This is a genomic window from Herbaspirillum sp. NPDC101397 (assembly GCF_044767325.1).
In the GTDB taxonomy this organism is placed as follows: domain Bacteria; phylum Pseudomonadota; class Gammaproteobacteria; order Burkholderiales; family Burkholderiaceae_D; genus Herbaspirillum.
The window spans coordinates 170,259-285,601 of sequence record NZ_JBIWNS010000004.1 but is presented as its reverse complement, the minus strand read 5'-3'; the positions used below and the strand labels follow the sequence as shown (position 1 = coordinate 285,601).

The 115,343-nt window shown below is 58.7% G+C and carries 108 protein-coding genes, 1 pseudogene and 1 riboswitch (2 of these 110 cut by a window edge); of the genes and pseudogenes, 78 read left to right on the top strand and 31 right to left on the bottom strand.

The genetic code is table 11. The features are described from left to right. The 6 genes from prmA to ACIROW_RS11790 form a co-directional block, all read right to left on the bottom strand. On the bottom strand, positions 1–274 hold the beginning of the coding sequence (gene prmA, locus ACIROW_RS11815; RefSeq protein ID WP_402275546.1) for a 50S ribosomal protein L11 methyltransferase. The gene continues 644 nt to the left of window position 1, outside the view; 274 of the gene's 918 nt are visible here — the first part of the coding sequence; its start codon is at positions 272–274; the stop codon falls past the left edge of the window. A 40-nt stretch (positions 275–314) separates the two neighbouring features. Then, positions 315–1,694, bottom strand: a complete 1,380-nt coding sequence (gene accC / locus ACIROW_RS11810) for an acetyl-CoA carboxylase biotin carboxylase subunit (RefSeq protein ID WP_402275543.1) — start codon at positions 1,692–1,694, stop codon at positions 315–317. Between the two features lie 132 nt (positions 1,695–1,826). Then, positions 1,827–2,294: an acetyl-CoA carboxylase biotin carboxyl carrier protein gene (gene accB / locus ACIROW_RS11805; RefSeq protein WP_402275540.1), complete on the bottom strand. Its 468-nt coding sequence runs from the start codon at positions 2,292–2,294 to the stop codon at positions 1,827–1,829. A 107-nt stretch (positions 2,295–2,401) separates the two neighbouring features. Next, entirely contained in the window at positions 2,402–2,839 is a 438-nt protein-coding gene (aroQ, locus tag ACIROW_RS11800) for a type II 3-dehydroquinate dehydratase (protein ID WP_116436605.1), read from the bottom strand. Positions 2,840–2,914: 75 nt separating this feature from the next. After that, a complete protein-coding gene (locus tag ACIROW_RS11795; RefSeq protein WP_402275537.1) occupies positions 2,915–3,454 on the bottom strand; it encodes a TlpA family protein disulfide reductase in 540 nt (179 codons plus the stop codon). Further along, positions 3,451–4,071: a hypothetical protein gene (locus tag ACIROW_RS11790; RefSeq protein WP_402275534.1), complete on the bottom strand. Its 621-nt coding sequence runs from the start codon at positions 4,069–4,071 to the stop codon at positions 3,451–3,453. Before ACIROW_RS11790 ends, ACIROW_RS11795 begins: the two co-directional genes overlap by 4 nt. Positions 4,072–4,318: 247 nt before the next feature. Between ACIROW_RS11790 and mpl the strand changes: the two genes are divergently transcribed. The 8 genes from mpl to corA all read left to right on the top strand — a co-directional run bounded on the left by mpl (position 4,319) and on the right by corA (position 12,781). Beyond that, the gene (mpl, locus tag ACIROW_RS11785) at positions 4,319–5,719 is read left to right on the top strand and encodes a UDP-N-acetylmuramate:L-alanyl-gamma-D-glutamyl-meso-diaminopimelate ligase (protein WP_402275532.1); all 1,401 of its coding nucleotides are present in this window, start codon (positions 4,319–4,321) and stop codon (positions 5,717–5,719) included. After that, the gene (locus ACIROW_RS11780; RefSeq protein ID WP_402275529.1) at positions 5,716–6,330 is read left to right on the top strand and encodes a YqiA/YcfP family alpha/beta fold hydrolase; all 615 of its coding nucleotides are present in this window, start codon (positions 5,716–5,718) and stop codon (positions 6,328–6,330) included. Before mpl ends, ACIROW_RS11780 begins: the two co-directional genes overlap by 4 nt. Continuing rightward, positions 6,330–6,917: a chorismate--pyruvate lyase family protein gene (locus ACIROW_RS11775; protein WP_402275526.1), complete on the top strand. Its 588-nt coding sequence runs from the start codon at positions 6,330–6,332 to the stop codon at positions 6,915–6,917. The genes ACIROW_RS11780 and ACIROW_RS11775 overlap by 1 nt, the downstream gene beginning before the upstream one ends. After that, the gene (locus ACIROW_RS11770; protein ID WP_402275524.1) at positions 6,914–8,998 is read left to right on the top strand and encodes a ribonuclease catalytic domain-containing protein; all 2,085 of its coding nucleotides are present in this window, start codon (positions 6,914–6,916) and stop codon (positions 8,996–8,998) included. Before ACIROW_RS11775 ends, ACIROW_RS11770 begins: the two co-directional genes overlap by 4 nt. A gap of 46 nt (positions 8,999–9,044) precedes the next feature. Beyond that, entirely contained in the window at positions 9,045–9,935 is an 891-nt protein-coding gene (locus tag ACIROW_RS11765) for a TonB C-terminal domain-containing protein (RefSeq protein WP_116436656.1), read from the top strand. 36 nt (positions 9,936–9,971) lie between these two features. Then, positions 9,972–10,808: a shikimate dehydrogenase gene (aroE, locus tag ACIROW_RS11760; protein WP_402275521.1), complete on the top strand. Its 837-nt coding sequence runs from the start codon at positions 9,972–9,974 to the stop codon at positions 10,806–10,808. 83 nt (positions 10,809–10,891) lie between these two features. After that, on the top strand, positions 10,892–11,647 hold the full coding sequence (gene mtgA, locus ACIROW_RS11755; RefSeq protein WP_402275519.1) for a monofunctional biosynthetic peptidoglycan transglycosylase: 756 nt from the start codon (positions 10,892–10,894) through the stop codon (positions 11,645–11,647). A gap of 168 nt (positions 11,648–11,815) precedes the next feature. After that, positions 11,816–12,781, top strand: a complete 966-nt coding sequence (corA, locus tag ACIROW_RS11750) for a magnesium/cobalt transporter CorA (RefSeq protein ID WP_402275517.1) — start codon at positions 11,816–11,818, stop codon at positions 12,779–12,781. 9 nt (positions 12,782–12,790) lie between these two features. On the opposite strand, the gene ACIROW_RS11745 is transcribed toward corA, so the two are convergent. After that, on the bottom strand, positions 12,791–13,882 hold the full coding sequence (locus tag ACIROW_RS11745; RefSeq protein ID WP_402275515.1) for a branched-chain amino acid ABC transporter substrate-binding protein: 1,092 nt from the start codon (positions 13,880–13,882) through the stop codon (positions 12,791–12,793). 338 nt (positions 13,883–14,220) lie between these two features. Between ACIROW_RS11745 and ACIROW_RS11740 the strand changes: the two genes are divergently transcribed. Next, positions 14,221–14,676 carry a glycine zipper 2TM domain-containing protein gene (locus ACIROW_RS11740; protein WP_402275512.1) on the top strand — a complete coding sequence of 152 codons (456 nt, stop codon included), beginning with the start codon at positions 14,221–14,223 and terminating at the stop codon, positions 14,674–14,676. Between the two features lie 19 nt (positions 14,677–14,695). Here the strand turns inward: ACIROW_RS11740 and ACIROW_RS11735 are convergent, their stop codons facing one another. Together ACIROW_RS11735 and ACIROW_RS11730 are read right to left on the bottom strand one after the other, a co-directional pair. Then, positions 14,696–15,859 (bottom strand): anhydro-N-acetylmuramic acid kinase, encoded by a 1,164-nt coding sequence (locus tag ACIROW_RS11735; RefSeq protein ID WP_402275510.1) that lies wholly within the window; start codon positions 15,857–15,859, stop codon positions 14,696–14,698. Positions 15,860–15,932: 73 nt separating this feature from the next. After that, the gene (locus ACIROW_RS11730) at positions 15,933–17,333 is read right to left on the bottom strand and encodes a peptidoglycan DD-metalloendopeptidase family protein (RefSeq protein WP_402275507.1); all 1,401 of its coding nucleotides are present in this window, start codon (positions 17,331–17,333) and stop codon (positions 15,933–15,935) included. A gap of 310 nt (positions 17,334–17,643) precedes the next feature. Between ACIROW_RS11730 and tyrS the strand changes: the two genes are divergently transcribed. The 9 genes from tyrS (at position 17,644) to ruvC (ending at position 25,833) form a co-directional block, all read left to right on the top strand. Next, a complete protein-coding gene (gene tyrS / locus ACIROW_RS11725) occupies positions 17,644–18,897 on the top strand; it encodes a tyrosine--tRNA ligase (RefSeq protein WP_402275504.1) in 1,254 nt (417 codons plus the stop codon). 19 nt (positions 18,898–18,916) lie between these two features. Further along, positions 18,917–19,363, top strand: a complete 447-nt coding sequence (gene dtd, locus ACIROW_RS11720; RefSeq protein WP_402275502.1) for a D-aminoacyl-tRNA deacylase — start codon at positions 18,917–18,919, stop codon at positions 19,361–19,363. A 67-nt stretch (positions 19,364–19,430) separates the two neighbouring features. Continuing rightward, on the top strand, positions 19,431–20,072 hold the full coding sequence (locus ACIROW_RS11715) for a YbhB/YbcL family Raf kinase inhibitor-like protein (RefSeq protein WP_402275499.1): 642 nt from the start codon (positions 19,431–19,433) through the stop codon (positions 20,070–20,072). Between the two features lie 7 nt (positions 20,073–20,079). After that, entirely contained in the window at positions 20,080–20,751 is a 672-nt protein-coding gene (locus ACIROW_RS11710) for a histidine phosphatase family protein (protein WP_402275497.1), read from the top strand. 177 nt (positions 20,752–20,928) lie between these two features. Next, on the top strand, positions 20,929–21,945 hold the full coding sequence (dusB, locus tag ACIROW_RS11705; RefSeq protein WP_402275494.1) for a tRNA dihydrouridine synthase DusB: 1,017 nt from the start codon (positions 20,929–20,931) through the stop codon (positions 21,943–21,945). Positions 21,946–22,004: 59 nt separating this feature from the next. Continuing rightward, positions 22,005–22,238, top strand: coding sequence for a Fis family transcriptional regulator (locus ACIROW_RS11700; protein WP_007883354.1), 234 nt, complete (start codon positions 22,005–22,007; stop codon positions 22,236–22,238). Between the two features lie 101 nt (positions 22,239–22,339). Continuing rightward, entirely contained in the window at positions 22,340–23,911 is a 1,572-nt protein-coding gene (gene purH, locus ACIROW_RS11695; RefSeq protein WP_402275491.1) for a bifunctional phosphoribosylaminoimidazolecarboxamide formyltransferase/IMP cyclohydrolase, read from the top strand. A 156-nt stretch (positions 23,912–24,067) separates the two neighbouring features. Then, positions 24,068–25,237 (top strand): branched-chain amino acid ABC transporter substrate-binding protein, encoded by a 1,170-nt coding sequence (locus ACIROW_RS11690; protein WP_402275489.1) that lies wholly within the window; start codon positions 24,068–24,070, stop codon positions 25,235–25,237. A gap of 53 nt (positions 25,238–25,290) precedes the next feature. Then, entirely contained in the window at positions 25,291–25,833 is a 543-nt protein-coding gene (gene ruvC / locus ACIROW_RS11685) for a crossover junction endodeoxyribonuclease RuvC (protein WP_402275487.1), read from the top strand. 3 nt (positions 25,834–25,836) lie between these two features. Here the strand turns inward: ruvC and ACIROW_RS11680 are convergent, their stop codons facing one another. Continuing rightward, positions 25,837–26,748, bottom strand: coding sequence for a DUF808 domain-containing protein (locus tag ACIROW_RS11680; protein ID WP_402275485.1), 912 nt, complete (start codon positions 26,746–26,748; stop codon positions 25,837–25,839). 166 nt (positions 26,749–26,914) lie between these two features. On the opposite strand from ACIROW_RS11680, the gene ruvA reads away from it, so the two are divergent. From ruvA to ACIROW_RS11660, 4 genes are all read left to right on the top strand, one after another. Beyond that, the gene (ruvA, locus tag ACIROW_RS11675) at positions 26,915–27,493 is read left to right on the top strand and encodes a Holliday junction branch migration protein RuvA (RefSeq protein WP_053194902.1); all 579 of its coding nucleotides are present in this window, start codon (positions 26,915–26,917) and stop codon (positions 27,491–27,493) included. Between the two features lie 10 nt (positions 27,494–27,503). After that, on the top strand, positions 27,504–28,559 hold the full coding sequence (ruvB, locus tag ACIROW_RS11670; RefSeq protein WP_402275482.1) for a Holliday junction branch migration DNA helicase RuvB: 1,056 nt from the start codon (positions 27,504–27,506) through the stop codon (positions 28,557–28,559). A gap of 304 nt (positions 28,560–28,863) precedes the next feature. Continuing rightward, positions 28,864–29,706 carry a 2-keto-4-pentenoate hydratase gene (locus ACIROW_RS11665; protein WP_402275480.1) on the top strand — a complete coding sequence of 281 codons (843 nt, stop codon included), beginning with the start codon at positions 28,864–28,866 and terminating at the stop codon, positions 29,704–29,706. A gap of 38 nt (positions 29,707–29,744) precedes the next feature. After that, positions 29,745–30,200, top strand: a complete 456-nt coding sequence (locus ACIROW_RS11660) for a YaiI/YqxD family protein (RefSeq protein WP_402275478.1) — start codon at positions 29,745–29,747, stop codon at positions 30,198–30,200. A 9-nt stretch (positions 30,201–30,209) separates the two neighbouring features. On the opposite strand, the gene ACIROW_RS11655 is transcribed toward ACIROW_RS11660, so the two are convergent. The 4 genes from ACIROW_RS11655 to ACIROW_RS11640 form a co-directional block, all read right to left on the bottom strand. Beyond that, complete coding sequence (locus tag ACIROW_RS11655) at positions 30,210–31,349, bottom strand: branched-chain amino acid ABC transporter substrate-binding protein (protein WP_402275476.1); 1,140 nt, start codon at positions 31,347–31,349, stop codon at positions 30,210–30,212. Positions 31,350–31,455: 106 nt separating this feature from the next. Then, positions 31,456–32,502: a branched-chain amino acid ABC transporter substrate-binding protein gene (locus ACIROW_RS11650; RefSeq protein ID WP_402275474.1), complete on the bottom strand. Its 1,047-nt coding sequence runs from the start codon at positions 32,500–32,502 to the stop codon at positions 31,456–31,458. 402 nt (positions 32,503–32,904) lie between these two features. Continuing rightward, positions 32,905–33,360 (bottom strand): DUF2147 domain-containing protein, encoded by a 456-nt coding sequence (locus ACIROW_RS11645; protein ID WP_402275471.1) that lies wholly within the window; start codon positions 33,358–33,360, stop codon positions 32,905–32,907. Between the two features lie 200 nt (positions 33,361–33,560). Further along, entirely contained in the window at positions 33,561–36,371 is a 2,811-nt protein-coding gene (locus ACIROW_RS11640) for a valine--tRNA ligase (RefSeq protein WP_402275468.1), read from the bottom strand. A gap of 224 nt (positions 36,372–36,595) precedes the next feature. Then, a riboswitch (TPP riboswitch) is annotated at positions 36,596–36,813 on the top strand. Between the two features lie 90 nt (positions 36,814–36,903). On the opposite strand from ACIROW_RS11640, the gene thiC reads away from it, so the two are divergent. The 5 genes from thiC (at position 36,904) to thiE (ending at position 41,718) form a co-directional block, all read left to right on the top strand. After that, positions 36,904–38,817: a phosphomethylpyrimidine synthase ThiC gene (thiC, locus tag ACIROW_RS11635; protein WP_402275466.1), complete on the top strand. Its 1,914-nt coding sequence runs from the start codon at positions 36,904–36,906 to the stop codon at positions 38,815–38,817. A 17-nt stretch (positions 38,818–38,834) separates the two neighbouring features. Next, positions 38,835–39,035 (top strand): sulfur carrier protein ThiS, encoded by a 201-nt coding sequence (thiS, locus tag ACIROW_RS11630; RefSeq protein ID WP_402275464.1) that lies wholly within the window; start codon positions 38,835–38,837, stop codon positions 39,033–39,035. A 408-nt stretch (positions 39,036–39,443) separates the two neighbouring features. Further along, positions 39,444–40,253 carry a thiazole synthase gene (locus ACIROW_RS11625; protein WP_402275462.1) on the top strand — a complete coding sequence of 270 codons (810 nt, stop codon included), beginning with the start codon at positions 39,444–39,446 and terminating at the stop codon, positions 40,251–40,253. An 8-nt stretch (positions 40,254–40,261) separates the two neighbouring features. Next, complete coding sequence (locus ACIROW_RS11620; protein WP_402275460.1) at positions 40,262–41,092, top strand: hydroxymethylpyrimidine/phosphomethylpyrimidine kinase; 831 nt, start codon at positions 40,262–40,264, stop codon at positions 41,090–41,092. Continuing rightward, the gene (gene thiE / locus ACIROW_RS11615) at positions 41,089–41,718 is read left to right on the top strand and encodes a thiamine phosphate synthase (RefSeq protein ID WP_402275458.1); all 630 of its coding nucleotides are present in this window, start codon (positions 41,089–41,091) and stop codon (positions 41,716–41,718) included. The genes ACIROW_RS11620 and thiE overlap by 4 nt, the downstream gene beginning before the upstream one ends. A gap of 79 nt (positions 41,719–41,797) precedes the next feature. On the opposite strand, the gene ACIROW_RS11610 is transcribed toward thiE, so the two are convergent. Next, the gene (locus ACIROW_RS11610) at positions 41,798–42,286 is read right to left on the bottom strand and encodes a Dps family protein (RefSeq protein WP_402275457.1); all 489 of its coding nucleotides are present in this window, start codon (positions 42,284–42,286) and stop codon (positions 41,798–41,800) included. A 114-nt stretch (positions 42,287–42,400) separates the two neighbouring features. Beyond that, positions 42,401–43,654: an MFS transporter gene (locus ACIROW_RS11605; RefSeq protein WP_402275454.1), complete on the bottom strand. Its 1,254-nt coding sequence runs from the start codon at positions 43,652–43,654 to the stop codon at positions 42,401–42,403. 177 nt (positions 43,655–43,831) lie between these two features. Between ACIROW_RS11605 and ACIROW_RS11600 the strand changes: the two genes are divergently transcribed. Continuing rightward, entirely contained in the window at positions 43,832–46,129 is a 2,298-nt protein-coding gene (locus ACIROW_RS11600) for a UvrD-helicase domain-containing protein (RefSeq protein ID WP_402275451.1), read from the top strand. A 350-nt stretch (positions 46,130–46,479) separates the two neighbouring features. On the opposite strand, the gene ACIROW_RS11595 is transcribed toward ACIROW_RS11600, so the two are convergent. Genes ACIROW_RS11595 through ACIROW_RS11585 form a run of 3 tightly spaced genes read right to left on the bottom strand, consistent with a single transcriptional unit; the run spans position 46,480 to position 48,766 of the window. After that, positions 46,480–46,845, bottom strand: a complete 366-nt coding sequence (locus ACIROW_RS11595) for a hypothetical protein (RefSeq protein ID WP_402275449.1) — start codon at positions 46,843–46,845, stop codon at positions 46,480–46,482. A 5-nt stretch (positions 46,846–46,850) separates the two neighbouring features. Further along, the gene (locus tag ACIROW_RS11590; protein ID WP_402275446.1) at positions 46,851–47,753 is read right to left on the bottom strand and encodes a carbohydrate kinase; all 903 of its coding nucleotides are present in this window, start codon (positions 47,751–47,753) and stop codon (positions 46,851–46,853) included. A gap of 53 nt (positions 47,754–47,806) precedes the next feature. After that, the gene (locus ACIROW_RS11585; RefSeq protein ID WP_402275443.1) at positions 47,807–48,766 is read right to left on the bottom strand and encodes a sugar-binding transcriptional regulator; all 960 of its coding nucleotides are present in this window, start codon (positions 48,764–48,766) and stop codon (positions 47,807–47,809) included. 334 nt (positions 48,767–49,100) lie between these two features. On the opposite strand from ACIROW_RS11585, the gene ACIROW_RS11580 reads away from it, so the two are divergent. The 8 genes and pseudogenes from ACIROW_RS11580 (at position 49,101) to ACIROW_RS11545 (ending at position 58,574) form a co-directional block, all read left to right on the top strand. Then, positions 49,101–50,381 (top strand): ABC transporter substrate-binding protein, encoded by a 1,281-nt coding sequence (locus tag ACIROW_RS11580; RefSeq protein ID WP_402275960.1) that lies wholly within the window; start codon positions 49,101–49,103, stop codon positions 50,379–50,381. Between the two features lie 123 nt (positions 50,382–50,504). After that, positions 50,505–51,470, top strand: a complete 966-nt coding sequence (locus ACIROW_RS11575; RefSeq protein WP_402275440.1) for a carbohydrate ABC transporter permease — start codon at positions 50,505–50,507, stop codon at positions 51,468–51,470. A 29-nt stretch (positions 51,471–51,499) separates the two neighbouring features. After that, positions 51,500–52,282 (top strand): annotated as a pseudogene (locus ACIROW_RS11570) (carbohydrate ABC transporter permease); the annotation flags it as partial. Positions 52,283–52,294: 12 nt separating this feature from the next. Beyond that, a complete protein-coding gene (locus ACIROW_RS11565) occupies positions 52,295–52,990 on the top strand; it encodes an HAD-IA family hydrolase (protein WP_402275437.1) in 696 nt (231 codons plus the stop codon). 30 nt (positions 52,991–53,020) lie between these two features. Further along, positions 53,021–54,136, top strand: a complete 1,116-nt coding sequence (ugpC, locus tag ACIROW_RS11560) for a sn-glycerol-3-phosphate ABC transporter ATP-binding protein UgpC (RefSeq protein WP_402275434.1) — start codon at positions 53,021–53,023, stop codon at positions 54,134–54,136. 27 nt (positions 54,137–54,163) lie between these two features. Further along, a complete protein-coding gene (gene dalD / locus ACIROW_RS11555; RefSeq protein WP_402275431.1) occupies positions 54,164–55,576 on the top strand; it encodes a D-arabinitol 4-dehydrogenase in 1,413 nt (470 codons plus the stop codon). Between the two features lie 30 nt (positions 55,577–55,606). Further along, positions 55,607–57,088, top strand: coding sequence for a xylulokinase (gene xylB / locus ACIROW_RS11550; RefSeq protein WP_402275428.1), 1,482 nt, complete (start codon positions 55,607–55,609; stop codon positions 57,086–57,088). 136 nt (positions 57,089–57,224) lie between these two features. Then, positions 57,225–58,574, top strand: coding sequence for an ABC transporter substrate-binding protein (locus ACIROW_RS11545; protein ID WP_402275426.1), 1,350 nt, complete (start codon positions 57,225–57,227; stop codon positions 58,572–58,574). Between the two features lie 87 nt (positions 58,575–58,661). On the opposite strand, the gene ACIROW_RS11540 is transcribed toward ACIROW_RS11545, so the two are convergent. The 6 genes from ACIROW_RS11540 to ACIROW_RS11515 all read right to left on the bottom strand — a co-directional run bounded on the left by ACIROW_RS11540 (position 58,662) and on the right by ACIROW_RS11515 (position 64,093). Further along, positions 58,662–60,224, bottom strand: a complete 1,563-nt coding sequence (locus ACIROW_RS11540; RefSeq protein ID WP_402275423.1) for a methyl-accepting chemotaxis protein — start codon at positions 60,222–60,224, stop codon at positions 58,662–58,664. Positions 60,225–60,283: 59 nt separating this feature from the next. Next, positions 60,284–61,081, bottom strand: coding sequence for a BPSS1780 family membrane protein (locus ACIROW_RS11535; protein WP_402275421.1), 798 nt, complete (start codon positions 61,079–61,081; stop codon positions 60,284–60,286). A 1-nt stretch (position 61,082) separates the two neighbouring features. Further along, positions 61,083–62,051, bottom strand: a complete 969-nt coding sequence (locus ACIROW_RS11530; protein WP_402275419.1) for a homoserine kinase — start codon at positions 62,049–62,051, stop codon at positions 61,083–61,085. A gap of 60 nt (positions 62,052–62,111) precedes the next feature. Next, positions 62,112–62,492 (bottom strand): hypothetical protein, encoded by a 381-nt coding sequence (locus ACIROW_RS11525; RefSeq protein ID WP_402275416.1) that lies wholly within the window; start codon positions 62,490–62,492, stop codon positions 62,112–62,114. Between the two features lie 197 nt (positions 62,493–62,689). Next, positions 62,690–63,739: a DUF4440 domain-containing protein gene (locus ACIROW_RS11520; RefSeq protein WP_402275414.1), complete on the bottom strand. Its 1,050-nt coding sequence runs from the start codon at positions 63,737–63,739 to the stop codon at positions 62,690–62,692. Positions 63,740–63,946: 207 nt separating this feature from the next. Then, a complete protein-coding gene (locus ACIROW_RS11515) occupies positions 63,947–64,093 on the bottom strand; it encodes a hypothetical protein (protein WP_402275413.1) in 147 nt (48 codons plus the stop codon). A gap of 338 nt (positions 64,094–64,431) precedes the next feature. On the opposite strand from ACIROW_RS11515, the gene ACIROW_RS11510 reads away from it, so the two are divergent. The 4 genes from ACIROW_RS11510 to ACIROW_RS11495 are packed head-to-tail and all read left to right on the top strand — an operon-like array spanning position 64,432 to position 67,786. Further along, positions 64,432–65,472 (top strand): fatty acid desaturase, encoded by a 1,041-nt coding sequence (locus ACIROW_RS11510; protein WP_402275409.1) that lies wholly within the window; start codon positions 64,432–64,434, stop codon positions 65,470–65,472. A 44-nt stretch (positions 65,473–65,516) separates the two neighbouring features. Further along, positions 65,517–66,263, top strand: coding sequence for a hypothetical protein (locus tag ACIROW_RS11505; RefSeq protein WP_402275407.1), 747 nt, complete (start codon positions 65,517–65,519; stop codon positions 66,261–66,263). 28 nt (positions 66,264–66,291) lie between these two features. After that, positions 66,292–66,756 carry an acyl-CoA thioesterase gene (locus tag ACIROW_RS11500; protein ID WP_402275404.1) on the top strand — a complete coding sequence of 155 codons (465 nt, stop codon included), beginning with the start codon at positions 66,292–66,294 and terminating at the stop codon, positions 66,754–66,756. Between the two features lie 7 nt (positions 66,757–66,763). Next, positions 66,764–67,786 (top strand): alpha/beta hydrolase family protein, encoded by a 1,023-nt coding sequence (locus ACIROW_RS11495; protein ID WP_402275401.1) that lies wholly within the window; start codon positions 66,764–66,766, stop codon positions 67,784–67,786. A 213-nt stretch (positions 67,787–67,999) separates the two neighbouring features. Here the strand turns inward: ACIROW_RS11495 and ACIROW_RS11490 are convergent, their stop codons facing one another. Further along, positions 68,000–68,743, bottom strand: coding sequence for a TIGR00730 family Rossman fold protein (locus ACIROW_RS11490; RefSeq protein ID WP_402275399.1), 744 nt, complete (start codon positions 68,741–68,743; stop codon positions 68,000–68,002). Here ACIROW_RS11490 and polA point away from each other — a divergent pair, their 5' ends adjacent. The 16 genes from polA (at position 68,744) to ACIROW_RS11410 (ending at position 87,221) form a co-directional block, all read left to right on the top strand. After that, positions 68,744–71,533 (top strand): DNA polymerase I, encoded by a 2,790-nt coding sequence (gene polA, locus ACIROW_RS11485; protein ID WP_402275397.1) that lies wholly within the window; start codon positions 68,744–68,746, stop codon positions 71,531–71,533. A gap of 425 nt (positions 71,534–71,958) precedes the next feature. Continuing rightward, entirely contained in the window at positions 71,959–73,608 is a 1,650-nt protein-coding gene (locus tag ACIROW_RS11480; RefSeq protein WP_402275394.1) for a methyl-accepting chemotaxis protein, read from the top strand. A gap of 163 nt (positions 73,609–73,771) precedes the next feature. Further along, positions 73,772–74,656 carry a dienelactone hydrolase family protein gene (locus ACIROW_RS11475; RefSeq protein ID WP_116436552.1) on the top strand — a complete coding sequence of 295 codons (885 nt, stop codon included), beginning with the start codon at positions 73,772–73,774 and terminating at the stop codon, positions 74,654–74,656. A 438-nt stretch (positions 74,657–75,094) separates the two neighbouring features. After that, complete coding sequence (locus ACIROW_RS11470) at positions 75,095–76,108, top strand: PDR/VanB family oxidoreductase (protein WP_402275391.1); 1,014 nt, start codon at positions 75,095–75,097, stop codon at positions 76,106–76,108. Positions 76,109–76,148: 40 nt separating this feature from the next. After that, on the top strand, positions 76,149–77,138 hold the full coding sequence (locus ACIROW_RS11465; RefSeq protein WP_402275388.1) for an ABC transporter substrate-binding protein: 990 nt from the start codon (positions 76,149–76,151) through the stop codon (positions 77,136–77,138). Positions 77,139–77,234: 96 nt separating this feature from the next. Further along, a complete protein-coding gene (locus ACIROW_RS11460; protein WP_402275386.1) occupies positions 77,235–78,230 on the top strand; it encodes an isopenicillin N synthase family dioxygenase in 996 nt (331 codons plus the stop codon). Between the two features lie 105 nt (positions 78,231–78,335). Continuing rightward, complete coding sequence (locus ACIROW_RS11455) at positions 78,336–79,361, top strand: Rieske 2Fe-2S domain-containing protein (protein WP_402275384.1); 1,026 nt, start codon at positions 78,336–78,338, stop codon at positions 79,359–79,361. Between the two features lie 15 nt (positions 79,362–79,376). Further along, complete coding sequence (locus ACIROW_RS11450; RefSeq protein WP_402275381.1) at positions 79,377–80,261, top strand: ABC transporter ATP-binding protein; 885 nt, start codon at positions 79,377–79,379, stop codon at positions 80,259–80,261. Continuing rightward, complete coding sequence (locus ACIROW_RS11445) at positions 80,242–81,033, top strand: ABC transporter permease (RefSeq protein ID WP_402275379.1); 792 nt, start codon at positions 80,242–80,244, stop codon at positions 81,031–81,033. Before ACIROW_RS11450 ends, ACIROW_RS11445 begins: the two co-directional genes overlap by 20 nt. Before the next feature lie 15 nt (positions 81,034–81,048). Then, positions 81,049–82,464, top strand: coding sequence for an amidohydrolase family protein (locus ACIROW_RS11440; protein ID WP_402275377.1), 1,416 nt, complete (start codon positions 81,049–81,051; stop codon positions 82,462–82,464). A gap of 45 nt (positions 82,465–82,509) precedes the next feature. Continuing rightward, complete coding sequence (locus tag ACIROW_RS11435) at positions 82,510–83,208, top strand: YqgE/AlgH family protein (protein WP_402275375.1); 699 nt, start codon at positions 82,510–82,512, stop codon at positions 83,206–83,208. Positions 83,209–83,218: 10 nt separating this feature from the next. After that, positions 83,219–83,611 (top strand): Holliday junction resolvase RuvX, encoded by a 393-nt coding sequence (gene ruvX / locus ACIROW_RS11430; protein ID WP_402275372.1) that lies wholly within the window; start codon positions 83,219–83,221, stop codon positions 83,609–83,611. Then, positions 83,598–84,116: a bifunctional pyr operon transcriptional regulator/uracil phosphoribosyltransferase PyrR gene (pyrR, locus tag ACIROW_RS11425; protein ID WP_402275370.1), complete on the top strand. Its 519-nt coding sequence runs from the start codon at positions 83,598–83,600 to the stop codon at positions 84,114–84,116. The genes ruvX and pyrR overlap by 14 nt, the downstream gene beginning before the upstream one ends. Beyond that, entirely contained in the window at positions 84,109–85,068 is a 960-nt protein-coding gene (locus ACIROW_RS11420; RefSeq protein WP_053194965.1) for an aspartate carbamoyltransferase catalytic subunit, read from the top strand. Before pyrR ends, ACIROW_RS11420 begins: the two co-directional genes overlap by 8 nt. A gap of 49 nt (positions 85,069–85,117) precedes the next feature. Continuing rightward, positions 85,118–86,398 carry a dihydroorotase gene (locus ACIROW_RS11415; protein WP_402275367.1) on the top strand — a complete coding sequence of 427 codons (1,281 nt, stop codon included), beginning with the start codon at positions 85,118–85,120 and terminating at the stop codon, positions 86,396–86,398. Between the two features lie 13 nt (positions 86,399–86,411). Beyond that, the gene (locus ACIROW_RS11410) at positions 86,412–87,221 is read left to right on the top strand and encodes a lysophospholipid acyltransferase family protein (RefSeq protein WP_402275364.1); all 810 of its coding nucleotides are present in this window, start codon (positions 86,412–86,414) and stop codon (positions 87,219–87,221) included. Here ACIROW_RS11410 and ACIROW_RS11405 read toward each other — a convergent pair. The 5 genes from ACIROW_RS11405 to ACIROW_RS11385 all read right to left on the bottom strand — a co-directional run bounded on the left by ACIROW_RS11405 (position 87,151) and on the right by ACIROW_RS11385 (position 92,734). Further along, complete coding sequence (locus ACIROW_RS11405; RefSeq protein WP_402275361.1) at positions 87,151–87,969, bottom strand: symmetrical bis(5'-nucleosyl)-tetraphosphatase; 819 nt, start codon at positions 87,967–87,969, stop codon at positions 87,151–87,153. The genes ACIROW_RS11410 and ACIROW_RS11405 overlap by 71 nt on opposite strands. Before the next feature lie 154 nt (positions 87,970–88,123). Continuing rightward, positions 88,124–89,398, bottom strand: a complete 1,275-nt coding sequence (waaA, locus tag ACIROW_RS11400) for a lipid IV(A) 3-deoxy-D-manno-octulosonic acid transferase (RefSeq protein WP_402275359.1) — start codon at positions 89,396–89,398, stop codon at positions 88,124–88,126. Beyond that, complete coding sequence (locus tag ACIROW_RS11395; RefSeq protein WP_402275958.1) at positions 89,398–90,267, bottom strand: Kdo hydroxylase family protein; 870 nt, start codon at positions 90,265–90,267, stop codon at positions 89,398–89,400. Before ACIROW_RS11395 ends, waaA begins: the two co-directional genes overlap by 1 nt. A 7-nt stretch (positions 90,268–90,274) precedes the next feature. Beyond that, entirely contained in the window at positions 90,275–91,315 is a 1,041-nt protein-coding gene (waaC, locus tag ACIROW_RS11390) for a lipopolysaccharide heptosyltransferase I (protein WP_402275357.1), read from the bottom strand. A gap of 45 nt (positions 91,316–91,360) precedes the next feature. Further along, entirely contained in the window at positions 91,361–92,734 is a 1,374-nt protein-coding gene (locus tag ACIROW_RS11385; protein ID WP_402275354.1) for a phosphomannomutase/phosphoglucomutase, read from the bottom strand. Positions 92,735–93,064: 330 nt separating this feature from the next. On the opposite strand from ACIROW_RS11385, the gene rfaH reads away from it, so the two are divergent. From rfaH to ACIROW_RS11275, 22 genes are all read left to right on the top strand, one after another. Beyond that, positions 93,065–93,565, top strand: a complete 501-nt coding sequence (gene rfaH / locus ACIROW_RS11380; RefSeq protein WP_402275352.1) for a transcription/translation regulatory transformer protein RfaH — start codon at positions 93,065–93,067, stop codon at positions 93,563–93,565. A 379-nt stretch (positions 93,566–93,944) separates the two neighbouring features. Next, entirely contained in the window at positions 93,945–95,735 is a 1,791-nt protein-coding gene (locus ACIROW_RS11375) for an ABC transporter ATP-binding protein (protein WP_402275350.1), read from the top strand. 80 nt (positions 95,736–95,815) lie between these two features. Next, complete coding sequence (gene pseC / locus ACIROW_RS11370) at positions 95,816–96,982, top strand: UDP-4-amino-4,6-dideoxy-N-acetyl-beta-L-altrosamine transaminase (protein ID WP_402275348.1); 1,167 nt, start codon at positions 95,816–95,818, stop codon at positions 96,980–96,982. After that, on the top strand, positions 96,979–97,665 hold the full coding sequence (gene pseF / locus ACIROW_RS11365; RefSeq protein WP_402275345.1) for a pseudaminic acid cytidylyltransferase: 687 nt from the start codon (positions 96,979–96,981) through the stop codon (positions 97,663–97,665). The genes pseC and pseF overlap by 4 nt, the downstream gene beginning before the upstream one ends. Before the next feature lie 61 nt (positions 97,666–97,726). Next, a complete protein-coding gene (pseI, locus tag ACIROW_RS11360; protein ID WP_402275343.1) occupies positions 97,727–98,785 on the top strand; it encodes a pseudaminic acid synthase in 1,059 nt (352 codons plus the stop codon). A 2-nt stretch (positions 98,786–98,787) separates the two neighbouring features. Continuing rightward, the gene (locus ACIROW_RS11355) at positions 98,788–99,768 is read left to right on the top strand and encodes a Gfo/Idh/MocA family protein (RefSeq protein WP_402275340.1); all 981 of its coding nucleotides are present in this window, start codon (positions 98,788–98,790) and stop codon (positions 99,766–99,768) included. 13 nt (positions 99,769–99,781) lie between these two features. Then, complete coding sequence (locus ACIROW_RS11350; RefSeq protein ID WP_402275338.1) at positions 99,782–101,107, top strand: DegT/DnrJ/EryC1/StrS family aminotransferase; 1,326 nt, start codon at positions 99,782–99,784, stop codon at positions 101,105–101,107. A gap of 7 nt (positions 101,108–101,114) precedes the next feature. Beyond that, a complete protein-coding gene (locus ACIROW_RS11345; protein WP_402275335.1) occupies positions 101,115–101,636 on the top strand; it encodes a GNAT family N-acetyltransferase in 522 nt (173 codons plus the stop codon). Continuing rightward, a complete protein-coding gene (locus tag ACIROW_RS11340) occupies positions 101,626–102,510 on the top strand; it encodes a hypothetical protein (protein ID WP_402275332.1) in 885 nt (294 codons plus the stop codon). The genes ACIROW_RS11345 and ACIROW_RS11340 overlap by 11 nt, the downstream gene beginning before the upstream one ends. Then, positions 102,507–103,637: an N-acetyl sugar amidotransferase gene (locus tag ACIROW_RS11335; protein ID WP_402275330.1), complete on the top strand. Its 1,131-nt coding sequence runs from the start codon at positions 102,507–102,509 to the stop codon at positions 103,635–103,637. Before ACIROW_RS11340 ends, ACIROW_RS11335 begins: the two co-directional genes overlap by 4 nt. After that, complete coding sequence (hisH, locus tag ACIROW_RS11330; protein ID WP_402275328.1) at positions 103,634–104,245, top strand: imidazole glycerol phosphate synthase subunit HisH; 612 nt, start codon at positions 103,634–103,636, stop codon at positions 104,243–104,245. The genes ACIROW_RS11335 and hisH overlap by 4 nt, the downstream gene beginning before the upstream one ends. Continuing rightward, positions 104,238–105,020 (top strand): HisA/HisF-related TIM barrel protein, encoded by a 783-nt coding sequence (locus tag ACIROW_RS11325; RefSeq protein WP_402275325.1) that lies wholly within the window; start codon positions 104,238–104,240, stop codon positions 105,018–105,020. The genes hisH and ACIROW_RS11325 overlap by 8 nt, the downstream gene beginning before the upstream one ends. Then, positions 105,013–106,251, top strand: coding sequence for an N-acetyl sugar amidotransferase (locus ACIROW_RS11320; RefSeq protein ID WP_402275323.1), 1,239 nt, complete (start codon positions 105,013–105,015; stop codon positions 106,249–106,251). The genes ACIROW_RS11325 and ACIROW_RS11320 overlap by 8 nt, the downstream gene beginning before the upstream one ends. Beyond that, the gene (locus ACIROW_RS11315; RefSeq protein ID WP_402275320.1) at positions 106,251–108,002 is read left to right on the top strand and encodes a hypothetical protein; all 1,752 of its coding nucleotides are present in this window, start codon (positions 106,251–106,253) and stop codon (positions 108,000–108,002) included. The genes ACIROW_RS11320 and ACIROW_RS11315 overlap by 1 nt, the downstream gene beginning before the upstream one ends. Before the next feature lie 37 nt (positions 108,003–108,039). Further along, positions 108,040–109,044, top strand: a complete 1,005-nt coding sequence (locus ACIROW_RS11310; RefSeq protein ID WP_402275317.1) for an NAD-dependent 4,6-dehydratase LegB — start codon at positions 108,040–108,042, stop codon at positions 109,042–109,044. After that, a complete protein-coding gene (locus ACIROW_RS11305; protein ID WP_402275314.1) occupies positions 109,041–110,228 on the top strand; it encodes a LegC family aminotransferase in 1,188 nt (395 codons plus the stop codon). Before ACIROW_RS11310 ends, ACIROW_RS11305 begins: the two co-directional genes overlap by 4 nt. Further along, positions 110,225–110,839, top strand: coding sequence for an acetyltransferase (locus ACIROW_RS11300; RefSeq protein WP_402275312.1), 615 nt, complete (start codon positions 110,225–110,227; stop codon positions 110,837–110,839). Before ACIROW_RS11305 ends, ACIROW_RS11300 begins: the two co-directional genes overlap by 4 nt. Before the next feature lie 4 nt (positions 110,840–110,843). Continuing rightward, complete coding sequence (neuB, locus tag ACIROW_RS11295) at positions 110,844–111,851, top strand: N-acetylneuraminate synthase (protein ID WP_402275309.1); 1,008 nt, start codon at positions 110,844–110,846, stop codon at positions 111,849–111,851. Beyond that, positions 111,848–113,017 carry a UDP-N-acetylglucosamine 2-epimerase gene (gene neuC, locus ACIROW_RS11290; protein ID WP_402275307.1) on the top strand — a complete coding sequence of 390 codons (1,170 nt, stop codon included), beginning with the start codon at positions 111,848–111,850 and terminating at the stop codon, positions 113,015–113,017. Before neuB ends, neuC begins: the two co-directional genes overlap by 4 nt. After that, positions 113,008–113,889, top strand: a complete 882-nt coding sequence (locus ACIROW_RS11285; protein WP_402275304.1) for a methionyl-tRNA formyltransferase — start codon at positions 113,008–113,010, stop codon at positions 113,887–113,889. The genes neuC and ACIROW_RS11285 overlap by 10 nt, the downstream gene beginning before the upstream one ends. Beyond that, on the top strand, positions 113,886–114,548 hold the full coding sequence (locus ACIROW_RS11280; RefSeq protein ID WP_402275301.1) for a PIG-L deacetylase family protein: 663 nt from the start codon (positions 113,886–113,888) through the stop codon (positions 114,546–114,548). The genes ACIROW_RS11285 and ACIROW_RS11280 overlap by 4 nt, the downstream gene beginning before the upstream one ends. A 2-nt stretch (positions 114,549–114,550) precedes the next feature. Further along, positions 114,551–115,343: the 5' portion of a nucleotidyltransferase family protein gene (locus ACIROW_RS11275; RefSeq protein WP_402275298.1), read on the top strand. 302 nt of this gene lie beyond the right edge of the window; the window shows 793 of its 1,095 coding nt (coding positions 1–793); the start codon lies at positions 114,551–114,553; the stop codon falls past the right edge of the window.

Here is a 115,343-nt window from a genome sequence, read left to right as displayed (position 1 = left end):
ACGGCAGGGCGTAGTCCAGGCCGATGGCCTTGGCGGCATCGTTGACGATGGTGGCATGGTCGGCGTCGACGTCGGCCAGAGCGACCACGCGGCTGCGTTCCCACGCCGCTTCGGTCGGCTCCATGCCGGGCTCGCCAAACAGCGGCTGCTCGGCGACGGTGCCTTCGTCGGCGTCTTCCACCGAAACCGACAGCGCGCCCGACTCCATCAAGGCGTCGGAGAGCGCCTCAGCCTGGTCACGCGTGACTTGAATGACAATTTCGGTCCAGCCCATCGGTTTCTTTGCCTTTACTTCTTTAACTTACTGCTTCAACTTATTTCTTCACCGGCTTGTCCGCCGTCGGCGCGGTGGGGCGCTCCGACAGCTTGTGCTCGAGATAGTGGATGTTGGTGCCGCCTTCGATGAAGCGGGCATCGACCATCAACTCGCGGTGCAGCGGGATGTTGGTTGAAATGCCTTCGACCACCATTTCCGACAGTGCGATCTGCATGCGGCGGATTGCCTGCTCGCGGGTCGAACCGTAAGAGATCACCTTGCCAACCATGGAGTCATAGTTCGGCGGCACGAAGTAACCGGCGTAAGCGTGCGAATCGACGCGGATGCCAGGACCGCCCGGCACATGCCATGCGGTCAGGCGACCCGGCGATGGCGTGAACTTGAACGGGTCTTCGGCGTTGATGCGGCACTCGATCGCGTGGCCCTTGAGTTCGATGTCGCGCTGGCGGTAACGCAGCTTTTCGCCGAAGGCAATGCGGATCTGCTCCTGCACGATGTCGACGCCGGTGATCATCTCGGTGACCGGATGTTCGACCTGCACGCGGGTGTTCATTTCGATGAAGTAGAACTCTTCGTTTTCGTACAGGAACTCGAAGGTGCCGGCGCCGCGGTAGTTCATCTTGCGGCAGGCTTCGGCGCAGCGCTCACCGATCTTCTCGATGATCTTGCGCGGGATGCCCGGCGCCGGCGCTTCTTCGATGACCTTCTGGTGGCGGCGCTGCATCGAGCAATCGCGCTCGCCCAGCCAAATGGCTTGCTTGTGTTCGTCGGCGAGGATCTGGATTTCCACGTGGCGCGGATTTTCCAGGTACTTCTCCATATAGACTTCCGGATTGCCGAAGGCTGCGCCGGCTTCCGTCTTGGTCATGGTGACGGCGTTGATCAGCGCTGCTTCGGTATGCACCACGCGCATGCCACGGCCGCCGCCGCCGCCTGCCGCCTTGATGATGACCGGATAGCCGATCTTGCGCGCGATCTGCACGATTTCCTTCGGATTGTCGGGCAGGGCGCCTTCCGAACCAGGTACGCACGGCACGCCGGCGCGGATCATGGCCTGCTTGGCCGACACTTTGTCGCCCATCATGCGGATGTTTTCAGGGCGCGGGCCGATGAAGACGAAGCCGGATTTCTCGACGCGCTCGGCGAAGTCGGCGTTTTCCGACAGGAAGCCGTAGCCCGGATGGATCGCCTGAGCGTCGGTCACTTCAGCGGCGCTGATGATCGCCGGCATGTTCAGGTAGCTCAGCGCGGAAGGAGCCGGGCCGATACAGACCGATTCGTCCGCCAGCTTCACGTATTTCGCCTCGCGGTCCGCTTCGGAGTGAACGACCACGGTCTTGATGCCCATTTCACGGCATGCGCGCTGGATACGGAGAGCGATTTCGCCACGGTTGGCGATAAGGATTTTTTCAAACATATGAGGGATGTGCGTCGCCAATAGTCAAGCGTTTACAAACAGATAACCAGATCCGCCCCGGATGGTCCGCGCATCCGCCTGCCGCGATCTTGCGCAGGCAGGCGCCGGACATGCATCCGTATTCTGGCAGGATTAGCCGATCACAAACAGTGGCTGACCGAATTCGACCGGTTGGCCGTTTTCAACCAGAATCTGCTTGATCACGCCGGCCTTGTCGGCGTCGATTTCGTTGAGCAGCTTCATTGCTTCGATGATGCAGATGGTCTCGCCTTCCTTGACTTCCTTGCCGACTTCGACGAACGCCGGAGCGCCCGGAGCGGAGGAGCGGTAGAAGGTGCCGACCATCGGCGACTTGACGATGTGGCCTTCCGGTGCGGCAGGCGCGACCGGCGCTGCTGCAGCAACCGGGGCGGCAGGTGCGGCGCCGGCTTGCAGGGTTTGCGGATACGCTGCCTGCGGCTGCATCATCACGACCTGGTTTTGCGGCGTGGCGGACGACTTGACGATGCGAACCTTGCTTTCGCCTTCGGTGACTTCCAGCTCTTCGATGTCAGATTCCGCGACCAGATCGATCAGGGTTTTGAGTTTCCGTAAATCCATGTGAATTCCTCAGTATTAAATAGGGATATAACTAGTTGATTGGGCCACCATCGGCTCATGCTGCATGCAACATGGCGATGCTGATGGAAAAGAGTGGGACGGGATCCTTATGGCTGCAGCAGCAGGTGATCAATCGCCAGCCGGTAACCATCGACGCCGAAGCCGCACAACACGGCCTTGGCGATGCCGGAAAGATAGGAAAAGTGACGGAATTCCTCGCGCTGGTGGATATTCGAGATATGCACTTCGACAAAAGGAATGGCCACGCCCGCCAGCGCATCGCGCAATGCCACGCTGGTATGGGTGAGTCCGCCGGGATTGATCACGATGGCGTCCACGCCTTCCTTGCGGGCGGCATGGATGCGGTCGATCAGCGCACCTTCGTGGTTGCTCTGGAAAGCGCTCAGGCGCGCGCCGGCTTTGCTCGCTTGCGCAGCCGCACGCTGCTCGATGTCAGCCAGGGTGGTCGATCCGTAGACTTCAGGCTCCCGGGTGCCCAGCAGATTCAGGTTGGGTCCATTAAGGAGGAGAAGGTTTATTGCCATGGAGATAAAGCTCCGTTTGACGACGATGCGCGCATTTTGCCGTCAAATGCCTTCATTTGGCAAGAAAAACTTTATTTACATGTTTTTGAGGGAGGCGAGGTCGCGGCGCAGCTCATCAAAATTCAGGCGCCCAAGATAGACCTTTTTCAGGTTGCCGTCCAGTCCCACCAGGACCGTGAAGGGGAGGCCGCCGGCCTGATTGCCGAATTGCCGCAGCAGATCGGTGGCACCGGTGCCGGCAACGTAGAGAGGATAATAGATATGGAATTTTTCCGCAAACTGCGCGATGTTCTCCTGGGAATCGACGCCGATGCCGATGATTTGCACCGGCGCAACTTCCGCCTGCAAGGCAGCCAGTTCCGGCATTTCCTCCACGCAAGGCGCGCACCAGGTGGCCCAGAAGTTGATGATCAGGGGCTTGCCTTTCCATTGCGACAAGGCCTGCGGCTTGCCTGCGGCGTCGGGCATGGTCTGCGCAAACAGATTGGCGACGGCGCGCGCTTCCGGTGTCTGCGGGGTAGGCGGGGTCTGGGCCTGTTTGTGGCTGGTATAGACGCCGACGCCGGCGGCCAGGATCGCAATCAGCACAAACAGCAGGTAATTTCGCTTTTTCATGAGTCTTCTTCCACGATGAGACGTCGAACTGCGTCGATATCGGCGCGTTCGGTGCGTTTGCCTGATGCGGTCCGCACACCGCCGCGCAGGTCGTCAACATCATACACGGCCAGGTGCACGCCTTCCGGCGCGCGGCCTTTTTGCGGCAGCAGGAAGCTCAGCGTCTCCACCACCGCCTGGCCGCCCTTGAAATGATTGCTTTCGCTGACCTCGAAGTTGACGTTCTTGTTCAGCAGGTAAATCTCGACGTCCTTGGCGCTGGACGTAAATAATTGCAAATGGATGTCGGAATGCTCGCCGGCAGTGCCGTTCAGTACCGCGCCGGTCAGGTAGGGATTGAAGCGCGAGAGTTCTTCCATTACCTGCACCGCCAGTTGCCGCAAGTGCAACAATCGCGCCGGCTGGGTGTCGCCGAAGAACAATTCGTTATACGCGCGCACTTCGTCTTCGATCTGTGCGTTATCGGGCAGGATCTCGCCGCGCGCCTTGGCATCGCCCAAGATCTGGCGCGCCGCCTTGCGTTTGGCGCTGGCGTAGTCGGCGCCGTCTTCGGCGATCATGCGGGCGGCTGCCGCGGCGATTTCCGCGCGCAGGAGTTCGATATCGGTCTGATGCATGGCCGCAATAATACCCCGAACCTGCCCATGATCTTACTGCGAGGCCGTGATCCGGCGTCGGGCGGTGCTCGGAATAAAGTACATTCCGGTTCCTGTGCTCCGGCCGCCACCGGCTGACGGCCTCTCGCTACAGATCCTGGGCAGGTTCTTCCTGCGTCAATCAGCAATCGGGTCCCCGGCGGCGAGATGATCGTCGTGGAGGCCGCCACGTCAGGTAAAATCTCGGGATTCCTTATCAAGATTCACTATGCACATTCACATCCTCGGCATTTGCGGCACTTTCATGGGCGGTCTGGCGGTTCTGGCGAAAGAAGCCGGCCACAAGGTCACCGGCTGCGACGCCAATGTCTACCCGCCGATGAGCACCCAGCTGGAGGCGCAAGGCATCGAGTTGATCCAGGGGTTTGATCCGGAGCAAGTCGCCTTGCAACCCGATCTGTTCGTCATCGGCAACGTGGTCTCGCGCGGCAACCCGCTCATGGAAGAAATCCTCAACCGTGGCTTGCCTTACGTGTCCGGCCCGGAATGGATGGGCAACCACATCCTGCGCGATAAATGGGTGCTGGCAGTGGCCGGCACGCACGGCAAGACCACCACCTCGGCCATGCTGGCCTGGATTCTCGAAGACGCCGGTTACGCGCCGGGCTTCCTTATCGGCGGCGTGCCGATGAACTTCGGCATTTCCGCGCGCTTGTCCGGCGTCAGGAACGGCAAGAAGGAAGACTCCATCTTCTTCGTCATCGAAGCCGACGAGTACGACACCGCCTTCTTCGACAAGCGCAGCAAGTTCGTGCACTACCACGCCAAGACCGCGATCCTGAACAACCTGGAATACGATCACGCCGATATCTTCCCCGATCTGACGGCGATCGAAACCCAATTCCATCATCTGGTGCGCACCGTACCCGGTATCGGCCGGCTGGTCGTCAATGGCCGCGAGCCGGCGCTGGAGCGCGTGATTGAGCGCGGCTGCTGGAGCGAGCATGAAAATTTCGGCGTGGAAGCCGGCCAAACCGGCTGGTCGCTCGCCACCCATGACGACGGCAGCTTTGACATCGGCTTCAACGGCGTGCCGCAAGGCACGGTCAACTGGTCGCTGACCGGTGAACACAACCGCATGAACGCGTTGGCGGCAATCGCCGCCGCGCGTCACGTCGGCGTGCCGGCAGCGCAGGCGATCGCCGCGCTGGAAAAGTTTGAAAACGTCAAACGCCGCATGGAGCTGCGCGGCACCGTCAACGGCATCGCCGTCTACGACGATTTTGCACATCATCCGACCGCCATCACCACCACGGTGGCCGGCCTGCGCAAGAAGGTCGGCAAGGACGGCGGCGGGCGCATCCTCGCCGTGCTGGAGCCGCGTTCCAACACCATGAAGCTGGGCACCATGAAAGACGCCTTGCCGGCCAGCCTGGCGGATGCCGATCTGGTGTTCGGCTACGGCGCCAAGGGCTCCGGCAAGGAAGCCCTGGGCTGGGACCTGGCGCAAGCGCTGTCTCCGCTGGGCGAGAAGGCCCGCGCCTTCGATGACCTCGGCGCGCTGGTGCAGGCCATCAAGCAGGCTGCGCGTCCGGGCGACCACGTCCTGGTCATGAGCAACGGCGGTTTCGGCGGCGTCCATCAGAAGTTGCTGGACGCGCTCGCATGATTTTGTATCTGCACGGCTTTCGTTCGTCACCGCATTCCTTCAAGGCGCGCCACATGGCCGAACGCCTGCAGGCATTGGGACGCGCGGATGAATATTACTGTCCGCAACTGCCGGCTTCGCCTGCTGAAGCAATCCGGCTGGCGCTGGATTACGCTGAACAATTCCCGCCGGAACAACTGACCGTGATCGGCTCGTCGCTGGGTGGCTTTTACGCGACGTGGCTGGCCGAGCATCTGGGCTGCCGCGCCGTGTTGCTCAATCCCGCCGTCAAGCCGCCGCGCGATCTGGAATCCTACGTCGGCGTGACCACGCACTACCATTCCGACGAACCGTTCGAATTCAAGCATGCCTATATCGATGAACTCCGCGTCTTGGTGGTGGACAAGATCACCCGGCCCGAACGTTATTTCCTGATCGCCGCCACCGGCGACGAGGTGCTGGACTGGCGCGAGATGGTGGCGCATTATCCCGGCGCACGGCAGACCGTGATCCAGGGCAGCGACCATGGCATAGCCGAATTTGCCGACTATGCCGACAGCGTGCTGGCGTTTTGCGGCATGTCGCCTGATGCATCGAATGCCTTGCAAGACGGTGGCGAGGCGCTAAGCTGATGATGAAGAAGACCCACGCGCATTGGTTCGACCATGCCAATGCGCTGCAACCGGCGCCGCTGTTGCGCGCATGGCTGACCGATCCCGGTTCGATGACGTTCAAGCTGCGCGCCCGCTGCAATGAATTGCGCGTGCTGCGCCTGCGTCAGCGTCCCGGCAATGCGCTAGCCGATGAGGCCGGCTTCCTCGGCCTGGCGACACCGCGCCAGCCTGTCGAAGAACGCGACGTGATTCTGTATTGCGACGGCGAACCCGTGATCTTCGGCCACACGGTGACGCCGCTGGCGTCCGCCTCGGCGTGGCCGTTCTTCCGCCATCTCGGTGTACGGCCGCTGGGCGCCAGTCTGTTTTCCGATCCGCTGGTCGCGCGCGCGCCGCTGCAGTACGCGCGCCTGCATGCCAATCATCCGCTGGTGCGCCGTATCGGCACCGTGATTGATCTTCATTCCAAGGCGCCGCCCCAGCTTCCGCTGTATGCGCGCCGCTCCCTGTTCCGTCGCCACGGCAGCGTCATGCTGGTGACCGATGTTTTTTTACCCGCCCTCAGCAAACTGATGGCATTGAATACGCAAGCAAGCACCCGATGAATTTATTTTTTGAAGAATCCGGCGATTTCAAGGCTGGCGCCGTGCTGTCGCAGCAAGGCGAGGCCTATCAGGTCGAAATGGCTTCCGGCAAGCGCACCAAGGTCAAGTCCAAGGACGTGATGCTGCAATTCGCATCGCCGGCTCCGGCCAAGTTGCTGGAAGACGCGCAAATCATCCTGCAGGACATTGACCTCGATTTCCTGTGGGAAGTCGCGGGCGAAGACGAGTTCGGTTTCGCCGAGCTGGGCACTGAGTATTTCGGCCACGCGCCGCTGCCGCACGAAGCGGCCGGCCTGTTGCTGCGCCTGCATTCGGCGCCGATTTATTTTTACAAGAAGGGCAAGGGTCGCTACAAGGCGGCGCCGCTGGCTTCGCTGCAGGCGGCCCAGGCCGGTCTGGAAAAGAAGAAGCAGCAGGCGTTGGTGCAGGCGCAATACGTCGACGAGCTGAAGGCCGGCAAGTTGCCCGATGCATTCAAGCCGCTGGCGTTGACCTTGCTGTTCCGTCCCGACAAGAACAGCATCGAATTCAAGGCCCTCGACGCCGCCTGCAAGGAATTGCAGACAACGCCGCAGCGCCTCATGCTGCAAACCGGCGGGCTGGCTTCGCCCAAGGATTTGCATTACGCCAAATTCCTTTTCGAGTTCTTCCCGAAAGGCAGCGGCTTCCCTGACGTGACGATTCCCCCCGTGCCCAAGGATCTGCCGCTGGCCGACGTGCAGGCATTCTCGATCGACGACGTCACCACCACCGAAATCGACGACGCGCTGTCAGTTGTCAGGCTGGCCGACGGCAACGTGCGCGTCGGCATCCACATCGCCGCGCCCGGCCTCGGCATCAAGCGCGACGACGCGCTTGATGCGCTCGCGCGCCAACGCATGTCGACCGTCTACATGCCGGGCGAAAAGATCACCATGCTGCCCGACGTGCTGGTCGAAGCCTTCACGCTCGACGAAGGCAAGAACTGCCCGGCGCTGTCGCTGTATGCGACGCTCAACCCGGCCGACTGGTCGGTGATCTCGACCGAGACGCGCGCGGAGATCGTGCCGATTTCCGCCAATCTGCGTCACAACGATCTCGATGCGCTGGTCACCGAAGAAGCGCTGGCGAACAACAGCGGCGAGTATCCGCACAAGGACGACATTGGCTTGCTGTGGCAATGGGTGCAGGTGCTGGAGCAGGGCCGCATGGCCAAGCGCGAAAGTTTCGGCCTGCGTCCGGAGCAGAACAACCGCGTCGATTTCAACTTCTACGTCGACAACGACGTGGTCACCATCACGCGCCGCAAGCGCGGCGCGCCGCTCGACAAGATCGTCGCCGAGCTGATGATCTTCGCCAACAGCACCTGGGGCAAGTTCATGGCCGACCACGGCGTGCCTGGCATCTACCGCGCACAGGGTGGCGGCGCCGGTGGCTGGGCTGCCAAGATGCAGGTACGCATGGTCACGCACGCGGCACCGCATCAGGGTCTGGGTGTGGACCAATATGCGTGGAGCACCTCGCCGCTGCGCCGCTATACCGATCTGGTCAATCAGTGGCAGATCCTGGCCTGCCTGGAACATGGTGTGACCGCGCCGCTGGCGGCGCCGTTCAAGCCGCGCGACGCCGACTTGTTCGCCATCGTCTCGGCCTTCGATTCGGCGTACTCCGGCTATGCCGACTTCCAGTCCGGCATGGAGCGTTACTGGTGCCTGCGCTGGCTGGCGCAAGAGCAAGCGCGCCAGGTCGACGCCGTCGTGCTCAAGGACGAAATCCTGCGTCTGGTCGATATCCCGCTGGTGATTCGTTTGCCCGGCATGCCGCAGGTTGCGCGCGGCCTGCAGGTCAAATTGGATCTGTTGCGCTGGGATGAAGTCGACCTGACCGTGGAAGCACGCCTGCTCGACATCCCGACCGCACAGCCGGCTGCCGACGCCGAACAAATGGACGACGACGACGAGGCTTTGCTCGATGGCATGGCGAATGCTGCCGACGGCGCCGAGGAGCCTGTTGCAGATGAGGCCGATGCAGCCGATGAAGCCGATGAAGCCGAACCAGTCGCCGGCGATCAAACCGCAGGCACGCCTTCCGCTGCGGAATGAGCCGGTCTTTGTCGTAAAATCGCGTTTTAATCTGGTTCATGCACCTGTGAAATTTTTTGCTGAAAACCGCTTCCTGACCATCGCCCTCGCCGGGTCCGTGCTGGTGCACGCGGCCCTGCTGGCGGTGCGGTTTGCCGCGCCGGATGCGTTCCGTCTGAAGCCGGCCGATCCCGGGCTGGAAGTGATCCTGGTCAATGCCAAGCATGACAAGGCGCCGGTCAAGGCCGATGCGATTGCGCAGGCCAACCTCGACGGCGGCGGCAACGCCAACCAAGGGCGCGCCAAGTCCCCCTTGCCGGACATGCGCAAGGTCGAGACCGGCGACAGCGTCAAGGCAGCGCAGCGCAAGGTGGCCGAGCTCGAAGCGCAGCAGCAGAAAATCCTGGCGCAGATGAACAAGAAGGCGCCCGTGGTCGCCACGCCCGAGCGCGAACCGCACAAGGAAGTGCAGCCACAGCTGAACGCCAAGGACCTGCTCGACACCGCCAAGGCGGTCGCGCGTATGGAAGCCGAGGTTGCCAAGAATATCGAGGAATACAACAAGCGGCCGAAGAAGACCCAGATCACCGCACGCACGCGTGAAGCCGGCTACGCGATGTATTACAAGGCCCTGCAGGAAAAGATCGAAAAAATCGGCACGCTGAATTTCCCGCAGCGGGACGGCAAGAAGCTGTATGGCGAGCTGGTGATATACATCCCGGTGTACCAGGACGGCAGCATTTACGACAAGGAAGGCGGCGTGCGGGTAGAACGCAGTTCCGGCAACCTGGCACTGGACGCGGCGGCGCTGACGATCGTACGGCGCTCGGCGCCGTTCGGCCGCTTCCCCGACAACATGCGCACCACCGGCGGCAAGGACGACATCTGGGAAGTCATCACGCGCTTCCGCTTCACGCGTGAAGAGACGTTGCAGACCGACCTGAGCAGTTCCAACTAAGAGCGGCTCCAAGAACACAAGAAGGCAGGTACCTCCATGGATGCATACGTCGTTATCGGCAATCCGATTGCCCACAGCAAATCGCCTGAAATCCATGCGCAGTTCGCCGCGCAGACCGGCCAGCAACTGAGCTACGAGCGCCTGCTGGCCCCGCTGCAAGGTTTTAAGGCGGCGGTCAAGGTGTTCATCGCCAACGGCGGCAAGGGCGCCAACGTCACGGTGCCGTTCAAGCTTGACGCCCATGCGCTGGCCGATCACCTGACCGAGCGAGCGCGGCTGGCCGGCGCGGTCAATACACTCAAATTCGAAGACGGCGTGATTCTGGGCGACAACACCGACGGCGCGGGACTGGTGGCCGACATCGTGCACAACGCCGGCGTCTCGCTGGCCGGCAAACGGGTATTGCTGCTGGGCGCCGGCGGAGCCGCGCGCGGCGCGCTGTTGCCGTTGCTGGAGCAGCAACCGGCTGTGCTGACCATCGCCAATCGCACCCCCGCCAAGGCGCAGGAACTGGCCGCGCAATTCGCCGAATTCGGCAAGCTTGAGGCGGCCGAATTCACCGCCCTGCAAGCCGGCTTCGACGTCATCATCAACGCCACCTCCGCCAGCCTCGACGCCGACGTGCCGCCACTGCCTGCGAGCGTGTTTTCCGGCGCCACGCTGGCCTACGACATGATGTATGGCAAGCAGCCCACGGTGTTCATGGAGTTTTCCCATCGCCACGGCGCAGTCGCGCGCGATGGTCTCGGCATGCTGGTGGAGCAGGCTGCTGAATCCTTCTTTTTGTGGCGCGGGGTGCGGCCGGAAACCGCCGAGGTCTTCCGCGCGTTGCGCCAGCAGCTCGGGCAACAGGAAAATCGCGCGAGGAAATAGTGAAGCGACCGCTTGCAGCTTTGCCCGCCACCGACTAGGCTTGTCCGAATCACGCCAAACACTCCATATAACAACATCAGAAAATGAAGCTCCTGCGCAAGCTGTTCCTGTGGCTGATCGTATTACCGGTCACCTTGCTGTTCCTGCTGCAACTGTATTTCTTCGTGCAGATCTGGTGGTGGGTCGACCATAATCCCGAGTCCACCAGCTTCATGCGGCAGCAGTTGTCGCTGCTGCAGGAAAAGAATCCCAAGGCGCAATTGCAATTCAAGTGGGTGCCGTACAACCGCATTTCCAACAACCTCAAGCGCGCCATCATTGCGTCGGAGGATTCCAACTTCTCCGAACACGAAGGGGTGGACTGGGACGCGCTGCAAAAGGCCTACGAAAAGAACACCAAGAAGGGCAAGGTGGTCGCCGGCGGCTCCACCATTACCCAGCAGTTGGCCAAGAATCTGTTCCTGTCGGGCGAACGCAGCTACCTGCGCAAGGCGCAGGAATTCATCATCACGTACATGCTTGAGTTCCTGATGGACAAGCAACGCATCTTCGAGATCTATCTCAATGTGGTGGAGTGGGGCAACGGCGTATTCGGCGCCGAAGCCGCGTCGCTGCATTACTACGGCGCGCCCGCCGCCAATCTCGGCCCCAGCCAGGCTGCACGGCTGGCGGTGATGCTGCCGCGGCCGCGTTTTTACGACAAGAATCCCGGCTCGGCTTACCTCGCCAATCGTACCGGCCTGATCCTGCGCCGCATGAACGGCGCCGAACTGCCGCCGGCCAAACCGGTGGAAAAGCCCGCGGCCAAGCCCGCCGCCAAGCCTGCGGCGAAGAAATAAGGCGTCCGGACGCTGCCGCTGCAGGAACGTGCTTGCCTGCCGTGGAGCTAAAACGTACACTTGCGTTCGTTTCGCGGGCGGCCCATTGCAGAGCATGTCGATTCTGCAATTTTTTGTTATCTGGCCCATCCGGCATCCTCAGTCGTCTTGTCCTGACAGTGAGATCACATGATTAATGTTTTTGTTTTGCAGAACGGTCGACTGAACCAGGTCAACATCGACAGCCGCAGCGATCTGGAAACCATCGCGCCGGTCTGGGTCGACCTGACCGAGCCGACTGATGAGGAGCGCGACTGGGTCAAGAGCATTTATGGCGTGACGCTGCCCGACGAAGACGAATTCAGCGACATCGAAGCGTCGGCGCGTTATTTCGAAGCGGAGAACGGCGACCTGCACCTGCGCACCGACTTTCTGTTCGAAGGCGACGACGACACCTCGGCCACCATGACGGTGGCCTTCATCCTGGCGCGCAACATCCTGTTTTCCATGCATGCCGAAGACTTGCCGGTGTTCCGCCTGGTGCGCATGCGCGCCCGTTCGCGCCCCGGTTCGATCGGCGACTACCGCGATGTGCTGCTGGATTTGTACGAAACCGACGCCGAGTATTCGGCCGACGCGCTTGAAGGCATTTACCAGAAGCTCGAAACGGTCAGCCACAGCGTGCTCAAGAAAAGCCTGTCCGACCAGGCCGCCGCCGAAGTGCTCAACGCCATCGCCCACGAAGAAGATTTGAACGGCCGCATCCGCCGCAACATGATGGATACGCGCCGCGCGGTCAGCTTCCTGATGCGCGGCCGCCTGCTCAGTTCGGACCAGTTCGAGGATGCGCGCCAGATTTTGCGCGACATCGAATCGCTGGACGGCCACACCGCCTTCCTGTTCGACAAGATCAACTTCTTGATGGACGCCACCGTCGGCTTCATCAACATCAACCAGAACAAGATCATCAAGATCTTCTCGGTGGCCTCGGTCGCCTTCCTGCCGCCGACGCTGATCGCCAGCATTTACGGCATGAACTTCGACTGGATGCCGGAGCTGCATTGGGCCGGCGGCTATCCGGTGGCGATCTTGATGATGATCGCCTCGGCGATCGCGCCGTTCTGGTACTTCCGCCGGCGCGGCTGGCTGAACTGATTTCTCTCTTCAGGGCAGCGTATTGAGGGTCTTCCAGCTACCTTGTTCCGCACGATACAAGGTGTAAGGCGGCGCTATCAGGCTGCCGTCGGCTGCGAACGAGATCGGCCCGGACAGCCCATTGAATTTCATCTGATGCAGGATCGGCGACAGCAGGCGCGGATTGGTCGATCCGGCGCGCTTCATGGCCTCCGCCAGCATGTCCACCGCGTCGTAGGCGAACCAGGTCTGCGGTATCAGCGGCGACGTGTATCTCTCCCGATAAGCTTGCTCCAGCCGTTTGAAATTCTGCACCTTCTCCACCGGATTGCCGTTGACCAGCACCAGCGTGCCTTCGGGATATTCCTCGGTCTTGCGCGGAAAGAGCGGGTTGATGGCGCCGCCGGCCAGCAACAATCGGGTTTGCAGGCCTAGTTGGCGCAAGCGCGTGGCAAAGGCGTTGGTCTGCGGAGCCACGCCCGCGAAGAACACCAGGTCGGCGCCGCTACTGGTGATCTTGGCGATGGCTGCATTGAAATCCGAACTCTTGGCGTTGATTTTTTCACTCTCGACGACCTGGCCTCCCTGGCGCGACACAGCAGTCAAGAAGCCGCGCGCGAGCGCCTTGCCCAGCAGGGTGTCATTGTCGATCAGCATGATGCGTTTGGCGCGCAGCACCTTGATGGCGGTTTCCGCCAGGTATTGCGCGGTGTACTCGCTATGGCCCAGCAGCTGGAACACGGTTGAATAACCCAGCTGCGTGAATTCGCGCCCGGCCGCAGTCGGCGACAGTTGCGCCACGCCGGCCTCGTTGTAGATTTTGGCGGCAGCAATGCTGGCGTCGGTGGTGAGGTGTCCGATCACGCCGACTACGCCTGCGGCGACGGCGGCGCGGGCATTGATGACAGCCAGGTTGAGATCGTTCTTGTCGTCCGCCAGGAATAACTTCAGCTGGACGTTTTTATCGCCGATGCGCAAGCCTTGCGCGTTGATCCGGTCCACCGCAAATTGGGCGGCGTCGCGGGTGCTTTCGCCGCGCGGAATCTTCATCGGTCCGATGACGCCGATCAGCACGGTCTGGGAAGTTGCATCTGCAGCCGCCGCGTTTGCCGTGGTTGTCATGACGGCACAAACTGCAACAGCCCACCAAATCAAAAACGTGCGACGCATCTGATCTCCCCGGAAACGCTGACCGAACAATCATCTTGCATCTGCAACCTACCATTCATGTCGCAGAGAAGACGGGCTTTAGAGATGCTTTTCAGGGTTTCCGGCTTGTTTCCGGGAAAGATTGTGCAGCGCCGGTGGGCGCTTTCTGCGGGGAATGTCTGACAAGGATTTGAGCGCTTCTCCGATGTTGCAGTCCGGCATGCCGATCGACAATACGTCTACACAGCCCGCCTGTACAGCCACGCCGCATGCGCGCTTCCCGACAGCAAGACAGACCAAGGACTTCGGCAATGAAACATCATTACATTTCCCTGCTCGCCATCGGCTTGAGCATGCTGGCGCTCCTCAACGGTTGCGCCGGCCCGGATTATCGTTCGCAACCCAACAACGCGGGTGCGCCACCGCCTTCGTATTCGTACAATGCGACCGGCGTCATTGAGGCCATTGACGTGGCGCATGAAAACAGCAGCGGCGTCGGCGGCACGTTGATCGGCGGTGCGGTGGGTGGCTTGCTGGGCAATCAGGTCGGCAGCGGCTCCGGACGTACCGCGGCAACCGTCGCAGGCGCGGTCGGCGGCGCCGTCGTGGGCAACCAGGTGCAGAAGAATCACGGCGGACGCGAGGTCTACAACATCCGCGTGCGCATGAACGACGGTTCTACCCAGACCTTTGCGCAGGACAGCGCCGGCGATCTGCGCATCGGCGATCGCGTGCGCCTGGACGGCGGCCGGGTTTACCGGTATTGATCAGATCCGGTGCGGGGAGTTACTGCGCCGGATAGAGACCGCCCAGCACACGCAGACCGCGCGCCCCGGTGACGGCAGGCAGATTGCCCGGCCGGCGCAGGCAAAAGCGTTGCGCCAGCCAGGCGAAGGCCAAAGCCTCCACGTGATTGGGCGCCACCCCCAGCACTTCCGTCGACATGACCGGAATCGGGCGATCCGCACCTGCCTGCAAGGCTTGCGCCAGCAACTCCAGCAAATACCCGTTGTAAGCCCCGCCGCCGCAGACATAGACCGCTGCGGCAGCGGATGCGTGCGCGACGATGGCGTCGGCAATGGTAGATGCGGTGAAGGCGGTCAGCGTCGCCTGCACGTCAACCGGCGGCAGAGATGGGAAACCTTGCAGGCGCTGCTCCAGCCATTCGACATGGAACAGGTCGCGGCCGGTGCTCTTGGGCGGCGGCAATGCGAAATAGTCGTCGCTGCGCAAGGCCGCCAGCAGGGCTGTATCCACTTTTCCGGACGCGCCCCAGGCGCCGTCGGCGTCATAGCTTCGGCCTTGGCGGCGAGCGATCCACGCATCCATCAATACATTGCCGGGACCGGTGTCGAAGCCTGACGTGGCGGCTTGCTTGCCGGCAGGCAGGATGCTGATGTTGCTGATGCCGCCGATATTGACCGCCACGCGCATCTCGTCGTCGCTACCGAACACAGCCTGATGGAAGGCCGGCACCAGCGGCGCGCCCTGGCCGCCGGCGGCGACGTCGCGGCTGCGGAAATCGGCGATGACGTCGATGCCGCACAGTTCGGCCAGCAAGCTGGGGTTGTTGGTCTGGCGTGTATAGCCGAGTTCGGGGCGATGGCGGATGGTTTGTCCGTGCACGCCGACGGCGCGGATATAGGCCGCCGGGATCGCGCTCTTTTCCAGCAGTTGCGCGACGCATTGGGCGTAGTAATTGGCCAACTGGTTGGCCGCCAATGCTTCGCGCTGCAATTCATTCTCGCCGTTGGCCTGCAGCGCCATCAGCGCCGCGCGCAAATCTTCTGGAAATGCTACATAGGCCGTCGCCAGCGTCGCCATCGGCTGGCCGTCGTCCGGCAGCGAAGCCAGCACGCCGTCGACGCCATCGAGGCTGGTGCCTGACATCAGGCCGATATACAGGGAAGAGAAAGCAGAGCGTTGCAGCGAAGAGAGATCGGCGGACATAAAAAAACCGGTGATGGAGTCGCTGCAATTTTACAGCGATTCCATCACCGGCTTTGCGGTTCGGGAGTCCGGTTTAGCGCGACGCCAGGGTCACGTTGCCGTTCTCGCCGGCAGGACGCAACAGCGACAGGCGGCGGTTCATGTCGGTCGAGACTGCGCGGAAACGGGCCAGTTGGCCGCCGCCCAGCGGTTGCGCATTCGGCACGTCAACCGACAGCGGATTGCGCGGCACGTTGCTGACGCGGAACTCGTAATGCAGATGGGGGCCCGTAGCCCAGCCGGTCATGCCGACGAAGCCGATGACTTCACCCTGGCTGATCTTGTCGCCCTTGCGCAGGCCGGTGGCGAAGCGGCTCATGTGGCCGTACGCGGTGGAGTAATTGTTCCAGTGCTTGATCACGACGATGTTGCCGTAGCCGTTCTGCTTGCCGACGAAATCAACCACGCCGTCGCCCGATGCATGGATCGGGGTGCCGGTCGGCGCCGCAAAGTCGACGCCGGTGTGCTGCTTCCAGATGCCGAGGATAGGGTGCACGCGCATCGAGAAGCCCGATGAAATACGCGTGAAGGCCAGCGGCGACTTGAGGAAGGCTTTCTTCAGCGACTTGCCGTCGAACGAGTAATAACCACCGCCGATCTTGCTGCCCGGTTCATCGAACCAGACCGCCTGGTAGGTATTGCCGGCGTTGCTGAATTCGCCTGCCAGCACGCGGCCGGTGCGCACCGGTTCGCCATTGTTGTAGAAGGTTTCATAGACCACGTTGAAGCGGTCGCCGCGGCGCAGGTCGGAGGCGAAGTTGATGTTGGTCGAGAACATGTCGACCAGTTGGGTCGCCACGCTGTCCGGGATCTGCGCATTGTCGGTCGCCGCGAACAGCGACGAACGGATCTGGCCGGAGCGCATTTCGACGCGGCGTTCCAGCACGGCCGGCGCGGTGCTGGCCTTGAAGGTGTCGCCGCTGCGTTCGATCACGAGGTTGTTGACCGCTTGACCGTCGCGGCCGTCGCTCAGTGTCGCCGTCAGCTGTTGCAGCTCGCCGTCTTCAGACGTGCGAGCCATCACGCGCTTGCCGGCGCGCAACTGCATGACAGCGCGGGCCAGGGTATCGGACTTGATGAAGTTGGCTGCGGCCTCGTCGTCCACGCCCAGGCGTGTCAGCAAGCTTGCCAGCGTGTCGCCGGAGCGGACTTTTTCTTCGTTGACGTAAAACTCTTCGCGGTCTGCCAGTTGCGCGATCTGCTGTTGCAAATCAGGCAAGGCCAGGTCCTTGACGATGGCGTGGACCGGCGCATCGGAGGTGTCCGGCTCGGCCGGGGCGAAGCCGGCGGCGCCGATCGTGAAGGCGCCGAGGAACAGGGCGCCGGCGGACAGGATCTTGGTCTTGCGGGAAGAACCGTGGAATTTCTCTTGGCAGAAGAGATGGGCGGTGCGGTACAGGGAAGCGGCGCGCGCGAATTTATCTTTAGGGAACATGCAATACGTTAAAATCTACCGTTTACGCTTGTTCCGAATCCTGTTGCAGGATGGCAATGCAGTTGGCGGATCGTTCCGCGCTGCCGGTATGGTGAAACATGTACCGGCCAACCAGGTTGCCATTCAACCGCAAGCACCGTCAATGACTCCCCGATGACGCACGCTTTTTACAGATTCTCGACAGGCGATGAATGCTAAATTCTCTGCTGATTGCGCTTCTAAATGGCGTGCGGCAGAAAGACGAAAGCGCGATTATAGCAAAGCGTCAATCCGGTACTGTCCTACAAAAGCCTATTTTTTAGTTATATCAATGAACGCCGAACAGCCAACCTCCCAAGCTCCACAAGCCCCCTTGCCCCTGTCCGATAAAGTCCAGGAAGCGCTGGCCATCACCAAGCGCGGCGTCGATGAGTTGCTCATCGAAAGTGAATTTGCGCAAAAGCTGGCGCGCGCCGAAAAGAGCGGCCAGCCGCTGCGCATCAAGCTGGGCCTGGACCCGACCGCGCCCGACCTGCATCTGGGTCACACCGTGGTGTTGAACAAGATGCGCCAGTTGCAGGACCTCGGTCATAACGTGATCTTCCTGATCGGCGATTTCACCTCGATGATCGGCGACCCGTCCGGCCGCAATGCCACCCGCCCGCCGCTGACGCGCGAGCAGATCGAAGTCAACGCCAAGACGTATTTCGCCCAGGCTAGTCTGGTGCTTGATGCCGCGAAGACCGAGATCCGTTACAACTCCGAATGGTGCGATCCGCTCGGCAGCCGCGGCATGATCCAGCTGGCTTCGCGCTACACCGTGGCGCGCATGATGGAGCGCGACGATTTCACCAAGCGCTTCAAGGAAGGCACGCCGATTTCGGTGCATGAATTCCTGTATCCGCTGATGCAGGGCTACGACTCGGTCGCGCTGAAGTCGGACCTTGAACTGGGCGGCACCGACCAGAAGTTCAACCTGCTGGTCGGCCGCGAGCTGCAAAAGGATTTCGGCCAGGAGCCGCAATGCATCCTGACCATGCCGCTGCTGGAAGGCCTGGACGGCGTCGACAAGATGTCCAAGTCCAAGAACAACTACATCGGTATCACCGAACCTGCCAACACCATGTTCGCCAAGGTGATGAGCATTTCCGACGTGATGATGTGGCGCTACTACGAGCTGCTGTCGTTCCGCTCGATCGCCGACATCGCCGGCTTCAAGGCCGACGTCGCCGCCGGCAAGAATCCGCGCGACATCAAGGTCGCGCTGGCGCAGGAAATTGTCACGCGCTTCCACTCGCAGCAGGCAGCTGAAGACGCGCTGGCCGATTTCGTCAACCGCTCCAAGGGCGGCATTCCGGACGACGTGCCGGAAGTCAGCCTGTCCGGCGCGCCGCTGGGCATCGGTCAATTGCTCAAGCAGACCAACCTGTGCGCTTCGACGTCAGAGGCCTTGCGCATGGTGGAGCAGGGCGGCGTGCGCATCGACGGCACGGTGATCAGTGACAAAGGTCTGAAGGTGGAAGCCGGCGTGTTCGTGGTGCAGGTCGGCAAGCGCAAGTTCGCCCGCGTTACCTTGTCGCAATGACAGCGACCGTTACAGCGTCATGATCGGATTATTGCAACGAGTCCGCAAAGCTGATGTCGTAGTGGAAGGCGAGCAAGTCGGCGCCATCGGCCCCGGTTTGATGGTGCTGGTCTGCGCCGAACGCGGCGACACTGTCAGGGAAGCCGACGCGCTGCTGACCAAGTTGCTGGCCTATCGCGTGTTCGCCGACGAAGCCGGCAAGATGAATCGCAGCGTGACCGACGTGCAGGGCGGCTTGCTGCTGGTGCCGCAGTTCACGCTGGCGGCCGATACCCGCTCCGGCACCCGGCCGTCGTTCACGCCGGCGGCGCCGCCGGCGGAAGGCAAGCAACTGTTCGACCATTTCGTTACGCAGGCGAAAGCCCGTCACGGCGTGGTCGAAACCGGCCGTTTCGGCGCCGACATGCAGGTCTCGCTGACCAATGACGGGCCCGTCACATTCTGGCTGCAGGTTGGCGGTAAGTAACGCCGGCGACGGCCCGACGATATTTTTTGATATTCAACAGCAGGCTGATTTTCAAAGGAGAGCACACATGAAACTCTGGAGCGATTCTTTTCAGGACGGCGCAGTCATTCCGGGCGAATTCGCCTTTGCCGTATCCGATCCCAAAAACCACGTAGCCCTGTCATCCAACAAAAATCCGCACCTGGCCTGGAGCGATTTGCCTCCCGGCACCAGGTCGCTGGTGCTGGTGGTCCACGATCCTGATGTACCGTCGCGCGGCGACGACGTCAATCAGGAAGGCAAGACCGTGCCGGCCGATCTGCCGCGCGTTGATTTCTTCCACTGGACTCTGGTCGATATTCCGGCCGGCGTCGCCGAACTGGCTGCGGGGCAATTCAGCAGCGCCGTCACCACGCGCGGCAAGGCCGGTCCGGCGATTCCCGGCGATCCGCTGTCGGGCGCGCGCCACGGCCTCAACGATTACACCAGCTGGTTCGCAGGCGATGGCGACATGAGCGGCGACTACTTCGGTTATGACGGCCCCTGCCCGCCGTGGAACGACGCAATTGCGCACCGTTACATCTTCACGCTGTACGCCATCGACCAGGAACAACTGACCGTCACCGGCAAGTTCACCGGCACCGACGTGCACAACGCGCTGCAAGGCCATGTGCTGGCGCAGGCAGCCATCACCGGCACGTACACGCTCAATCCCGACCTGATCAAGTAACATCGCCATGACTGCCACGCCCGCCACGACTGACATCCTGCTGATCCGCCACGGTGAAACCGACTGGAACGTCGACAAACGGCTGCAAGGCCACATCGACATTCCACTCAACGCCGAAGGGCAGCGGCAGGCGGCGGCGTTGGGTCGGGCGCTCGGTAACGAGCCGCTGGACGCGATCTACGCCAGCGACCTGCAACGCGCGCGCGACACCGCGCAGGCGGTGGCAACGCTGCAAGGCAAGGACGTGCACATCGACGAAGCTTTGCGCGAGCGTTGCTACGGCGGCTTCGAAGGCCTGCAGCATCACGACATCGCGCAACGCTATCCGCAAGACTATGCCGCCTGGAAAGCACGCGAACTAGATGCACGCTATCCGGCCGGCGAACGCGTCGCCGAAACCATGCGCGAATTCTCCGAGCGCGCCGTCGGTGCGGTCACGCGCCTGATCCGCCACAGCAACAGCCGGCAGCACCGGAAGATCGCCATCGTCACCCACGGCGGCGTGCTTGAATGCATCTATCGCTGGTCGCGCCAGACCGGCTTCGCGCACGCACGCGATTTCGATATCTTCAACGCTGGCATCAACCGCATGCAGTGGGACGGCGAGCGCCTGCACATCGCGCAGTGGGCCGATGTTGCCCATTTGTCGGCCGACGTGCTGGACGAAGTGGATCGCTGATCCGCTTTCAGTCGCGTTCTGTCGGATGAAATACGGCGCCAGGCGGCAATTCTTGTCGCTTCGGCAATGTGTTGTCGCCGCTGCGCTGCAAGACCGATTCTTGTTGGGGCGGAGGACCAATCGCGCTAAAATAGCGCCCTTCCCCAGCAACCACACGACCGCACCGTCCATCGACCTGTGAATATCGGCCCGCATTCCCTGCGCAATAACGTTTTCGTCGCCCCGATGGCTGGTGTGACGGATCGGCCTTTCCGTCAGTTGTGCAAGCAACTGGGGGCGGGTTACGCCGTGTCGGAAATGGCAGCCTCTGATCCACGCCTGTGGCAAAGCGAGAAGACTTCGCGCCGCACCAACCATGACGGTGAGATGGAGCCGAAGGCGGTGCAGATCGCCGGCGCCGATCCCGCCATGCTGGCCGATTGCGCGAAGCACAACGTCGATCGCGGCGCGCAGATCATCGACATCAACATGGGCTGCCCGGTCAAGAAGGTCTGCAACAGCTGGTGCGGCTCGGCCTTGTTGCAGAACGAAAAGCTGGTGGGACAGATTCTCGACGCGGTGGTCAATGCGGTCGACGTGCCGGTGACGCTGAAATTCCGCACCGGCTGGAATCGCGAAAACAAGAACGCCCTGGCCATTGCCGCCATGGCGGAGCAAAGCGGCATCGCCATGCTGACGCTGCACGGCCGCACGCGTGCCGACGGCTACAGCGGCGAAGCCGAGTACGAAACGATTGCCGCCGTCAAGGCGGCCGTGAAGATCCCGGTGGTTGCCAACGGCGACATCACCACGCCCGAGCGCGCAAAACACGTGCTGGCGGTCACCGGCGCCGACGCCGTCATGATCGGCCGCGCGGCGCAGGGACGGCCGTGGATCTTCCGTGAAATCGACCACTTCCTGCGCACCGGCACGCATCTGCCGGCGCCGATGGTGGCCGAAGTACAGGAACTGATGCTGGAACATCTGCAGGCGCACTATGCGTTTTACGGCGAGTATCTCGGCGTACGCACGGCGCGCAAGCACATCGGATGGTATGTCCGCGACCTGCCGGAGGGGGAACAATTCCGGCAGCGCATGAACCGCCTCGAGGATTGCCAGCTGCAATGGAACGCAGTGCGCGATTTCTTTGAATCGCAGGCGGCATATGGCGAGCGGTTACAATACGGGATTGCCGATCAGCCGCTGGCAGCATAGCTGCACGCAGGATTGAAGGCTATTGATCAACACACTAAAAAGAACAGAAGTAGCACGTAATGAGTAAAGAAAGTATCGAGGATGTCGTCAGGAAGAGCCTTGACAAGTATTTCAAGGACCTGGGCGAGCAGTTGCCATCGAATGTCTATGACATGGTTGTTTTGACGGTCGAGAAACCGATCTTCGAAGCAGTGATGGCGCGCGCCGACGGCAATCAGTCGCAAGCCGCAGAAATTCTCGGCATCAATCGCAATACCCTGCGCAAGAAATTGCAGCAGCACGGCTTGCTGTAACACTTGCACGCGGCGGTACGCCTGAAAGCGTATCGCCGGCTACATCCACACCGTCACCGAATTCCTTCATCCACGCAGTTCTTCTCCTCCTTCATGCCATCATGATCAAACAAGCACTCATCTCCGTTTCCGACAAAGCCGGTGTGCTCGACTTTGCGCGCGCGCTGTCCGCCCTGGGCGTCAACATCCTGTCCACCGGCGGCACCGCCAAGCTGCTGGCCGACAACGGCGTCAAGGTGACCGAAGTCGCCGACTACACCGGTTTCCCGGAAATGCTGGACGGCCGCGTCAAGACGCTGCATCCGAAAGTGCATGGCGGCATCCTGGCGCGCCGCGATTTTCCTGAGCATGTGGCTGCGCTGGACAAGCACGGCATCCCGACGATCGACATGGTGGTGGTGAACCTGTATCCGTTCCAGCAGACCATCGCCAAGGAAGAGTGCTCGCTGGAAGACGCGATCGAAAACATCGACATCGGCGGTCCGGCGATGCTGCGTTCGTCGGCCAAGAACCACAAGGATGTCGTTGTGATCTGCGATCCGACCGACTACGCCGGCGTGCTGGCTGATCTGCAGGCAAGCGGCGATCTGCCGTACGAAAAGCGCTTTGCGCTGGCCAAGAAAGTATTCGCCCACACCGCGCAATACGACGGCGCCATCACCAACTATTTCACCTCGCTGGGCGAAGACAAGCAGCACGCCACGCGCAGCGCCTATCCGGAAACCCTGAACCTCCACTTCGAAAAAGTGCAGGACATGCGCTACGGCGAAAACCCGCACCAATCGGCGGCGTTCTACCGCGACGTCAGGAAGATCGACGGCGCGCTGGCCAGCTACACCCAGCTGCAAGGCAAGGAACTGTCGTTCAACAACATCGCCGACGCCGATGCGGCGTGGGAGTGCGTCAAGACCTTCGACGCCGCCGACACTACCGCCTGCGTCATCATCAAGCACGCCAACCCGTGCGGCGTGGCGGTCGGCGGCAATCCGCTGGAGGCTTACAGCAAGGCCTTGCAGACTGATCCGACCTCGGCCTTCGGCGGCATCATCGCCTTCAACCGCGAACTCGACGGCGCCGCCGCCGAAGCGGTCGCCAAGCAATTCGTCGAAGTGCTGATCGCGCCGTCCTTCAGCGCCGAAGCAAAGAAGATTTTCGCCGCCAAGCAAAACGTCCGCCTGCTGGAAATCCCATTGGGTAATGGTCTCAACGCGTATGACTTCAAACGCGTCGGCGGCGGTCTGCTGGTGCAATCGCCGGATGCCAAGAATGTGCTGCTGGCCGACGTCAAGGTCGTCAGCAAGAAGCAACCGACACCGCAACAACTGCAAGACCTGATGTTCGCCTGGCGCGTCGCCAAGTTCGTCAAGTCCAACGCCATCGTCTTCTGCGGCAATGGCATGACCCTTGGCGTCGGCGCCGGCCAGATGAGCCGTATCGATTCCGCCCGTATCGCGTCGATCAAGGCGCAGAACGCCGGCCTGACGCTGGCCGGCTCAGCAGTGGCGTCGGACGCTTTCTTCCCGTTCCGCGATGGTCTGGACGTGGTGGTTGACGCCGGCGCGACCAGCGTGATCCATCCGGGCGGCTCGATGCGCGATCAGGAAGTGATCGATGCAGCGAATGAACGCGATGTCGTGATGCTGCTCACTGGTACGCGTCACTTCCGCCACTGATACGCAGATGATCCTTTTTTGACGCTGTAACACCGCATCCAAGCCCGGCCTAGTGCCGGGCTTGTTGTTTTTTGCGTAGGGAGCAGTCTGGTATTGTCATTAAGGCAATTCTTCGATGGATAATGAGCGATCACTTTCTCTCGTTGGAGGCTGCCGATGAACCGTCTGCTTCGTCTGTTTTTCAGCCCGTGTCCCCGCTTGTTCTTGCTGCTGGCGCTGTCGGGATTGAGTGTGTTCCCTGACTCAGGCTTCGCCCAGGAGACCAAGGTGGTCATCGGTTTCCTGGCGCCCCTCAGTGGCTCCAACCAGGCGCGCGGCGTCAGCATGACCAACGGTGCGAAACTGGCGATCGATGAACTGAACAAGAAAGCCGTCAAGGTCAACAACGCCAGGGTCGTCTTTGAGCTGATTCCGCAAGACGATCGTTTCGATGCCAACGCCAGCAAACTGGCGACGGACTATCTGCTAAAGAAAAATCCCGCTGCGCTCATCTGCCACAGTTCGACGGTATGCATCGCCACCGCCGAACAAGTCCGGGCCGCGCGCATTCCGCACATCTCGGTCGGCGCCACCAACCACAAATTCACGCAGCTCGGCTATGACAACACCTTCCGCATGTTCGGCCACAGCGAACAGGGCGGCATTCTTTTCGGGCATTATGTGTATGGCGACCTGAAGGTTGATCGCATGGCCGTGATCGACGACAAGACGCCGTCGGGCATGGCGATGGCGGATCAGTTCAGCGAGGGTTTCCGGCAAGCCGGCGGTCTCTTGCTTGGCCGCTATTCGGTCAGCGACAAAACCTCCGATTTCAACCAGGCGCTGGCCGATGTCAAGGAGAGCAGGGCGGATGCGATATTCTGGGGCGGCACGCATCTGCAGGCGGCCAACATGATCGCCAGCGCCAAGCGTCTGGGCGTGAAGACGCGTTTCCTGAATGCGATGAACGGCATGAACAACCAGAACTTCCTGAATCAGGTCAACGGCGCCGGCAATATTTTTACGCTGGAATCCGACCAGCAACGAGATAAACTGCCGGGATGGAAGAATTTTGAAAAGAACTACATCGCGCGGTTTTCTTCATCGTATATCGACGTCAGCAGCTTGCGCGCCTATGACGCGGTGCTGATGTTGGGGGAAGCGATCCGGCAGGGCAATTCGGCCGATCCGGGCAAATTGATCGACACGCTGCATGCGGAGAAATTCAGGGGACTGACCGGCCTTATTTCCTTCGACCGGGAAGGAAATCTGCGCGATCCTGTGTTTACCGTATATGAAGCGCAGGGCGGGGATTGGAAAATAGTAAAGGTGGTCAAGGCGCCTTGATTGCCGGCAGGTCCGGAGCTCCATCCGAAACGATTAACTCACATTGTGTCTGCATGAAAATTCTTGGCATTGATCCCGGCTTGCGCACCACCGGCTTCGGCGTGATCCACAAGCAGGGCAGCAAGCTTGCCTATATCGCCTCCGGCACCATCAAGACGCCGGACGGCGATTTGCCGCAACGTCTCAAGGTCATCCTGGCCAGCATCGGCGAGGTGATCCAGACGTACACGCCTGACTGCGCGGCGATCGAAAAAGTCTTCGTCAACGTCAACCCGCAATCCACGCTGCTGCTCGGCCAGGCCCGCGGCGCGGCGATTTGCGCGTTGGTGCAGGCCGATCTGCAGGTGGCGGAATACACCGCGCTGCAGGTCAAGCAAGCCGTCGCCGGTCACGGCAAGGCGCAGAAGCAGCAGGTGCAGGATATGGTGCAGCGCTTGCTGGCGCTGCCGGGTTTGCCGGGCACCGACGCGGCTGACGCGCTCGGCGTGGCGATCTGCCATGCGCACAGCGGCGACATCCTCAGCGTGCTGGGCGGACTGGCGCCGGGGCTGGCCAAGAAGGGCCTGCGCATGCGCGGCGGTCGTCTGGTCGGTTAGGCGCTACTTCTTTTTGAAGATTTTCAGCACGCGTTGCACCGCCGTTACCGCCAGCAGCACCACGCCGCCGGCAATCACCCCGAACACCGCATCCAGCGCCGACGGCGCCAGCACCGACAACAAGCCGCCGACCACCGGCACCGTCGCCAGCGGGGCGCTGACATCGGCGATCCAGTGATGCACGGGCGCGATGCCGTGCGTCAGGATCCCGCCGCCCACCATGAACATCGCCACCGTGCCGATCACGGTCAGGCTCTTCATCATGTAGGGCGCCGCCACCAGAATGGCGCGACCGATGCGCTGCGCGAATTTTCCACCGGTGCGCAGCAGGTACAGACCGCCGTCGTCAAGCTTGACGATGCCCGCGACCACGCCATAGACACCCACCGTCATGATCAGCGCGATGCCGACCAGCACCGTGATCTGTTGCTGCAAAGGCGCGCCGGCCACCGTGCCCAGCGTGATGGCGATGATTTCCGCCGACAGGATGAAGTCGGTGCGGATGGCGCCCTTGATCTTGTCCTGTTCGCTTTCGGCGGCTTCAGGAGCGGCAGTCTCGTCAAGATGTTCTTCTTCGTGCGGCAGATACTTGTGCGCCAGCTTCTCGAAGCCTTCAAAACACAGGAAGGCGCCGCCCAGCATCAGCAGCGGCGTCACCGCCCACGGCGCGAGGGCGCTGATCGCCAGCGCGGCCGGCACCAGGATCGCCTTGTTCTTCAGCGAGCCGAGCGCCACCGCCCACACCACCGGCAATTCGCGGTCGGCGTTGACGCCGGATACCTGCTGCGCATTGAGCGCCAGATCATCGCCAAGCACGCCCGCGGTTTTCTTGGCGGCGACCTTGGTCATGGCGGAGACGTCGTCGAGAATGCCGGCGATGTCGTCGATCAATGCGAAAAAGCTGCTGCCTGCCATGGGATCCTTGCGTGGTTGTTGATGCGTGAGGCCAGACGATAGCCCGGCAAGGTGCTTCAAGGCAAGTGCAGGGGGCCGGCTCGGCGGATTCATATACTGTTTATCCGAACAGTACTGTATCATTCCGATAATCCATTTTTCGACTCACTTTCGATACCTGCCCATCATGATCGGTCGCCTCTCCGGAATCCTGCTCGAAAAAAATCCTCCGCAATTGCTGGTCGACTGCAACGGCGTCGGATATGAAGTCGGCGTGCCGATGAGCACCTTCTACAATCTGCCCGGCCTCGGCGAAAAAGTGGTGCTGCTGACGCACCTGGCGATCCGCGAAGACGCCCACGTGCTGTTCGGCTTCGGCAGCGCCGAAGAGCGCAATACCTTCAAGGAGCTGATCAAGATTTCCGGTGTCGGCGCGCGCACCGCGTTGTCGATCCTGTCCGGCATGTCGGTCAGCGATCTGGCGCAGGCGGTGACGCTGCAGGAAGCCGGTCGTCTCACCAAGGTCCCCGGCATCGGCAAGAAGACCGCGGAACGCCTGTTGCTTGAACTCAAGGGCAAGCTCGGCGCCGATCTCGGCGTGGTCGGCGGCGCGGTGCATCACGACGCGACTTCGGATATCCTCAACGCCTTGCTGGCGCTCGGTTATTCCGACAAGGAAGCGACTCTGGCGCTGAAGCAGGTGCCGGCCGATGCCAGCGTCTCGGACGGCATCAAGCACGCACTGAAAGCACTGTCCAAAGCCTGAACGGTAAATCATGAGCATCCAGACCGACGACTTTTCCGAACAACGCATCATCGCCGCCACGCCGGCCTCGGCCAACGAGGAGGCCATCGAACGCGCGCTGCGGCCCAAGCAGCTCGACGAATACGTCGGCCAGGAAAAAGTGCGCGGCCAGCTCGAGATCTTCATCTCGGCGGCGCGCCAGCGCGGCGAAGCGCTCGATCACACCTTGCTGTTCGGCCCGCCGGGCCTTGGCAAGACCACCATGGCGCACATCATCGCGCGCGAAATGGGCGTCAACCTGCGCCAGACTTCCGGCCCCGTGCTGGAGCGCGCCGGCGACCTGGCCGCGCTGCTGACCAATCTCGAAGCCAACGACGTGCTGTTCATCGACGAGATCCATCGCTTGTCGCCAGTGGTGGAGGAAATCCTCTATCCCGCGCTCGAGGACTACCAGATCGACATCATGATCGGCGAAGGCCCGGCGGCGCGTTCGGTGCGTCTGGACCTGCAGCCGTTCACGCTGGTCGGCGCCACCACGCGCGCCGGCATGCTGACCAATCCGCTGCGCGACCGCTTCGGCATCGTTGCGCGCCTGGAGTTCTACACGCCGCCGGAGCTGGCCCGCATCGTCACGCGCAGCGCCGGCCTGCTGAATGCACCGATCGTCGAAGAAGGCGCGCTGGAAATCGCCAAGCGCAGCCGCGGCACGCCGCGCATCGCCAATCGTCTGCTGCGTCGCGTGCGAGACTATGCGGAAGTGAAAGGCAATGGCCGGATCACGCAAGCGATGGCCGACGCCGCGCTGGTCATGCTCGACGTCGATCCGGTCGGCTTTGACGTGATGGACCGCAAGCTGCTCGAAGCGGTGCTGTTCAAATTCAACGGCGGTCCGGTCGGACTAGACAATCTCGCTGCGGCAATCGGTGAAGAGCGTGACACCATCGAAGACGTGCTGGAGCCTTACCTGATCCAGCAAGGTTATCTGCAACGCACGCCGCGCGGCCGCGTGGCGACGCCGGCGGCGTACACCCACTTCGGCGTGACGGCGCCGCGCACAGGCCCCAACGGCGACCTTTGGGCCGGTTGAATCCCTGCTCAAAAATTGTATCGGCATTGCTGCCGGTACACTCCTTCTCACGTTTCTCGTACGCACGCGTGCTCATCTGCAACAGCTGTTGAACTGCGTCAACTTCCGCGCAAACTGACATTGGCCTGACCATTTGGCCGGACGATTGCCGCGCCGGAAAAGTGTCTCGTCATCTCGTCAATTCATTAGAAATTTGCCAAGAAATTCATGCGAACTTCTTGTGATTTCTTTATTTTCACTTGTGCAAAAATTAATCGTCACCGACAATGGATAGCTAATCACTATCTTTGTGGGCGAGCCTCTCATGCTTATGTCGAGCCAAGCCAGCAGGTACGCGCATCAACTCCTCGATGCCCGTGCAAACACACGCCTGTTGCCGCTCCTGTCCTCTTCCCAGCCTCTCTCCGTTGACGATGCCTACGACATTGCGCGCCGCATCATCGACATCCGTGTGGCGCAAGGCGAGCAACCAATCGGCCGCAAGATCGGCTTCACCGTGCACAAGACCTGGGACAAATACGGTGTCACCGACGACGCGCGCATTCCGATCTGGGCGCACATCTACGACTCGACGGTGCGCTATGCCGAGGACAACCATGGCAAGCAATGCCTGAAGGGGGCGTTGCAGCCGCGCATCGAGCCGGAGATCGTTTTCAAGCTCGGGCAGGCGCCATCGCCGGACGCGACCATCGACGAACTGGCCGAATGCATCGAATGGATGGCGCACGGTTTCGAGATCGTCGCCTGTCCGTTCGCCAACTGGGAATTCACGGTGGCCGATTCGATCGCCGCCTTCGGCCTGCACGGCACGCTCATCATCGGCGAGCCGCACGTGCTGTCGTCGGCCACGCGCCACAACCTGCCGCAGATACTGGCCAGCGCCAGCGTCTCGCTGTCAAGCAGCACCGACAGTACCGGCCGGCTGCGCGCGGCCGGCTTCTTCAACGACGAAGCCGACAGCCCTTTGCATGCGCTGTGGCATCTGCATCAGTTGCTCAAGACCCAGCCGCAATTCGCGCCCTTGCAGGCCGGCGAAATCATCACCACCGGCACCTGGACCGACGCCTATCCGGTGGAAGCCGGGCAGACCTGGATCACCGCGTTTTCCGGCGTCGCATTGCCGGGACTGACGGTGTCGTTTGTCTGATTTCCTTTTCGGCAGCAAACAGGTGCCGCAGGTGAGTCATGCATATCTGGGTTGACGCCGACGCCTGTCCGGGCGTGATCAAGGACATGCTGTTCCGCGTTGCCGATCGCACTCAGATCTCGGTGACGCTGGTGGCCAACCGGTACCTGCGCACGCCGCCTTCACGCTTCATCAAATCGATCGTGGTTCCGGCCGGATTTGACGTCGCTGACAAGGAAATCGTCAAGCTCGCACAAGCCGGCGACCTCGTCATCACGGCCGATATTCCACTCGCTGCCGAGGTCGTCGCCAACGGCGTCGCCGTGCTCAATCCACGCGGTGAGATGTACACCGTCGACAATATCCAGCAGCATCTGACGATGCGCAATTTCATGGAAGAACTGCGCGGCAGCGGTGTCGAGACCGGCGGTCCGGCGGCGTTCAGCCAGGCCGACGGCCGCGCCTTTGCACGCCAGCTTGATCGCTTCGTCGCCCAGCGCAAGCCCACGCCCTGACGCGTCGTTCTACTTGCCGTTGAAGACTCGTAGCGGCATCCATCCTTTTCGTTCATAACTGTAGAGCGTGTAGCTCGGCTTGAGCAGCGCGCCATTGGCGTCGAAGGCGATGTTGGCGCTGACGCCGTTGTGCCTGATCTCGTGCAGCGCGTCGATGATCTTGCTGCGCTCCAGCGAGTTGGCCTTCTTCGCGGCGGCGGCCAGCAAGTGCACGCTGTCGTAGGTGTACACCGCAAACGGAATCATCTCGCCGCCGAAGCGCTCGGCGTATTTCTTTTGCAATGCGCTCATGCCGGGGCGTTTGTCCAGTGGCGTGCTGGGCACGATGGCGAGAATGGTACTGTCGATGTCGCCGGCGTTCTTCAAAAAAGAGGGCGATACCACGCTGCCGGTCAGCAGTAACTTCGCCGGCAGGCGAAAGCGGTGCAGATTACGCGCCAGCACATCGCTTTGCATCACGCGGCCGCTGAAGAAAATCAGATCGGCCTGAGCATCCCGGGCTTTTTGCAGCGGCTGGTTGAAATCAGATGTATTGCCGCTGATCGACATGCGCTGAATGATCTCACCGTCGGCGGCCTTCGCATGATTGGAAAAATAATCCGCCATGCTGGTGCCGAGGAATCCTCCGTCGTCGAGCACCAGCACGCGTTTCAGTTTCTGTTCCCCGACCAGATAATCGGCAGCGAGCGCGAGTCCGGCGTCGTCGCTGCCGATTATCTGGAACGCCGTCTTGTACGATCTTTGCGTGAAGCTGCGGCTCCACGAGAACGGTGAAATTTGCGCCAGTCCTGCGGCATGGTAAATAGGAGAGGCCGCCACCGTTGTTGCGCTGCTCCAATGACCGATGACGCCGATGGCCTTGCTATTGGAGAACGAACGCGCGATGAATTCGCTGATACGGGGATCGGCTTTGTCGTCCTGCTCCAGCAACTCAAAGACGACGGCACGACCGTTGATGCTGGGGTTGCCCTTGTTGATTTCCTCGATGGCAAGCAGCGCGGCATTGTGGCCCTGACGCGCGGAAACTTCCGTCAGCGGTGCCGCGAAACCGATCGTGACGACGACAGGCGGCGTATCGGCTGCATGCGCGCAGTGCAGGATGGACGAGAGCAGCAAAAGCAGAACAGCAAAACGGCAGGAAATCGACATATGACCTCCGGTACGAAAGTGATGCTTCTGTGTCCGCGGGATCAATGCGAGTCCCCGGTACATTCTGTCGCTTGTGTGCGACTAAATCCAAGTCAATTGTGTCGCCTCATCCGGGTGACTTGAATTGCCTGCGCACTGTCCAGCGGCCTTTTTCAGTCTGATGCAATGTGTACGTAGGGCTCTTGAGCGTGCCATCGGGGCGGAAAGACATCGTCCCGCTCAACCCCGTGTAGTTGACCGCATACAAGCCGGCGATGATGTTCTGGCGATCGAGGCTGTCGGCCTTTTTGATAGCGGCGATCAGCGTGTGGACGGAGTCGTAGGCAAACATGGCGAACGGCGCCGGTTCGCGTGTGAAGTGCGCCATGTAGCGTTTCCTGAAGGCCTGTATCTTGCTGCCGTCCGTCGACGGGCCGGGAACGATGGCATAGAGATCTTCATCGCTGTAATTGATCTGCGCCAGGAAATCCGTCGACACCACGGGGCCGGTCATCATCAGGCTGGACGACACGCCCATGCGCTTGAGGTTGCGCGCAATCGCCGTGCTTTGCGCGCTGCGGCCGGTGAACAGGATCATGTCCGGGCGACTGGTCTTGGCGATCTGCAACTGAGGATTGAAGTCCGAGGTCTGCGTGCTGACGGAATGGCGCGAGGTTTCAATGCCCGCGGCCTTGGCGTATTTCTCGAACGAGTCAGCCATCGACACGCCCAGCGGGGCCTTGTCGTCAATCACCATGACTCTTTTCGGATGGACATGCTCCGATAAATAGCCGATCACATAGGCCATCGCCATGTCGTCGCTGCCCACGCCCTGGAAATGGCTGCTGCCCGGGGCAAGCGTAAAGCGCCTGCTCCACGCAATCGGCGCCAGTTGCGCAATGCCGGCTTCGGCGTAGATCGGTGCGACGGCGATGCTGGTGGTGCTGGTCCAGTGACCGACGACGGCGACGACGTTGGTCTTGATCAGATAGCGCGCGACCTGCTCAGCGGTGCGCGGATCGGCCTTGTCGTTTTGCAGCAGTAATTTGAAAATAACGGGATTGCCGCCGATGCGCACCGATGCGGCATTGGCCTCGTCAATCGCCATCTGCGCGGCCCCCGCGCCGCTGGAAGCATCGAGGTCGTCCATCGGTGCGACAAAGCCGATCAACACTTCGCGGGCAGGATCCTGAGCGCGCGCGGGAACGCTGCAGGAGAGGAAAAGCACTGCGACGGACAAGCACAGAACGCTGAAGCGCGGCGACGAATGCATTGTATTGCCCTCCCCCGAGAGACCCTTCTGACAAGCGATGGATGACCGATGCCGAATGCAATGCACAAGCTCGGCCGGGACGATTCCGGCCATCTCGTTTTGTTATCCTCAGGCTAACAATTTCGCAGGCAATGGGCAACACGAAATAACACAGGTGTTGCGCAAGCTGTCTATTTCCGAACGGAAAAACTGCGTGACGCATTCCAGGAAGAAAGCGCTCAGCAAACGGGGGGGGGGGAGAGGAAGGACAAGGAAGAATGCATCGCATGCCGGGACGCCTGCGATGCATAGCGGAAAGTGTGCTTACTCCTCGCGCACCCAGGTCTGTGTCCGGCCCAGCATCGGCATGCCGATATAGCCGCGCACGTTGAGCTTCTTGCCGTCCTCGACCACGGTCAGCTTGCTCTTGTACAGCTTGCCGTTGGCCGGATCGAGGATCTGTCCGCCGTTGTATTCATCGCCGTCTTTCTTCAGGCCGGACAGGATGGTCATGCCGACGATGGGCTGATCTTTCAGCGCGCCTTCACATTTCACGCACTTGGGATTCTGATCTTCCTCTGCCGGGCGGAACAGCTTCTCGATCTTGCCCTTGAGTTCGCCGTCGCTCTCGGTGATGCGGATCAGCGCCTTGGGTTGGCCGGTGGCGTCGTCGATGTTTTTCCACAGACCGACAGGCGAGCCGTCGGCGGCCCAGGCGTTTGCGGTGCTTAGTGCGCTCAGGGCCAACAGGGCGCTGCTCAGGATGATGCGAGTTTTCATGATGTCTCCGTCCATTGGTGAAACTGGTGGTTTAAATAAAAGCACGATTGTTCTAATTTTATCCGGCTAGTGTAGACAAGCCGGCGGCGTCCGGCAAGGATTAAAAAAGATAGCGACAAGGCAATAAAAAAGCCGCCGCCCTTTGCAGGACGGCGGCTCATCGGAAGCTGACCGGGCAGCTTATTTCAACTTATTTCAACTTATTTCAACTTCCCCAGTTGCTCTTCCAGTTTTGCCAGCGTGGTGCTGAAGTTGGCGAGGCGCTCTTTCTCTTGCGCCACGACCGCTTCCGGCGCGCGCGCGACGAAGCTCGCGTTGGACAGCTTGGCATTGGCCTTGACGATCTCGCCGCTGATGCGGGTGATCTCCTTGGTCATGCGTTCGCGTTCCGCCGCGATGTCGATTTCCACCTTCAGCATCAGCTTCAGGTCGCCGACGATGGCCACCGGCGCCGGCGACTCAGGCAATTGCGTCACGACTTGCGTCTCGCTCAGTTTCACCAGCGATTGCAGGTAAGGCAGGAAGGAGTTCACCGCTTCCGCATTCTCGGTCTCAATGATCAGCGGCACGCGCAACGCCGGCGACAATTGCATCTCGCCGCGCAGGTTGCGGCAGGCATCGGTCAGCGTCTTCAGCTGCGTCATCCAGGCTTCCGCATCCACGTCGATCTTTTCCAGATCGGCTTGCGGATACGGTTGACGCATGATGGAGTCGCCGGCCGGGTCGAGCTTCTTGTCGGTCAGCGGCGCCACGCTTTGCCACAGCGCTTCGGTGATGAAAGGCAGCACCGGATGCGCCAGGCGCAGCACGCCTTCCAGCACGCGCAGCAGAGTACGGCGGGTGGCGCGTTGCTGCGCTTCGTTGCCGTTCTGGATTTGCGACTTGGCCATTTCCAGATACCAGTCGCAGTACTCGTCCCACACGAACTTGTAGATGGCGGAAGCGATGTTGTCGAAGCGGTAGTCGGCGAAACCCTTTTCAACTTCGGCCTCGGTGCGCTGCATCAGCGATACGATCCAGCGGTCGGCTTGCGAGAACTGCAGCTTTTCCTTGTCGCATTCGCCCTTGACGTGGCCGTCGAAACCGCAGTCGTGGCCTTCGGTGTTCATCAGCACAAAGCGGGTGGCATTCCACAGCTTGTTGCAGAAGTTGCGATAGCCTTCGCAGCGGCCGAGGTCGAAGTTGATGTTGCGGCCCAAGGTCGCCAGCGAGGCAAAAGTGAAGCGCAGCGCATCGGTGCCGAAGGCAGGGATGCCGTCGGCGAATTCCTTGCGCGTGGCCTTCTCGATGCTGGCGGCTTGCTTCGGATTCATCAGGCCGACGGTGCGCTTGGCGACCAGTTCATCCACGCCGATGCCGTCGATCAGATCGATCGGGTCGAGCGTGTTGCCCTTGGACTTGGACATCTTCTGGCCGCTGGCATCGCGCACCAGACCATGCACATAGACGGTATTGAACGGCACCTGGCCGGTGAAGTGCGTGGTCATCATGACCATGCGCGCCACCCAGAAGAAGATGATGTCGAAGCCGGTCACCAGCACCGACGACGGCAGGAACAGTTTGTAGTCCGGTGTGATTTCCGGCCAGCCCAGCGTCGAGAACGGCACCAGCGCCGACGAGAACCAGGTGTCGAGCACGTCGTTGTCGCGGGTCACGGTCTTGCCGCCGGCTTGCGCCTGGGCTTCCGCTTCGGTGCGCGCCACGTAGACCTTGCCGTCTTCGTCGTACCACGCCGGGATCTGATGGCCCCACCACAGTTGGCGCGAGATACACCAATCCTGGATGTTGTTGAGCCACTGGTTGTAGGTGTTGCTCCAGTTTTCCGGAATCAGCTTGATCTCGCCGTTGGCGACTTTTTCCAGCGCCACTTCTGCAATCGACTTGCCCGGGAAGTAAGTACCTTCCGGGGCCGGCTTGCTCATGGCGACGAACCATTGGTCGGTCAGCATCGGCTCGATCACGACGCCGGTGCGGTCGCCGCGCGGCACCATCAGCTTGTGCGGCTTGACCAGTTCCAGCAGGCCTTGCGCATCGAGGTCGGCAACCATCTGCTTGCGCGCTTCGAAGCGATCCAGGCCTTGATACTTGGCCGGGCCGTTTTCATTGATTTTGGCGTCCAGCGTCAGGATGCTGATTTTTTCCAGGTCGTGGCGTGCGCCGACCTGATAATCGTTGAAGTCGTGCGCAGGCGTGATCTTTACGCAGCCGGTGCCGAATTCCTTGTCGACATATTCGTCCTTGATGATCGGGATTTCGCGATCAGTCAGCGGCAGCTTGAGCATCTTGCCGACCAGGTGCGCATAACGCTCATCGGTCGGATCGACGGCCACGGCGACGTCGCCCAGCAGTGTTTCCGGACGTGTCGTCGCCACCGTGATGTGACCGCTGCCATCCACCAGTGGATAGCGGATATGCCACATCGAGCCGTCTTCTTCTTCCGACACCACTTCGAGGTCAGAGACCGCCGTGCCCAGCACCGGATCCCAGTTCACCAGACGCTTGCCGCGATAGATCAGGCCTTGCTCGAACAGGCGCACGAAGACTTCCGTGACGGCGTTCGACATCTTCGGATCCATCGTGAAGTATTCGCGGTCCCAGTCGGTCGAGGCGCCCATGCGGCGCATCTGGCCGGTGATGGTGGAGCCGGATTTTTCCTTCCACTCCCACACCTTCTCGACGAACTTCTCGCGGCCGAGGTCATGGCGCGAAATCTTTTGCGCATCGAGCTGGCGCTCCACCACGATCTGCGTGGCGATGCCGGCGTGGTCGGTGCCGGGAATCCAGGCGGTGTTGAAACCACGCATGCGATGGTAGCGGGTCAGGCCGTCCATGATGGTCTGGTTGAACGCATGGCCCATGTGCAGCGTGCCGGTCACATTCGGCGGCGGCAGCTGGATGCTGAACGACGGCTTTTCAGGCGCGGTGGTGGCGGCGAAATACCCGCGCTTTTCCCACTCCTCGCGCCAGAATTTTTCGATATCGGCAGGCTCGAACGACTTGGCTAATTCCATGATTTGACGTGTGTTTTTGCGAAACCGTCCATTATAAAGGAGTCGCCGTCCAAACAGGCTTTCAGCCCGAAATTGTGGTTTTGAAAACTGGGGGGAATTGCTGTTTGGCAATATCAAGCAGCATCGGACACATGTCCTTGCGCGCATGGCAAATAGTGGAAATTAGTGATGCCGCGCCAAAATTATTGGAGTAGAATCCGGCCCACGACGTTTGAAACTGAACGTAGTAATGCTAGGGGTCCTGTCTTTGCGATGGGCCTTACAACCGTAGCGAGCGGGTCTAGCCTGAGTTAAGAAGCGCAGCCGTACTTTAGTACGGTGAGCATCGCAGACTCAGGATCGGCACGCGCAGTAGGTTGTAAGGACCGGACATTGACGGGTGAGAAATACCCTTGAACCTGATCTGGGTAATGCCAGCGAAGGGAAGCGCCGGAACTACCGTATTGCATTGCCTCTTCAGCACGCAACAGGTTCCTTTCCGAATCCTCCTTTGCTGGCTCCAAGCCAAGTAATTTCAAGCAAAGGAGCCAAAATGAACGCCAATCCGAAATTCCTCTCCGCTACCGCCACGGTAGACGAAGCAGCCGTCCAGCCTTTACCGAATTCCCGCAAGATCTATGTCACCGGTTCGCGCCCCGATATCCGCGTGCCGATGCGCCAGATCAGCCAGTCCGACACGCCGGCGATGTTCGGCTCGGAAAAGAATCCGCCGATCTACGTCTACGACACCTCCGGTCCGTACACCGATCCGGACGCCAAAATCGACATCCGCAATGGTCTGGAGACGCCACGCCTGCCGTGGATCCTGGAGCGCAACGACACCGACGAACTGGATGGCCCGACTTCCGAATACGGCCAGCAGCGCCTGAACGATCCGGCACTGGCCGAGCTGCGCTTCAATCTGCATCGCAAGCCGCGCCGCGCCAAAGAAGGCGGCAACGTCTCGCAAATGCACTACGCGCGCAAAGGCATCATCACGCCGGAGATGGAATACATCGCCATCCGCGAAAACCTGCGTCGTCAGGAATACCTGGAAGAGCTAAAAGCCTCCGGCCCGATGGGCAACAAGCTGGCCGACCTGATGGGCCGCCAGCATCCCGGTCAATCCTTCGGCGCCTCGATCCCGGCCATGATTACGCCGGAATTCGTGCGCGACGAAGTCGCCCGCGGCCGCGCCATCATCCCCGCCAACATCAATCACCCGGAAGTCGAACCGATGATCATCGGCCGCAACTTCCTGGTGAAGATCAACGCCAACATCGGCAACTCGGCCGTGACTTCGTCCATCGGCGAAGAGGTCGAAAAAATGACATGGGCCATCCGCTGGGGCGGCGACAACGTCATGGATCTGTCGACCGGCAAGAACATCCACGAAACACGTGAATGGATCATCCGCAATTCGCCGGTGCCGATCGGCACCGTGCCGATCTATCAGGCGCTGGAAAAGGTCAACGGCAAGGCCGAAGATCTGACCTGGGAAATCTTCCGCGACACCCTGATCGAGCAGGCCGAGCAAGGCGTCGACTACTTCACCATCCACGCCGGCGTGCGCCTGCAATACGTGCCGTTGACCGCCAAGCGCATGACGGGCATCGTCTCGCGCGGCGGCTCGATCATGGCTAAGTGGTGCCTGGCGCATCACAAGGAATCCTTCTTGTACGAGCACTTCGAAGACATCTGCGACATCATGAAGGCCTACGACGTCAGCTTCAGCCTCGGCGACGGCTTGCGTCCGGGCTCGATTTACGACGCCAACGATGAAGCGCAACTGGGCGAACTGAAGACCTTGGGCGAGCTGACCAAGATCGCGTGGAAGCACGACGTGCAGGTCATGATCGAAGGTCCCGGCCACGTGCCGATGCACCTGATCAAGGAAAACATGGACCTGCAACTGGAGCAGTGCCACGAAGCGCCGTTCTACACGCTGGGGCCCTTGACGACCGACATCGCGCCGGGCTACGACCACATCACCTCCGGTATCGGCGCCGCGCAGATCGGCTGGTACGGCACCGCGATGCTGTGCTACGTCACGCCGAAAGAACATCTGGGTTTGCCGAACAAGGTCGACGTCAAGGACGGCATCATCACTTACAAGATCGCTGCGCACGCCGCCGATCTGGCCAAGGGCCATCCGGGCGCGCAGATCCGCGACAACGCGCTGTCGAAGGCGCGTTTCGAATTCCGCTGGGAGGACCAGTTCAACATCGGTCTCGACCCGGACAAGGCGCGCGAATTCCATGACGAAACCCTGCCCAAGGATTCGGCCAAGGTGGCGCATTTCTGCTCGATGTGCGGTCCGCATTTCTGCTCGATGAAGATCACGCAGGAAGTGCGCGATTACGCCGCCAAGGAAGGCATCTCGGAGATCGCTGCCTTGAAGCAGGGCATGGAAGTGAAGTCGGTGGAGTTCGTGAAGATGGGCGCCGAGATTTATTCCAAGACCTGAGCGTTGCGGTGAATGCGATGCAGATTGAATTGAATGGCAAGCCGCATGCGATTGCCGACGGGTCTGATCTGGCGCAGCTGATAGCTGCGCTGGAGCTTACCGGGAAGGGGGTTGCGGTGGCGGTTAACCGGCAGGTTGTGCCTTTGCAGTTGTGGGCGGGGCGGGTGTTGGTTGAGGCGGATAGGGTGGATGTTGTCCGGGCTATCGGCGGCGGGTGATTTCTGCTTTCTGTCCTCTTGACTTACGACGCTTTGTATTTTGTTCCGACTTGGATTTTTGTGTAGCTGAGGTTGTTCTTTCTTCGGACTACCGGGGTTGCCGGGGGCGGCCCGGCAGCCGCTCACTTTCTTTGCTTCGCCAAAGAAAGTAAGCAAAGAAAGGCGACCGCGATTCGCCGCCCCTTCGGGGTTCCCGTTGGCGCCACGCACAAATCGGGAAGGGAAACAAACTCGCTTCGCTCAGACAAGTTTCCCTTCTTTATCCGATTTGTGCGCGTCACCAACGGCAGCTCATAAGCGGAACTTCTTTGTCGGCTCGCTTCGCATTGCCTTGTTGGCTCGCCTTCGGCATCGTGCCGGGTGATCTTTAGTCGTTTGCTCTCTTGCAAACGCTTGAAAGGAATTGACATGAACATGAACGATACGCTCGCGCTGACCGCAGATGCGGGTCTGACGATTGCAGGAAAAACCTACGGCTCGCGCCTCCTCGTCGGCAGCGGCAAGTACAAGGATCTCGATGAAACCCGCCTGGCCACCGAGGCCAGCGGCGCCGACATCATCACCGTGGCGATTCGTCGCGTGAACATCGGCCAGGATCCGAATGCGCCGAGTCTGCTCGACGTGGTGCCGCCTTCGCGTTACACCATCCTGCCGAATACGGCCGGTTGCTACAACGCCGAAGATGCGGTCTACACGCTGCAACTGGCGCGTGAATTGTTGAACGGCCACAAGCTGGTCAAGCTGGAAGTGCTGGGCGACGAGAAGACCCTGTTCCCGAACATGCCGGAGACCCTGAAGGCCGCCGCAACGCTGGTCAAGGATGGCTTCGACGTGATGGTCTATTGCAGCGACGATCCCATCCAGGCGCGCATGCTGGAAGACATCGGCGTGGTGGCGGTGATGCCGCTGGCGTCGCTGATCGGTTCCGGCATGGGCATCCTGAATCCCTGGAATCTGTCGCTGATCATCGAACAATCGAAGATTCCAGTGCTGGTCGATGCCGGCGTCGGTACGGCTTCGGATGCCGCGATTGCGATGGAGCTTGGCTGCGACGGTGTGCTGATGAATACCGCGATTGCCGGTGCGCGCGATCCGATCCGCATGGCGCGGGCGATGAAGTTGGCGGTGGAAGCCGGTCGTGAAGCCTTCCTCGCCGGTCGTGTGCCGAAGCGCTTTGCGGCGTCGCCATCGTCGCCGATGGCGGGCCGGGTCGTCTGAGCCAGGTCATGTTTTCGTATCGCTCGTCGCCGCCGTGCGTGCTGGTGTTTTCCGGTTCCGACCCCAGCGGCGGCGCCGGCATGCAGGCGGATATTCCCGCGATCAGCGCGCTCGGCTGCCATCCGCTGTCGGTGCCAACCGCGTTGACGGTACAGGACAACGTCAGCGTGTTTGCGGTGCACCCGCTCGATGCCGCGTTGATTCGCCATCAGGCGCAGGTGCTGATCGATCGCTTCGACATCCGCGCCGTCAAGCTCGGCATTGCCGGCAACCGCCGCAATGCCGAGGCGATTGCGGGCCTGATTTTGCAATTGCGCGCACGTCAGCCGGATTTGCCGGTGGTGTTCGATCCGGTGCTGGCCAACGGCAAGGGTGATCAGTTGTCGACCGACGATGCGGCGCGGGCGATTGAATCTTTATATGCGGTCGCCACCGTCATCACGCCCAATCTCAATGAAGCCAACCGCCTGTGCGGCAGCGAGCATGCGCCGGAACAGCAGGCCGCCATCCTGATGCAGCGCGGTTGCGAAAACGTGTTGCTCAAGGGCGGTCACGGTCCGCAGCATCAGGATGTGGTCAATCGCTGGTTCGGCCCTGAAGGTGCTTTTGCGTCGTGGAGCTGGCCGCGTTTGCCGGACGAATTCCACGGCAGCGGTTGCACGCTGGCGGCGGCCTTGTCGGCGCAACTGGCGCAAGGTCTCGGCATGCGCGACGCCATCGATGCGGCGCAGCAGTATTGCCAGCACGCGCTGGAAACTTCCTACGCGATCGCAGACGGACAACGCATTCCCAATCGCGTACCGCTGTATGAACGCCCCTTTGCTGGAGAAAACAAATGAGTGAAGCCAAACAATGGTCCTTGCGCGGCCTGTATATCGTGACCCCGGACTGGGATGACACCGACAAGCTGGTCGGTGTGACCGACCAGGCAATCAAAGGCGGCGCGACGCTGGTGCAATACCGCCACAAGACCGCTGACGCGATCCTGCGCAAGGAACAGGCGAGTGCGTTGCTGCAAGTCTGCCGCCGCCACAACACGCCGTTCATCATCAACGACTACGTTGACCTGTGCCTTGAACTCGACGCCGACGGCATTCACGTCGGCGGCACCGATGCATCGGTAGCGGACGTGCGCGTCCAGGTTGGCAAGGACAAGATCGTCGGCGCCTCGTGCTACGGTACCCTGCAACTGGCGCGCGATGCGTACGCAGCCGGCGCGACCTATGTGGCGTTCGGCGGCTTCTATCCGTCGCGCGTAAAAAAATATGACTTCAAGACAGCGCCGGAAATCGTCGCCGAGTCGAAGAAGGAGATCCCCTTGCCGGTGGTCGTCATCGGCGGCATGACGCAGGAGAATTGCCTGCCGTTGATTGCGCAGGGCACCGACATGGTGGCAGCGATCAGCAGCGTCTACATGACCGATGATCCGGAAGCGGCAGCGCGCCGGTTTGCCGATCTGTTCTGAACGCGTCGTATCGGAAATGAAAAATGCCGCTGCATCGTCATGATGTCAGCGGCATTTTTTCGCGCGGTAAAGCCAGTGATCAGCTTTCCAGCAGGCTGCGCAGCATCCATGCATTCTTTTCATGCAACTGCATGCGCTGGGTCAGCAGGTCAGCGGTCGGTTCGTCGGCGGCCGCATCGACGGCCGGGAACATCGAGCGCGCTGTGCGGGTGACGGCTTCCTGGCCGGCCACCAACTGGCGAATCATTTCGTCGGCGGTGGGTACGCCTTCGGCTTCAGGGATCGACGACAGCTTGGCGAATTCCTTATACGAACCGGGCGCCGGATAGCCCAGTGCGCGGATGCGTTCGGCGATCAGGTCGACTGCCAGCGCCAGTTCGGTGTACTGGCCTTCGAACATCAGGTGCAGCGTGTTGAACATCGGGCCGGTGACGTTCCAGTGGAAATTGTGGGTCTTCAGGTAGAGCGTGTAGGAATCGGCCAGCAGTTTGCTGAGGCCGTCCGCAATCTTCTTGCGATCCTTGTCGTTGATGCCGATGTTGATTGCTGCGACGTTTTTCTTTGCCATTGTTTCGCTCCTTGGTGTGATGGAATGCAACGCTGCGATTTTATGTCAAAACCGCAAGCCCATGAATAACACTTGAGGATGATCGCCATCATCACAAGGTGTTAGCCGTTCCCGTCAGATTGGCTTTTTTGCAAGTTGTGCGCGGCGATACAGAGACAAGGTCAATGCCACCGCACACAGCGCGCCGATGGCGGCGAACAGGAACACTTCCTCGTAACCGAACTGTCCCACGATCAATCCGGCCAGCGGCCCGGTGATGCCCAGCGCCAGGTCGAGGAACACCGAATACGCGCCCAGGGCCGCGCCGCGATTGGGCGCCGGCACCAGGCCGACCGCTTCCACCCCCAGCGACGGGAACACCAGCGCAAAGCCGAAGCCGGCCAGCGCCGCGCCGAGCATGGCGACTTCCGCCGAACCGGCCAGCCACAGGATGGTCAGGCCGAATGCCTCAACGATGAAGGAAGCGATCGCCACCTTGAAACCACCGAAGCGGTTGATGGCATTGGCGAACAGCAGGCGCGAGCCGATGAAGCAGACGCCGAACAGCGTCAGCGAGAAGGCCGCGTTGGACCATTGATGGCTGGCGTAATACAGCGTGATGAAGGTGGCGATGGCGCCGAAGCCGACGGTGCCCAAGGCCAGGCCGATGCCGTAAGGCAGCACGCGGTTGAGCACCAGGCGGAAGGCCAGGCGTTCTCCGCGCACCACCGGCACGGCCGGACGGCGGCGCGCAATCACGTAACCGATCAACGGCAGCGCCAACGCCAGGAAGCCGATCGCCGCGAAGCCGCCCACGTGCAGCAGCGCCACGCCCAGCGGCGCGCCGATGGCCAGTGCGCCGTAAGTGGCGATGCCGTTCCACGAAATCATGCGTGCGGTGTGCGTGGCGCCGATGCGGCCGATGCCCCAGATGATCGAACCGGTGCCGGCCAGGCTTTCGCCGATGCCGAGGCAGAAGCGGCTGACCAGGATCATGGACAGGCTCAGCCACGGCAGTTCGGCGGACCATGCCGCCAGCACCAGGAAAGCGCCGCTGGCAACGCAGGCCAGCATGCCGCGCATGACGGTTTTCTTGGGGCCGATGGTGTCGACCATGCGGCCGGCCTGGGCGCGCGTGATCAAGGTAGAGAGGTATTGCACGCTGATCGACAGGCCTGCGATGAACGAACTGTAACCAAGGTCGAGGTGGACATAGCCGGGCAGCACCGCGAGCGGGATGCCGATGGTCATGTAGGCCAGGAAGGTGAACAACACCGTCGACAGGATCTGGACCATGACGGCGGTTTGGGAATGGGGCTGTGCGGGCGTGACGGCAGACGCGCCTTCGGCGGCGGCGACAGGAGCTGGGCGGAGTGCTTCTTCGGACATGATAGGGATAAAGAGAGGATGCAACGGGCCTCAATGCCATGTTGCAGTGCAGAATTTTACGCCGTTTGACGCAAACCTGCTGGCGGTGCGGGATTTCACCCAATTGACGAGGGTGATCCGGACAGGAATATACAGGCTGCGCGCGTTCGTAATGACGTGCGGACGTATAATCGCAGGATGCAAAATCTTCTTCACAATCTCAACGCCGAGCAGCTTGCCGCCGTCACCCTTCCCGCACAATCCGCACTGATCCTGGCCGGCGCCGGCTCGGGCAAGACGCGCGTGCTGACCACGCGCATCGCGTGGCTGATCCAGACCGGGCAAGTGTCGCCGTCGGGCATCCTGGCGGTGACCTTCACCAACAAGGCGGCCAAGGAAATGACCGCGCGCCTGTCGGCGATGATGCCGATCAACACGCGCGGCATGTGGATCGGCACCTTCCACGGCTTGTGCAACCGCCTGCTGCGTGCGCATCACCGCGACGCGGCGTTGCCCCAGACCTTCCAGATCCTCGACTCGCAGGATCAGTTGTCGGCCATCAAGCGCCTGCTCAAGCAGATGAACGTCGACGACGAGAAGTATCCGCCGCGCAACCTGATGTACTTCATCAACGGCGCCAAGGACCAGGGTCTGCGCGCCAAGGATGTCGAGGCGCACGACGACTACAACCGCAAGTTCGTCGAACTCTACGACCTGTACGATCAGCAATGCCAGCGCGAAGGCGTGGTCGATTTTGCCGAACTGCTGCTGCGCACGTATGAACTGCTGTCGCGCAACCAGCCGCTGCGCGAGCATTACCAGCGCCGCTTCCGCCATGTGCTTGTGGACGAGTTCCAGGATACCAACGACCTGCAATACAAATGGCTCAAGATCATGTCCGGCCAAGGCCAGGTCGACAGCGGCGCAGTGTTTGCGGTGGGTGACGATGACCAGAGCATCTACGCATTCCGCGGCGCCAACGTCGGCAACATGACGTCGTTCGAGCGCGAGTTCCGCGTGCAGAACCTGATCAAGCTGGAGCAAAACTACCGCTCGCACGGCCACATCCTCGACGCGGCCAATATCCTGATTGCCAACAACAGCAAGCGCCTCGGCAAGAATCTGCGCACCGACGCAGGCCACGGCGAGCAGGTGCGTGTGTTCGAGGCCAGCAGCGACTTGCAAGAAGCGCAATGGATCATCGAGCAGGTCAAGAACCTGATCGCCGAAGGCTGGTCGCGCAGCGAGATCGCCTTGCTGTATCGCTCCAATGCGCAGTCGCGGGTGCTGGAGCATGCCTTGTTCTCCTCGGCGATTCCGTATCGCGTGTACGGCGGCCAGCGCTTCTTCGAGCGCGCCGAGGTCAAGCATGCGATCGCTTATCTGCAGTTGATGGACAATCTGCACAACGACTCGGCATTCCTGCGTGTGGTGAACTTCCCGACGCGCGGCATCGGCGCCAAGGCGCTGGAACAGTTGCAGGACGCTGCGCGTCAATACAACTGCTCGCTGTATGCAGCGGTGCCGTATGTCGCAGGCAAAGCCGGTTCGACGCTCAACGGATTCATCAAGCTGATCGAAGCCGCCCGTTTTGAAACGCAGAATCTGCCTTTGCAGGAAATGGTGCAGGTGGTGCTCGACAGCAGCGGTTTGCTCACGCATTACCGGAATGAAAAAGAAGGCGCCGACCGCATCGAGAATCTGGAGCAGTTGGTCAGCGCCGCGACCTTGTTCGTGTCGGAAGAAGGCTACGGCCTTGATGCGCCGGCCTTCCTCGGGCCGCAGGCGCAAGCCGTTGCGGGCACGTCCATCACCACAGCCGACGGCATCGAGATCATCGATGCCGACGCTGCGCTGACGACCATCATGTCGCCGCTGTCGGCTTTCCTCTCGCATGCCTCGCTGGAAGCCGGCGACAACCAGGCGCAGGCCGGCCAGGATGCCTTGCAGCTGATGACGGTGCACTCGGCCAAGGGGCTGGAGTTTGACGCGGTGTTCATCACCGGCTTGGAAGAAGGCTTGTTCCCGCACGAGAACAGCGCCAAGGAAGAGGGTGGCGTGGAAGAAGAGCGCCGTCTGATGTACGTCGCCATCACGCGCGCGCGCAAGCGTTTGTACATGAGCTTTTCGCAGACGCGCATGTTGCATGGCCAGACGCGTTACAACATGCGCTCCCGCTTCTTTGATGAATTGCCGGACGAGTCGATCAAGTGGTTGTCGCCGAAGATTCAGCAGCAACAGCACAGCTGGTTCGCGCAGCCGAAGTCAGCCTGGGATGCAGCGCCGGAGTCGGGCAACAACAAGATTGCGCAGAATTTTTCGCGGCCGGATTCGGGGTGGCGGATTGGGCAGAACGTGGAGCATGCCAAGTTTGGTGAAGGCGTCATCGTCAACATCGAAGGTGGTGGCGGGAGTACGCGGGCGCATATCAACTTCGGGAAGTTTGGGATGAAGTTGTTGGATTTGAGTGTGGCTAAGTTGGATAAGGTGGGGTGAGTTTTTCTCGGTTGTTCCGACTTGCTTTCTGTGAATTCTGATGCTGTTCTTTCTTCGATCCACCCTTCGCCGGGGGTAGCCCGGCAGCTACTCACTTTCTTTGTCTCGCCAAAGAAAGTAAGCAAAGAAAGGGTTGGAGCACTGCTCCAACGCAACGATTCGCCGCCCCGCTGCGCGGGGTATCCGTTGGCGCCGCACTCAAATCGGGAAGGGAAACAAACTCGCTGCGCTCAGACAAGTTTCCCTTCTTTTTCCGATTTGAGCACGTCACCAACGGCGACTCATAAGCGGAATTCTTCCTCGGCTCGCTTCGCCTTGCCTTGGGTGGCTCGCCTTCGGCATCGTGATTCTCATTCTTTCTTTTTTTGAGTGATGGCGAAGAACTTCGACGGTCGCTCCATCTCCGTCCCTTGGCGATGCGCAGCGAGCCAGTTTGGCCGTTCCGCTTGGAGCCAGCCGGTGATGCGATGCGAAAAATGGAAAAAGAGGGGAAACTTGTCTGAGCGTAGCGAGTTTGTTTCCCCTCCCATTTTTTGCTTCGCAGCACCGGGAAGTCCGAAGGACCTGGATCCCGCGGTCGCCTTCTTTTGCTTACTTTTCTTGGCGAGACAAGAAAAGTGAGTAGCTGCCGGGCTACCCCCGGCGAAGGGTTGATCGAAGAAAGAACAGCATTCATCAACGCACTGCAAGCAAGTCGGAACAAAAAAAGCAGCCATCGCGCTCAGCGATTAACCAGCTCCTGCACCTCATCCCAAGTAGCCGCATAAGCCCCCGCCCGCGCCGCCGACAACGCCGCCGCCGCAGCAGCACACTGCAAATGCGTCGCCACCGGCGCGTCCGCCTGACGCAAAATACTCGCAATCCACCCACCCATCGACGCGTCGCCGCAGCCAACGGTATCGATCACTTCAACCCGATAAGCCGGCTGGTCGACAACGCTTTCCCCTTTGATCCACGACAAACCATCCGCCCCGCGCGTGAACAAAATCTCCGCTTGCGGCGCCAAGGCCTTCAACGTAGCCAATGGTTGCGCATCGCCGGGAAACAGCTTCTCCAGATCTTCATCCGACACCTTTACGTAATGCGACAACGCCAGCAGCTTGCGCATCAGCACGTGATAGCCGGGCTGATCCATCAGCTTGCGCCAATTGGGGTCGAAGGCGATGCGCTTGCCGCGTTGTGCGCCTTCCGCGGCGATCGCCAGCAGACGCGAAGCCAATGGTTCGCGCGTCAGGCTGATGCAGCCGAAGTGCAATACGCGCGCCTCATCCATCCAGCCGGAAGGCAGCTTGCTCGGATCGAAATGCAGGTCCGCGCTGTCGTCGCCGACGAAGAAATAATTGGGCGGCGTGGTCGAGGTCACCATCGCCAGCAGCGGCGATTTGTCGACCTGCTGCAGGTAACGCATATCGAGTCCTGCCTCTTGCGTGAGCACGCGCAATTCTTCGCCGAAGACGTCGCTGCTGACGCTGCCGGCATAACCGGTTGCTACGCCAAGGCGGGCGCCGACGCGTGCGACGTTCCAGCAGGCGCCGCCGGGCAGGGCGCGCCACTCGCCGCCGGGCTGGCGGATGAAGTCGGTCAGGGCTTCGCCGAAAACGACGAATTCAATGGGATGCTGCATGAATGTCTCCGTAATGCTGATGCTGCAATAGTTGTTCTTGGGCTGCCTGGAATTCAGTCCCGCAACGCAAACTGTGCGCAGTACTCGTCGGTGACGAGGCCGGTCAGCCAACCGCCGCGCAAGGCGCCGCGCACCGCTTCGGCTTTCTTGCGGCCGCCGGCCAGTGCAATCACCGGCTTGTCCGGCGGTGAACTGAGCGGCGGCGTGGTGATGCGCGCGGCCAGCGGCGAACGCAGCATTTTGCCGGCAGCGTCGAAGGCGTGGCAGATCAGTTCGCCGACCGCGCCCTGCTTTTGCAGTTGCGCCACTTCGTCGTCGTCGATGAAGCCGTCTTCGTGCATCGCACCCTGCAGCGCGATCGTGCCGACGCCGAGAAAGGTGACGTCGGCGCGTTGCGCCAGACCGGTGACGATCTGGTAGGCCCGATGATTGCACCATTGCTTGCGGTCGGCTTCGTTCTCCGCCACGCGCGGCGCCGGCAAGAGGTAAAAGCGGCTTTGCATTTTTTCGGCGGCGAGCAGGGCGACGTCGTAGCGGTTGGCGGAACCGTCGGATGCGAAGGCGCCGATCATCGAGACGATCTGATGCTGCGGCCGCTCCATGTCGCTTATCTTTTCAATCGCGGCCTTGAGCGTGCGGCCCGAGCCGACGTTGACGATCAAGGGCTCTTCCTGCCGCAGGTATTGCTCCATCAATTCGGCGCCGGCCACGGCCAGCATCTGCTGGACGCCTTGGGCATCATCCTCGGCGCCGTCGGCATTGCTGGGCACCACCCGGCAGACCTCAAGGCCGTAACGCTGCTGCAAGCCCTGCGCCAGCTCCAGGCAGGACGAAATGGGATGGGTGATCTGCACCTTGACCAGGTTCGACGCGCCGGCGTAGGCCACCATGCGCTGCGCCATCTGGCGCGAGATGCCAAGGCGCTCGGCGATTTCATTCTGGGTGTTGCCGGCGACGTAATACATCCATGCGGCGCGCGCCGCCAAGTCGAGTTTGGATGAGCTGGATGACATCGTTTTTCCTTGTTGTGAACCTGCCGTTCCCCTTGTACATCACTTGTGTACTCCGGCGGTTGATCCGGCATTGTACGGACTTTGGTCACGTGTTTTAGTGGCAGGTCAGGTAGTCATTATTATCAAAATTGAACATTTGCTCAATAAAAAAGCAAATGCTTGACAATCTTTTGTCAATGTTTGATTATTTGCTCGCAAATAGATTTTTTGCTCAGAAAATTACATCGAGGCGAGGAAGGCGGCAACGCTAATCCTCAGCCCGCACACAATGGAGACAAGCATGAAACTTCGCGCCCCCGCACGTCCGTTGGCACGCCTTGCTGCCGCTATCGCCATGCTCGGTACTGCCGGTTTTTCCTTCGCGGAACCCGTCACACTGAACATCGCATCGATCAATAACCCCGACATGATCGAACTGCAGAAGCTGTCGCCGCAGTTCGAAAAAGCCAATCCCGACATCAAGCTGCGCTGGGTGACGATGGAAGAGAGCGTGCTGCGCCAGCGCCTGACCACCGACATCGCCACCAACAGCGGCCAGTTCGACCTGATGACCATCGGCGCGTATGAAGCGCCGATCTGGGCCAAGAAGGGCTGGCTGGCGCCGATGACGGGCCTGCCCGCCGACTACGACGAAGCCGACCTGATCAAGACCGTGCGCGAAGGCCTGACCAGCGACGGCAAGCTGTACGCGCTGCCGTTCTATGCGGAAAGCTCGATGACCTATTACCGCAAGGATCTGTTCGCGCAAAAGAACCTGAAGATGCCCGAAAAGCCGACCTGGGAAGAGATCGGAAAACTGGCCTCGCAACTGCATGATCCGGCCAAGGGCGTCTACGGCATCTGCCTGCGCGGGCGCGCAGGCTGGGGTGAAAACATGGCGCTGGTTGGCACCATGGTCAATGCTTATGGTGGCCGTTGGTTCGATGAAAAATGGCAACCGCAACTCGATACGCCGGAATGGAAGCAGGCCGTCAATTTCTACGTCGACCTGATGCGCAAGTCCGGTCCGCCGGGCGCCAGCTCCAACGGCTTCAATGAAAACCTGGTGCTGTTCTCGGGCGGCAAGTGCGGCATGTGGGTGGACGCCACCGTCGCCGCCGGCATGCTGTACCACGGCAAGGATTCCAAGGTGTCCGACAAGGTCGCGTTCGCGCCGGCGCCGATGGCGACCACCGACAAGGGCTCGCATTGGTTGTGGATCTGGTCGCTGGCCGTGCCGAAGTCGTCCAAGTCGCAGGACGCCGCGAAGAAATTCGCCGCCTGGGCGACTTCCAAGGACTACATCAAGCTGGTCGCCAAGGATAGCGGCTGGGCATTGGTGCCACCGGGTACGCGCACCTCGACTTACGCTTCCGCCGAGTACAAGAAGGCTTCGCCGTTCTCCGACTTCGTCCTCGATGCAATCCAGAAGGCCGATGCCAACAATCCGACCGTCAAGCCGGTGCCCTACACCGGCATCCAGTTCGCGACGATTCCGGAGTTCCAGTCCATCGGCACCATCACCGGCCAGGCGATTGCCGGTGCGCTGGCAGGCAAGGGTACTGCCGATGCCGCGCTGAAGACGGCGCAGGCGCAAACTGTGCGCATGATGAAGCAGGGGCGTTATATCAAGTAATGGCAATCGTGCCGCTATGCGCCGGCCCGGCTTGACGCCGGGCGGCGCATGAAACTGTTTAAGCGATTTCCGCCGGACCGTCCTTCACGACGCCGGCCCGAACCTGATTGCCTCGAGGCCGCCATGTCGTCGATATCGAATACTTCTCCCATGCCTTCCGAAGCCAACGCTTCTTCATCCACACCGAAATCCCGCCGCGGCAAGCGCACGGGCGGCGAGCGTTTCCTGCCGATCCGCCTGCTGCAGACGCCGGCCGTGGCCTTGCTGTTCCTGTGGATGATTGTGCCGCTGGCGATGACGGTGTACTTCTCCTTCAATCGCTACAACCTGATGTCGCCGGACCAGACCGGTTTCGTGGGACTGGAAAACTACCAATTCCTGCTGGAAGATCCCGCCTTCTGGCCGTCGATAGCGAACACCGCCTTGCTGATCGGTTCCGTGCTCGGCATCAGCGTGATCGGCGGCACCTTGTTGGCGGTGCTGTTCGATCAGCCGTTCCGCGGCCGCGGCATCGCACGGTTGCTGGTGATCGGGCCGTTCTTCGTGATGCCGACCGTGGCTGCGCTGATCTGGAAAAACATGATCATGCATCCGGTCTACGGCATGCTGGCCTTCGTCATGCGCCACCTCGGCATGGAGCCGATCGACTGGCTCGCCGAATATCCGATGCTGTCAGTGATCATCATCGTGTCGTGGCAATGGATCCCGTTTGCCTTCCTGATCCTGTTGACGGCGCTGCAATCGCTCGACGGCGATCAGAAGGAAGCCGCCCAGCTGGACGGTGCCGGACCGATCCGCATCTTCTTCTACATCGTGCTGCCGCATCTGAAGCGGGCGATCACCGTGGTGATCATGATCGAAACCATTTTCCTGCTGTCGGTATTTGCTGAAATCTTCACCACCACCGCCGGCGGCCCAGGCACCGAGACCACCAACCTGACTTACCTTGTGTACTCGATCGGCTTGCAGCAATTCGACATCGGCATCGCGTCGGCGGGCGGCATCTTCGCCGTGGTGCTGGCCAACATCGTGTCGTTCTTCCTGGTGCGCATGCTGGCGAAGAACCTTAAAGGAGCGAACGAAAAATGAACGACCAAAAAAAGAGTCCGCTCTGGGTGGGGCTGCTGGCATGGACCTGCGCCGTCATCCTGTTCTTCCCGATCTTCTGGGTCGCCGTCACGGCCTTCAAGACGGAGCACCAGGCCTACATGCCGAGCCTGATTTTCATGCCGACGCTGGACACCTTCCGTGAAGTCTTCGAGCGCAGCAATTACCTGGCCTTCGTCAAGAATTCCATGATTGTCTCGCTGGGTTCGACCCTGCTGTCGCTGCTGATCGCGGTGCCGGCGGCGTATTCGATGGCCTTCTTCCCGACCGGCCGTACGCAGAAATTGTTGCTGTGGATGCTGTCGACCAAGATGATGCCGGCGGTGGGCGTGCTGGTGCCGATCTACCTGCTGGCCAAGAACAGCGGCATGCTCGATTCCGTCACCGGCCTGACGCTGATCTATACGCTGATCAACCTGCCGATCGCGGTGTGGATGGCCTTCACCTATTTCAACGACGTGCCGAAGGAAATCCTCGAGGCGGCGCGCATCGACGGCGCCAACGCCTGGCAGGAGATGATCTACCTGCTGCTGCCGACCGCCATGCCGGGACTGGCGTCGACCGCGCTGCTGCTGATCATCCTGTCGTGGAACGAGGCGTTCTGGAGCCTCAACCTGACCAGCGTCGACGCCGCGCCGCTGACGGTATTCATCGCCTCCTACTCGAATCCGGAAGGCCTGTTCTGGGCCAAGCTGTCAGCCGCCTCGCTACTGGCGATCGCGCCGATCATGGCGCTCGGCTGGCTCGCGCAGAAGCAACTGGTGCGCGGCCTGACCTTTGGCGCCGTGAAGTAAATGAAAGGAAACATGAAGCCGGAAATCACCCACCTGGTCTGCGACTGCGACGGCGTGCTGCTAGACAGCGAGAGCATTGCGTTACGCGTGCTGCATGAACACTTGTCGCTGCTGCTGAAGAATCCCGCCGACGGCGACAAGCTGCATCACGCGATTGCCTCCCGCCTCGGCATGTTCACGGAATTGCTGCTGGATGAACTCGACGTCGAGTTCGGCTTCGGCCTGAACGCCGCGCAATACGCCGACATCAACATCGCCGTCGGCATCGCCTGCGGCGACGAGGTCCAGCTGGTACCGGGCATCGCCGAGGCCTTGCAGAAAATCGATTTGCCCAAGGCGGTCGCCAGCAACAGCAGCACCGATCGCATCGTCAGGGGTTTGCAGCGTTGCGGCCTGCTCGCCCTGTTCGACGGTCACATCCACAGCGCGCACGACGTCGGTCGGCCCAAGCCGGCGCCGCATGTCTATCTCGCCGCCGCTGCCGGTTATGGCGTGGCCCCGCAGCACTGCGTCGCAGTCGACGACAGCGTGACCGGCGTGCGCGCCGCCAGCAGCGCGGGCATGCATGTGCTGGGCTTCACCGGCGTGGCGCATGACCGCCACGGCATGCGCCGGAAGCTGCTCGACGCCGGCGCCGAACTGGTATTTGAAGACATGCAGGAATTGCCTGCGCTGATCGCGGCCTTGTTGGCCGGACGCGCTGCATAAGCAAGAAAACCACGAAACAAGGAGATCATCATGGCAGCCGTCACCATCCGCAACCTCGCCAAGCGCTACGACGACAACGAAGTGATGCGCGACATCAATCTCGACATTGACGACGGCGAGTTCGTCGTCTTCGTCGGTCCCTCCGGCTGTGGCAAATCGACGCTGCTGCGCATGATCGCCGGCCTCGAGGACATCAGCGCCGGCGAGCTCAACATCGGCGAGCGCCGCATGAATGACGTGCCGGCCGCCAAGCGCGGCATCGCCATGGTGTTCCAGTCGTATGCGTTGTATCCGCACATGACGCTGTACGACAACATGGCCTTCGGCCTCAAGATCGCCGGCAAGTCCAAGGCCGAAATCGACAGCGCCGTGCAGCATGCCGCCAAAATCCTGCACATTGATCATCTGCTCGACCGCAAGCCGCGCGCCTTGTCCGGCGGCCAGCGCCAGCGTGTCGCCATCGGCCGCGCGATCACCCGCCAGCCCAGCGTGTTCCTGTTCGACGAGCCGCTGTCAAATCTTGACGCCGCGCTGCGCGTGAAGATGCGGCTGGAGTTTTCCAAGCTGCATGACGATCTCAAGACCACCATGATCTATGTCACGCACGACCAGATCGAAGCCATGACGCTGGCCGACAAGATCGTCGTGCTGTCGGCCGGGCGCATCGAACAGGTCGGCACGCCGCAGCAGCTGTACCACCATCCGGCCAATCGTTTCGTGGCAGGTTTCATCGGTTCGCCCAAGATGAATTTCATCGACGGCGTGATCGCCGAGATCGGCCCCGAAGGCGTGCTGGTTGACGTGCCGGGCGGCGGACGCCAGCTGGCGGCGGTCGAGGCCGGCACGCTCAAGGTCGGCGACAAGGTGACGCTGGGCATTCGTCCCGAGCATCTTGTCATCGTGACCGGACAGCCGATGCTGCAGGCGCGCTATACGGCGCTGGAGTTGCTCGGTGATTTCTCTTACCTGTACGCCGCCACCGATGCTTCCGACGAACCGTTGATCCTGCGCGTCGCGGACAGCCTGCAGCTTGCTTCCGGCAGCGTTATCGGTGTCGGCGCCGAAGCGCATCGCTGCCATCTGTTCCGTGAGGACGGCAGCGCCGTGAAGCGCCTGCTGCGCGATCCGGCGATGGCGGTGCATTGAGAAGCTGGCGAGGACAGAGAGGACAACATGACGAACCGTGATTCAAAAAATGACCTGGTCTGGCTGCATATCGGCGCCGGATCGTTTCACCGCGCCCACCAGGCGGTCTATCTGCATCGTCTGCGCGAGCGCGGCAATGACGACGATCGCCGCTGGCAACTGGCGCTGGGCAATATCCGCGCCGACATGGCGCCATTGCTGAAAGAGCTGGAGCAAAGCGAAGGCCGCTACACGCTGGAAACGGTGACGCCACAGGGACAGCGTGCGTATGAGACGATCCGCGCCATCCGCGACATCGTGCCCTGGGATGCGCAGCTGAAAAGCCTCGTGAAGACGGGGGCCGAGCCGCGCACGCGCGTGATATCGTTTACCGTGACCGAGGGCGGCTATTACCTCGACCACCAACATCTGCTGGACGTGCACAATCCTGATCTGGCGGCCGACATCGGCGGCGACCGCCGCACCATCTACGGCGCCGTGACGGCGATCCTGCAAGCGCGCCAGGACGGCAACGCCGGCGGCGTGACGCTGCTCAACTGCGACAACCTGCGCCACAACGGAGAACGCTTCTTCGGCGGTCTGCAGCAATTCCTGACCTTGCGCGGTCATCACCAGCTGCTGGAGTGGGTGCGTGCCAATGTCGCCAGCCCCAACTCCATGGTGGATCGCATCACGCCGCGTCCAACCGAGGCCGTGCGGCAGCGCGTGAAGGAAGCGACCGGCGTCGACGATCCGTGTGCGCTGATGGCCGAGTCTTTCATCCAATGGGTGATCGAGGATGATTTCAAGGCCGGCCGTCCGGCGCTGGAAAAGGTCGGCGTCGAAATGGTGGCGTCCGTGCTGCCCTACGAAGAAGCCAAGATCCGCATCCTCAACGCCAGCCACAGCTGCATCGCCTGGGCCGGCACCATGATTGGCCTCGACTACATCCACGAAGGCACGGTACACGAAGACATTCGCCGGATGGCTTACGACTACATCACGCAAGATGTCATCCCGTGCCTGACGCCGAGTCCGCTGGACCTCGAAGCGTATCGCGACACGACCTTGGCGCGTTTTGCCAATCCCGCCATCCAGGACACCAACCAGCGGGTGGCGGCGGACGGCTTCTCGAAGATTCCCGGCTTCATTCGCCCGACCATCTCCGACAGCCTGGGGCGTGGCCATCAGCCGCGCGCTACGGCACAGGTGGCGGCGTTGTTTTTCGCCTTCCTGCAGCGCTGGCGGCGCGGCGAGCTGACGTATGAATACCAGGACGGCGTGTTCGATCCGGCGGCGGTCAGGCTGATGCTGGAAAGTCCCGACCCGGTACGCGCCTATTGCAACGATCCGCTGCTGTGGGGCGAACTTGCCGGGAGCATCCAGCTTGAGCGGCTGTTGCGCGAAGGGATCGTCAGCGTGAACGCCTGGCTTGCAACCTCGACTAAAATGCCCGCTTGAGACGGACAACAATCAATAACAAGGAGCACCATGTATCTGGGGATTGACCTTGGTACGTCGGAAGTCAAAGCGGTTGTCATCGACGCCGAAGGAAAACTGCTGGCGCTGGCCGGTTCGCCGCTGACGGTGTCGCGTCCGCACCCGCGCTGGTCGGAGCAGGATCCGCAGCACTGGTGGCGGGCAGCCTGCGACACCGTCGCCGGTCTGCGCGAACAATTGGGAGCGGAACGTTTCGCCGGCATCCGCGCGATCGGCCTGTCCGGGCAGATGCACGGCGCGGTCCTGCTGGATGCGCGGGAGCGCGTGCTGCGTCCGGCCATCCTGTGGAGCGATTCGCGCAGCACGGATGAATGCGCCGAGTTGACGCGGCGCTGGAGTGAATCCGGCGACCTGCACCAGGTCGCGGGCAATCTGGCGATGCCGGGATTCACCGCGCCAAAATTGCTGTGGGTGGCGCGTCACGAGCCGCAACTTTTCGAGCAGGTCGCCTGCGTGCTGCTGCCCAAGGACTGGCTGCGGCTGCAGATGACCGGGCGCAAGATTTCCGATCCTTCCGACGCTGCCGGCACGCTCTGGCTCGACGTGGCCCGGCGCGACTGGTCGGACGCCTTGCTGGCCGCAGGCGGCATGCGTCGCGCACAAATGCCGGAGCTGGCCGACGGCAGCGCCGCCGCCGGCTTGCTGTTGCCGGAAGTAGCGCGGGCCTGGGGGCTGGCCGATGACGTGGTGGTGGCGGGCGGCGCCGGCGACGGTGCTGCGAGTGCGGTCGGCATCGGCGCCGTGAAGCCGGGCGATGGCTTCCTGTCGCTGGGCACGTCGGGCGTGCTGTTCGTGGTCAACGATAAATTCCGTCCCAATCCGGCGCGCGCCATCCATGCGTTTTGCCATACCTTGCCGCAGCGCTGGCACCAGATGAGCGTGATGTTGTCGGCGGCAAGCTGCCTGCGCTGGTTCTGCCGCCTGTGCAGCGTCGATGAGAAAACCTTGCTGCAGGAAGTCGCTGCGCTCGATGACGAAGCCCTGGCCAATGCGCCGCTGTTCCTGCCCTATCTGTCCGGAGAGCGCACCCCGCACAACGATCCTTACGCGCTCGGCGTATTCCACGGCCTCTCGCACGAACACCAGCGCGCTGCGCTCGCGTATGCGGTGCTGGAGGGCGTGAGCTTCGGCATGGTCGACGGCCTCGACGCCTTGCGTGCAGCCGGCACCGATGTGCGGCAATTGTCGCTGGTCGGCGGCGGCGCACGCAGCGCTTACTGGGCGCAGTTGCTCAGCGACGCGCTCGACGTGCGCATCGTCACCCACGTAGGCAGCGAGGCCGGCGGCGCCCTGGGCGCTGCCCGACTGGCCTGGCTGGCCGACGGCGGCAGCGAAGAAGTGGTGTGCCGCAAGCCGCCGCAACAGGATTGCTACGAGCCGCGGCCGGCGCGCCACGCACGGCTGCAACCGCGCTTGCAGCGCTATCGTGATATTTACCAACCGTGGGAAGCATTGCCGTCGGGCTCTGCCTGAGTCTCACGCGTTCCTTGCGTTGCGGCAAATCATGCGCGGTTTTTTCATTAAAAAGACACTCGCTTGACTTGCCGCAGGGCTTGTCTGATGATCCCCTGAACAGGCCGGAACCTATTCCAACGCCCGGGGGATTCGCATGAAACCTTACGCACGTCGCGGCGCGTTCACGCGCCGGCTGTCCCTGCTCGCCATCCTCAGCGGCCTGCTCTGGCCGGGCTTGGCCGGCGCCGACGTGGTGACCGTCGTCAACATCGCCACCACCAACAACCCCGACATGCTGGAGCTGCAACGGCTGTCCACGGTGTTCGAAAAAGCCAATCCCGATATCAGACTCAACTGGAACATCATGGACGAAGGCGTGCTGCGCGAGCGCGTGACGACCGACATCACGACCAGCGGCGGACAGTTCGACCTGATGACCATCGGCCTGATGTCGACGCCGCTGTGGGCGGAGCAGGAGTGGCTGGTGCCGATGGACGACCTGCCCGCCGGCTATGACGTGGACGACTTGCTCAAGCCGGTGCGCGACGGCCTGAGCAGCAAGGGCAAGTTGTACGCGCTGCCGTTCTATGCGGAAAGCTCGATGACCTATTACCGCAAGGATCTGTTCGCACAAAAGAAGCTGGTCATGCCGACCCGGCCGAGCTGGGAAGAAATCGCCACGTTCGCCGCCCAGCTGCATGATCCCGCGGGCGGTGTTGCCGGCATCTGCCTGCGCGGGCGTCCCGGCTGGGGTGAAAACATGGCGCTGATCGGCACCATGGTCAATGCGTATGGCGGTCGCTGGTTCGACGAACAATGGCAGCCTCAGCTCAATACGCCGGAATGGGCGCAGGCGGTCGGCCTGTATGTCGACTTGCTGCGCAAATACGGCCCCGCCGACGCGGTCCAGAACGGTTTCAACGAAAACCTGGCGCTGTTCGCCGCGGGCAAATGCGCCATGTGGATCGACGCCACCGTCGCGGCGGGAACACTCTTCCACGGCAAGAATTCCAGGGTGTTCGACAAGACCGCCTTCGTGGCGGCGCCGACCGCGACCACGGCGAAAGGTGCGCAGTGGTTGTGGGCGTGGGCGCTGGCGGTGCCTCATTCGTCGAAATCGAAGGAGGCAGCAAAAAAATTCGCCGTGTGGGCGACCTCGAAAGAATACATCCAGCTGGTTGCTGAACGGGACGGCTGGGGACTGGCGCCGCCGGGCACGCGCAAATCGACCTATGCGTCGGCCGGCTACCAGAGAGCCTCGCCGTATGCGGACTTCGTCCTTGATGCCATCCAAAGCGCCGACCCCGACAGCCCTACGCTCAAACCAGTGCCTTACGTAGGCATCCAGCTGGTGACGATCCCCGAATTCACCAGCATCGGCACCTTCACCGGTCAGGCCATCGCGCGTGCGCTGACGGGCCGCAGCAGCGTGGAAGCCGCGTTGAAGACGTCGCAGACCATCACCACGCGTCTGATGCAGCAGGGCCGCTACATCAAGTATTGACGCGGCTGAGACGAGCATGAAAAAAGGCAGGCGGAGAACACTCCGACTGCCTTTTCCTTTTATCGCGGCTTCATGCTGCCGGAAGGTTTATTGGTGCTGGAACTTGAACACCGAGATGGCCTGCAGCAAGCGGCCGGTCTGTTCTTCCAGGCTGCCCGCTGCGGCGGCCGCCTGTTCCACCAGCGCAGCGTTCTGCTGCGTGCTTTCATCCATGTCGGTGACAGCCTGGTGCACCTGCATGATGCCGGCGCTTTGCTGCTGCGTGGCGACGGTGATTTCGGTCATGATGCCGGTCACGCGCTTGACCGATTCGACGATCTCGGTCATGGTGCTGCGCGCGTCATCGACCAGGCGGTTGCCGATGTCGACCTTTTCCACCGAGTCTTCGATCAGCGTCTTGATTTCCTTCGCGGCGCCGGCCGAGCGCTGGGCCAGGCTGCGCACTTCGGAGGCGACCACGGCGAAGCCGCGGCCTTGCTCGCCGGCGCGTGCGGCTTCGACGGCGGCATTCAGCGCCAGAATGTTGGTCTGGAAGGCGATGCTGTCGATCAGGCTGATAATGTCGACGATCTTCTTCGACGAGGCGCTGATCTCGCTCATGGTGCTGCCGGTCTTGGCGACCACGTCGCCGCCCTTGACCGCAATCGCCGAAGCTGAGGCCGCCAACTGATTGGCTTGCAGCGCGCTGTCGGCGTTCTGGCGTACGGTGACGGCCAGTTGTTCCATGCTCGACGCGGTCTCTTCGAGGTTGGAGGCTTGCGCCTCGGTGCGATGCGACAAGTCCATGTTGCCGCTGGCGATCTCGCGTGTGGCGCCGTTGATCGATTCGACATTGGAGCGCACGTCGCCGATGATCGCGGTCAGGTTGATGTTCATCTGGCGCAGGGCGCGCAACAAGCGACCGATCTCGTCGTGGCGGTCGGATTCGGCGCGGTTCGACAAGTCGCCGCCGGTGATCGCGTAAGTGGCCAGCAACGCCGCCTGGATCGGGCGCACCAGCGCGCTGTGCAGCGCGTACCAGATATACAGCGTGATCAGCATGGTGGCGATGCAGATGCCGGTGTTGAGCACGCTGTGGTCGGTGACGAAACTCACGCTCGCCGCTACCAGCTGCAGGCCCAGCAACGTGATCATGGACAGGTTGATGCGGGTGTTGAGCTGGATCTTGCCGAACTTGCCGACCCAGCCCTTGAGGCCGGTCCTGACGACGTTGCCCTGCTCGATGGCGATGCCTTTGGCCTTGCCCTTGCGCATGTCAGCGTAGAGTTTTTCGGCGCCGGCGACTTCCTGGCGCGACGGCTTGGTGCGTACCGACATGTAGCCGATGACCTGGCCTTTTTCGCGCACCGGGGTGATGTTGGCGAGCACCCAGTAGTGATCGCCGCATTTGCGGCGATTCTTGACCAGGCCGGTCCAGGGGATGCCCTTCTTGACCGTTTTCCACATGTCGGCGAAGGCTTCGGCCGGCATGTCGGGATGGCGCACGATGTTTTGCGGCGCGCCCATCAATTCTTCTTCGTGGAATCCGCTGACTTCGATGAAGTAGGGATTGACGTAGGTGATGTTGCCCTTCAGATCGGTTTTGGAGACGATCGATTTGCCGTCTTGTAATTCATACTCGGCATTGGTGACCGGCAGGTTCATGCGCATCTTTTTCCCCGTGACAGCTGCGTTGTGGTGGTAGTTATACTTGCCTTTTCGGCAAGCATTTACCTTGCGCTGTCGCCGCTCTCTGGAGCGGGTGCTTCGTCGCGCGGAGGCTTGCCAAAGACTGCAGTGTAAGTCGGGTAAAAAGAGCAATACATGACCACGGTCAATATTATCGACAATGGCAGCAAAATAAACACGATCACAGTCATGTTGTTAAATAGTAAAGCGACGATCGTGCTGATGGTGGCCGGCAGCAGCACGCCGATCACCAGCCAGGCCAGGCCGTAGACCGTGAACGCCTTGGCGGCGCGGCGCACCGCGAAGAAGCTGTAGAACAGCGCCTTGCCCAGCGACATCTTGTGCCAGGCGACCAGAGGCGCTGCGAACCAGAACGCCATCGCCGCCGGGATATACACCAGCGCAGCCACGATCATGGCCAGGCGCAGGTTGCTGCCTTCAATGTCCTTGGGGTCCAGGCCGGGGCCGGTCATGGCTTTCCAGAAGGCGCCGCCGTCGACCAGCGTCGACACGCCGACCGCCGCGAAGGCTGCCAGCAGATACAGCACGCCCAGCGCCAGCAGCGTACGCAGCGCAGGCGAACGGAAGCCGACCAGCAGCAGGCTCGGATAGACGCGTTTGCCTTCCTCGATCTGGCGGCAGGCTTGCATGAACGACATCGCGAACACCGGCACCAGGATCAGCGGCAGCAACTGGCCGATGACGGGCAGGATGCCCAGCGCCAGCATCAGGAACATGTAGCTCAGGAACAGCGTCGACACTTCAGCAGGTTGCTTGCGGAACAGCCCCAGGCCTTCCTTGACCCAGAGCCAGCCGGTTTTTGCGGGCAGTTTTTCCATATCAATCATTCGGTCCGGGCAGCGGCGGGATGGCGCCGTTCACGCGCTCTCGCAGGATACGTTCGAAGTGCGTGGGATCGTGCGGCGTCAGCATTTCGGCGGCGCGCGGGAGGTGGAAATCATACAGGCGCGACAGCCAGAAACGCAGGGCGGCGGCGCGCAGCATGGCGGCCCAGGCTTGTTGTTCGACCGCTTTGAACGGGCGCACGGCGTGGTAGGCATCCAGCATGGCTTGCACGCGCGCAACGTCGAGCACACCGCTGGCCAGGTCGATGCACCAGTCGTTGACGGTGACGGCCAGGTCGAACAGCCAGGTGTCACAGCCGGCAAAATAGAAATCGAAGAAACCGGTCAGGCGCGTGCCGACGAACATGGCGTTGTCGCGGAACAGGTCGGCGTGCACCGGACCGTTGGGCAACTGTGCGTAGATATCGGAGGCGGCGAAGCCTTCCTGGAATTGCATTTCGGCGCGCAGCACCTGTTGCGTTTCGGCGTTCAGGTAAGGCAGTACCACCGGCGCGGTTTCGCGTCGCCACGTCAAGCCGCGCAGATTCGGCTGGCGGATGCCGAAGTCCTGCGCCGCCAGATGCATTTTTGCCAGCATGGCGCCGACTTCGGCGCAATGCACCGGCTCCGGCTTCGGCTGGTAGGCGCCTTCCAGCTTGGTGACGATCGACGCCGGCTTGCCGTTGAGGGCATTGATGATGCTGCCGCTCTTGTTGGGGATCGGCGCCGGCACCAGCACGTCGCGCTGGGCCAGATGGCGCATCAGTTCCAGATAAAACGGCAGTTGCTCGAAACTCAGTTTTTCAAACAGCGTCAGGACGTACTCGCCGCTTTCGGTCGTGATGAAGAAATTGCTGTTCTCGATGCCGGAAGAAATGCCTTTGACGGCCAGCGCTTTGCCGAGAGAAAACTGGGTGATCCAGCCTGAGAGGTCGTCCAGGCTGACCGGAGTAAAAACTGCCATGTGCGGGAATGATGGAGAACGATGGAAAATCCGGACGGGATGCCGTCCGGAGAGGATGAATTACTTGCTGGCGTCGCCGGCTTCGCCTTCTTTGGCTTTCTTCTTGCCGCCCCAGTCGAATTCCTTGATCTGCCATTGGGCGCCGCTTGGCGGGCCGCTTTGAACATCGCCCGGCGTGGAGCCGCCAAGTTGCTGCGTCGGCTTCACGTAATACGTGCTCGGGCCCGATTTGACTTTGACTTCCTTGGTCTGGCCGTGGTCGCGGCGCTCGGTGATGCTGTTGCCGCTGCCTTGCTCTTCGCCCGGCTTCTTGATGGTCACGGCAGGCGGTTCGCCTTCTTCCAGAGTTTGCAGCTCAGGCGGCGGCGGGGCCGGCTTGTCCGATACCGCCTGGGCGTGCGCCAGGGAAGACAGCATCAGCAGGGAGAAGCAAAGCGACATGGCGGACACAACGGACCGGCTTCTGGTAATCATGGGGAACTCGCAATCTGGACAGGTTGACAGTAGGTGGTCATTGTAACAAACGAATCAGTCGGAGCCCGCATCCTCGCGAATGTGCTCCGCTATATAGATGGGGGCATGTTGTCGAAGCTCAACTGTTTTATCGCGCGTCTTGTCCCGGTTACGGTTGTCAGCCGCTATTTACCGGCTGACGCGGCTTTGCGCACAGTTTCCTGGACGATTTTCCAGGCGTCGCCGCGACGCGCCAGCACCAGTGTCTTCTCGCTGGTCTCGGCGAGTCGGTCTGACGTGTATTTCTGGGTGAACCTGACGGTGGCGACGTCGCCGCTCACCGTCACGCCGGGCGCGACGATGTCGACGGCGATACGCTTGCTGGCATCAATGCGCGTGCGTCGCTGCGCTGCCCAATCGCTGTGGCGCTCGCCATTTGGGGGGCGGAAGTCGTCGGCGTAGTAAGCCAGATAGGCATCGACGTCCTTGCGGCCCCACACCGCAGCCCAGTCGCGAACAGTGGCGAGTACCGCGGCTTGTTCCGGTGACGCCGCTGCCGGGGGCGTTGCAGCCGGGCCAGCCGTGACGGCAGTCGGCGTGCGCGAAGTAGGCGACACCGGCCGTTTCAGTTCCGCCAACGCTTGCCGCGCCGGCGCATAGTCCTGCGCAGCGGCGCGGGCATACCACTGCGCCGCTATCGTCTCGTCGGTGCGCACGCCGTAGCCGTTCTGATGCATCTTGCCGAGGCTGTATTGCGCCAGTGGCAGGCCTTGGGCGGCGGCTTTTTCAAACCAGGACAAGGCCACGCGAAAATTCTGCGCAACACCGTCACCGTTCAGGTAGATCGCGCCGAGATTGGCCTGGGCCAGCGAGTTGCCCTGTTGCGCCGATTTGTTGAGCCACTCGATTGCCGACGCCGTGCTTTTCGGCACGCCGTCGCCCAGCAGATAACTGGTGCCGAGGCTGTACTGGGCGTTGGCATGACCCTGGTTCGCGGCCTTTTGCAGCCACAGCGCCGCCGCCGCAGGATCCTTCGGCACGCCGCTGCCGCTGTGGTACATCTGCGCCAGCGTGTATTGGGATTCGGCGTCGCCGGCGGCGGCAGCGTCAGCGACCTTCGCCACGGCCGGCGACAACGCGCCGGCGCTCGCGCCCGTCGATTGGGCAGAGGCAATCGGACTCGCCTGCATCGCAGCGAATGCAAGCAGCCAGCACAGCCAGTAGTTGATGATCATATTGGGTCCGGTCGAAGAAGAGAAGAGCAACGGGCAGCGAGCGCTTGCACGGAACAGGTTTCGACGGACACGGAGGAAATTTGTTCGGCGTCGCGTTGATTATGCGACGATTGTTGTGGAGTTATAGAAAAATTACTGCATGTCATTCATAAAAAACGCCGACCGGCAAACTTGTTGCGGATCGGCGTTTTTGGTGAGGCGATTGAATTACAGATACATGTCGGTCTGGCGTTCGGTGTCTTCCGGATCGGCCGGTTTCTTTTGGCGCGCATCGTAGAACTTCTGCACCGCCACCACCACTTCGGCCGGGTCGTCGATCACTTGCAACAGGTCGAGGTCCTTGGCGGAAATCATGCAGTCGTCGACCTAGCGCGTGCTGATCCATTCCATCAATGATTGCCCAATTCTTTTCGTTATCTCGAGTCTGCTGAGCCGGTGCCGCAGGATTTACAGGCTCTTCGAATAATTACTATTTCCTGCTGGTTTCTTGCTATGTTTGGTTGATCGTATGGCAACTCTCACATACACTTCGCAAAATTTTTAAATAACAACGTTTCAAATCTTGAACAGCGCCGCGCCATTAATTGCAATGGCGCGTCGGTCAACGTTACAGCCATTGTTCTTGCACGTTCTGCACTGCATGAAATTAGCCGGTTTCCATTGTGGGATTTGGGATTTTTCATGGATAAATTTTGCAGAATATCGACATCACTCACCAAGACAACAATGCTGCTCAACGTCCTCTTCGCGACCTTCACGCTTTGACGAAGACATATCAACGAGGTAGCGTCGGGAAAAGCATCGGTCAATTAGTAAGCACTTTTATGCCGATCTTTTTGCTTTACCCGATTGGAATCCATTCCATGCATACGTATCCGGTGCTTACTATCCTATCGGCGCTACTCATTGCCGGGCTCATTATTCGGGCATTCATGCTGCAGCATGATTGCAGTCATGGCAGCTTTTTCAGATCAATGAAAGTTAATGAAATCCTTGGCTTTCTGATTGGTATTTTGACGCTGACGCCGCATGCATGTTGGAGGCGCTTTCATCTGATGCATCACTCGGGAAACGGCAATCTTGAAAAACGTGGATATGGCGATGTCAAAACATTGACTGTCGCTGAATACGCGGCGTTGCCGTTATTGAAAAAGTGGTACTACCGGCTATACCGCCATCCGTTGATCTTGTTTGGATTTGGCGCTTTCTTGTTCTTTCTGGTTCGCCAGCGCCTGACTTGTCGTGTGCCAAAAAGCTGGATTAAAGAGCGATGGAGTATACATGGCACTTCGTTGGGTATCTTCACCGTAGCAAGCGTTATTGCGGTAGTTGCAGATGATGCTTGGTCGATTCTTTTCTTTCACATCGGTGTGATGTTCATTGCGACAGGAGTCGGCGTCTGGTTGTTCTACATCCAACACCAGTTCCCGGACGCATACTGGAAAGATGACAGTGATTGGCGCTTTCATGAAGCAGCACTGGAAGGCTCCTCTTTTTACGATTTGCCGCGCGTATTGCATTGGATTACTGCCAATATCGGCTACCACCATATCCATCATCTGAACGTAAATGTGCCGAACTATCACTTGCCCAAGTGTTACCGCGAGAACGACGAATTTAAACGAGCAAAGCGGTTCACGTTGCGAGAAAGTCTGAAATTCTCCCGATTGAAATTATGGGATGAGAGAAAGCAAAAAATGGTGAGTTTCCATGCGTTAAAAAAAGGTTCGTAACTACGATTGCTGTAAAACGTTTCAATATGTGTGTATGGACAACTATGTACTTTTTCTACGCTGCACTGATGATCGTGGGGGGCTTTTTGATTGGGTATATGGTCTCAACCTTAATTGAATCAATTTTGCATCAGAAAATTTCTGACGCACCCAAGAAGACAGTCAATTTTTGGATGCGATACCCGCGATTTTTTGCAATTTTTATTAATGCAAATTATTCTCATCATGTCATTCACCACAGAAAAACATTCCGGAAAAACTATGTTACTCAGTTTGAAGATGATCAGGAAAGAAATGCACTGGATAAAGTGTTGGCGGCACGAGGAACTCATGGAAACATCATCCGAAAATCACACTACGCGATAAAACTGCAAGGGACCGGAGTGTTGGTTTTCATTCTGCCATTTATACCGGTGATTGCACTGTTGTTTACTATCTCTCCACCAATGTTTGCCGGCGCGTTCTCGGTTGCCACCACACTATCACCGCTGTTAAATAATTTCATACATCCTTACTTGCATATGCCGCATGAAGAGGCGATTCGGAGAGCGCCGAAAGGCATTGTTCTTTTTCTCAAGACATCGTATTTCCGAAAAATGATCCGTCATCATTATGTGCATCATAAATACGTCGCATGTAACTTCAATCTGCTGTTGGGTGGAGATTGGTTACGTCAATCTTTCAGAAATTTTTTTTCCCGCCGAGAGGCGGCACCAAAGCATCGCGTAAATCGATTGCCATCCGCAACCGATGAAGAGGAAATGCGTAAGCTTGGGCTTCCGATGTATTAATCTTTTATTCAATTCATGAAGGTTTTGTATGAATTTATTGTTCCGCTTGATTTATGTGGTTGTCGCGTCGTTTTTTAAAGAGCGGCTTCCCGCTGGGAAGGCAGAAAATAATCTAACTTTATATGCATTTCCTAATGATCTTGACGTTAACTTTCACATGAATAACGGACGTTATCTGACAATTTGTGATTTGACTCGGGTAGATTTTTTTATTCGAACAGGCTTGCTGAAGGTCATGTTGAAAAAAAAATGGCGACCTATCATTGCAGAACACACAATGACCTATAAAAAATCGATTAATTTATTCGACAAGTTTCAGGTTTCAATGGCGTTGACGCATTGGGACGAAAAATATTTCTATATGACGCATACTTTTCGCAACAACGAACGAATTCTTGCAGAAGGAACTTCGAAAGGCGTCGTTCTATCCCGTCAGGGGGTGATTACACCGGGGGACGTCATCGCAAGCGTAAAGCTGGCAACAGGTGCCTGATACTAATATGCACAAGATATTAAGCTACGGACTTGGCTGGCTGGATAACGGTTACTTTTTTCTTCGAAACAGGATTTTTTCCAACGAGCCGCCTCTGTTTTATGAGGGGTGGGGGGCTAATGCTGCAATCGATGCGGTTAAACAACGATTTGATGCGAGAGACAGTGCTGCCGACATTCAAGTCGAATGGGAGGGAGATTGGATTGTTGCTGATGGTTATCGGTATCGAGACGGAAAATTTCGATCGCCTTTCTATCAGGAGCATCTGCCGTCAGAATCATTGATGGCTTACTTTCGCATGATGTTACCGACTTGTATGGAAAACTGTCCGATCGTAGTCCATCCTGCGACGACTAGAGAAAATGGTTACAAAGGTCGAGAAAAAAATGCACGAACCTTGGCGAAAGCAGGAATCGGATCCGTATTGATGGAAAATCCGTTCCGTGGGCGTAGGCGACCGGCATGTCAGCCGACGGCCACATTGAGAAAATTGTCTGATTTCGTTTTGCTGTGTGGCGCCGCCATCGAAGAATCTCGGTCATTGTTGCTTTGGTTACGCAGGCAGGGCTATCAAAGATTGGCGGTGGTCGGTATCAGCAAAGGCGGATATATTGCGTCGGTTGCCGGTATCCTGAGTTCTTTTCCTGTTGCCATCGTGACGATCGTGGCTCCGCACAATGGTATCGTCGTTTTTGTCGACGGCCTGACTTCCGGATTGTGTGACTGGAATAAGCTAAAGCATACATGTGGTGAGCGCGGCGATATTTCCGCCCGGATGCAATCGGTATTCAATGCGACCAGTTTGGAACGATTGCCATCGCCAATACCGGACAGGAAAGTAATTTTGATTGGTGCCCGGCACGATCGATTCGTATCTAAGGCTTCTTATGAAACCATGCGCAATCATTGGCCGCATGCGGAAATTCGATGGTTGCCGGGTGGGCATGTCAGCAGCATTGTGCAGAGTCGTTACTTCGTTTCAGCAATCCATGACGCTTTCTCGATGACCATTTTTACCCTCATCGAATGAGGTGCAGTGCCAGATTGGGCGGGGGTGTAGATAGTGTTAAATATTGCAGATACTAAAAAAGACCGCTCGAAGTCGACGTGAATCGGAGCGGTCTTTGTCCCAGATGCCCTTGCGTTATTGGGGATTGGCTACACTGAACAGTGTCACAAATAAGCGCCGACCGGCAACTCGTTGCGGGGCGGCGTTTTCGATAGTGCAGTTGACGCGGTTGAATCAGAGATACATGCCGGTCTGGCGTTCCGCGTCTTCCGGGTCAGCCGGTTTCTTGCGCGCGTCATAGAACTTCTGCACCGCCACCACCACCTCGGCCGGATCGTCGATCACCTGCAACAGATCTAGGTCCTTGGCGGAAATCATGCCATCGTCGACCAGGCGCGTGCGGATCCACTCCATCAGGCCCGCCCAGAATTGGCTGCCCACCAGAATCACCGGCATCAGGCGCGATTTGCCGGTCTGCATCAGCGTCAGCGCTTCGGTCAGTTCGTCCAGCGTGCCGAAGCCGCCCGGCAGCACCACGTACGCGTCGGCGTACTTGACGAAGGCGACCTTGCGCGCGAAGAAATGGCGGAACGACAGCGAGATATCCTGCCAGCCGTTGCCGTGCTGTTCATGCGGCAGCTCGATGTTGAGTCCGACCGACGGCGAGGCGCCGTCGAAGGCGCCCTTGTTGGCTGCTTCCATGATGCCCGGGCCGCCGCCCGAGATCACGGCAAAGCCGGCGTCGGACAGGCGCCGGGCGATGTCAACGCACAGGGCATAATGCGGATCGTCCGGTTTTGTGCGGGCGGAACCGAAGATGGAAACCGCCGGGCGCAGCTCTGACAGGCGCTCGGTGGACTCGATAAATTCTGCCATAATCGTGAGTACATGCCATGACTCGCGTGCCTTCTTGGCGGTGGCGCGCTCGATGTCATCCACTTCCCGCAGTCGCGGGACATTTTTTCCTCTAAGTTCCATATGCAAAAAACCTTGTTGTTAGTTGATGGTTCCAGTTACCTCTATCGTGCATTCCATGCTCTGCCCGACATGCGTAACGCGGAAGGCGCGCCGACCGGTGCGTTGTACGGCATCATCAATATGCTGCGCCGACTGCGTAATGATTATCCAGCAAGTTACATCGCTTGTGTATTCGACGCCAAGGGCAAGACATTCCGCGATGACTTGTACGCCGAGTACAAGGCTACACGCAAATCGATGCCTGAGGACCTGGCGTTGCAAATCGAGCCGATCCACGCTGCCGTGCGCGCGTTGGGCTGGCCCATCCTGATGGTCGAAGGCATCGAAGCCGACGACGTCATCGGCACGCTGGGCTTGCGCGCCGCCGAAGAAGGACTCAAGACCATCGTCTCCACCGGCGACAAGGACATGGCGCAATTGGTCAACGACCACGTCACGCTGGTCAACACCATGAGCAACGAAACCATGGACCGCGCCGGTGTCATCGGCAAATTTGGCGTGCCGCCGGAGCGCATCGTCGACTACCTCAGCCTGATTGGCGACACTGTCGACAACGTGCCCGGCGTTGAAAAGTGCGGCCCCAAAACCGCCGTCAAATGGCTCACCCAATACGACTCGCTCGACGGTGTCATCGCCAACGCCGACAAGATCACCGGCGTGGTCGGCGAGAACTTGCGCAAGGCCTTGCCGTGGCTGCCACAGGCGCGCGTTCTGGTGACCATCAAGACCGACTGCGACCTGTCGGCGCACATGGGCACCATCCTCGATTCGCTGACAGTGCAGCCGAACGACAACGACGTGCTGCGTGAACTTTTCACCCGCTACAATTTCCGCACCTGGCTGCGCGAACTGGATGCTGCTTCAGCTCCAGCCTCCGGCGCCGATGCTGCGTCCAAATCGACAGCGGCGCCTCCCGCAACCGGTTCAGTCGATGCCGCCGGCGGCCCCGCGCAAGTCGGCCTGTTCGATGCCAGCGCAACGATCGTCAAGGAATACGAAACCGTCCTGACCGAAGCGCAACTCGATGCCTGGATCGCCACCATCAATTCTGCCAAGCTCACGGCAGTGGACACGGAAACCACCTCGCTGGTTCCCATGCAGGCGCAACTGGTCGGCATTTCGCTGTGCTGCGAGGCGGGACGTGCGGCCTATATTCCGGTCGCGCACAACTACCAGGACATGCCGGCGCAACTGCCGCGCGAACTGGTGCTGGCCAAGCTCAAGCCCTGGCTGGAAGACGACAGCAAGCCCAAGCTCGGACAAAACCTCAAATACGACAGCCACATCTTCGCCAACCAGGGCATCCAGCTGCGCGGCATCGTGCACGACACGCTGCTGGAATCCTATGTGTTCGAATCGCACCGCACGCATGACATGGACAGCCTGGCGCTGCGCCATCTGAACCGCACCACGATCAGCTACACCGACGTCTGCGGCAAGGGCGCTTCGCAGATCTGCTTCGACCAGGTCGAGATCGGTCGCGCCACCGAATACGCGGCGGAAGACGCCGACGTCACGCTGGCGCTGCACCAGGCCATGTGGCCGCAGGTCGAGAACGACGCCAAGCTGCGCTACATCTACGAAAAGATCGAGGTGCCGACCTCGGTCGTGCTGCAAAAGATCGAGCGCAACGGCGTGCTGGTCGACGCCGCCATCCTCGCCACGCAATCGAATGAACTCGGCAAGCGCATGCTCGAGATCGAGCAGCAGGCGTACGAACTCGCCGGCCAGCCGTTCAACCTGAATTCACCCAAGCAGCTTGGTGAAATTCTGTTCGAGAAACTGCAATTGCCGGTGGTGAAAAAGACCCCGTCCGGCACGCCGTCCACCGACGAAGAAGTGCTGGCAAAACTGGCCGAGGATTATCCGCTGCCGAAGATCCTGCTCGACTATCGCGGTTTGTCGAAACTGAAGTCGACCTACACCGACAAGCTGCCCAAGATGGTCGATCCGACCACCGGTCGCGTGCACACCAATTATGCGCAAGCCGTGGCGGTCACCGGACGGTTGGCGTCCAACGATCCCAACCTGCAAAACATCCCGATCCGCACTGCAGAAGGCCGCCGCATCCGCGAAGCCTTTATCGCGCCACCGGGCAGCACCATCGTCTCCGCAGACTATTCGCAGATCGAGTTGCGCATCATGGCGCACATCTCGGGAGACGCCAACATGCTCAAGGCCTTCGCCGACGGCGAAGACATTCACCGCGCCACCGCTTCCGAAATCTTCGGCGTTGGCCTCGGCGACGTCACCAGCGAACAGCGCCGCTACGCCAAGGTCATCAACTTCGGCCTGATCTACGGCATGAGTGCCTTCGGACTGGCCGGCAATCTGGGCATCGAGCGCGCTGCTGCGGCGATGTACATCGACAAGTATTTCCAGCGTTTCTCCAGCGTGAAGCAATACATGGACGACACGCGCCTCGAAGCCAAGTCGCAGGGCTATGTCGAAACCGTGTTCGGCCGCCGCCTGTGGCTGCCCGAGATCAACTCGCCCAACGGCCCGCGCCGGCAGGGCGCCGAACGCGCAGCGATCAATGCGCCGATGCAGGGCACCGCCGCCGATCTGATCAAGCTGGCGATGATTGCCGTGCAGGGCTGGATCGAGCAGGATGGTTTGCAATCCAAACTGATCATGCAGGTGCACGATGAACTGGTCATGGAAGTACCCGATGCGGAGCTGGCGCTGGTGCGTGAAAAACTGCCGGAACTGATGAAAAATGTTGCGGAGCTCAAGGTGCCGTTGATTGCCGAAGTAGGAACAGGCAAAAACTGGGACCAAGCCCATTAATGACTTGTTGAAGCTACTGCGCGCGCCCGTGTGCGGCCTGCGGTGCTCGACGTACTCGCGTACGACTCCGCTCCTCGGCCACACACGGACGCGCTCGCTACGCTTCACCAAGCCATTAAGCTTCGGCTAATCATTTTCCGCATGAATTTATATTGATGCACGACAACGCAGATTGATGCAAAATGCATTTTCGGAAGCAGGGGCACACTTGCTGAAAATGCAAGATAAAAACGAATAACGATAAAGTTGTAAAAACGGCATCGCCCGATGCTGTTTGAGACCAAATACAAATGCAGTAGAGACACGAAGCTGTTGCGGTGAAGTTGGCTGTTGCGTCGACGGAAACACAGGCATAGGCAAGACGACGGATTCGGCGGACATTCGCGGGCGACCGCTTCTCGGACAAGCAGAAACGAGGAGGCGTCATGGTTGCAGGGATGAAGGTGGGGACACGGCTGGGGCTGGGGTTCGCGTGGGTGGTGTTGCTGCTGATCGCAGTGACGGCGTTTGGTCTGTACAACATGGACCAGATGCAGCGCCGGTTCCTCGATGTGGTCGAGGTCAACAACCCGGAGACCAAACTGGTCAATGAAATGATGGGGACCGTTTCGGAACGCTCCATCTCGCTGCGCAACCTGATGTTGCAGGGCGGCGCCGACGATATCGAAAAAGAAGCCGCCTACATCAAGGCGCAGACACAGAAATACCAGGCCTCGGAGCAGAAGCTGCGCAGCATGTTCGACAAGGATGCCGGCGCGGTCGCCGAAAAGAAGGCGGCCATCCAGAAGATCAAGGCGCAGGGCGACATCGCGCACAAGCTGATCGATCAGGCCGTCGACCTTGGCCTCAAGCGCGAAGCTTATGAGCTGGCGCAATTCCTCAAGGAAGAATACCTGCCGGTGCAAAAGAAATGGCAGACCGAATTGTCCGCACTGGTGGCGGTCGAAGACCGCCTCAACGCTGATGCCTCGCAAGCCAGCACCAGCGCCTACACCGCAGCACGCTGGCTGATGCTGGTCACCAGCGCCGTCGGCATCATCACCGCGCTGATCGCGGCGGCGTGGATCACACGCAACCTGCTCAAGAAGCTCGGCGGCGAGCCTGACTACGCGGTGGCGATCGCCGGCCAGATCGCCGACGGCGACCTCGCGGTGCACATCGAAACCAAACCGGGCGACAAGGACAGTTTGCTGATGGCGATGAAGGGCATGCGCGACAAGCTGGCCGCCATCGTCACGCAGGTGCGCGTCGGCTCCGAAACCATCAGCACTGCCTCCACCGAAATCGCGCGCGGCAATCTTGACCTGTCATCGCGCACCGAACAGCAGGCCGGCTCGCTCGAAGAAACCGCCTCGTCGATGGAGCAACTCAATTCCACCGTCAAGCAGAACGCCGAGAACGCGCAGCAGGCCAACCAGCTCGCCGTCGCCGCATCCGACGTCGCGGTGCAGGGCGGCAGCATCGTGTCGCAGGTGGTGCAGACCATGGAGTCGATCAACGCCTCATCGCAAAAAGTGGTCGACATCATCAGCGTGATCGACGGCATCGCCTTCCAGACCAACATTCTCGCGCTCAATGCTGCAGTCGAAGCCGCGCGCGCCGGCGAACAGGGCCGCGGTTTCGCCGTGGTGGCGTCGGAAGTACGCAGCCTGGCCCAGCGCTCGGCCAGCGCCGCCAAGGAAATCAAGGTGCTCATCGGTGACTCGGTCGGCAAGGTCGAGAACGGCAGCAAGCTGGTCGAGCAGGCCGGCGTGACAATGAACGATATCGTCACCAGCATCCGCCGCGTCACCGACGTCATGTCCGAAATCACCAGCGCCAACAGCGAGCAGAGCAGCGGCATCGAGCAGGTCAACGAAGCGATCATCCAGATCGACGACATGACCCAGCAGAACGCCGCACTGGTCGAGCAGGCGGCAGCTGCGGCGCAGTCCCTGCAGGACCAGGCGGCCAACCTGACCGCGCTGGTCAGCGTGTTCAAGCTCGATGGGCGCCAGCTGAGCGCGCCACTGACGCAGCGGACCATCGACATCACGCCCATGCATCCGGAACTGCCGGGAGCGATGGCGGCGTAACAAGCGGTTGTATCTTGTAGAATGCTTTGCGGCAGTTAGCTGCTTGACCCGTTAGCCAAGACTCAGCACGCACGGCCTGCCGGCCTTCATTGCCAGGCAGGCCGTGTTTTTGTCCCAGCCAGTTTCATCCCCTTTTGCGCACTTCCGACTCCTGGAGAATCTCATGAACGATCTGAAGAACGATGTAGACAGCCTGGTGGGCACGACCGGCCTGCTCGATGCCGGCAACCGCCGCACTTTCATCAAGACCGCGCTGGGCACCGGCTTTGCCGCTGCCGTACTGCCGGTCTGCGCGCAGACCATGATCAAGACCGACACCGTCGGTCTGACCGCCGGCGAAGTCAGCGTGACCGTCAACGGCCAGAAGGTGCCTGCCTATCGCGCGCAGCCGGAAGGCAAGACCAACTTGCCGGTGATTCTGGTGATCTCCGAAATCTTCGGCGTGCATGAGCACATCGCCGACATCGCGCGCCGCTTCGCCAAGCTCGGCTACCTGGCGATTGCGCCGGACTTCTTCGTGCGCCAGGGCAATCCGGCGGCCTATCCGACCATTGCCGAACTGAACAAGGAAATCATCTCCAAGGTCCCTGACGAGCAAGTCTTCGGCGATCTCGACGCCTACGTTGCCTGGGCCGGCCAGAACGGCGGCAATCCGGACAAGATCGGCATCAACGGTTTCTGCTGGGGCGGCCGCATCGTCTGGCTGTACAGCGCGCGCAATCCGAAGATCAAGGCCGGCGCCGCATGGTACGGCCGCATCGTCGGCGAGAAATCGGCGCTGCAGCCGCAGCATCCGATCGACATCGCGCCGACCCTGAAAGCACCGGTGCTCGGCCTGTACGGCGGCAAGGATGGCGGCATCCCGGTGGCGACCGTGGAGCAGATGAAGGAAGCGCTGGCCAAGACCGGCAACAAGTCGGAGTTCGTGGTGTTCCCGAATTCGGGTCACGCCTTCAACGCCGATTATCGTCCGAGCTATGTCGAGGCGGACGCCAAGGAGGGCTGGAAACGCGCGGTCGAATGGTTCAAGTCGCACGGCGTGGTCTGATCTGGGGCTGATCTCTATATAGCCGCACAAGTCAGCAGGGGCGGCCCGATGCTCGCGCCAGTTTTTGGGGACCCTCGCACTGATTTGGATCAACTGCTTGCACTGAGGACGGATTTTTCCGTCCTCTTTTTATTTGTCCGGCAACAAAAAGCGTGTATCTCTTCTCTGTTGGACATGGCACGCAGATTGCTAGATTGAAGATTGAGTAGAAGCGGCTAGCCGTCGATCCAAATACCATCGACTGTGGGGCATTGCTCGTGACGCCATCGGAATGAACCGGTGGCACCTGTGAATTTATAGGACACGAGAAATGCTGCGACCATCTCCGCACTCATGCTGCTCACGCCATATTTCCCTCGCCGCTCTCTGCGGCAATTCCTTTTCTCGTGACGATTGTCGGCGCCGTGCTGCGCGATTGTTTCCTCGCGGAGGCGCGCGATGACGACCGTGCGCGACGCTTTCATGACAGCCGCGCAAACCACTGCGCCGCTGAACCTGCGCGTGGTGTCCGTCCGTGACGATGGCCGTGATATCCGCGTCTTCGACCTCGCTGCCGACGATGCGCGCCGCCTGCCGGCGTGGACGCCCGGCGCGCATATCAAGCTGTCGCTGCCCGGCGGGCTGGAGCGTTGCTATTCCCTGTGCAACACGCCCGGCGAAGACGGCTTTTATCGCATCGCGGTCAAGCGCGAGGCGGCATCGCGCGGCGGGTCAGCCTGGCTGCACGAACAAGCCGGCGTCGGCACACAACTGATCGTCGGGGCGCCGGTCAACGCCTTTCCTTTGCACGACAGTCAACACGCCGTCGCGCTGTTTGCGGCCGGCATCGGCATTACGCCGATCTACGCCATGGCAGCCGACTTGCTGCACCGCGGACGCGCCGCGCAATTGCACTATTTCGCGCGCAGCGTGGAGCACGCGGCCTTTCTCTCCCCGTTGTCGCAGCCGGCCATGGCCGGGCATTGCCACTTCAGTTTCGGACTGAATGCGGGCGAGGTCGGCGCCGTCGTTGCCGCCCGACTTGCCCTGTTGCCACGCACAACTCCTTTGTATATCTGCGGTCCGGCACCGTTCATCGCGCAGGTGCGCGATCAGGCTGCACAACGTGGCTGGCGCGACGTCGACGTGCACTTCGAGCTGTTCGCCGCCACGACACCGGCAAGCGATGCGCCCGCCACGCAGGACCGCGTATTCGAACTCGTGCTGCAACGTTCCGGCGTGCGCTGCATGGTGCCACCGGGACAAAGCATCGTTGCTGCTGCCGCCGTCGCCGGGGTGGCGATCGGCACCTCGTGCGGCGAAGGGTTTTGCGGCAGCTGCCAGACCGGTGTGCTGGAAGGCATCCCCGATCATCGCGACAGCGTGCTGACGGAAAAAGAACGCGCGGGCAACCAATGCCTGATGCCCTGCGTATCGCGCTGTCGCAGCGAACGCCTGGTGCTGGATATCTGATTTTCGATTGAAGTACAACAACCCACCTGAAAGGAAGGCCATGAGCAAGCGAACATCCCTCATCCGCATTGCCGCAGCAATGATAGGCGCACTGGCGTTGCAGGCAGCAGCCGGCGTGCAGGCGCAGGAAAAGGTCACCGTCCTGAGCAATTGGTACGCCCAGGCAGAACACGGCGGTTTCTATCAGGCCGTCGCCAAGGGCATCTACAAGAAGTACGGCATGGACGTCACCATCAAGATGGGCGGCCCGCAGGTCAACAACATGCAGATCCTGGTGGCCGGCCAGGCCGACTTCAGCATGGGCTACGACTTCACCGTATTGAAAGGCATCGAGCAGGGCTTGCCGCTGGTGACCGTCGGCACCTCTTTTCAATCTGATCTGCAAGGCATGATGACGCACGCCGACGTGCCCAATCTCGGCGCGCTGAAGGACAAGACCATCCTGGTGGCCGGCTCCGGACAATCGAGCTGGTGGCCGTGGCTGAAAGCCAAGTACGGCTACACCGACGCCCAGTCGAAGGCTTACACCTTCAACCTGCAGCCGTTCTTCGCCGATCCGAACATCGTTCAGCAAGCCTATCCGTCTTCGGAACTGTTCCAGGCGGAAAAGTCCGGCGCCAAGGCCAATTTCTTCCTGTTTGCACAGGAAGGCTATCCGCCTTACGGCACCACCATCATCACGCTGCAAAAGATGGTGGCGACCAAGCCTGATCTGGTGAAGCGCTTCGTCAAGGCCACCGCCGAAGGTTGGAAGAGCTATCTGGAAGATCCGTCTGCGGGCAACGCGCTGATCAAGAAAGACAACAAGGAAATGGGCGACGAGCAACTGGCTTACGCCGTCAAAAAGCTGAAGGAACTGAAGGTCGTCACCGGCGGCGACGCCGCCAGGCAAGGTATCGGCATCATGACCGACGAACGCTGGAAGAAGACCTACGACATCATGGTTGCCACCGGTTTGTTGAAAGCCGACGTCGACTGGCGCAAAGCGTACACCACGCAGTTCGTCAAGGACATGCACGTAATGCCTTGATGCGCATGATGCTCTGACGATTTGGTGATTGCCCGTCGGGCTGTGTCCTTCATCGGCGCAGACCGGATGTCCGAAGTTCATTTGCGTGAGGACGCCATGATTCTCTACACCCCACCCAAGACCGCGCAGCGCCTGCCGGTCATCGACTTCGCCGATGCGTTTTCAAACGACCTCGGCAAGCGCGAGGCCGTCGCCTGGGAGATTCACAAGATCGCCCGCGACGTCGGCTTCTTCTATCTGGTCAATCACGGCGTGCCACAAAGCCTGATCGACGGCCAGTTCGACTGGGCGCGGCGGTTCTTTGCCGCTCCCGATGCAGTCAAGCGCGCAGTCGACATGTCGCTGTCGCCGGCCGGCTTCGGCTATGAACGCATCGGCACGCAGGCATTGGATGATGGCCCTACCGATCTCAAAGAGGGCTTCCAGTTCGGCACCGATCTGCCGCTGGATCATCCTTATGTGCAGCAAGGCGTGCTGCGCTACGGCCACAACCTCTGGCCTGCGGAGTTGCCCGGCATGCGCGCCCATGCGCAGCAATATCACGCCGCCATGAGCGCCTTGTCGCAACGGCTGCTGGCGATCATTGCGCTGTCGCTGCAATTGCCGGAGGATTTCTTTTACTTCGCACTCGGCATGCCGATCGCCACGCAGCGCATGCTGCACTATCCGCCACAACCGGCCGACGCCCAGCACAACCAGATCGGCGCCGGTGCGCACACCGACTGGGGACTCGTCACTATCCTTGCGCAAGACGACATCGGCGGTCTGGAAGTGCGCAATGCCGACGGCGATTGGGTACGCGCGACACCGATACACGGCAGCTTCGTGGTCAACATCGGCGACTTGCTGCAGCGCTGGAGCAATGACGTTTATCACAGCAATGCGCATCGCGTGCGCAACGACAATCCGGTGCCGCGCTATTCATTGCCGTTTTTCATGGACGGCGATCACGCGGTGACGGTGTCGTGTCTGCCCTCGTGCTGTTCCGACGAGCATCCGGCGCGCTATGCACCGTGCACCATCGGCGACTACCTCGCGCAAAAAGTGCAGGAAACCTTCGGCGCCGCCAGCGTACTGGCTGCGGCGTCGTAATCTGATCTGACTGAATTCGCGGCGAAGGCGACCATGATGGCGCGCCGGCTGCTCGGCCATGTCTATGCAGGAGCAAGACACGGCTGGTTTTAAAGGAGTTGCACCATGCTGGTTACGAAACAAAAAGTCTTGCGCAAGTTCTGGTACGCAGTGATGCCGATCTCGATGCTGGAAGACGGTCCCAAGCCGTTCACATTGCTGGGCGAGAACATCGTGGTCTGGCTCAAGTCGCCGGGCAAGCCGGCGGCCTTGCAGGATCGCTGCTGCCATCGCACGGCGAAACTGTCGAAAGGCTTTGTCGAGAATGGCAACATCGTCTGCGGCTATCACGGCTGGACCTTCGACTGCGCCGGCGCCTGCGTACGCGTGCCGCAGAACGCCGACGGTTCGGTGCCGGCCGGCGCGATGGTGCAGTCGTATTACTGCGAAGAGCGCTACGGCTACGTGTGGGTGGCGCTGGAGAAGCCGCTGCGCGACATCCCGTTCTTCCCGGAGGAGACCATGCCGGGTTATCGCCGCATCTTCCAGTTCTACGAGCGTTGGGAGACCAGTGCGCTGCGCATGATGGAAAACTCCTTCGACAATTCGCATTTCAGCTACGTGCATCGCGGCACCTTCGGCCTGTACGACCAGCCCAAGCCGGAGAAGTACGAGATCAACGAAACCGACTACGGATTCGAAGCGGAAACCCTGGTGCCGATCAAGAACGTGCCGGCCAGCTACCGTGTCACCGGCACTACCGACGACACCACCATGCGCCACATGTTCAACCGCTGGTACCTGCCGTTCTCGCGCCGTTTCGGTTGCCAGTACCCAGGCTCGGGCCGCCACCACATCATCTACAACTGCGCCACGCCGATCGACGACGGTTCCATCATGCTGGCGCAATGGCTGTACCGCAACGACACCGAAGAGGATTGCACCGAAGCCGAATTGATCGCCTGGGATGCACCGATTCTCGTGGAAGACCGCGAGATCCTGGAGGCGACCGATCCCGACGCCTGCATCGACGTGCGCCGCAAGCAGGAGTTCCACATGGCGTCCGACCGGCCGGGACTGATTATGCGCCGCATGCTGTTGCAGTTGCTGGACGAGCATGGCGAAACCGAAGTTTTCCGCAGCAGAAACTAGAGGCCGGGAGCAATGATGAAACGAGACGATCACGCGATGCCGCAACTGGCGGCATGGGAACAGGGCGCTGCCGATCCTGCATCCTCCATCGATGCGGTGCTCAGTGCGCAGCGGGTGGAGAAAACTTATCGCAACGGCACCCGCGCGCTGGACGAGGTGAAGCTGGACATCCGGCGCGGCGAGTTCGTCTCGCTGCTGGGACCGTCCGGCTGCGGCAAGAGCACGCTGCTGAAAATGTTTGCGGGGCTGGAAGAACCGTCGCACGGTCACATCCGCTGGTGGGGCAAGAATCTGGCGACGGTGGGGTCGCCGGATCGCACGCTGGCGATGGTGTTTCAGGAAGCGACGCTGATGCCGTGGGCATCGGTGGAACAGAACGTACGTCTGCCGCTCGACCTCAGGCACATGCCGCGCACCGACAGCGATGTGCGCGTACGGGATGCGCTCAAACTTGTGGGACTGGATCGGTTTCATGACGCCTATCCGCGCGAGCTGTCGGGCGGTATGCAGATGCGCGCCTCGATTGCGCGTGCCCTGGCGACGCAGCCGAATCTGCTGCTGATGGACGAGCCTTTCGGCGCACTCGACGAGTTCACGCGCAACAAGCTGGACGCCGACCTGCGCAAGATCTGGAGCCAGCAAGACCTGACCGTGGTGTTCGTCACGCACAGTATTTACGAGGCGGTGTATCTGTCGAGCCGCGTGGTGGTGATGGCGGCGCGGCCGGGACGCGTGATTGCCGACGTGCCGATTGAAGCGCCGGGCGCCGGCGGCATGCGCGACGATGCTTTCCGCATCTCGCCGGAATTCATGGGCTATTGCAAGATACTGTCCGATTACCTGACGCTGGCCAATCAAGAAAACCAGGAAGGAGGGGCGCATGACTCCGCTCATCACTAATCCGAAGTTCCTGCGCATTGCTGCGCCGTTCATGATCGGCGTAGCCTTGCTGCTGTCCTGGCAACTGATCTGCGTGGCGCTGGAAGTGCCGGTCTATCTGGTGCCGACACCGTCGGTGATTGCCAGGACGCTGGTGGCGGATTGGGGCCTGTTGTCCGACTCGCTGCTGGTGACGCTGAAGATTACGTTCATGGCTTTCTTGCTGTCGGTACTGCTGGGTGTGGCGATTGCCTTCGTGTTCGTGCAGAGTCGCTTCATCGAGGTCAGCCTCTTTCCGTACGCGATCATCCTGCAGGTGACGCCGATCGTCGCCATCGCGCCGCTGATCATCATCTGGGTCAAGGAACCGACCTTCGCGCTGGTGATTTGCGCAACGATCATGGCGCTGTTCCCGATCATCTCGAATACCACGCTGGGACTGCGCAGCGTCAATCCGGGGTTGCTCAACCTGTTCAGGCTGAACAAGGCGTCGCGCTGGCAGACCCTGCGCCGGTTGCGCATCCCCAGCGCCTTGCCGTACTTCTTCGGCGGCTTGCGGATTTCCAGCGGACTGGCGCTGATCGGCGCGGTGGTGGCGGAGTTTGTCGCCGGCACCGGCGGCACCGGGTCAGGGCTGGCGTATCAGATTCTGCAGGCAGGGTTTCAACTGAATATTCCACGCTTGTTTGCGGCGCTGTTCCTGATCACCGTGACCGGGATCGTATTGTTCCTCGCCATGACGGCCTTGTCGCGCGTGGCGCTGGCCGGATGGCATGAAAGCGAAATGGGTTAAACGAATATGCAGACAATGACGACTTCTTTCTTGATCAGCAACATCGACGCCATCATGACCGGCTTGCCCGGTGCGGCGGCCCGTCATTCCGGGCCGGACATCCGCGTGGTTGACGGCGTCATCGGCGCCATCGGCAAGCTGTCGCCCCTGCCGGGCGAGACGATTGTCGATGCCACCGATTGCATCGCTTATCCGTCGTGGGTGAACACGCATCATCACTTGTTCCAGTCCATGCTCAAGGGCGATCCGGCCGGCATCGATGCGTCACTGACGCCATGGCTGGCGGCGACGCCGTATCGCTACCGCGCCAAATTCGACGAGAAGCTGTTTCGTCTTGCCGCGCGCATCGGCCTGGTCGAGCTGATGCGTTCCGGTTGCGGCACCGTGGCCGATCACAACTATCTGTATTACCCCGGCATGCCCTACGACACGTCGGCGATCTTGTTCGAAGAAGCCGAAGCGCTCGGCGTGCGCTTCGTGCTGTGCCGCGGCGGCGCGACGCAGACGCGTCAGCTGGAGGCTGAGTTGCCGACGGCATTGCGGCCCGAGACGCTGGACGGCTACCTTGGCGACATGGAGCGCCTGATCAAGCTCTACCACGATCCGTCGCCGGCGGCGATGCGCCGCGTCGTGATGGCGCCGACCACGCCGCTGTATTCGGCGACGCCGGAAGAGCTGCGCACCATGGCCGGTTTCGCGCGCCGGGCCGGCGTGCGTCTGCACAGCCATTTGTCGGAAACCGTGGGTTACCAGGACACCGCGCACGGCAAGCACGGATGCACGCCGGTGGAATTTGCCGAGCGCTGCGACTGGCTCGGCAGCGACGTCTGGTTCGCCCACCTGGTCAAGCTGGATGCCGCGGAAATCGCCCTGCTGGGCAAGACCGGCACCGGTATCGCTCACTGTCCGCAGAGCAACGGCCGGCTCGGCAGCGGCATCGCGCCGATTCGCCAGTTGGAAGAGGCCGGCGTGCCGGTCTCCATCGGCGTCGACGGCGCGGCCTCCAACGAGGCAGCCGACATGCTGTCGGAGACCCACGCGGCGTGGCTGATGCAACGCGCACGGCGCGGCCAGGAGGCGACGCCGGCCTATGCAGGCGGCAGCTTCGAAGGCGGCGCCGACGCGGCGACGGTGGAAGATGTAGTGCGCTGGGGCAGCACCGGCGGGGCAAAGGTGCTCGGCCTTGGCGGCCTCGACGGATTGCAGGTCGGGCAACAGGCCGACATCGCCCTGTACCGTCTCGACGACCCGCGCTATTTCGGTCTGCACGATCCGGCGCTGGGGCCTGTGGTAGGGGGCGGGCGGCCCTTCCTGAAGGCCTTGTACGTGGCCGGCAGGGCGGTGGTTGAGGACGACGTCATTGCCGGCGTCGATCTGGTTGAGCTGGGCCGCGAGGCGCGCGCCGCCACCAGGCGCCTGCTGGAGGACTAGCCGTGGCGTCGGATCGGCTTGGGGGCCGGCGCTAAAACTGCTAAAATGGCGGGCATGATCAAGCGACGCAATGCCCCTCCCGCCAACCGTTCCGACGCTGCAGCCCTCGCGCCGGAATCCGCCGATATTGTTGCCAATGAGGAACAAGCCGCGCCGCTCAAGGCCGAGCTCGATCTGACCGATCATTTCCTGATCGCAATGCCGTCGATGCTGGACCCTGTTTTCGGCGGCACCGTCGTCTATCTGTGCGAACACAACCAGAACGGCGCGCTCGGCGTGGTCATCAACAAGCCGACCGACATGACCATGGATGTCCTGTTCGATCGCATCAATCTCAAGCTGGAAATCATCCACGACACACCCGAAGCCAAGCCGGAGCTGTACCGCAGCCAGGTCATGTTCGGCGGGCCGGTGCAGGTCGAGCGCGGCTTCGTGCTGCATAGCGCGATGGACCAGTTTTCGTCGACCCTGCAGGTGACCGACGGCATTTCGCTGACCACCTCCAAGGACGTGCTGGAAGCGGTCGCCCATGGCGACGGTCCGGAGCAGGTGCTGGTCAGCCTCGGTTGTTCGGGCTGGAGCGCCGGCCAGTTGGAAGAAGAACTCGGCCGCAACGGCTGGCTTACGGTCAAGGCCGATCCGTCCATCATTTTCGACTTGCCGGTGGAGCAGCGCTTCACCGCCGCGCTGGCCTTGCTGGGTATTGATCCCGTCATGCTCAGCGGCGATTTCGGCCGCGCCTGAACGGGACGTCGTGGAAACGCTCCTGGCCTTCGACTTCGGCTTAAAGCGCATCGGCGTGGCAATCGGCAATACCCTGATCAAGCAAGCCCAGCCGCTCACCATCATCAGTGCGGCCACCAACGACGCCAAGTTCGCCGAACTCGGCAAGCTGATCAGCGAGTGGACGCCGGCACGCTGCATCGTCGGCCTGCCCAGCCATCCGGACGGGGCCGAGCATGAAATGACCGTACGCTGCCGACGTTTCGCCAATCAATTGCACGGACGCTTCGGCGTCGAAACCGTGCTGGTGGACGAGCGTTATTCGTCGGCCGTCATCGAACAGCGCCGCGGCGAGCATATCGACGACGAGGCTGCCGCCATCATTTTGCAGCAATATTTTGACGATACCCATGAGCACAACTAACACTCTCCCGCCGCTGGATGCGGAAGCGCTGTACGCCAGGCTGGCGCAGCAGGTCAAAGCCGGTTTGCAAGGCGTCGAGCAGGTCGCCATCGTCGGCATCCATTCCGGCGGCGCCTGGCTGGCCGAACGCCTGGCCACAGAGCTGCAGCTGAACGACCGGCTCGGCTTCATCGATGTGTCCTTCTATCGCGACGACTTTGCCGAGAAGGGCCTGCGTGCCGACGTCAAGCCGAGCCAGATCGGCTTCGACGTCGAAGGCGCGACCATCGTGCTGGTCGACGACGTGCTCTACACCGGTCGCACCACGCGCGCCGCAATCAATGAGCTGTTCGACTACGGCCGCCCGGCGCGCATCCTGCTGGCGGCGCTGGTCGACCGCGGCGGGCGCGAGCTGCCGATCGCCGCCGACTTCCTGGCCGAGACGATTGCGCTGGCCGACGATCAATCCCTGCAACTGCAACGCGCCGACGACGGCCGATTTTCCCTGACGGTGGTCCATGCTTAATCCACAACTGAACAAGAACGGCGAACTGCAACATCTGCTGACCATCGAAGGTCTGCCCAAAGCCATCATCACCAACATCCTCGACACTGCGTCGTCCTTCGTCAGCATCGGCGACCGCGAAGTGAAGAAGGTGCCGCTGATGCGCGGCAAGAGCGTGTTCAACCTGTTCTTCGAGAACTCCACGCGCACCCGCACAACGTTTGAGATCGCCTCCAAGCGTCTGTCGGCAGACGTGATCAACCTCAACATCTCCGCTTCGAGCGCCAGCAAGGGCGAGTCGCTGCTCGACACCATCGACAACCTGGCGGCGATGCACGCCGACATGTTCGTGGTGCGCCATTCGCAATCGGGCGCGCCTTACCTGATCGCCAAGCATCTGATCGACACGAAGCAGTCGCACGTACACGTGGTCAACGCCGGCGACGGCCGCCATGCTCATCCGACGCAGGGCCTGCTCGACATGTACACGATCCGTCACTACAAGAAGGATTTCACCAACCTGCGCGTGGCCATCGTCGGCGACATCCTGCACAGCCGCGTGGCGCGTTCCGACATCCACGGCCTGACCACGCTGGGCGTGCCGGAAGTGCGCGCGATCGGTCCGCGCACCTTGCTGCCGAACGGTCTGGAGCAGATGGGCGTGCGCGTCTTCCACAACATGGAAGAAGGCTTGAAGGACGTCGACGTCATCATCATGCTGCGCCTGCAGAACGAACGCATGAGCGGCGCGCTGCTGCCGTCGGCGCAGGAGTTCTTCAAGAGCTACGGCCTGACGCCGGAACGCCTGGCGCTGGCCAAGCCTGACGCCATCGTGATGCACCCGGGCCCGATGAACCGCGGCGTCGAGATCGACTCCGCCGTGGCCGACGGATCGCAAGCCGTGATCCTGCCGCAGGTGACCTTCGGCATCGCGGTGCGCATGGCGGTGATGAGCATCGTCGCAGGAAACTGAGTGACAACGAATTCAACAGACGCAACGCGGACAAGAGTGGAATAAGCGCATGAAACTGCACATCAAGAACGGCAGACTGATCGATCCTGCCAACAACATCGACGCGCAACAAGACGTGTTCGTGGCCGACGGCAAAATTGCCGGCATCGGCCAGGCGCCGGCCGGCTTCAGCGCCGACAAGACCATTGACGCGAGCGGCCTGGTGGTTGCTCCCGGCCTGGTCGACCTGAGCGCGCGCCTGCGCGAGCCGGGCTACGAATACAAGGCCACGCTGGAATCCGAGATGCAGGCGGCGATGCAAGGCGGCGTGACCAGCCTGCTGTGCCCGCCCGACACCGATCCGGTGCTCGATGAACCCGGCCTGGTGGAAATGCTCAAGCATCGCGCCAAGTCGCTCAACCAGGCGCACGTGTATCCGCTGGGCGCATTGACCATGGGCCTCAAGGGCAAAGCCCTGACTGAAATGGCTGAACTGACCGAGGCAGGTTGCGTCGGTTTCTCTCAAGCCGACGAGCCGGTGCTGGACACCACGGTGCTGCTGTCCGCACTGCAATACGCCAAGACCTTCGACTACACCGTGTGGCTGCGTCCGCAGGATCCGCACCTCGGTCGCCACGGCATCGCGCACAGCGGTCCGGCGGCGTCGCGCCTGGGTTTGTCGGGCGTGCCGGTGATGTCGGAAACGATTGCCCTCTACACCATCTTCGAACTGGTGCGCTCCACCGGCGCGCGCGTCCACCTGTGTCGCATGTCTTCGGCCGCCGGGCTTGAACTGGTGCGCGCGGCCAAGCGTGAAGGCTTGCCGGTCACCTGTGACGTCGGCGCCCATCACATTCATTTGTCGGACATGGACATCGGCTTCTTCGATTCCAACGCACGCGTCAATCCGCCGTTCCGTTCGCAACGCGACCGCGACGCGATCCGTGCGGCGCTGCTGGATGGCACCGTTGACGCGATCTGCTCCGATCACACCCCGGTCGACGACGACGAGAAGCTGCTGCCGTTCGGCGAAGCCTCGCCAGGTGCAACGGGCCTGGAATTGCTGCTGTCGCTGTCGCTCAAGTGGGCGGAAGACGCCGGTGCACCTGACGCCATCAGCAGGGCGGTCGCCAAGGTCACTACCGACGCAGCGCGCGTGGCGCGTCTGCCGGCCGGCAGCCTGAAGGTGGGCGACGTCGCCGACGTCTGCGTCTTCGATCCGAAGACGCGCTGGACCGTCGAAGCCAAGGCACTCGCCAGCCAGGGCAAGCACACGCCTTTCCTCGGTTACGAGCTGAGCGGCCAGGTCCAGGCGACCATCGTGTCGGGTCACGTCGCGTTCGAACGTTAATTACGGAAGATCCATGCTTGTTTTCCGCGTGTTGCGCATGGTGGTGCATCTGTTCGTCGGCATGGCGATCTGCGCCTTCATCTTTCCCCTGATCGGACCGGCGCGCCGGGAAGGCCATATCCGCCGCTGGTCGCATCAGCTGCTGGGCATCTGCGGCATCAAGCTGGTGGTGCGCGCGCTGCCCGGTACGCCGGCGCCGCCGCGTGCGCTGATCGTCGCCAATCACATTTCGTGGCTCGATATCTTCGTGGTGAACTCGATGCAGCCGTGCCGCTTCGTGGCGAAGTCGGACATCCGCAGCTGGCCCTTCATCGGCTGGCTGTGCGCCAAGACCGGCACCATTTTCATCTCGCGCGGCAAGGCCAGCGACGTGCGCCGCATCTTCAAGGGCATCGTGGAAAGCATCGAAGCGGGCGACCGCGTGGCCTTCTTCCCGGAAGGTACGACTGCCGCACAAGGCAAGCTGTTGCCGTTCCACGCCAATCTGTTCGAAGCGGCGCTGGACGCCAAAGTGCCGGTGCAGCCGTACGCGTTGCGCTATCTGGATGCGCAGGGCAATTACCATTCCGCCGCCGACTTCATCGGCGACACGACCATTGTGGAAAGTATCCTGGCGGTGTTGCAGGCTGGCGCGATCACGGCTGAGTTGACGCAATTGCCGAGCATCCCCACTGAGGACGCGCATCGCCGCGAGCTGGCGGTGGCGGCGCGCAAGGTGGTCGCCGACGGACTCGGCTATCTGCCGGAAGACCTCAACCCGGCTTCAGCGTCTGCGGGCAATCCACCTGGAACAGAGCCCGGTCCTCAAGCCGCACCGCAGTAAGCTTGCCGCCCCACACGCAACCGGTATCAAGGCCGATCAGATTGGGGCGCAGCGTCAATCCCAATGCCGACCAATGTCCGAACACGCAGGTGACGTCGGCGGTCTTGCGTCCCGGCATGTCGAACCATGGCAGGTAACCTTCAGGCGCAGCGCCGGCGCCTTCCTTGATCGTGAAATCGATGCCGCCGTCGGGCCGGCAAAAGCGGATGCGCGTGAGCGTGTTGATGATGCAGCGCAGCCGGTCATGGCCCTGCAAATCGTCGCTCCACACGGCCGGTTCGTTGCCGTACATCTGGCGCAGGAAGTCGACCCAGTCGGGGCCGCGCAGCATGGTTTCGACTTCATGCGCCAGCGACATGACTTTGTCGGCATCCCACTCCGGCAACACCCCAGCGTGAAACAGCAGATGGCCGTTCTCTAACAGCGCCAACGGACGATGGCGCACCCAGTCAAGCAACTCGTCGCGGTCAGGGGCGATCAGGATGTCGTGCAAGGTGTCGGTGGCATGGAGCGGGCGGATGCCTTGCGACACCGCCAGCAGATGCAGGTCGTGGTTGCCCAGAACTGCGCGCGCGCGGTCGCCCAGAGCGCGCAAATGGCGCAGCGTGGCCAGCGAATGCGGCCCGCGGTTGACCAGGTCGCCGACGAACAGCAGGTCGGCGTCGGGAGCGGTTTTGCCGATCAGGTCGAGCAGGTTTTGCAGCTGCTGGCCGCAGCCTTGGAGGTCGCCGATGGCATAAATGGACATAGTTTACGGAAAAATTCGCGATGAAATGCGTGGAGCAATAGCGTGTTGATTGCGCGGATCTTCGGACATGATTTCCAGAGCGTATTCCATCTTCCTGTTCACTTGGTAACGTGGATTTTGATAATCATATGCTGTGCTAATTGCCGGAGAGGCGCTACGGATTTAGGATCGTGCCAAGAATTTTCATCGTTCGTTCGGTCGCACCCTGATGACGGCGAGCAAATGCGACGGCATGTTGGGCCATCGTCGCGCGCAATTCCGAATTCGTTGCAATCATGCGGGCTTGGTACAACATGTCCGTTGCATCAACGACTCTTGCCGCGGCACCCTCGGCAACGGCTGTATCGCTGATCGCATGGAAGTTAAACGTGTGCTGGCCAAGCAATACCGGTTTAGACAGTGAGCATGCTTCTATCAGGTTTTGCCCTCCAAATGGCAGCAGACTGCCTCCAATGAAGGCAACGTCGCAGGCGGCGTAGTAAGCAAACATTTCTCCCATCGAATCACCCAACACAATGTCTACTTCCCGCGCGTTCAGTGCGCCTTTCAGATCAGAGCGGCGCAAGAAGGATAGTCCGCTGGATTCAATCAAGGCCGCAACGTCGTTGAAACGTTGCGGATGACGCGGAACAATCATCGTCAGGAAGTCGCGCTGCTTTATGCTGGCAAGCGCATCAATAATCAGGCGTTCTTCGCCTTCACGAGTGCTCGCGCAAAGCAATACGGGACGTTCGCCGAAACCTGCGCGCCAGTGCACGCCACGTGCAACCATCTCCGGCGGTGCATTGACATCAAATTTGATGCTGCCGGTGACCTGCACTTGTCTGGCGCCGAAGCTGCGAAGGCGTTCGGCGTCGTCCTCCGATTGGGCCGCGACGCAATCGATACTTGCCGAAGCCTCCAGCAAGATCGCACCGAAACGTTGGCCTCTGCGCAGAGACCTCTCTGAAAGGCGCGCGTTAGCCAGCATGACGGGAACGTGATGGCGTTTGCATTGGCGCACCATGTTCGGCCAGACCTCAGTCTCCATCAAAATGCTGATCTGGGGCTTGAAGTAGCGCAGGAAGCGCGAACACATCCACCCTGTGTCATAAGGAAAGAAACTCTGCACTACACGGTTGCTGTGATGCTCAAACAATTGCTGACCAGTCGCGCGCCCGGTAGCCGTCATGTGAGTGAGCAGCACGGTATGTCGTGGATAGGCCTGCAAAAGGGCCTCGATCAATGGCTGCGCGGCTCGCGTTTCACCGACGGACACGGCGTGTACCCAGATGAGAGGCGGCAGCGGCATTCCTCGGAATTGTCGATAGAAACCGAGGCGTTCGCCAAGGTGCTGCCGATACCCAGGTTCTTTGATGCCACGTCGCCACAGGCGCAACAGCACGAAAGGCAGAGCGGCCCACCACAGCGCGGAATAAATCAGTCGCATCAGACCAACTGGCGTCCGGTTAGTTTACTCAAGATCGCCAAGGGACTTGCAGCAGGATCGTATTGCTTTTCTACGGGGAGATGCATTGTCTGCTCCAGCATGTACTGGCCTGACATCACGGCATGTGATGTCTGATCAGAAAAGCATATCCAGATTGAGCCGGCGACAAACGGCATGGTGACTTGATCGGCATTCTCCTGATATGACATGTCGCGCTTCATGCCATCGTGTAACTGGAGCATTAGGTGGTCGTATTCACTACGATAAGATTTTGTAACGTGCAAAGCCTTTAAAAGGCTTGCTTGCCACGGCGAATATTGTTTGGCGCGTGGCAAAAATTTTTGTGCCACAGTTTTGAGCGGTTCACCGACGCGCCAGACGCGCGGCGCGCCATGGGGATTGATGTTGCTGAACACGCGCAAGATGCGCTCGCCATGATTGGGACGAGAAGGGAAGGCGTCAACATGCAAGCGTCGATCGTCCGCGCGCCAAGACTGCGTTCGCGTTTCGACTTGGGTTGGCCGATAGCTGGTCGGGGCCAATCGCAGGGCGTTTTTATATTTTGGCAGCAACGAATATACCAGCGATTGTGCCTGTGCTCGAAAGCGTCCGATCATAAGCGCAAGTGCCAATTGCGTAGCGGTATCACCGACTGCCCCCTTCAGATGGCCGCTGGCATCCAAGCTGATGTTGCGAATCTTGGGGTCGCGTATTTCTGGTCTCAGCAGTGCTCGTTCTTCCGGCAGTAACTCAAACGGCAGACGCGGAAAATACAGTACTTTGCCAGCTTCAAGGCCGGTAATCCAATCTTGATTCGGGACGGCGACGTGCCACTCAGTAACGTCGATTTCTATAATTTGCGATTCCATTTGAATATTATGCCTCGTTGTTTTGTGCAATGCCTCCAAGGATCCCTTCGTCTCGTGACCTTGTCGCTGGTACGGACAATACAATATCGATGGCATCAAGTACTTGCGCTACATCAGGTGATTCGCCTGTATCGCCGACATTGGCGATATGTGGAGACCAGTTACCCTCGGTTTTCCAACGCGGAGAATCGCAGTAGATCTCCACTGTAGGTCTGCAATATGCCGCTGCAATATGGGTTAGGCCGGTGTCAAGACCAACCACCAAAGCGGCATTTCGCACCAACATGACGGCTTCCATTAGTGACAGCGCCGGCAACACGATGGCTTGGCGCATGTGTGCGGCAAGACTCTCCGCCGCAGCTTTCTCCATGGAGTTTCCCCATGGCAGCAATATTGGCATATTACGTTCGTTCAGCACCCGAGCCAACGCGATCCAATGGTCAGCCGGCCATTGCTTGGCTGCGCGCGCTGTGCCGTGAAGAAATACAGCATAGGCTCGCGTGGGGAGCCACCCCGGCCAGTCGTGCACCGGCGCCTGCATTGCAAAATCAGGGGCTGTATCAGGCTGGTAACCCAGTGCCGTTGCTGCGACGGCACGGGCTCGCATGACAGCGTGTGTACGCAGTCCTACTGGTACGCTTTGGGTATGAAATATTTTGGAAACAGGTTCGTATCCAGATCCCTCGGTTGCGTTGTTAAGTCCAACGCGTCTGCCGTCAGGTGCCAGACGCGCTAAGCGCATGACAATACTGGTTTTTAGCAAGCCTTGGGTGTCGAACACCAGATCGTAAATTTCATGTCGCAGTTGATGATAGAAACTGACTATTTCGGCGCGCGTCACCGCGCTTTGCAAGCTTTTACGCCACCGTCGCAAAGCAATCGGAATGATGGTGCGCACGTGGGGATTGAGCCGCACCAGGTCTGTATAGGCCTCTTCCACTACCCAATCGATATTGGCATGGGGATAGTGGCGCTGGATGTCGGCGATCATGGGCATGTTGTGCACTACGTCGCCCAATGATGAGACGCGGACGATCAGGATGTTCAAGGCTATTCCATAGTTGTTGGTCTTTGGGCCTGCATCTTACCCCTTTCAAAACGGCAGTGCTACATCAGGGCGGGCAGCCAGAATAACGCGCCGGAATTCGTGCTGGATGCGCGCTAGTGCCTGCGGCGTTTCTGCTTCGAAACGCAAAACCACGACTGGAGTCGTATTGGATGAACGCATCAGGCCAAAACCGTCAGCATATTCAATACGCAAGCCGTCGATTGAGATTATTTGATCGGCACCGGGAAACTTTGCGTCTTTTTGCAATTGATCGATTAACAGGAAATTTTCACCTTCTTGCAATTCCAGTTGCAACTCTGGTGTACTGATCGACTGGGGTAAGGCGTTTAGCACGACAGATGGATCCGGCGCACGGCTCAATAGCTCCAGCAGACGCGCACCGGCGTACAAACCGTCGTCGAAACCGTACCACCGGTCCTTGAAAAATACGTGCCCACTCATTTCTCCTCCCAGTGGAGCGCCAGTTTCGCGCATCTTGGCCTTGACCAATGAATGGCCGGTTTTCCACATCAGGGCCTGGCCGCCGTGAGCCCGGATCCATGGCGCAAGATGGCGTGTACATTTGACGTCGTACAAAATTTCACGGCCGGGATTGCGAGAGAGCACATCCGCGGCAAATAGCATCAGTTGGCGATCCGGGTAGATGATCTGGCCATCCTTGGTGACTACGCCGAGGCGATCGCCATCGCCGTCGAAAGCTAGCCCGATCTCATCCTGACCATCCTGCAGGCTGCGGATCAGGTCCTGCAGATTTTTCGGTTGTGCTGGATCGGGATGATGATTCGGGAAAGTGCCATCCACTTCGCAGAATAGTTCGGTCACCGAGCATCCCAGCGCGCGATACAGTTCACCCGCAAACGCTCCAGCCACCCCATTACCGCAGTCCACCGCGATTTTCATCGGCCGCGCCATCTTGATGTCACCTACGATTCGCTGAATGTATTCAGCGCTGATATCGTAGTTACGATAGCTGCCAGTGTTAGCTGCAAACGTATTTTTGAGGATTGCGTGATACAACTCCTGAATGGTGTCGCCATAAATTGCCTCGCCAGCCAGTACCATCTTGAAGCCGTTGTAATTGGGCGGATTATGACTGCCGGTGATCATGACGCCGGATTGCGTTCCCAATATGTGAGTGCCGAAATACACCATGGGTGTAGCGACCACACCAAGGTCAATCACTTCAATGCCAACGGATTTGAGACCGTCGGCCAGGGCCGAACTCAATTCGGGGCCGGAAAGTCGACCATCGCGGCCGATAACGACTGCGGACTGGTGTTTTTTTAGTGCTGCGCTACCGAAAGCCATGCCGATTTGTCTTGCCACATCAGCGTCGAGGGTTTGGCCGACAATGCCGCGGATGTCATACGCTTTGAATATGGAAGGATTTGGTTTCATGAGTCAATATTTGTAGTGGGGGAACGCTGCATTCAAATACGGCTTGGGGAATGGGGGAGGGGCGCCATTGGTTCAGCTTCGCACAGAGCGGGCAGGAACTCTGTGCGGCATTGAGAATACTAATGTTTTTGATGTTCGCCAAGGTCGGAAAGATTCTCTTCGGCAACCCTCTATAATGTTGACGATTAATCACCTTGGCAGATAAATATGAGCAAAAATTACAACACTAGGGTGTCTCAGCACGGTGGATAGTTGCAAGCTGGATAAATCCATTGCTGCTATAAAACCCCACTTGTAAAATTCAGCACATCTCAGAAAAGAGGAGTTGCGATGCAGTGGTATCTAATTTATACCAAACCACGACAAGAAAAATGTGCTTTGCAAAATCTCGAACAGCAAGGATATTCCTGTTACCTGCCTCTGTTGCAGGCTGAAAAATTACTGAACGGCAATGTCGTGATCGCCGAAAAGCCATTATTTCCTCGCTATTTGTTTGTCCAGCTCGACAGCAGTAGTTCGGGTAAGAGCTGGGTGCCTATTCGCTCGACCAAAGGAGTTAGTCGTCTCGTTAGCTTTGGTCTTGAGCCGGCCAAGGTTAGTAATTATCTGATTGAGTTTCTTAAGTCAAAAGAGCGTGATGAGTATTCCCATGCAGCACCATTGTTCACTCAGGGAGAGCGCGTAGTGTTCGCTGAAGGAGCGTTTGCTGGTATTGAAGGCATTTATCAGATGCAGGACGGCGAAAATCGCGTCATGGTGCTTATCGAGTTGTTAAGCAAGCCAGTTGCATTACGTGCTCCGATAGCCAACATACGAAAATTATCAATTTGACAATTTTGAGGCGCGTCATTGATGATTACCGGTAGCAGAGGCTTCTTTTAATCCCCTACTCTCATCTATGGTACGATGATACGATCCGTCACCTTGTTTCCCTTCTGTTTGGTGACGAATTTTCCCTGTAAACTTCTTAGACGCGCTTGCTGATCGCGAAACAGCAATGCGGTAGCCTGCCTGATTCCATTTTTGAGGCAGATCGGTGGCGTATTCCCCTGGTAGTAGAAAGCTCTTGTATGTCAGCGAAGACGCAGAGTCGATGGTGGAAGCCTCTCGTCCTCAAGGGGATGAATTTACTAATTTCGATTTCCTCCGGCGAAGCCGGCAATACTTTGAACTCACTAATTCTCCGTGAGCTATGTCGGAATGAGGTTTTTTGTTGACGGTTGAATCTAATCAAACGATTTCTGCACTGATCCGGCGGCTCTGGAATTACTTGCCGCAACGCAGAAGGAATCAGTTCCTGGCGCTGCTCGTATTTACAGTGATTGCATCGTTTGCTGAGATTTTTAGCATAGGGGCGGTACTGCCATTTCTGAGCGTATTAGTCGCTCCAGATCATGTGTTCGCGCATCCTGCTGCGGCCCCTTTCATTCAAAAATTTGGATGGACATCGGCGCATCAATTGCTGTTGCCGCTGACGCTGCTGTTCGGTGTTGCGGCGGTTGTCTCGGGGGCTGCTCGTTTGTCGCTGTTGTGGGCGAACACGCGGCTTTGTTCTGCTGCGGGCGCTGACTTGAGCATTGACATCTACCGCAGAACTTTATATCAACCCTATGAAGTGCATGTCGCCAGAAACAGTAGCGAAGTAATCAATGCCATTTCGACAAAGATCAACAGCTTTATTTATATCATCACGATGCTGATGACCTTGATCAGTTCAGTGGTTATGCTATTTGCCATTCTGTTTGCGCTGCTCGCGGTGGATCCTGTCATTGCGTTGAGCGCGTTTGGCGGATTTGGATTGATTTATGGTGGTATCGCCAAATTAACCCGGGCGCGGCTGATAGAGAACAGCAGGCTAGTTGCCAGCGAGTCAACGCAGGTTGTCAAATCTCTTCAAGAAGGCTTGGGCGGCATTCGTGATGTTTTGCTCGACGGGAGTCAGGCTGAATATTGTACGGTCTATAGCAATGCAGTGTTGCCTTTGCGTCGCGCCGAAGCGAGCAGTGCCTTCATCGGTACCAGTCCCCGTTTTGTGGTTGAGGCTTTGGGGATGCTGTTGATTGCCATTCTGGCGTTCTCCATGGCGCAGCCCCAAAACGGAATAGGAATGGCAATTCCCGTACTGGGCGCGTTGGCGTTGGGAGCCCAAAGACTTTTGCCTGTATTGCAGCAAGCCTACGGATCTTGGTCTGCCATTCGCAGTGGGCAAATTTCTCTCAAGGATGTGTTGGATCTTTTGGCGCAGCCTATGCCCGATCATATACATCTTGCTTCCCATTATGAACCGATGCCTTTCGAGCGGAGCCTGAAGTTGCGGGCAGTATCGTTTCGCTATGGGCCAGACTTGCCATGGGTGGTCAAGGGTATCGATTTGTCCATTCGAAAATCCAGTCGAATTGGGTTCATCGGGCCCACCGGCGGCGGGAAAAGCACGTTGCTCGATATTGTGATGGGGCTTTTGCAACCAACGGAGGGCTGGCTGGAGGTCGACGGCATGCCTGTGACAATCGCCAATCAGCGCGCATGGCAACGTCACGTTGCCCATGTCCCGCAAAGTATCTTCCTGGCAGATAGCAGTATTGCAGAAAACATCGCTTTCGGAGTGCCGAAAGATAGCATTGATCATGAGCGTGTCCTTCACGCCGCTGAGCAGGCGCAGATCGCTCAGTTGATCGACACGTTGCCGCAAAAATACATGACGCCCGTTGGTGAGCGCGGTGTTCGGCTTTCGGGAGGTCAGCGCCAACGCATCGGCATTGCACGTGCCCTGTACAAGCAGGCCGATGTCATCATTTTTGACGAGGCGACCAGCGCCTTGGACGGCGAGACAGAAGAAGCCATCATGCAATCCATTGAGGCTCTGAGCGGAGATCTCACCGTCTTGCTGATAGCCCATCGCCTGTCGACACTTCGCAATTGCAGCGAAATTATCGAAATCACCAAGGGCGATGTTCGTATGGTCGGCAGCTATCAGGATTTGATGAATGAACGAAATGCATAGTCAGTTGACGCTAAGTCAGTCGCCATTTCAAGCGAGAGGCTGCTCGGCCAATATTTTCCAATCTGCTGTAAAGGTATGAAATGAGCATTAGCTACAGTCGCCAAGACATAGTGCAGGATGACATTGATGCAGTAGTCGAAGTGCTGCAATCTGAGTTTCTGACACAAGGACCGATTGTTCCCCGTTTTGAACAAGCCGTAGCCGACTATTGTGGCGCGCAACATGCGATTGCGGTCAACAGCGCCACCAGCGCACTTCATATTGCTTGCATGGCCTTGGGTATCGGTGCCGGCGATATCGTATGGACATCGCCCATCACCTTTGTAGCCAGTGCAAATTGCGCCTTGTTTTGCGGTGCACGTGTCGATTTCGTAGATATTGATCCAAGCACCTACAATCTAAGCGTTGGTGCGCTTGCAGAAAAGCTGGCTCAGGCTGAAAAAAACGGAGCTTTGCCCAAAGTGGTTATTCCCGTGCATCTTTCTGGGCAGCCTTGCGATATGGCAAGCATTCATGCATTGTCCCAGCGTTACGGATTTAAAATCATTGAAGATGCGTCGCATGCAATTGGGGCGCGTTACAAGAACGAATGCGTCGGAAACGGTCGTTACAGCGATATTACAGTCTTCAGTTTTCATCCGGTCAAGATCATTACGTCGGGAGAAGGCGGCATGGCTGTTACAAATAATCCAGATTTGGCCGCTTCGATGCGTCGGCTACGCAGCCACGGGATCACAAGTACGCCTGCTGATATGGCGCCGCGTCCTGACGACGAAATTTGGAACTACCAGCAAATAGATCTGGGTTTCAACTATCGTATGACGGACATTCATGCTGCATTGGGTTTGAGTCAGTTAAAGCGGATTGACGATCTTATCGCCAAGCGTCATGTATTGGCTGCTCGCTACAACGAGCTCTTGAATGCATTGCCGGTCACGATCCCGTGGCAGCATCCCGACGGTTATTCCAGTTTGCATTTGTATGTGATTCGAATGAAGCTCGACAAGACAGGTGCATCGCAGCGTCAAGCCTTCAATAGCTTGCACGCTGCAGGTATTCTGGTCAATCTGCACTACATCCCGGTGTATCGCCAGCCGTTTTATGAGCGCATGGGATTCAACAAAGGTTATTGCCCGCAAGCGGAGTTGTATTTCAAGGAGGCATTGAGCATTCCTCTTTATCCAGCACTTACTCAAATGCAGCAGGATACCGTAATCTCTGCGTTGAAACAGGTAATGCCAGGATGAATATCGCCATCATCCCCGCCCGTGGCGGCAGCAAGCGCATTCCGCGCAAGAATATCAAATTGTTCGGCGGCAAGCCGATGATCGCTTACGCAATTGAGGCTGCAGCTGCTGCTTCTTTGTTTGAGCGTATCGTCGTGTCGACAGATGACGCAGAAATTGCTTCCATTGCCAGGGAGTATGGTGCCGAGACGCCTTTCTTAAGACCTCCTGAATTAGCGAATGATTATGCTGCGACGGTGCCTGTTATTGCCCACGCGATTGAGTCCTGCCGCAGCTTGGGGATATTTGCAGAGCAAGTTTGTTGCATCTATCCAGGCGTGCCCTTCATGCTGGCGCAGGATCTGTCAGGGGCATTGAAATTGCTGCAAGAAAGCAATGCAGATTACTGCTTTCCGGTGACAGAATTCCCTTCTGCGGTGCAACGTGCGTTAGGGCGCGCAGACAATGGCGGGATGACACCGTTATATCCGCAGTATGAACTGACCCGAACGCAGGATCTGCCTTTGGCTTATCACGACGCGGGCCAATTTTATTGGGGCGGATGCAACGCATGGCTGTCGAATCCTCGGATTCATAGCAGTAGTGTCGGATACGTTATACCCAATTGGCGAGTTGTGGATATCGACACGCCAGAAGATTGGATGAGGGCGGAAAAAATGCGCAATGTGCTTGGTGAAATCTGAGATGCTCATCTCAATGCAATGGGCAATGCATCCTATATGTCAAAAATATTAAGAGGTTGGAATGAGTAAGGGCGTATTCAATATTGGTGGCAGGGATATCGGGCAGCGTTGCGCGCCGTTCGTAATTGCGGAGATGTCGGGAAATCACAATCAATCACTCGAAAGAGCTCTTCAGATTGTCGAGGCTGTTGCCAAGTCTGGAGCACATGCGCTAAAGATCCAGACATACACGCCTGACACAATGACGCTGGATTTGAATGAAGGTGATTTCCACATCGGCGATCCAGCGAGTCTGTGGAGTGGGACCTCTTTATACAAGCTATATGGTGAGGCCTATACACCGTGGGATTGGCATAAGGCGATCTTTGATCGTGCCAGTGAGCTCGGAGTGATCGCCTTCAGTACGCCCTTCGACGATACGGCCGTGGATTTTTTAGAGGGTCTCAACGTTCCTTGCTACAAAATCGCGTCATTTGAAAACACTGATTTGCCGTTGATCAGACGTGTGGCTGCAACTGGAAAGCCGCTGATTATTTCTACCGGAATGGCGACGGTCGGCGAGCTCGATGAGACCGTGCGAGCAGCGCGGGATGCGGGCTGCAAGGATCTGGTGTTGTTGAAATGCACCAGCACGTATCCTGCGACCGCAGAGAATACCAATATTCTGACGATTCCACATTTGCGCGAGCTGTTTGACTGTGAAGTCGGCTTGTCGGATCACACCATGGGTGTCGGAGTCTCGGTGGCGAGTGTGGCGCTGGGCGCGACTGTAATCGAAAAACATTTCACCCTCAATCGTGCCGACGGTGGCGTGGATAGCACTTTTTCGATGGAACCTCATGAAATGGCGATGCTGGTCCAAGAGAGCGAACGTGCATGGCAGGCACTGGGCAGTGTGAGTTACGGGCCGACAAAGGCGGAATTGAAATCTGTGCAGTTTCGCCGTTCTTTGTACGTAGTTAAAGACATACAGGCGGGGGAAGTGCTGACGTCTGAAAATATTCGCGCCATCCGTCCGGGATGGGGTTTGCCCACCAAGTACCTGGAGACCGTATTGGGCAAGCGTGCGCGCCAGCATGTCAAACGCGGTACCGCGCTCAGCTGGGATATTCTTGGATAGTCATGTTGCAGGTATTGATTATTGGTGCAGGAAATATCGCGGGTGGCTTTGATGCCAATCGACCATCTTCTGATCTGCCTTTTTCCCACGCAGGTGCCTATTGTCGTCACGGCGGTTTCAGGGTGCTCGGCTGCGTCGAACCAAATGAAGAGACGCGCAAGAATTTCATGGCGCGATGGAATGTTGAGGTGGGATTTGCAAGTACCGCCGAGGCGTTGAACGCTTCTCTGCGGTATGACGTCATCAGCATCTGTTCGCCAACAATGGCACATGAGGCGGATATGGCCTCGGCTTTGCTACTCGAGCCGCGTCTCTTGTTTTGTGAGAAGCCGGTCACGCCTTCGTTGGAAAGCAGCATATCTATACTGGAGCGTTTCGATCGAGCAGGTATTCCTGTCGTCGTTAACTACACTCGCCGTTGGGATTCGGTGATTCAGGGTGTCGCTAGCCAGCTAAAAGCTGGCGCGTGGGGCGCAGTACGTTCTGCCAGTGCTGTTTACACCAAGGGAATCTTGAATAACGGTTCTCACATGATTGATTTGCTGCACTTGTTGCTAGGCCCTCTGCATGTGCTTGCTGCAGGAGCGCCAATTGTTGACATGTGGAAGGATGATCCCAGCATCCCAGCCTTCTTGATGACCGAAAATGCCGTTCCGGTATTTTTGAACTGTGGTTACGCCCAAGACTACGCTCTGTTTGAACTAGAAATAGTCACCGAACATGGCGTACTCACCATGGAAGATGGTGGACTCGCATGGCGCATCCGTCGAACCGTGGATAGTCCAACGTTCAACGGCTATAAGAATCTGAATCACGGGTCGTATTCTCCAGGCGATCTGCAGGCAGCTACGCTGGCGGCCGTCCGCGAAATACATCAGGTGTTGACGCAAGGAGGCACGCTGTCGTCCAGTGGCGAAAACGCTTTGGCGGCTCAACGTGTTTGCGAATCCATACGTACTATGGCAAATCGTAGCCAGAACTAGAACAGGAAATCCGATGAATACAAATACTCTCGCTCTTTTTGGGGGGCCCCCCATCCGCACCAAACTATTTCCTGCCTATAAAGTTATGGGAGTGGAAGAAAAAGAAGCGGCCTGCCGAGTACTGGACAGTGGGATCTTGTCGCGCTTCTTGGGAGCTTGGCACGAAGATTTTTATGGCGGTCCGGAAGTGCAGGCATTCGAGCGAGCTTGGGCCGACAATTCGCAGGTCAAGCATGGCATATCGGTCAACTCTTGTACCAGCGGCCTCTATGCTGCTATTGGCGCGGCCGGTATTCAGCCAGGAGATGAGGTTATTGTATCCCCCTATACGATGGCGGCGTCGGCAACAGCGCCGTTGATTTTCAATGGGGTGCCGGTCTTCGCCGATATCGATCCTCGCAGCTACTGCCTTTCCGCAGAGACGATCCGACCAAAGATTACTTCGCGTACTCGGGCCATCATAGTCGTGCATATTTTCGGGCAGCCTGCAGATATGGATCCCATCATGGAGCTTGCGGAAGAGCACAACCTGATCGTCATCGAGGACTGTGCTCAGGCGCCTTATGCAACTTACAAGGGGCGTCCGGTTGGTGGCCTGGGGCACATGGGTGTGTTCTCGCTGAACTATCACAAGCATATTCATACGGGAGAGGGCGGCATCGTCACGACAAATGACGACGCGCTCGCAGAGCGTGTGCAGTTGATTCGAAACCACGCAGAAGCGGTGGTCGAGAAGAAAGGCGTTTCTAACCTAAGGAACATGATTGGTTTTAATTTTCGATTGGGTGAGATCGAAGCGGCAATCGGGCTGGCGCAACTCAAAAAAGGCGTGGGCCTGATTGCACAGCGAAAAGAAAATATCACCTATCTTGAAAATCAGCTCAAGGATCTCCCCGGATTGACAATGCCCCATGTAGGAGCAGCAGGGGATCACGTTTACTACGTGCATGCACTTGACTACGATGCTGCAATTACGGGTGTATCCCGGGATTTGTTGGTGCGGACCATTCGAGCGGAATTGCCCGCGACGGAGTTGCGGGAAGGTGATGGAGCATTGATGGGGGCCGGCTATGTCAGGCCTTTGTATCTGCTGCCACTGTTTCAGAACCCGGAGGCATGCAGTGGTCCGGGACTGCCGATGGCCAAAGCGCATGCGGCTGGTAACATCAGTTATCAAAAAGGAAGTTGTCCCAATGTCGAAGAGGCGCACTTCCATCGCGTCATTACGCATGAAATGATGCGTCCCGGTATGAGTCGCGCAGACATTGATGATGTCGCCAAAGCCTTTCACAAGGCTTGGTCCAATCTGGAAGTTCTCCGTCGCCACGCTGCGTCCTGACATGTGTATGCCCGTTCTTGTCGGCGAGAAGGTGAAATTGAGTCCGTTTGTCGAAGAAGATATAGGAGAAACCTACCTTTCCTGGTTGAACGATCCGCGTATTTTGCGCTTTAGCAACCAGCGATTCCTGCGACATGATCACGCCAGCAGCCTGAATTATTTACAAAGCTTCAGCGGCACCGACAACCTCTTCGTTGCGCTGCGTCGTCGGGAAGACGACATGATGATCGGGACCATGACTGCCTATTTGTCGCGAGCTCATGGCACCGTTGACGTGGGCTTGCTTGTCGGCGAAGCGGCGGTCTGGGGTGGAGGATACGGCTTCGATGCGTGGCGTACGTTTTGTGACTGGCTTTTTGCGACACGAGGCATCCGTAAATTGACGGCCGGTACAGCTGTTGTGAACAAGGGCATGATACGAATAATGGAACGATACGGCATGCATCTGGAAGCAACCCGCGTGGCTCAGGAGATTATCGAGGATGAGGCTGTCGATATTCTGTATTACGCAAAGTTCCGTGACGCCTGACTATCCATCTTCCACAGCTGTCATATGTCATGACGCCGGCGCGGCGAATGTCATTATTGCCGCGCTCAAGCACAGTGGTCGTACCGACTGGCGGGCGTGCATGCAAGGGCCTGCATATCGCTTGTGGATTGAATCTTTCCCAGAGATACCTGTGTACGAGACACCTGAAGAGGCGCTGGAAGGTGTTGAGTTGCTAATCAGCGGCACGGGCTGGGCAAGCGACTGTGAACATTTGGCGAGGTTAGCTGCTCGTAGAATGAACATTCCATCGGTTGCGGTGATAGACCATTGGGTAAATTATGCGGAACGTTTCGTTCGTGACGCAGAAGTTGTCTGGCCGGATGAATTTTGGGTGACCGATGAGGATGCACTGGCGATCGCGCAAGCGAGTTTTCCCGGTGCCCGCGTAGTGCAGGTGGAAAATTGGTACCTGCGGCAACAGCTGGCAAAAATCGCTGCTGTTCCACGGCCGTTGATGCCCGAGTTGCTATATGTTCTCGAACCCGCGAGGAGCGATTGGGGAAGAGGACATCCTGGTGAATTTCAGGCTTTGGATTATTTCGTCGAGAAGTTGAGTTTGCTAGATTTGCCGTCCACCATCCAAATCAGGTTACGACCGCATCCTTCTGATCCGTTGGGAAAATATGATGATTGGATAAGACGGCATCCGCAATTGAACCTCATTCTGGATGACTCCCCCGCGATTTTCGAATCGCTGGGCCGCGCCGACTGGGTCGCCGGTTGCGAGTCGTTCGCGCTAGCTCTGGCTTTGCAGGCAGGGCGCGTCGTTTATTGTACGCAACCACCGTGGGCGCCGCCTTGCCGGCTACCGCAATCGGGCCTGATACGGCTCGGGGAACTGGATTACAAATGAAGTACTGTACGAATTGCCTGCAGCCCGACACGCGGCCAAATACGAAATTCACGGCGGAAGGTTTATGCCCTGCGTGTGACTACTTCGGTCGCTTGCAACATGTGGACTGGCAAGAGCGTTACGATATCCTGCAAGATCTGCTGACAGCTTTTCCTCGCAAACAAGGGCAACATTTTGATTGCATCATCGGCGTCAGCGGAGGTAAGGACAGCACTCGCCAAGCGTTGTGGGTAAGGGACAAACTTGGCTTGCGGCCGTTGTTGGCATGCCTGAGTTATCCGCCGGAGCAAGTAACTCAGCGCGGTGTGGACAATATCTCTAACTTGATCGAACTTGGTTTCGATGTCGTGTTGTCGGCACCCGCGCCGGGTACTTGGAAAAATCTGATGCGGGCGTCTTTTGATCGGTTCACTAATTGGGCAAAATCGACCGAATTGGCTTTATTCAGTTCCGTCCCTCAATTAGCGATACGTTATGGTATTTCGTTGATTTTGTGGGGCGAAAATCCCGGTTTGCAGTTGGGGGATCTCAAGACGTTGGGGCGCACGGGTTATGACGGCAACAACCTGCGTTACATGAATACCCTCTCAGGAGCTGCCTCTGACTGGATGTTGGAAGCCGGCGTGCAGCGGCAGGATTTGATCGCCTATCAATATCCATCGCCCGAACAATTTGACGCTCATGGCTTGCAAATCGTCTATCTTGGATGGTTCCTCGGGGATTGGTCCCTCGCTAACAACGGCATGTATTCGGTCGCGAGTGGCCTGCAGTTGAGAGAGGATTCAGTTGCCAACACCGGGGATTTACTGGGTATTACATCTCTGGACGAGGACTGGGTGACGCTGAACCAGATGATAAAGTATTACAAGTTTGGTTTCGGACGTGTAACTGACTATGCCAACGAAGAAATTCGGCTTGGCCGCATGACGCGCAACCGAGGAATCGACCTGGTTGAGAAATATGATGATGCCTGCAGCGACGAATATATCGATAGCTTTTGTGCTTACATTGGCATTTCCAAGGCGCGGTTTCGGGAGCAAGTTGATTCGGCAATCAATCGTGATCTGTTTACGATCGATGCTGCCGGCGCTGTACGCAGGAAGTACAAGGTAGGAGTCGGGCTATGAAAGTCATCACCATTGGTGTGGTCGACTACGGAATGGGGAATCATGCCTCGGTTGTACATACGCTGAGATCGTTGGGCTTTCGGGTGCGCATCAGCGGCCTGGCAAGTGAGCTCGATGGCGTCGACATTCTTTTTCTGCCAGGTGTAGGTGCTTTTCCTGCCGCCATGCGTGAGCTCCATCAGCGGGGGCTGGTCAGCTATTTGCGCGAGCAGGCAGCACTACGGCGTCCCATCGTAGGGATCTGTCTTGGTATGCAGCTATTGGCAAGCACGTCCGATGAGCATGGTTACACCGAAGGTCTTGGTCTTATTCCTGGAGAAATTGTGCCTTTCGACAATGGGGGCTGGCACATCGGATGGAATACGCTAAATTGCCCCGGTGGCGATGCGCTGGTACGAGGGAGCGACATGCAGGCGTTCTATTTTAATCATGCTTTTTATTATCGTGGAATGGCTGAATTTCAGATAGCACGAGTCAGCAACGGGCTCACGTTTGCTGCGATCATCCGACGCGGATCAGTCGTAGGCTTGCAGTTCCATCCTGAAAAAAGCCAGACAGCTGGCAGAGTTTTATTGCAGTCGTTGATGACGGAACTCGCCAATGCTTAAGAAACGATTGATTGGGGTAGTGACGGTAAAAGAGGGTTGGGCAGTGCAGTCGTTTGGCTATAGCCGATATCTTCCTCTTGGGCGCCCTGAATGCCTGGTAGAAAATCTGGATCGTTGGGGCGCAGACGAAATCCTGGTTCAATGCATCGACCGCAGCGCTCATGCGAAAGGCCCCGATTTCCAGCTACTCGAAAAATTGGCCCAGTTGGGGCTGGGTACTCCTTTGATATATGGCGGCGGCATCCGTACGGTGGATGATGGTGTTCGGGTCGTTCAGGCTGGCGCAGACCGGATTGCAATCGACGCTCTCCTGCATGACGACCGGCAAGTCTTGTCGGAGCTGGGACAGCAACTGGGGGTTCAGGCATTGATAGCATCGATACCTGTTGCGATGAGCGCGAACACGCTGCAATGGTACGACTACCGCAGCAAGGCATTAGGTTCAATCGAGGCGCTGGCAGATATCGTAGAGCAGAAGATGGTTTCTGAAGTATTGCTGATCGACTATCTCCATGAAGGCCATGCTGCGGGTTTTGACGCTGTTCTGGCTGATGCCTTCGATTTCGGTGAGCTGCCCTTGCTGTTGTTCGGCGGAATCAGTACTCCCCGGCAAATGCAAAATTTCCTTGCCATGCCCAAGGTTGTGGCTGTTGCTGTTGGAAATTTTCTGAGCTACCGCGAACTGGCAATCCAGCAATTCAAGAATGCTTTGGAGCGTTCGACCTTCAGGCCACCGATGTACGCAACCGAACATTCATTTCTCAGCAATGACTGACATTCAATTTTGTAAACGCTGCTTGTACACCTCGGCGCATCCACTCGGCCTGATTCTCGATGAGCATGGTATTTGCTCGGGATGCAGCGTGCATGAAGAAAAAGACACCCTGGACTGGGATGCCCGCTGGGAAAAACTGAAAGATCTGGTCGCGCCTTATCGTCGTCGGGATGGTGAGTTTTATGACTGCATCGTTCCGGTGAGCGGCTCACAAGATTCGTTCTATATCGTCCATCTCGTCAAGGAGCGACTCGGGCTCAATCCGTTACTGGTGACGTACAACAAATATTTTAATACTCCGCTTGGCATACGCAACCTGGCGCAATTGCGCATTAGATTTAACTGCGACATCGTTTATCAGAATGTCAATCCTATATCGGTGAAAAAAATTGTCCGCACTACTTTAAGAGAATTAGGCAGCATCTATTGGCCGATTCTTGCGGGGCAAACAGTATTTCCTGTACAGACGGCAGTGCGCTATCGCATTCCGTTGATTATCTGGGGGGCGCATCAAGGGTTGGAGCAGGTAGGAATGTTTTCGCATGAACATGAAGTCGAGATGAGTCGCCGCTATCGTAAAGATCACGATTTGATGGGGCGCGAAGCGGATGATCTTTTGTCCATTTTTGATACGCTTCAGGAAAAAGACGTATGGCAGTATCGTTATCCGGATGACAGTGACCTACACGCTGTGGGGGTGCGCGGCATCTATCTGGGCAACTATGTGCGATGGGATCCAAAGGCGCAGCATGAAAAAATGATGTCTGATCACGGCTACCAGACGGCAGCTTTTGCGAGGACATTTGATTGCTACGACCATGTGGACTGTTTCAATTACATGGATTTACATGATCAGTTGAAGTTGTACAAGCATGGTTACTCGAAGGTGACGGATCATGCGTCAAGAGAGATTCGATTTGGGCGACTTAGCCGTGAGCAAGGGCTGGCGATGGTTCGTTCTCGGGAGCAGCGTCCTTTGCAATATCTGGAAAACTTCTGTACATGGCTTGGTGTTACACCGAAAGCTTTGCAATTTATTCTTGATCAGCACAGGAATCCACGTTTCTGGAAGGAAGGCGAGCCTGGTGAATGGACATTCCAGGGGTGGAGCAGTCTGCAAAGCGACTCAGACATATCGCCGGTTCCGGCAACACCACTTTTCTCAGCGACAAATGAAATGGAGTGCGACAATCTCCGTGGCTACATCACAATTGGCAAAGGTTGGTACTGATGCGTGCCGCAGAGCAGATCCGATTTTATGAGACGTTGAGTTTAATGGCGTATATCGCTGCCGCGATATTCAATCGCAAGATTTTTTACAATACGCAGTCTCTGCCATTGCGCATTTTTTCCAAATTGCTGCGTATGGATATTTCGCCCCACGCCAGCACTATTTGGTACGGTGACCTCGAGAAAATCACTGGCATTCGGAAAAATGCCTATGCTCGTGCACTCAAGAAAATCCAGACATTTCATGTGGATTTGTGGGACTTCGGCTTGAGAAAGAAACTCGCCATTGACTATCATCTGATTGCCGAAAAATTCTTGCTGGATTTCTTGTTCAATCGATATGAATTCATTGGCTTGGCTTGCCAATACGCAGACGAAAATCCGCATTGCAGCGTGAGTCTGACGATTAATTCTCTGGCGGTGGATACAAGCGTTGTTACCACCCCTCGACTGGAAGTTCGGCAGGCGATGGGATTTTCAGGGTTGCAGTTTTTTGCAGGTGTTCTGGTCGCTCCATTCTTTGCCTTCCACTTTGTCAGGAAAAATCGTGTCGCGCGTCCGACTTTGCAGCAAGCGATCATTTGTGAAGTCGATTGTAAAAAAATTTATGACATGTTCCGGGAATTGCTCGGAACCCGTGCCAATGTGCAGTATTTCATCCAGAGGCACTATGTCAGTGCGTTCGATAATGAAGAGTTCAAGTCCCTGGGATTGCAAGTTCACGGACTAAATGATCGTGGCGTGGCGCGGGTATATGTTTTGCTGCGAGGCTTTCTTTTGTTCGCAGGAAAAAATTGCCTGCGATTTGCTAATTACGGCCCCTTGTTGTTTGACTATTTCAAATGCCTGCTCCAAGGAAGTCTGTTAGCTCCTGACGCCCAAAGAAGCACTTATCTGACATTCGAGCATATGTCGACCACTAAAGCGGTCAGGAATGAGTTGTTGAGGGAGCGCGGTAATAATTCTGTGTTTGTTCCCTATAATGCTTACGCGATAGATCATTTTTTTTCGCCAGAGTATCGCTATAACTATGATGTGCTGTGCTCGCCTTCCAGGCTGCTGGAAAATGTATATCGCCTGCAAGGGGCTGCTACAAAAGTCTTCCTCAAAACGGGAGCATATAGTCCTCATTTGAAGTCTCCGGAAGACGTTGCAATGAAGGCGCGCATCAGACGTCTGCAGGATTTCAAAGGTGCCCGAAAAGCCGTCACCATTTTGTCTTGCGGTATTCAGGATGGGTTGCTGTCTGTCGAGCGTCGGCTGATGTTATGGGCAAAGCGACTGGCAGAGGACCCTGAAATATGCGTATTTGTTCGGATGAAGCCAGTGGCGCCGCCGGAAAAATACGCAAATTTTTATGTGGAACAACTCGGCAATGCACCGAATATTCTGTTAACACATAAAGAATATGAGTTGTTTGACTTCCTGCACGTGAGCGATCTATTCGTGACGTCAATATCGAGCTCCGCAGTGGATCTCTGTAGTGCTGGCGGTGCATTTTACAGTGTCGATTTTTGGAGCGATCCGGATCTCTATCTCTGGCAAACATCCATTGATGGCGTGTTTCTTGATCCGGATCTTGCGCTAGAGGCTGTGCAAGGTTGGATTAAGGACGCTCCAGGAATACGCCGGGAGCATGAAGCCCGCATGGCGAGCCTTGCAGAATTGATTGCTTATCAATTCGATAGTTTTGAGGAATATAAACAAAACTTGCTGACGCAGTTATCGCCCTATTTACCAAGTTCGACGTGATAATTTTTATGTTGTTGTGCAATTTAAGATATTAAATGTGAAAAAATCTAAAATCCTAGTCACTGGCGCAGACGGTTTCATCGGGTCGCATCTTGTCGAAACATTGGTTCGTCAAGGCCATGAAGTTCGTGCGTTCACGCTCTACAACTCTTTCAATTCATGGGGCTGGCTGGATCAAGCCGCCGAGGATGTGAAAGGACATTTTGAAGTCTTCTCCGGCGATATTCGCGACCCTCATGGCGTAAAAGAAGCGATGAAGGGATGTGACGTGGTATTGCATTTGGCGGCTTTGATTGCGATCCCTTATTCGTATCATTCTCCGGATACTTACGTCGACACTAACGTAAAGGGAACGCTCAACGTCCTCCAGGCGGCCCGTGATCTGGGTGTGAAAAGATTAGTACATACCTCCACCAGCGAGGTGTATGGGACTGCGCAATTTGTCCCGATTACAGAATTGCATCCACTGGTCGGCCAGTCGCCTTATTCTGCAACGAAGATCGCTGCCGATCAGTTGGCATATTCGTTCCATGCTTCTTTTGGGCTGCCTGTTGTCATCGCTCGTCCTTTCAATACCTACGGTCCGCGTCAATCGGCTAGAGCCGTTATCCCGACGATCATTACGCAGATCGCCAGTGGCCAACGTCAGATCAAGCTTGGTGCAGTGTCGCCTACGCGAGACTTCAATTACGTCCGAGACACGGTTGCAGGCTTCATCGCCGCCATGGAGTCTGACCAGGGGCTGGGTGAAGTTGTCAATTTTGGCAGCAATTTTGAAATATCCATTGGAGATACCGCACGTCTGATTGCAGAAGCCATGAACGTTGAGGTAGAGATAGTCACTGATGAGGCGAGATTGCGACCTGAGAACTCGGAAGTGGAACGTCTTTGGGCCGCTAACGACAAGGCCAACATTCTCTTCGGCTGGCAACCGGCTTATGCCGGCCGCGAGGGATTCAAGCGCGGTCTGGTCGAAACCGCTGAGTGGTTTGTGAAGTCTGGCAATCTTTCTGCCTATAAATCTAATATTTATAACGTATGAGCACTCCTGACTCCAACGCCATATTGGCCGGGCGCGTCGTCGAAGCGATTCGAAGCGTCATCGGGACAGCTCCTGCCGCCTTGCATGAACCACGATTCAATGGCAACGAATGGATCTATTTGAAAGAGTGCCTGGACTCGACTTTCGTGTCGTCGGTCGGAAAATTCGTTGACCGTTTTGAGAGTGACTTGGCTGCGTTTACCGGAGCGCGACATGCGGTCGCCGTAGTCAATGGTACCGCTGCGCTCCATATTGCTTTTATGCTGGCCGGTGTGGAGCCGGATGACGAAGTGCTCGTGCCTGCGTTGACCTTCGCCGCTACGGCGAATGCCGTTGCCTACTGTCGTGCGCATCCTCACTTTGTCGATAGCACGGCACGAAACCTCGGGGTGGATGCGGAAAAGCTGCGCAACTATCTTCAGGAAAACACCGAGCAAAGACTCGGTTGTTGCATAAATCGTCACAGTGGTCGGGTTATTCGCGCGCTTGTGCCGATGCATACATTCGGACATCCCGGCGACCTGGACGCGTTGCTTGCAGTGTCTCGCGATTTCAATATCACGTTGGTTGAAGATGCAGCCGAGTCACTCGGAAGTTACTATCACGGCCGCCACACGGGTACTTTCGGTCGCATGGGTACGCTCAGTTTTAACGGCAATAAAACCATCACTACCGGAGGCGGTGGCGCTATTCTCACTAACGACTCCGAATTGGCTCGTCGGGCCAAGCATCTGACAACCACAGCCAAGCTTCCTCATGCATGGGAATACCGCCATGACGAAATCGCTTATAACTACCGTCTGCCAAATCTCAACGCGGCGCTAGGCTGTGCGCAGCTGGAGCAGCTGCCGGATATGCTGGCGGCAAAGCGTGAATTGTTTTTACGCTATAAGGACGCCTTCAAAAACGTTAGTGGATTGCGACTGGTTGAAGAGCCAGCGAATTGCGTCAGCAATTATTGGTTGCAGACCATTGAGTTGGCTGAGCGCGACGCCACTTTGCGTGATTGTCTGTTGACTGCAACCAATGAGCAGAAGGTAATGACGCGTCCCGTTTGGACGCTCATGAGTGAGCTGCCGCATTTTGACAGTGAGCCACGGATGGATCTTTCTTGTGTGGAAGACCTTGCGCAACGACTGATCAATATTCCAAGTAGCCCACATTTGGTGGCTGCAACGTCGTGAAACCCGACTTGATCCTAATCGGAGCAGGGGGGCATTCAGATGCATGCATTGACGTCATCGAGCAGGATGGAAGGTACAACATCGCTGGACTGGTTGGTTGCGACGGTGAGGTGAATCAAGTCCGTCTGGGTTATACCGTTATCGGCACTGATGACGATTTAATCAAGATGTCGGAGACGATCCAATACGCTTTTATAGTCTTGGGGCAGATCAAATCAGCAGAACCAAGGGCTCACTTATACGCGAAAACAAAGTTGCTGGGATTTAAAATGCCGGTGATTGTCTCGCCGGGAGCTTACGTATCGCCACACGCGAAAATCGGCGCGGGGACAATTGTGATGCACGGTGCAGTTGTCAATGCAGGCGCACGCATTGGTGAAAATTGCATTATTAATACACGCGCTTTGGTCGAGCACGGCGCTGTCATTGGCGATCACTGCCATATTTCCACTGGAGCGATCGTGAATGGTGATGTCTGTATTGGCGAGCGCACATTCATTGGTAGTGGCAGCGTTGTGAAGCAAGGCTTGCAAGTCGGAGAAAAATGCATGATAGGAATGGGCGTCCATCTCAGGCACCATCTTTCCGACAATTCAGAATTCGTAGGATAGAGACATGACAAGTAAGACCCTCATCATTGCCGAAGCAGGCGTAAATCATAACGGTGATATTCACATGGCCAAGCGCTTGGTGGATGTTGCCGCAGCAGCGGGCGCCGATCTGGTTAAATTTCAGACTTTCAGCGCTACACGGCTTACTACGCGTAGCGCTGCGCAAGCGGACTATCAGGTGCAAAACACCGGGGTTAAGGAATCCCAATATGAAATGCTTGCACGTCTGGAGCTCTCGGAAACAGATCATCGCGTGTTGATAGAGCATTGCAAGAATCGTGGGATAGGCTTTTTTTCTACCGGTTTCGATATTGAAAGTGTTGATTTATTGGTGTCTCTGGGGCAGGATTTTTTTAAAATCCCATCTGGTGAAATCAGCAATCTTCCCTATCTTCGTCACATCGGGCGCTTTGGGAAAAAAGTTATCCTGTCGACAGGCATGTCGACCATGGCGGATATCGAGAGTGCGATTTCTGTTTTGGAAAATGCCGGGACGACACGCTCTCTGATTACTGTGCTGCATTGCACGACAGAATATCCAGCGCCAATGCATGAAGTGAATCTACGTGCAATGGCGAGCATACAGAGCGCGTTCGGCGTCGCGGTTGGATATTCAGATCACACCGTTGGCATTGAAGTGGCGACCGCTGCGGTCGCTCTGGGAGCGTCTGTAATCGAAAAACATTTCACGCTAGACAAAAATTTGCCCGGGCCCGATCACAAGGCCAGCCTCGAACCAACCGAACTAAAAGCGATGGTCGATGCCATTCGTCATATTGAGTACGCTCTTGGAGATGGGATAAAGCGATTGACGCCAATCGAAGTACAGAACCGGAAGGTAGTGCGAAAGTCGTTGGTCGCCGGCCGGATAATTCGTTCAGGAGAGATATTCACATCCGATAATCTCGTCGCCAAACGTCCCGGCAGCGGCATTTCTCCGATGAGTTGGGATGACGTCATTGGCCGTGTGGCCAAACGCGATTTTTCTGCAGATGAATTGATCGAGCTATGAAGCGAAAGATCTGTATCGTGACTGGTACACGCGCAGAATACGGCCTGCTGCGTTGGTTAATGGAAGAAGTCAGCAACGAGCCGAATCTCACCTTGCAGATTGTTGCAACCGGCATGCACCTGTCCCCCGAGTTCGGTCTGACTTACAAGGAAATCGAAAAGGACGGCTTTAGAATAGATAAGAAGGTCGAGCTCCTGATGAGTTCAGATACGTCGGTCGGAATCGCAAAGTCGATGGGGCTGGGCCTGATTGGTTTTGCAGACGTCTTTGCTGATTTGGCGCCGGATCTGGTATTGGTGCTGGGAGACCGATTTGAGATATTCAGCGCCGTTGTAGCAGCAATGGCTTCACGCATTCCGATCGCTCATTTGCATGGCGGAGAAGCAACCGAAGGTCTAATAGACGAAGCCATTCGGCACTCCATTACCAAGATGTCGCATCTTCATTTTGTTGCGGCTGAAGAATATCGGCGGCGTGTCATTCAGTTGGGTGAAGATCCCGTCAGGGTTTACAACGTGGGAGGGTTGGGCCTGGATGGTATCAACAGGGTCCAATTGATGGATCGCGCCGCATTGGAAAATTCTTTGGGTTTTTCGTTTGCCGAGAAAAATCTTCTGGTGACTTTTCATCCTGTTACGTTGGAGTCGAATACTGCGTGGGTGCAAATGCAGGAATTGCTCGCATCACTTGCCGAGCTTAACGAGACGAGAATTATCTTTACGCTACCTAACGCTGACACGGATGGTCGCGAGATGATCGGAATGATTGCCCGCTTCGTGGAAGCGCATCCAAACGCCGTGGCGTTTCCTTCGCTAGGGCAGTTACGCTATTTGTCCTGCCTGGCTCAGGTTGATGGCGTCATCGGCAATTCTTCCAGCGGACTAATCGAGGCGCCAAGTTTCAAAAAAGGGACGATCAATATCGGTTCTCGCCAGGATGGGAGATTGCAGGCTGGAAGCGTTATCAATTGCGAACCTGTGCAATCCAGTATCACTGCCGCTTTGCAGCATCTCTATTCAGCTCCGTTTCAATTGAGTCTGGCGAACGTTGTCAATCCTTATGGAGAGTCGGGGGCCAGCAAAAAAATTGTTGATGTCCTTAAAACGATTTCTTTGGATGGCATATTAAAAAAGCGGTTCTACGATATTTCACACTCATGCGCATAGTATTCATTGGGACTGTCGAGTTCTCGCGACGCACGCTGCAGCACCTCATACAGCGCGGCGTGCATATTGTAGGTGTTTGCACGACGCACGCTTCTGCATTCAATGCGGATCATTCGGATTTGTCCGGATTGTGTGAAGCCAATGGCATAGATTGGTGCTACACGGACGATGTAAATTCTGCCGCTACGTTGAATTGGATTCGCGCGCGGATTCCGGATGTCATTTTTTGCTTTGGCTGGTCAAAACTGCTAAAGAAAGAGCTCCTGCAACTGACCCCGGTAGGCGTGGTTGGCTATCATCCCAGTGCACTGCCGGCCAACCGAGGCCGGCATCCCTTGATTTGGGCCCTCGTTCTTGGCTTGAAAAATACTGCCTCGACTTTTTTCTTCATGGATGAAGGCGCAGACAGTGGCGATATCCTGTCGCAGCGAGAAGTGTTGATTGATGATCATGACGTTGCCGCGACACTTTACGAAAAGGTGGTGGAGACGGCAATTGCGCAGTTAGATGAGTTTGTTCCAGCCCTGGCCAAAGGAAAAAATCTTCGGCAGCAACAGGACCATGCCATGTCGAACACCTGGCGCAAGCGAGGTATCGCAGATGGCAGAATCGATTGGCGCATGTCGGCACAATCTGTACACAATCTCGTGCGTGGTTTATCTCGGCCGTATGTTGGTGCGCATTTTGATTATGGTGACGGTACGGTCAAGGTTTGGCAGGCAGTGCCAGTGAAGGAGTGCAGCCAAAATCACGAGCCAGGAAAAGTTTTTGCGCTGAGAGATGGCAAGCCAGTCGTCAAATGCGGCGAAGACGCAATCTTTCTGATAGAAACAGATCCTCCATTTTTTGTTCCGGTCGGAACTTATTTATGAAAACTATTGTTATTGCTCCTCATCCCGACGACGAGATACTGGGTGCTGGCGGGACGTTGTTGCGTCGCAAGAGTGAGGGAGGCTCCGTAGCATGGCTAATTGGCACTGAAATTTCCACTGCGGCAGGGTGGAGCGACGAAAAAGTGGCGCGCAGGGAGCGCGAGATAGAGCGTGTTCGATCGTTGATTGGTTTTGACGAAGTCTTTCAGTTGGGTTTTCCAACCACCCAGTTGGACCGTTTCCCTATGGGCGATATAGTGGCGGCGATATCCAAGATCTTTCAAACGTTTCAGCCAAATGAAGTCCTGGTCCCGCATTATTCGGATGTGCATACGGATCATCGCGTGCTATTTACCGCGGTCGCGAGTTGTACAAAATGGTTTCGGTATCCATCGGTCACGCGAGTGCTTGCGTATGAAACTTTGTCGGAAACCGATTTTAGTATCGGCCATGAGGCAGTATTTCGTCCCAACGTTTTCGTTGATATCGCCCCCTATATGGAGAAAAAAATAGAGGCTATTGATATTTATACATCCGAGTTGGGAGAGTTTCCTTTCCCACGCAGCCATGAAGCAATCCGGGCACTCGCCAAAGTGCGAGGGGCAGCATCGGGTTTTATGGCCGCCGAAGCCTTCGAATTGCTGAGGGAACGGACTTGAGCATGAACGAAAATACCTCTTCAGAGATTGGCGAAAAGGGTAAACATTGGATGGATGCGTGTTTGCCGCTGAACGCGACAATGCAGGAAGCCATTGGTAATCTCGATAAGACTGCCGTGCGGATTATTCTGATTTTGAACGAAGATGGGCAATTGCACGGCACAGTGTCCGATGGCGACATCCGCCGCGGCTTGCTGCGAGGCCTGGATCTGAACAGTTCAATCGAGAGCATCGTGCATCGTACTCCGCTGGTGATTCCTCCTGCGATGGGGCGAGATGCCGTTATGCAGCTCATGGTCGCGAACAAGGTTCAGCAAATTCCTGTGATCAATGAAAAGCAGGAAGTCGTGGGTTTGCATTTGTGGGATGAAATCACAACGACACCAGCGCGCAGTAATCTAATGGTCATCATGGCTGGAGGTATGGGGACACGGTTGTTGCCGCATACGGAAAATTGTCCCAAGCCATTGTTGCCAGTTGCTGGAAAGCCAATGCTCGAACACATCATCGAGCGCGCCAAGCAACAAGGTTTTACCCGTTTCGTGCTGGCCATCCACTATCTCGGTCACATGATCGAGGAATACTTCGGCAACGGTTCGCGGCTGAACATACAGATCGAATATTTACGAGAAAATGAACCCTTGGGTACCGCTGGTGCGCTAAAACTCCTGCAGCCCACGCCAGATTCGCCTTTTGTTGTTACTAACGGTGACGTATTGACGGATATTCACTACGGTGAACTACTGGATTTTCATCTTCGGCACAGCGCTGTAGCGACAATGGCGGTGCGAGTTC

Bases quoted from the DNA above. Each gene is read 5' to 3' on its own strand.
- accC (WP_402275543.1), bottom strand. From the start codon at position 1,694: ATGTTTGAAAAAATCCTTATCGCCAACCGTGGCGAAATCGCTCTCCGT.
- accB (WP_402275540.1), bottom strand. From the start codon at position 2,294: ATGGATTTACGGAAACTCAAAACCCTGATCGATCTGGTCGCGGAATCT.
- aroQ (WP_116436605.1), bottom strand. From the start codon at position 2,839: ATGGCAATAAACCTTCTCCTCCTTAATGGACCCAACCTGAATCTGCTG.
- ACIROW_RS11795 (WP_402275537.1), bottom strand. From the start codon at position 3,454: ATGAAAAAGCGAAATTACCTGCTGTTTGTGCTGATTGCGATCCTGGCC.
- ACIROW_RS11790 (WP_402275534.1), bottom strand. From the start codon at position 4,071: ATGCATCAGACCGATATCGAACTCCTGCGCGCGGAAATCGCCGCGGCA.
- mpl (WP_402275532.1), top strand. From the start codon at position 4,319: ATGCACATTCACATCCTCGGCATTTGCGGCACTTTCATGGGCGGTCTG.
- ACIROW_RS11780 (WP_402275529.1), top strand. From the start codon at position 5,716: ATGATTTTGTATCTGCACGGCTTTCGTTCGTCACCGCATTCCTTCAAG.
- ACIROW_RS11775 (WP_402275526.1), top strand. From the start codon at position 6,330: ATGATGAAGAAGACCCACGCGCATTGGTTCGACCATGCCAATGCGCTG.
- ACIROW_RS11770 (WP_402275524.1), top strand. From the start codon at position 6,914: ATGAATTTATTTTTTGAAGAATCCGGCGATTTCAAGGCTGGCGCCGTG.
- aroE (WP_402275521.1), top strand. From the start codon at position 9,972: ATGGATGCATACGTCGTTATCGGCAATCCGATTGCCCACAGCAAATCG.
- mtgA (WP_402275519.1), top strand. From the start codon at position 10,892: ATGAAGCTCCTGCGCAAGCTGTTCCTGTGGCTGATCGTATTACCGGTC.
- corA (WP_402275517.1), top strand. From the start codon at position 11,816: ATGATTAATGTTTTTGTTTTGCAGAACGGTCGACTGAACCAGGTCAAC.
- ACIROW_RS11745 (WP_402275515.1), bottom strand. From the start codon at position 13,882: ATGACAACCACGGCAAACGCGGCGGCTGCAGATGCAACTTCCCAGACC.
- ACIROW_RS11740 (WP_402275512.1), top strand. From the start codon at position 14,221: ATGAAACATCATTACATTTCCCTGCTCGCCATCGGCTTGAGCATGCTG.
- ACIROW_RS11735 (WP_402275510.1), bottom strand. From the start codon at position 15,859: ATGTCCGCCGATCTCTCTTCGCTGCAACGCTCTGCTTTCTCTTCCCTG.
- ACIROW_RS11730 (WP_402275507.1), bottom strand. From the start codon at position 17,333: ATGTTCCCTAAAGATAAATTCGCGCGCGCCGCTTCCCTGTACCGCACC.
- tyrS (WP_402275504.1), top strand. From the start codon at position 17,644: ATGAACGCCGAACAGCCAACCTCCCAAGCTCCACAAGCCCCCTTGCCC.
- dtd (WP_402275502.1), top strand. From the start codon at position 18,917: ATGATCGGATTATTGCAACGAGTCCGCAAAGCTGATGTCGTAGTGGAA.
- ACIROW_RS11715 (WP_402275499.1), top strand. From the start codon at position 19,431: ATGAAACTCTGGAGCGATTCTTTTCAGGACGGCGCAGTCATTCCGGGC.
- ACIROW_RS11710 (WP_402275497.1), top strand. From the start codon at position 20,080: ATGACTGCCACGCCCGCCACGACTGACATCCTGCTGATCCGCCACGGT.
- ACIROW_RS11700 (WP_007883354.1), top strand. From the start codon at position 22,005: ATGAGTAAAGAAAGTATCGAGGATGTCGTCAGGAAGAGCCTTGACAAG.
- purH (WP_402275491.1), top strand. From the start codon at position 22,340: ATGATCAAACAAGCACTCATCTCCGTTTCCGACAAAGCCGGTGTGCTC.
- ACIROW_RS11690 (WP_402275489.1), top strand. From the start codon at position 24,068: ATGAACCGTCTGCTTCGTCTGTTTTTCAGCCCGTGTCCCCGCTTGTTC.
- ruvC (WP_402275487.1), top strand. From the start codon at position 25,291: ATGAAAATTCTTGGCATTGATCCCGGCTTGCGCACCACCGGCTTCGGC.
- ACIROW_RS11680 (WP_402275485.1), bottom strand. From the start codon at position 26,748: ATGGCAGGCAGCAGCTTTTTCGCATTGATCGACGACATCGCCGGCATT.
- ruvA (WP_053194902.1), top strand. From the start codon at position 26,915: ATGATCGGTCGCCTCTCCGGAATCCTGCTCGAAAAAAATCCTCCGCAA.
- ruvB (WP_402275482.1), top strand. From the start codon at position 27,504: ATGAGCATCCAGACCGACGACTTTTCCGAACAACGCATCATCGCCGCC.
- ACIROW_RS11665 (WP_402275480.1), top strand. From the start codon at position 28,864: ATGCTTATGTCGAGCCAAGCCAGCAGGTACGCGCATCAACTCCTCGAT.
- ACIROW_RS11660 (WP_402275478.1), top strand. From the start codon at position 29,745: ATGCATATCTGGGTTGACGCCGACGCCTGTCCGGGCGTGATCAAGGAC.
- ACIROW_RS11655 (WP_402275476.1), bottom strand. From the start codon at position 31,349: ATGTCGATTTCCTGCCGTTTTGCTGTTCTGCTTTTGCTGCTCTCGTCC.
- ACIROW_RS11645 (WP_402275471.1), bottom strand. From the start codon at position 33,360: ATGAAAACTCGCATCATCCTGAGCAGCGCCCTGTTGGCCCTGAGCGCA.
- ACIROW_RS11640 (WP_402275468.1), bottom strand. From the start codon at position 36,371: ATGGAATTAGCCAAGTCGTTCGAGCCTGCCGATATCGAAAAATTCTGG.
- thiC (WP_402275466.1), top strand. From the start codon at position 36,904: ATGAACGCCAATCCGAAATTCCTCTCCGCTACCGCCACGGTAGACGAA.
- thiS (WP_402275464.1), top strand. From the start codon at position 38,835: ATGCAGATTGAATTGAATGGCAAGCCGCATGCGATTGCCGACGGGTCT.
- ACIROW_RS11625 (WP_402275462.1), top strand. From the start codon at position 39,444: ATGAACATGAACGATACGCTCGCGCTGACCGCAGATGCGGGTCTGACG.
- ACIROW_RS11620 (WP_402275460.1), top strand. From the start codon at position 40,262: ATGTTTTCGTATCGCTCGTCGCCGCCGTGCGTGCTGGTGTTTTCCGGT.
- thiE (WP_402275458.1), top strand. From the start codon at position 41,089: ATGAGTGAAGCCAAACAATGGTCCTTGCGCGGCCTGTATATCGTGACC.
- ACIROW_RS11610 (WP_402275457.1), bottom strand. From the start codon at position 42,286: ATGGCAAAGAAAAACGTCGCAGCAATCAACATCGGCATCAACGACAAG.
- ACIROW_RS11605 (WP_402275454.1), bottom strand. From the start codon at position 43,654: ATGTCCGAAGAAGCACTCCGCCCAGCTCCTGTCGCCGCCGCCGAAGGC.
- ACIROW_RS11600 (WP_402275451.1), top strand. From the start codon at position 43,832: ATGCAAAATCTTCTTCACAATCTCAACGCCGAGCAGCTTGCCGCCGTC.
- ACIROW_RS11595 (WP_402275449.1), bottom strand. From the start codon at position 46,845: ATGGCTGCTTTTTTTGTTCCGACTTGCTTGCAGTGCGTTGATGAATGC.
- ACIROW_RS11590 (WP_402275446.1), bottom strand. From the start codon at position 47,753: ATGCAGCATCCCATTGAATTCGTCGTTTTCGGCGAAGCCCTGACCGAC.
- ACIROW_RS11585 (WP_402275443.1), bottom strand. From the start codon at position 48,766: ATGTCATCCAGCTCATCCAAACTCGACTTGGCGGCGCGCGCCGCATGG.
- ACIROW_RS11580 (WP_402275960.1), top strand. From the start codon at position 49,101: ATGCTCGGTACTGCCGGTTTTTCCTTCGCGGAACCCGTCACACTGAAC.
- ACIROW_RS11575 (WP_402275440.1), top strand. From the start codon at position 50,505: ATGTCGTCGATATCGAATACTTCTCCCATGCCTTCCGAAGCCAACGCT.
- ACIROW_RS11565 (WP_402275437.1), top strand. From the start codon at position 52,295: ATGAAGCCGGAAATCACCCACCTGGTCTGCGACTGCGACGGCGTGCTG.
- ugpC (WP_402275434.1), top strand. From the start codon at position 53,021: ATGGCAGCCGTCACCATCCGCAACCTCGCCAAGCGCTACGACGACAAC.
- dalD (WP_402275431.1), top strand. From the start codon at position 54,164: ATGACGAACCGTGATTCAAAAAATGACCTGGTCTGGCTGCATATCGGC.
- xylB (WP_402275428.1), top strand. From the start codon at position 55,607: ATGTATCTGGGGATTGACCTTGGTACGTCGGAAGTCAAAGCGGTTGTC.
- ACIROW_RS11545 (WP_402275426.1), top strand. From the start codon at position 57,225: ATGAAACCTTACGCACGTCGCGGCGCGTTCACGCGCCGGCTGTCCCTG.
- ACIROW_RS11540 (WP_402275423.1), bottom strand. From the start codon at position 60,224: ATGCGCATGAACCTGCCGGTCACCAATGCCGAGTATGAATTACAAGAC.
- ACIROW_RS11535 (WP_402275421.1), bottom strand. From the start codon at position 61,081: ATGGAAAAACTGCCCGCAAAAACCGGCTGGCTCTGGGTCAAGGAAGGC.
- ACIROW_RS11530 (WP_402275419.1), bottom strand. From the start codon at position 62,051: ATGGCAGTTTTTACTCCGGTCAGCCTGGACGACCTCTCAGGCTGGATC.
- ACIROW_RS11525 (WP_402275416.1), bottom strand. From the start codon at position 62,492: ATGTCGCTTTGCTTCTCCCTGCTGATGCTGTCTTCCCTGGCGCACGCC.
- ACIROW_RS11520 (WP_402275414.1), bottom strand. From the start codon at position 63,739: ATGATCATCAACTACTGGCTGTGCTGGCTGCTTGCATTCGCTGCGATG.
- ACIROW_RS11515 (WP_402275413.1), bottom strand. From the start codon at position 64,093: ATGATTTCCGCCAAGGACCTCGACCTGTTGCAAGTGATCGACGACCCG.
- ACIROW_RS11505 (WP_402275407.1), top strand. From the start codon at position 65,517: ATGTACTTTTTCTACGCTGCACTGATGATCGTGGGGGGCTTTTTGATT.
- ACIROW_RS11500 (WP_402275404.1), top strand. From the start codon at position 66,292: ATGAATTTATTGTTCCGCTTGATTTATGTGGTTGTCGCGTCGTTTTTT.
- ACIROW_RS11495 (WP_402275401.1), top strand. From the start codon at position 66,764: ATGCACAAGATATTAAGCTACGGACTTGGCTGGCTGGATAACGGTTAC.
- ACIROW_RS11490 (WP_402275399.1), bottom strand. From the start codon at position 68,743: ATGGAACTTAGAGGAAAAAATGTCCCGCGACTGCGGGAAGTGGATGAC.
- polA (WP_402275397.1), top strand. From the start codon at position 68,744: ATGCAAAAAACCTTGTTGTTAGTTGATGGTTCCAGTTACCTCTATCGT.
- ACIROW_RS11480 (WP_402275394.1), top strand. From the start codon at position 71,959: ATGGTTGCAGGGATGAAGGTGGGGACACGGCTGGGGCTGGGGTTCGCG.
- ACIROW_RS11475 (WP_116436552.1), top strand. From the start codon at position 73,772: ATGAACGATCTGAAGAACGATGTAGACAGCCTGGTGGGCACGACCGGC.
- ACIROW_RS11470 (WP_402275391.1), top strand. From the start codon at position 75,095: ATGACGACCGTGCGCGACGCTTTCATGACAGCCGCGCAAACCACTGCG.
- ACIROW_RS11465 (WP_402275388.1), top strand. From the start codon at position 76,149: ATGAGCAAGCGAACATCCCTCATCCGCATTGCCGCAGCAATGATAGGC.
- ACIROW_RS11460 (WP_402275386.1), top strand. From the start codon at position 77,235: ATGATTCTCTACACCCCACCCAAGACCGCGCAGCGCCTGCCGGTCATC.
- ACIROW_RS11455 (WP_402275384.1), top strand. From the start codon at position 78,336: ATGCTGGTTACGAAACAAAAAGTCTTGCGCAAGTTCTGGTACGCAGTG.
- ACIROW_RS11450 (WP_402275381.1), top strand. From the start codon at position 79,377: ATGAAACGAGACGATCACGCGATGCCGCAACTGGCGGCATGGGAACAG.
- ACIROW_RS11445 (WP_402275379.1), top strand. From the start codon at position 80,242: ATGACTCCGCTCATCACTAATCCGAAGTTCCTGCGCATTGCTGCGCCG.
- ACIROW_RS11440 (WP_402275377.1), top strand. From the start codon at position 81,049: ATGACGACTTCTTTCTTGATCAGCAACATCGACGCCATCATGACCGGC.
- ACIROW_RS11435 (WP_402275375.1), top strand. From the start codon at position 82,510: ATGGCGGGCATGATCAAGCGACGCAATGCCCCTCCCGCCAACCGTTCC.
- pyrR (WP_402275370.1), top strand. From the start codon at position 83,598: ATGAGCACAACTAACACTCTCCCGCCGCTGGATGCGGAAGCGCTGTAC.
- ACIROW_RS11420 (WP_053194965.1), top strand. From the start codon at position 84,109: ATGCTTAATCCACAACTGAACAAGAACGGCGAACTGCAACATCTGCTG.
- ACIROW_RS11415 (WP_402275367.1), top strand. From the start codon at position 85,118: ATGAAACTGCACATCAAGAACGGCAGACTGATCGATCCTGCCAACAAC.
- ACIROW_RS11410 (WP_402275364.1), top strand. From the start codon at position 86,412: ATGCTTGTTTTCCGCGTGTTGCGCATGGTGGTGCATCTGTTCGTCGGC.
- ACIROW_RS11405 (WP_402275361.1), bottom strand. From the start codon at position 87,969: ATGTCCATTTATGCCATCGGCGACCTCCAAGGCTGCGGCCAGCAGCTG.
- waaA (WP_402275359.1), bottom strand. From the start codon at position 89,398: ATGCGACTGATTTATTCCGCGCTGTGGTGGGCCGCTCTGCCTTTCGTG.
- ACIROW_RS11395 (WP_402275958.1), bottom strand. From the start codon at position 90,267: ATGGAATCGCAAATTATAGAAATCGACGTTACTGAGTGGCACGTCGCC.
- ACIROW_RS11385 (WP_402275354.1), bottom strand. From the start codon at position 92,734: ATGAAACCAAATCCTTCCATATTCAAAGCGTATGACATCCGCGGCATT.
- rfaH (WP_402275352.1), top strand. From the start codon at position 93,065: ATGCAGTGGTATCTAATTTATACCAAACCACGACAAGAAAAATGTGCT.
- pseC (WP_402275348.1), top strand. From the start codon at position 95,816: ATGAGCATTAGCTACAGTCGCCAAGACATAGTGCAGGATGACATTGAT.
- pseF (WP_402275345.1), top strand. From the start codon at position 96,979: ATGAATATCGCCATCATCCCCGCCCGTGGCGGCAGCAAGCGCATTCCG.
- pseI (WP_402275343.1), top strand. From the start codon at position 97,727: ATGAGTAAGGGCGTATTCAATATTGGTGGCAGGGATATCGGGCAGCGT.
- ACIROW_RS11355 (WP_402275340.1), top strand. From the start codon at position 98,788: ATGTTGCAGGTATTGATTATTGGTGCAGGAAATATCGCGGGTGGCTTT.
- ACIROW_RS11350 (WP_402275338.1), top strand. From the start codon at position 99,782: ATGAATACAAATACTCTCGCTCTTTTTGGGGGGCCCCCCATCCGCACC.
- ACIROW_RS11345 (WP_402275335.1), top strand. From the start codon at position 101,115: ATGCCCGTTCTTGTCGGCGAGAAGGTGAAATTGAGTCCGTTTGTCGAA.
- ACIROW_RS11335 (WP_402275330.1), top strand. From the start codon at position 102,507: ATGAAGTACTGTACGAATTGCCTGCAGCCCGACACGCGGCCAAATACG.
- hisH (WP_402275328.1), top strand. From the start codon at position 103,634: ATGAAAGTCATCACCATTGGTGTGGTCGACTACGGAATGGGGAATCAT.
- ACIROW_RS11325 (WP_402275325.1), top strand. From the start codon at position 104,238: ATGCTTAAGAAACGATTGATTGGGGTAGTGACGGTAAAAGAGGGTTGG.
- ACIROW_RS11320 (WP_402275323.1), top strand. From the start codon at position 105,013: ATGACTGACATTCAATTTTGTAAACGCTGCTTGTACACCTCGGCGCAT.
- ACIROW_RS11315 (WP_402275320.1), top strand. From the start codon at position 106,251: ATGCGTGCCGCAGAGCAGATCCGATTTTATGAGACGTTGAGTTTAATG.
- ACIROW_RS11305 (WP_402275314.1), top strand. From the start codon at position 109,041: ATGAGCACTCCTGACTCCAACGCCATATTGGCCGGGCGCGTCGTCGAA.
- neuB (WP_402275309.1), top strand. From the start codon at position 110,844: ATGACAAGTAAGACCCTCATCATTGCCGAAGCAGGCGTAAATCATAAC.
- neuC (WP_402275307.1), top strand. From the start codon at position 111,848: ATGAAGCGAAAGATCTGTATCGTGACTGGTACACGCGCAGAATACGGC.
- ACIROW_RS11285 (WP_402275304.1), top strand. From the start codon at position 113,008: ATGCGCATAGTATTCATTGGGACTGTCGAGTTCTCGCGACGCACGCTG.
- ACIROW_RS11280 (WP_402275301.1), top strand. From the start codon at position 113,886: ATGAAAACTATTGTTATTGCTCCTCATCCCGACGACGAGATACTGGGT.